The 113,861-nt window shown below is 71.3% G+C and carries 97 protein-coding genes and 5 pseudogenes; 53 read left to right on the top strand and 49 right to left on the bottom strand.

Annotated features, from left to right (window positions below; genetic code table 11):
- Nucleotides 1-122 precede the first annotated feature (122 nt).
- A pseudogene (locus AQI88_RS45845) lies at nt 123-217 on the bottom strand.
- 95 nt (nt 218-312) lie between these two features.
- On the bottom strand, nt 313-1,224 hold the full coding sequence (locus AQI88_RS47005) for an amidohydrolase family protein (RefSeq protein WP_244184087.1): 912 nt from the start codon (nt 1,222-1,224) through the stop codon (nt 313-315).
- Between the two features lie 529 nt (nt 1,225-1,753).
- On the opposite strand from AQI88_RS47005, the gene AQI88_RS47545 reads away from it, so the two are divergent.
- The 3 genes from AQI88_RS47545 to AQI88_RS08460 all read left to right on the top strand — a co-directional run bounded on the left by AQI88_RS47545 (nt 1,754) and on the right by AQI88_RS08460 (nt 3,203).
- Nucleotides 1,754-2,338 (top strand): hypothetical protein, encoded by a 585-nt coding sequence (locus AQI88_RS47545; protein ID WP_244184086.1) that lies wholly within the window; start codon nt 1,754-1,756, stop codon nt 2,336-2,338.
- A 45-nt stretch (nt 2,339-2,383) separates the two neighbouring features.
- Nucleotides 2,384-2,911: a DinB family protein gene (locus tag AQI88_RS08465; protein WP_066995025.1), complete on the top strand. Its 528-nt coding sequence runs from the start codon at nt 2,384-2,386 to the stop codon at nt 2,909-2,911.
- A gap of 103 nt (nt 2,912-3,014) precedes the next feature.
- Nucleotides 3,015-3,203 (top strand): hypothetical protein, encoded by a 189-nt coding sequence (locus AQI88_RS08460; RefSeq protein WP_066995023.1) that lies wholly within the window; start codon nt 3,015-3,017, stop codon nt 3,201-3,203.
- 22 nt (nt 3,204-3,225) lie between these two features.
- Here AQI88_RS08460 and AQI88_RS08455 read toward each other — a convergent pair whose 3' ends face one another.
- From AQI88_RS08455 to AQI88_RS08430, 6 genes are all read right to left on the bottom strand, one after another.
- On the bottom strand, nt 3,226-4,797 hold the full coding sequence (locus tag AQI88_RS08455; protein ID WP_244184085.1) for a N,N-dimethylformamidase beta subunit family domain-containing protein: 1,572 nt from the start codon (nt 4,795-4,797) through the stop codon (nt 3,226-3,228).
- A 199-nt stretch (nt 4,798-4,996) separates the two neighbouring features.
- Entirely contained in the window at nt 4,997-6,001 is a 1,005-nt protein-coding gene (locus AQI88_RS08450) for a hypothetical protein (RefSeq protein WP_066994405.1), read from the bottom strand.
- Between the two features lie 54 nt (nt 6,002-6,055).
- Nucleotides 6,056-7,057, bottom strand: coding sequence for a phosphotransferase (locus tag AQI88_RS08445; protein ID WP_066994402.1), 1,002 nt, complete (start codon nt 7,055-7,057; stop codon nt 6,056-6,058).
- A gap of 119 nt (nt 7,058-7,176) precedes the next feature.
- The gene (locus AQI88_RS08440; protein ID WP_066994399.1) at nt 7,177-8,994 is read right to left on the bottom strand and encodes a phospholipase C; all 1,818 of its coding nucleotides are present in this window, start codon (nt 8,992-8,994) and stop codon (nt 7,177-7,179) included.
- Nucleotides 8,995-9,170: 176 nt separating this feature from the next.
- On the bottom strand, nt 9,171-10,394 hold the full coding sequence (gene efeB / locus AQI88_RS08435) for an iron uptake transporter deferrochelatase/peroxidase subunit (protein ID WP_066994396.1): 1,224 nt from the start codon (nt 10,392-10,394) through the stop codon (nt 9,171-9,173).
- Complete coding sequence (locus tag AQI88_RS08430; protein WP_066994394.1) at nt 10,391-11,587, bottom strand: EfeM/EfeO family lipoprotein; 1,197 nt, start codon at nt 11,585-11,587, stop codon at nt 10,391-10,393. Before AQI88_RS08430 ends, efeB begins: the two co-directional genes overlap by 4 nt.
- Before the next feature lie 279 nt (nt 11,588-11,866).
- Between AQI88_RS08430 and AQI88_RS08425 the strand changes: the two genes are divergently transcribed.
- Complete coding sequence (locus AQI88_RS08425) at nt 11,867-12,652, top strand: alpha/beta hydrolase (protein WP_066994391.1); 786 nt, start codon at nt 11,867-11,869, stop codon at nt 12,650-12,652.
- Between the two features lie 24 nt (nt 12,653-12,676).
- On the opposite strand, the gene AQI88_RS08420 is transcribed toward AQI88_RS08425, so the two are convergent.
- Complete coding sequence (locus AQI88_RS08420) at nt 12,677-13,438, bottom strand: polysaccharide deacetylase family protein (RefSeq protein ID WP_066994389.1); 762 nt, start codon at nt 13,436-13,438, stop codon at nt 12,677-12,679.
- Between the two features lie 409 nt (nt 13,439-13,847).
- On the opposite strand from AQI88_RS08420, the gene AQI88_RS08415 reads away from it, so the two are divergent.
- Nucleotides 13,848-14,474, top strand: coding sequence for a hypothetical protein (locus AQI88_RS08415; RefSeq protein ID WP_066994386.1), 627 nt, complete (start codon nt 13,848-13,850; stop codon nt 14,472-14,474).
- Between the two features lie 38 nt (nt 14,475-14,512).
- Nucleotides 14,513-15,472: a prolyl aminopeptidase gene (pip, locus tag AQI88_RS08410; RefSeq protein ID WP_066995015.1), complete on the top strand. Its 960-nt coding sequence runs from the start codon at nt 14,513-14,515 to the stop codon at nt 15,470-15,472.
- Here pip and AQI88_RS08405 read toward each other — a convergent pair.
- The 3 genes from AQI88_RS08405 to AQI88_RS08400 are packed head-to-tail and all read right to left on the bottom strand — an operon-like array spanning nt 15,387 to nt 16,288.
- A complete protein-coding gene (locus tag AQI88_RS08405) occupies nt 15,387-15,734 on the bottom strand; it encodes an Imm7 family immunity protein (RefSeq protein ID WP_279616533.1) in 348 nt (115 codons plus the stop codon). The genes pip and AQI88_RS08405 overlap by 86 nt on opposite strands.
- On the bottom strand, nt 15,731-15,877 hold the full coding sequence (locus tag AQI88_RS48460; RefSeq protein ID WP_279616532.1) for an Imm7 family immunity protein: 147 nt from the start codon (nt 15,875-15,877) through the stop codon (nt 15,731-15,733). Before AQI88_RS48460 ends, AQI88_RS08405 begins: the two co-directional genes overlap by 4 nt.
- 9 nt (nt 15,878-15,886) lie before the next feature.
- Entirely contained in the window at nt 15,887-16,288 is a 402-nt protein-coding gene (locus tag AQI88_RS08400; RefSeq protein WP_066994383.1) for a RidA family protein, read from the bottom strand.
- 72 nt (nt 16,289-16,360) lie between these two features.
- On the opposite strand from AQI88_RS08400, the gene AQI88_RS08395 reads away from it, so the two are divergent.
- Entirely contained in the window at nt 16,361-17,254 is an 894-nt protein-coding gene (locus AQI88_RS08395; protein WP_066994380.1) for a LysR family transcriptional regulator, read from the top strand.
- A gap of 91 nt (nt 17,255-17,345) precedes the next feature.
- On the opposite strand, the gene AQI88_RS08390 is transcribed toward AQI88_RS08395, so the two are convergent.
- The gene (locus AQI88_RS08390) at nt 17,346-18,116 is read right to left on the bottom strand and encodes an isoprenyl transferase (RefSeq protein WP_066994377.1); all 771 of its coding nucleotides are present in this window, start codon (nt 18,114-18,116) and stop codon (nt 17,346-17,348) included.
- A 102-nt stretch (nt 18,117-18,218) separates the two neighbouring features.
- Here AQI88_RS08390 and AQI88_RS08385 point away from each other — a divergent pair, with 102 nt between their 5' ends.
- Nucleotides 18,219-19,187 carry a TAXI family TRAP transporter solute-binding subunit gene (locus tag AQI88_RS08385; RefSeq protein ID WP_244184084.1) on the top strand — a complete coding sequence of 323 codons (969 nt, stop codon included), beginning with the start codon at nt 18,219-18,221 and terminating at the stop codon, nt 19,185-19,187.
- A 4-nt stretch (nt 19,188-19,191) separates the two neighbouring features.
- Here the strand turns inward: AQI88_RS08385 and AQI88_RS08380 are convergent, their stop codons facing one another.
- The 4 genes from AQI88_RS08380 to AQI88_RS08365 form a co-directional block, all read right to left on the bottom strand.
- Nucleotides 19,192-20,559, bottom strand: a complete 1,368-nt coding sequence (locus tag AQI88_RS08380; RefSeq protein WP_066994369.1) for a sensor histidine kinase — start codon at nt 20,557-20,559, stop codon at nt 19,192-19,194.
- Nucleotides 20,556-21,266: a response regulator transcription factor gene (locus AQI88_RS08375; protein WP_066994366.1), complete on the bottom strand. Its 711-nt coding sequence runs from the start codon at nt 21,264-21,266 to the stop codon at nt 20,556-20,558. Before AQI88_RS08375 ends, AQI88_RS08380 begins: the two co-directional genes overlap by 4 nt.
- Nucleotides 21,267-21,336: 70 nt before the next feature.
- Nucleotides 21,337-22,707 (bottom strand): MFS transporter, encoded by a 1,371-nt coding sequence (locus tag AQI88_RS08370; RefSeq protein WP_066994362.1) that lies wholly within the window; start codon nt 22,705-22,707, stop codon nt 21,337-21,339.
- Nucleotides 22,708-22,894: 187 nt separating this feature from the next.
- On the bottom strand, nt 22,895-23,494 hold the full coding sequence (locus tag AQI88_RS08365) for a TetR/AcrR family transcriptional regulator (RefSeq protein ID WP_066994358.1): 600 nt from the start codon (nt 23,492-23,494) through the stop codon (nt 22,895-22,897).
- A gap of 98 nt (nt 23,495-23,592) precedes the next feature.
- Between AQI88_RS08365 and AQI88_RS08360 the strand changes: the two genes are divergently transcribed.
- Nucleotides 23,593-24,441 carry an alpha/beta fold hydrolase gene (locus AQI88_RS08360; protein ID WP_066994355.1) on the top strand — a complete coding sequence of 283 codons (849 nt, stop codon included), beginning with the start codon at nt 23,593-23,595 and terminating at the stop codon, nt 24,439-24,441.
- Between the two features lie 28 nt (nt 24,442-24,469).
- Here AQI88_RS08360 and AQI88_RS08355 read toward each other — a convergent pair whose 3' ends face one another.
- Entirely contained in the window at nt 24,470-25,252 is a 783-nt protein-coding gene (locus tag AQI88_RS08355; RefSeq protein WP_244184083.1) for a GNAT family N-acetyltransferase, read from the bottom strand.
- A gap of 241 nt (nt 25,253-25,493) precedes the next feature.
- A pseudogene (locus AQI88_RS44885) lies at nt 25,494-25,700 on the bottom strand (GNAT family N-acetyltransferase); the annotation flags it as partial.
- A gap of 249 nt (nt 25,701-25,949) precedes the next feature.
- On the opposite strand from AQI88_RS44885, the gene AQI88_RS08350 reads away from it, so the two are divergent.
- From AQI88_RS08350 to AQI88_RS08280, 15 genes are all read left to right on the top strand, one after another.
- Complete coding sequence (locus tag AQI88_RS08350) at nt 25,950-28,052, top strand: SpoIIE family protein phosphatase (RefSeq protein WP_066994353.1); 2,103 nt, start codon at nt 25,950-25,952, stop codon at nt 28,050-28,052.
- A gap of 147 nt (nt 28,053-28,199) precedes the next feature.
- Nucleotides 28,200-31,799 (top strand): sodium/proline symporter PutP, encoded by a 3,600-nt coding sequence (putP, locus tag AQI88_RS08345; RefSeq protein WP_066994350.1) that lies wholly within the window; start codon nt 28,200-28,202, stop codon nt 31,797-31,799.
- An 846-nt stretch (nt 31,800-32,645) separates the two neighbouring features.
- Nucleotides 32,646-33,905, top strand: coding sequence for a M64 family metallopeptidase (locus AQI88_RS08340; RefSeq protein WP_244184082.1), 1,260 nt, complete (start codon nt 32,646-32,648; stop codon nt 33,903-33,905).
- Nucleotides 33,906-34,544: 639 nt separating this feature from the next.
- The gene (locus AQI88_RS08335) at nt 34,545-36,809 is read left to right on the top strand and encodes an insulinase family protein (protein ID WP_066994344.1); all 2,265 of its coding nucleotides are present in this window, start codon (nt 34,545-34,547) and stop codon (nt 36,807-36,809) included.
- Between the two features lie 11 nt (nt 36,810-36,820).
- Nucleotides 36,821-38,191: a TldD/PmbA family protein gene (locus AQI88_RS08330; protein ID WP_066994341.1), complete on the top strand. Its 1,371-nt coding sequence runs from the start codon at nt 36,821-36,823 to the stop codon at nt 38,189-38,191.
- Nucleotides 38,188-39,504: a metallopeptidase TldD-related protein gene (locus AQI88_RS08325; protein ID WP_159050319.1), complete on the top strand. Its 1,317-nt coding sequence runs from the start codon at nt 38,188-38,190 to the stop codon at nt 39,502-39,504. Before AQI88_RS08330 ends, AQI88_RS08325 begins: the two co-directional genes overlap by 4 nt.
- Nucleotides 39,501-39,776 (top strand): PqqD family protein, encoded by a 276-nt coding sequence (locus AQI88_RS45840; protein WP_066994335.1) that lies wholly within the window; start codon nt 39,501-39,503, stop codon nt 39,774-39,776. Before AQI88_RS08325 ends, AQI88_RS45840 begins: the two co-directional genes overlap by 4 nt.
- The gene (locus AQI88_RS08315; RefSeq protein ID WP_079057460.1) at nt 39,773-40,711 is read left to right on the top strand and encodes a prenyltransferase/squalene oxidase repeat-containing protein; all 939 of its coding nucleotides are present in this window, start codon (nt 39,773-39,775) and stop codon (nt 40,709-40,711) included. The genes AQI88_RS45840 and AQI88_RS08315 overlap by 4 nt, the downstream gene beginning before the upstream one ends.
- A complete protein-coding gene (locus AQI88_RS08310; RefSeq protein ID WP_066994329.1) occupies nt 40,708-42,231 on the top strand; it encodes an alkaline phosphatase family protein in 1,524 nt (507 codons plus the stop codon). The genes AQI88_RS08315 and AQI88_RS08310 overlap by 4 nt, the downstream gene beginning before the upstream one ends.
- Before the next feature lie 268 nt (nt 42,232-42,499).
- Nucleotides 42,500-43,849, top strand: a complete 1,350-nt coding sequence (locus tag AQI88_RS08305; protein WP_159050318.1) for a B12-binding domain-containing radical SAM protein — start codon at nt 42,500-42,502, stop codon at nt 43,847-43,849.
- Nucleotides 43,846-44,973 carry a radical SAM/SPASM domain-containing protein gene (locus tag AQI88_RS08300; RefSeq protein ID WP_066994323.1) on the top strand — a complete coding sequence of 376 codons (1,128 nt, stop codon included), beginning with the start codon at nt 43,846-43,848 and terminating at the stop codon, nt 44,971-44,973. Before AQI88_RS08305 ends, AQI88_RS08300 begins: the two co-directional genes overlap by 4 nt.
- The gene (locus AQI88_RS08295; protein ID WP_159050317.1) at nt 44,973-46,271 is read left to right on the top strand and encodes a B12-binding domain-containing radical SAM protein; all 1,299 of its coding nucleotides are present in this window, start codon (nt 44,973-44,975) and stop codon (nt 46,269-46,271) included. The genes AQI88_RS08300 and AQI88_RS08295 overlap by 1 nt, the downstream gene beginning before the upstream one ends.
- A gap of 80 nt (nt 46,272-46,351) precedes the next feature.
- A complete protein-coding gene (locus AQI88_RS08290; RefSeq protein WP_066994317.1) occupies nt 46,352-47,536 on the top strand; it encodes an MFS transporter in 1,185 nt (394 codons plus the stop codon).
- An 11-nt stretch (nt 47,537-47,547) separates the two neighbouring features.
- A complete protein-coding gene (locus AQI88_RS08285) occupies nt 47,548-48,525 on the top strand; it encodes a hypothetical protein (protein ID WP_066994314.1) in 978 nt (325 codons plus the stop codon).
- A gap of 11 nt (nt 48,526-48,536) precedes the next feature.
- Nucleotides 48,537-49,865 (top strand): DUF455 family protein, encoded by a 1,329-nt coding sequence (locus tag AQI88_RS08280; RefSeq protein WP_066994312.1) that lies wholly within the window; start codon nt 48,537-48,539, stop codon nt 49,863-49,865.
- Between the two features lie 109 nt (nt 49,866-49,974).
- Here AQI88_RS08280 and AQI88_RS08275 read toward each other — a convergent pair whose 3' ends face one another.
- Nucleotides 49,975-51,078, bottom strand: coding sequence for a S53 family peptidase (locus AQI88_RS08275; RefSeq protein WP_244184081.1), 1,104 nt, complete (start codon nt 51,076-51,078; stop codon nt 49,975-49,977).
- A 394-nt stretch (nt 51,079-51,472) separates the two neighbouring features.
- Between AQI88_RS08275 and AQI88_RS08270 the strand changes: the two genes are divergently transcribed.
- Complete coding sequence (locus AQI88_RS08270) at nt 51,473-52,309, top strand: TrmB family transcriptional regulator (RefSeq protein WP_066994309.1); 837 nt, start codon at nt 51,473-51,475, stop codon at nt 52,307-52,309.
- 95 nt (nt 52,310-52,404) lie between these two features.
- Here AQI88_RS08270 and AQI88_RS08265 read toward each other — a convergent pair whose 3' ends face one another.
- Nucleotides 52,405-53,379, bottom strand: a complete 975-nt coding sequence (locus AQI88_RS08265; protein ID WP_066994306.1) for a LysR family transcriptional regulator — start codon at nt 53,377-53,379, stop codon at nt 52,405-52,407.
- 102 nt (nt 53,380-53,481) lie between these two features.
- On the opposite strand from AQI88_RS08265, the gene AQI88_RS08260 reads away from it, so the two are divergent.
- On the top strand, nt 53,482-54,681 hold the full coding sequence (locus AQI88_RS08260; protein WP_066994303.1) for a M6 family metalloprotease domain-containing protein: 1,200 nt from the start codon (nt 53,482-53,484) through the stop codon (nt 54,679-54,681).
- A gap of 77 nt (nt 54,682-54,758) precedes the next feature.
- On the opposite strand, the gene AQI88_RS08255 is transcribed toward AQI88_RS08260, so the two are convergent.
- From AQI88_RS08255 to AQI88_RS08235, 5 genes are read right to left on the bottom strand one after another with little or no spacing between them, the layout of a single operon-like run.
- On the bottom strand, nt 54,759-55,802 hold the full coding sequence (locus AQI88_RS08255) for an ABC transporter ATP-binding protein (protein WP_066994300.1): 1,044 nt from the start codon (nt 55,800-55,802) through the stop codon (nt 54,759-54,761).
- Nucleotides 55,799-56,827, bottom strand: a complete 1,029-nt coding sequence (locus AQI88_RS08250; RefSeq protein ID WP_066994295.1) for an ABC transporter ATP-binding protein — start codon at nt 56,825-56,827, stop codon at nt 55,799-55,801. Before AQI88_RS08250 ends, AQI88_RS08255 begins: the two co-directional genes overlap by 4 nt.
- Nucleotides 56,827-57,813, bottom strand: a complete 987-nt coding sequence (locus AQI88_RS08245; protein ID WP_066994291.1) for an ABC transporter permease — start codon at nt 57,811-57,813, stop codon at nt 56,827-56,829. The genes AQI88_RS08250 and AQI88_RS08245 overlap by 1 nt, the downstream gene beginning before the upstream one ends.
- A complete protein-coding gene (locus AQI88_RS08240) occupies nt 57,810-58,754 on the bottom strand; it encodes an ABC transporter permease (protein WP_066994289.1) in 945 nt (314 codons plus the stop codon). The genes AQI88_RS08245 and AQI88_RS08240 overlap by 4 nt, the downstream gene beginning before the upstream one ends.
- Nucleotides 58,754-60,502 (bottom strand): ABC transporter substrate-binding protein, encoded by a 1,749-nt coding sequence (locus AQI88_RS08235; RefSeq protein WP_066994285.1) that lies wholly within the window; start codon nt 60,500-60,502, stop codon nt 58,754-58,756. The genes AQI88_RS08240 and AQI88_RS08235 overlap by 1 nt, the downstream gene beginning before the upstream one ends.
- A gap of 170 nt (nt 60,503-60,672) precedes the next feature.
- Between AQI88_RS08235 and AQI88_RS08230 the strand changes: the two genes are divergently transcribed.
- The 10 genes from AQI88_RS08230 to AQI88_RS08185 all read left to right on the top strand — a co-directional run bounded on the left by AQI88_RS08230 (nt 60,673) and on the right by AQI88_RS08185 (nt 72,092).
- Nucleotides 60,673-62,043, top strand: a complete 1,371-nt coding sequence (locus tag AQI88_RS08230) for an aminopeptidase P family protein (protein ID WP_066994283.1) — start codon at nt 60,673-60,675, stop codon at nt 62,041-62,043.
- Between the two features lie 65 nt (nt 62,044-62,108).
- Complete coding sequence (locus AQI88_RS08225; RefSeq protein WP_066994280.1) at nt 62,109-63,281, top strand: NAD(P)/FAD-dependent oxidoreductase; 1,173 nt, start codon at nt 62,109-62,111, stop codon at nt 63,279-63,281.
- 45 nt (nt 63,282-63,326) lie between these two features.
- Nucleotides 63,327-63,647 carry a (2Fe-2S)-binding protein gene (locus AQI88_RS08220; protein WP_066994276.1) on the top strand — a complete coding sequence of 107 codons (321 nt, stop codon included), beginning with the start codon at nt 63,327-63,329 and terminating at the stop codon, nt 63,645-63,647.
- The gene (locus AQI88_RS08215) at nt 63,628-65,118 is read left to right on the top strand and encodes an NAD(P)/FAD-dependent oxidoreductase (protein ID WP_066994273.1); all 1,491 of its coding nucleotides are present in this window, start codon (nt 63,628-63,630) and stop codon (nt 65,116-65,118) included. The genes AQI88_RS08220 and AQI88_RS08215 overlap by 20 nt, the downstream gene beginning before the upstream one ends.
- A 79-nt stretch (nt 65,119-65,197) precedes the next feature.
- Nucleotides 65,198-66,118: a dihydrodipicolinate synthase family protein gene (locus AQI88_RS08210; protein ID WP_066994270.1), complete on the top strand. Its 921-nt coding sequence runs from the start codon at nt 65,198-65,200 to the stop codon at nt 66,116-66,118.
- Nucleotides 66,119-66,147: 29 nt separating this feature from the next.
- A complete protein-coding gene (locus tag AQI88_RS08205; protein ID WP_066994267.1) occupies nt 66,148-67,152 on the top strand; it encodes a proline racemase family protein in 1,005 nt (334 codons plus the stop codon).
- The gene (locus AQI88_RS08200) at nt 67,149-68,531 is read left to right on the top strand and encodes an aldehyde dehydrogenase family protein (RefSeq protein WP_066994264.1); all 1,383 of its coding nucleotides are present in this window, start codon (nt 67,149-67,151) and stop codon (nt 68,529-68,531) included. The genes AQI88_RS08205 and AQI88_RS08200 overlap by 4 nt, the downstream gene beginning before the upstream one ends.
- 129 nt (nt 68,532-68,660) lie before the next feature.
- Nucleotides 68,661-69,386: a GntR family transcriptional regulator gene (locus AQI88_RS08195; protein WP_066994261.1), complete on the top strand. Its 726-nt coding sequence runs from the start codon at nt 68,661-68,663 to the stop codon at nt 69,384-69,386.
- A 189-nt stretch (nt 69,387-69,575) separates the two neighbouring features.
- Nucleotides 69,576-70,841, top strand: a complete 1,266-nt coding sequence (locus tag AQI88_RS08190) for an alpha/beta fold hydrolase (RefSeq protein WP_066994258.1) — start codon at nt 69,576-69,578, stop codon at nt 70,839-70,841.
- A 51-nt stretch (nt 70,842-70,892) separates the two neighbouring features.
- A complete protein-coding gene (locus tag AQI88_RS08185; protein WP_066994255.1) occupies nt 70,893-72,092 on the top strand; it encodes a M6 family metalloprotease domain-containing protein in 1,200 nt (399 codons plus the stop codon).
- Nucleotides 72,093-72,186: 94 nt separating this feature from the next.
- On the opposite strand, the gene AQI88_RS08180 is transcribed toward AQI88_RS08185, so the two are convergent.
- Both AQI88_RS08180 and AQI88_RS08175 read right to left on the bottom strand, forming a co-directional pair.
- Complete coding sequence (locus AQI88_RS08180; RefSeq protein WP_066994252.1) at nt 72,187-72,990, bottom strand: alpha/beta fold hydrolase; 804 nt, start codon at nt 72,988-72,990, stop codon at nt 72,187-72,189.
- A gap of 56 nt (nt 72,991-73,046) precedes the next feature.
- Complete coding sequence (locus tag AQI88_RS08175; RefSeq protein ID WP_079057457.1) at nt 73,047-73,901, bottom strand: LysR substrate-binding domain-containing protein; 855 nt, start codon at nt 73,899-73,901, stop codon at nt 73,047-73,049.
- A 398-nt stretch (nt 73,902-74,299) separates the two neighbouring features.
- Here AQI88_RS08175 and AQI88_RS08170 point away from each other — a divergent pair, with 398 nt between their 5' ends.
- Entirely contained in the window at nt 74,300-75,112 is an 813-nt protein-coding gene (locus tag AQI88_RS08170; RefSeq protein WP_167357451.1) for a class I SAM-dependent methyltransferase, read from the top strand.
- A gap of 181 nt (nt 75,113-75,293) precedes the next feature.
- Entirely contained in the window at nt 75,294-76,532 is a 1,239-nt protein-coding gene (locus AQI88_RS08165; protein WP_066994249.1) for a carboxylate-amine ligase, read from the top strand.
- A 27-nt stretch (nt 76,533-76,559) separates the two neighbouring features.
- Here the strand turns inward: AQI88_RS08165 and argF are convergent, their stop codons facing one another.
- Nucleotides 76,560-77,552, bottom strand: coding sequence for an ornithine carbamoyltransferase (gene argF / locus AQI88_RS08160; RefSeq protein ID WP_066994246.1), 993 nt, complete (start codon nt 77,550-77,552; stop codon nt 76,560-76,562).
- A gap of 677 nt (nt 77,553-78,229) precedes the next feature.
- Between argF and AQI88_RS08155 the strand changes: the two genes are divergently transcribed.
- The 4 genes and pseudogenes from AQI88_RS08155 to AQI88_RS08140 all read left to right on the top strand — a co-directional run.
- Entirely contained in the window at nt 78,230-79,639 is a 1,410-nt protein-coding gene (locus tag AQI88_RS08155; RefSeq protein ID WP_066994243.1) for a family 2B encapsulin nanocompartment shell protein, read from the top strand.
- Between the two features lie 10 nt (nt 79,640-79,649).
- On the top strand, nt 79,650-80,828 hold the full coding sequence (locus AQI88_RS08150; protein ID WP_066994240.1) for a family 2 encapsulin nanocompartment cargo protein terpene cyclase: 1,179 nt from the start codon (nt 79,650-79,652) through the stop codon (nt 80,826-80,828).
- Nucleotides 80,829-80,858: 30 nt separating this feature from the next.
- On the top strand, nt 80,859-81,710 hold the full coding sequence (locus AQI88_RS08145) for a geranyl diphosphate 2-C-methyltransferase (RefSeq protein ID WP_066994237.1): 852 nt from the start codon (nt 80,859-80,861) through the stop codon (nt 81,708-81,710).
- Nucleotides 81,711-81,725: 15 nt separating this feature from the next.
- Nucleotides 81,726-82,151, top strand: a pseudogene (locus AQI88_RS08140) (RICIN domain-containing protein); the annotation flags it as partial.
- Nucleotides 82,152-82,294: 143 nt separating this feature from the next.
- Here AQI88_RS08140 and AQI88_RS08135 read toward each other — a convergent pair.
- Entirely contained in the window at nt 82,295-82,735 is a 441-nt protein-coding gene (locus AQI88_RS08135) for a nuclear transport factor 2 family protein (protein WP_066994231.1), read from the bottom strand.
- 121 nt (nt 82,736-82,856) lie between these two features.
- Between AQI88_RS08135 and AQI88_RS08130 the strand changes: the two genes are divergently transcribed.
- From AQI88_RS08130 to AQI88_RS08120, 3 genes are all read left to right on the top strand, one after another.
- Nucleotides 82,857-83,429, top strand: coding sequence for a TetR/AcrR family transcriptional regulator (locus AQI88_RS08130; RefSeq protein WP_066994228.1), 573 nt, complete (start codon nt 82,857-82,859; stop codon nt 83,427-83,429).
- Between the two features lie 162 nt (nt 83,430-83,591).
- Nucleotides 83,592-84,935 (top strand): phosphatase PAP2 family protein, encoded by a 1,344-nt coding sequence (locus AQI88_RS08125; RefSeq protein WP_079057455.1) that lies wholly within the window; start codon nt 83,592-83,594, stop codon nt 84,933-84,935.
- Nucleotides 84,936-85,018: 83 nt separating this feature from the next.
- Nucleotides 85,019-86,413 carry a discoidin domain-containing protein gene (locus AQI88_RS08120; RefSeq protein WP_244184080.1) on the top strand — a complete coding sequence of 465 codons (1,395 nt, stop codon included), beginning with the start codon at nt 85,019-85,021 and terminating at the stop codon, nt 86,411-86,413.
- Between the two features lie 85 nt (nt 86,414-86,498).
- On the opposite strand, the gene AQI88_RS08115 is transcribed toward AQI88_RS08120, so the two are convergent.
- The 3 genes from AQI88_RS08115 to AQI88_RS08105 all read right to left on the bottom strand — a co-directional run bounded on the left by AQI88_RS08115 (nt 86,499) and on the right by AQI88_RS08105 (nt 90,737).
- Nucleotides 86,499-88,352, bottom strand: coding sequence for a peroxidase family protein (locus tag AQI88_RS08115; protein WP_066994223.1), 1,854 nt, complete (start codon nt 88,350-88,352; stop codon nt 86,499-86,501).
- Between the two features lie 64 nt (nt 88,353-88,416).
- Nucleotides 88,417-90,327 carry a GMC family oxidoreductase gene (locus AQI88_RS08110; RefSeq protein ID WP_066994220.1) on the bottom strand — a complete coding sequence of 637 codons (1,911 nt, stop codon included), beginning with the start codon at nt 90,325-90,327 and terminating at the stop codon, nt 88,417-88,419.
- Nucleotides 90,324-90,737: a hypothetical protein gene (locus AQI88_RS08105; protein ID WP_066994219.1), complete on the bottom strand. Its 414-nt coding sequence runs from the start codon at nt 90,735-90,737 to the stop codon at nt 90,324-90,326. Before AQI88_RS08105 ends, AQI88_RS08110 begins: the two co-directional genes overlap by 4 nt.
- Before the next feature lie 280 nt (nt 90,738-91,017).
- Here AQI88_RS08105 and AQI88_RS47540 point away from each other — a divergent pair, with 280 nt between their 5' ends.
- Nucleotides 91,018-91,212 carry a hypothetical protein gene (locus tag AQI88_RS47540; protein ID WP_079057454.1) on the top strand — a complete coding sequence of 65 codons (195 nt, stop codon included), beginning with the start codon at nt 91,018-91,020 and terminating at the stop codon, nt 91,210-91,212.
- A 204-nt stretch (nt 91,213-91,416) separates the two neighbouring features.
- Entirely contained in the window at nt 91,417-91,884 is a 468-nt protein-coding gene (locus AQI88_RS08100; RefSeq protein ID WP_159050316.1) for a DUF4279 domain-containing protein, read from the top strand.
- Nucleotides 91,885-92,120: 236 nt separating this feature from the next.
- On the opposite strand, the pseudogene AQI88_RS48760 reads toward AQI88_RS08100, so the two are convergent.
- The 3 genes and pseudogenes from AQI88_RS48760 to AQI88_RS49045 all read right to left on the bottom strand — a co-directional run.
- A pseudogene (locus tag AQI88_RS48760) lies at nt 92,121-92,264 on the bottom strand (isoprenyl transferase); the annotation flags it as partial.
- Between the two features lie 79 nt (nt 92,265-92,343).
- A pseudogene (locus AQI88_RS48755) lies at nt 92,344-92,643 on the bottom strand (undecaprenyl diphosphate synthase family protein); the annotation flags it as partial.
- Nucleotides 92,565-93,452, bottom strand: coding sequence for a squalene/phytoene synthase family protein (locus AQI88_RS49045; protein WP_107118500.1), 888 nt, complete (start codon nt 93,450-93,452; stop codon nt 92,565-92,567). The gene AQI88_RS49045 and the pseudogene AQI88_RS48755, both read right to left, overlap by 79 nt.
- 141 nt (nt 93,453-93,593) lie before the next feature.
- On the opposite strand from AQI88_RS49045, the gene AQI88_RS08090 reads away from it, so the two are divergent.
- The 3 genes from AQI88_RS08090 to AQI88_RS08080 all read left to right on the top strand — a co-directional run bounded on the left by AQI88_RS08090 (nt 93,594) and on the right by AQI88_RS08080 (nt 96,306).
- On the top strand, nt 93,594-94,211 hold the full coding sequence (locus AQI88_RS08090; RefSeq protein ID WP_066994210.1) for a TOPRIM nucleotidyl transferase/hydrolase domain-containing protein: 618 nt from the start codon (nt 93,594-93,596) through the stop codon (nt 94,209-94,211).
- A gap of 163 nt (nt 94,212-94,374) precedes the next feature.
- Entirely contained in the window at nt 94,375-95,298 is a 924-nt protein-coding gene (locus AQI88_RS08085; protein ID WP_066994207.1) for an NADP-dependent oxidoreductase, read from the top strand.
- Between the two features lie 81 nt (nt 95,299-95,379).
- Nucleotides 95,380-96,306 (top strand): AraC family transcriptional regulator, encoded by a 927-nt coding sequence (locus AQI88_RS08080; RefSeq protein WP_066994204.1) that lies wholly within the window; start codon nt 95,380-95,382, stop codon nt 96,304-96,306.
- Nucleotides 96,307-96,500: 194 nt separating this feature from the next.
- Here the strand turns inward: AQI88_RS08080 and AQI88_RS08075 are convergent, their stop codons facing one another.
- Nucleotides 96,501-97,454 carry an alpha/beta fold hydrolase gene (locus AQI88_RS08075; protein WP_066994200.1) on the bottom strand — a complete coding sequence of 318 codons (954 nt, stop codon included), beginning with the start codon at nt 97,452-97,454 and terminating at the stop codon, nt 96,501-96,503.
- 167 nt (nt 97,455-97,621) lie between these two features.
- Nucleotides 97,622-98,542: a LysR substrate-binding domain-containing protein gene (locus tag AQI88_RS08070; protein ID WP_066994197.1), complete on the bottom strand. Its 921-nt coding sequence runs from the start codon at nt 98,540-98,542 to the stop codon at nt 97,622-97,624.
- Between the two features lie 116 nt (nt 98,543-98,658).
- Here AQI88_RS08070 and AQI88_RS08065 point away from each other — a divergent pair, with 116 nt between their 5' ends.
- Both AQI88_RS08065 and AQI88_RS08060 read left to right on the top strand, forming a co-directional pair.
- A complete protein-coding gene (locus tag AQI88_RS08065) occupies nt 98,659-99,810 on the top strand; it encodes a diaminopropionate ammonia-lyase (protein ID WP_066994194.1) in 1,152 nt (383 codons plus the stop codon).
- 67 nt (nt 99,811-99,877) lie between these two features.
- Nucleotides 99,878-100,498, top strand: a complete 621-nt coding sequence (locus AQI88_RS08060; protein ID WP_066995001.1) for a LysE family translocator — start codon at nt 99,878-99,880, stop codon at nt 100,496-100,498.
- 230 nt (nt 100,499-100,728) lie between these two features.
- Here AQI88_RS08060 and AQI88_RS08055 read toward each other — a convergent pair whose 3' ends face one another.
- The gene (locus AQI88_RS08055) at nt 100,729-100,971 is read right to left on the bottom strand and encodes a hypothetical protein (RefSeq protein WP_066994191.1); all 243 of its coding nucleotides are present in this window, start codon (nt 100,969-100,971) and stop codon (nt 100,729-100,731) included.
- Nucleotides 100,972-101,253: 282 nt separating this feature from the next.
- Nucleotides 101,254-102,270: a hypothetical protein gene (locus tag AQI88_RS08045; RefSeq protein WP_159050315.1), complete on the bottom strand. Its 1,017-nt coding sequence runs from the start codon at nt 102,268-102,270 to the stop codon at nt 101,254-101,256.
- An 873-nt stretch (nt 102,271-103,143) separates the two neighbouring features.
- On the opposite strand from AQI88_RS08045, the gene AQI88_RS45835 reads away from it, so the two are divergent.
- Nucleotides 103,144-103,299, top strand: coding sequence for a hypothetical protein (locus AQI88_RS45835; RefSeq protein ID WP_159050314.1), 156 nt, complete (start codon nt 103,144-103,146; stop codon nt 103,297-103,299).
- 80 nt (nt 103,300-103,379) lie between these two features.
- Here AQI88_RS45835 and AQI88_RS45830 read toward each other — a convergent pair whose 3' ends face one another.
- The 9 genes from AQI88_RS45830 to AQI88_RS08005 all read right to left on the bottom strand — a co-directional run.
- Complete coding sequence (locus AQI88_RS45830) at nt 103,380-103,667, bottom strand: hypothetical protein (RefSeq protein WP_159050313.1); 288 nt, start codon at nt 103,665-103,667, stop codon at nt 103,380-103,382.
- A 107-nt stretch (nt 103,668-103,774) separates the two neighbouring features.
- Complete coding sequence (locus AQI88_RS08040) at nt 103,775-104,968, bottom strand: type III PLP-dependent enzyme (RefSeq protein WP_066994182.1); 1,194 nt, start codon at nt 104,966-104,968, stop codon at nt 103,775-103,777.
- The gene (locus AQI88_RS08035) at nt 104,965-106,713 is read right to left on the bottom strand and encodes an IucA/IucC family protein (protein ID WP_066994179.1); all 1,749 of its coding nucleotides are present in this window, start codon (nt 106,711-106,713) and stop codon (nt 104,965-104,967) included. The genes AQI88_RS08040 and AQI88_RS08035 overlap by 4 nt, the downstream gene beginning before the upstream one ends.
- Nucleotides 106,701-107,912, bottom strand: coding sequence for an MFS transporter (locus AQI88_RS08030; protein WP_066994176.1), 1,212 nt, complete (start codon nt 107,910-107,912; stop codon nt 106,701-106,703). Before AQI88_RS08030 ends, AQI88_RS08035 begins: the two co-directional genes overlap by 13 nt.
- Nucleotides 107,909-109,669 carry an IucA/IucC family protein gene (locus AQI88_RS08025; protein ID WP_079057453.1) on the bottom strand — a complete coding sequence of 587 codons (1,761 nt, stop codon included), beginning with the start codon at nt 109,667-109,669 and terminating at the stop codon, nt 107,909-107,911. The genes AQI88_RS08030 and AQI88_RS08025 overlap by 4 nt, the downstream gene beginning before the upstream one ends.
- Entirely contained in the window at nt 109,666-110,838 is a 1,173-nt protein-coding gene (locus AQI88_RS08020; protein ID WP_066994173.1) for an ATP-grasp domain-containing protein, read from the bottom strand. The genes AQI88_RS08025 and AQI88_RS08020 overlap by 4 nt, the downstream gene beginning before the upstream one ends.
- 88 nt (nt 110,839-110,926) lie before the next feature.
- Nucleotides 110,927-111,946, bottom strand: a complete 1,020-nt coding sequence (locus tag AQI88_RS08015; protein WP_066994171.1) for an ABC transporter substrate-binding protein — start codon at nt 111,944-111,946, stop codon at nt 110,927-110,929.
- A gap of 30 nt (nt 111,947-111,976) precedes the next feature.
- Nucleotides 111,977-112,792: an ABC transporter ATP-binding protein gene (locus AQI88_RS08010; RefSeq protein WP_066994168.1), complete on the bottom strand. Its 816-nt coding sequence runs from the start codon at nt 112,790-112,792 to the stop codon at nt 111,977-111,979.
- 125 nt (nt 112,793-112,917) lie between these two features.
- On the bottom strand, nt 112,918-113,861 hold a 944-nt coding region (locus AQI88_RS08005; RefSeq protein WP_244184078.1), incomplete at its 5' end, for a FecCD family ABC transporter permease.

The following is a 113,861-nucleotide window of genomic DNA, read 5'->3' as shown; positions in this document are numbered from 1 at the left end:
AACCGACGCGGGGAAGCGACCGCTCCGATCGGCCGCGCACCGCGCAATCAGGATCCGCGAGAAGCGGGTGTACTTTCCGCCCTTTGCGCGCCCGCGCGGGGTTCGGCCGGTTGCGTACCGAGCGGAGAGGGCAGGATTTGAACCTGCGTGGGCCGTGTGGGGCCCGACCTTGAGGCGTGCTCGCTGGTCCCCGATAAGCCACTCCGGGCACCTCTCCCTGTTCCCGGCTTCCGGTTTCCCGTGCCGTTCACATGGATGAGAGTGCCAGGAGGGGCTGACGGGGCGCTGACACACCGCTGACGAGGTGCTCCGTCAGGACGCCTGATGCACCACGTGGCCCCCGGTCACCCTCAACACGACCGGCGCATCCGTCAGTTCGTCGCAGGCTGCGTGCACCGGATCGACGGACAAGGCGGTCAGGTCGGCACGGTGGCCGGGTGCGATGCGGCCGGCGACGCCCGTTTCGCCGGCTGCCGCAGCCGCGTGGCTGGTGGAGCCCTCCAGCGCCTGCAACGCCGTGAGCCCCGGCCGCCGTGCCGCGGCGTCCTTCGGGCGGCGGGCCGTCGTCGGCACGGCACGCACGTCGTAGTGCGCGATGGGCCGGCCCGAGCCGAGGGCGAGCGTCGCCCTGGCCTTGCGCAGGTCCCGCAGCCGCCAGGCGCGGGCGACCCGCTCGGAGCCCAGGCGGCGGGACGACTCGTCGGTGCCGTCACCCCGGGTGCAGCGAGGCCGTGACGCCGAACTCCGCGAAGAGGGACAGGAGTTCGTTCGGGACGGTCTCGAAGTGCCCTGTCCGGTGGGCCCCGCGACCGCTGGGCCCGAGCGAGGCGACGGTGTCCAGGACGTGGCGCACGGCCGCGTCCCCGATCGCGCGCGTGGCCGTGCGCACGCCGGCCGTGTGCACGGTGCGTACGGCGGTGGTGTACGCCTGCGGGGCCCCGGCCAGAACGCGTCCGTGCCCCGGCCGTGACAGTCGGGGCGCTCCAGCCAGGCCGTGCCGCCCTCGACGGTGCCGTCCATGAAGAACTTGAACCCGCCGACCAGCCAGTGCCGGGCACTCGGGACGCGCATCGCAGTCGCACAGGGAGCACCGTCTCCCGTATGGGCGCCGGTGAGCCCGGTGGCGGCCATCGCGGACAGCAGCTCCAGCAGCCGCGGGCGCCGTTCGGCGTACGACGGTCGGGGTGCGAAGCCGGTCACCAGGTCCATTGCGGCATGCTCCATCAGGTGACCCGTGGGCCGCCCATCGGCGTCGCACACCACCTGCGCGCGCTGGGCGAAGGAGCGGGGCCCGGCCACCCCGGCGGCAGCCGGCGCCGCGCCGTTGGCGAGCGCCGAATGGCCGTCGTACAGGCGCAGGAAGGCGGGGCGTGCCGTCCAGTACGCCGGCCACGAGGTCGTGGTGGACGGGCAGGCCCTCGAAGACGTTGTGGTCCAGGCCCGTAGCCGACCACCAGGCCTGCCACCCGCTCGGCCCGGGCGAGCGCCGCGCGCAGCCCGGCCAGGTCCCTCACGGCCGACAGGTCCGTGCCCGTGGCCATGTCCAGCCCTCACACCGGATGGCTGTGCGAGTCGACCAGTCCGGGTACCAGGTGTGCCCGGCCAGATCCACGACCTCGGAGCCGGGCCGCGCCAGTCGCGTACGTCCGCCGCCTCCCCGACCGCGGGCATGGGATGACCTCCTCCACGGGGACGGTTCTTCTGAGTACGAAGACTCATGCCGACGGCCGGCCGAGTCGGTCATGATCGGGGCATGACAGTGATCAGGATGAGGGCGCGCCGGCTCGCGCCGCTGCCGGTGGCGCTGCTGGCAGTGCTGGCGGCCGGGTGCGGAGCGCAGCACCCGGGGGACGGCGCCGGTGCGGGCGGCGCCTCGCGGAGTGCGGTGGCGACGCCGAGCCGACCGGCCGACTTCGCCTGCCCCGGCGAGAGCCCCACCCCCACGCCGCGGCCGTCGACGCACACCCCGAGCCCCACGGCACCGCCCACCGACCACTACGCCGAGAACCACGGCTTCATGGTGCCCTTCCCGCTGCACGGCAAGCGCCGTTGCCAAGGGCTCGCGGCCATCGGGCGCGTCCGGGAGGCACTCGAACCGCTGCGCAGGCGAGGGGACTTCACGGCCGAGAGCGCCCGCAAGGCCCTCACCGGCCTCGGGTACCCCGCCGGGCAGGTGCAGACGTACCAGAACGGCTCGGCCGGCGTCGGCTTCCTCGTCGAGGTCGACGACTACCCGGTGTGCCTGGAGGGGGAGATGGACAGCGCGCAGACCAAGGCGGACGCCTTCGGCGGCTATCCCGACCACACGGGCTGCGACCAGCCCTCAGGAGGCCACTGACCCTTTAGGACGGGATCTGGCCTAGTGGCGGTCTACCTTCGGGTCATGGTCACTTCACCGGAGAACCGAGGGTCCCGCCTGTCCGGCGAGCGCGGCGAACTGCTGCACGCGCTCGCCGAGCAGCGGGAGTTGCTGCTGATCCCCGTCCGCGGCATCACCGACGCCCAGGCCGCACAGCGCACCACGGTCAGCGAGCTGACGCTCGGCGGGATCGTCAAGCACCTGGCCCGCGGCGAGCGGGTGTGGGCGCAGATCATGCTGAAGGGTGACGGAGAGCTGCCGGACGGCATGCTCGACCTGGAGCAGTACCGGATGACGGACGGCGACACGCTCGCGGGGCTGCTGGAGGAGTACGCGGCCGGGGCCCGCGCGACCGAGGAGGCCGTCGCCGCCCTGCCCGGCCTGGACCGGAGCGTGCCGCTGCCCAGGACTCCGTGGTCCCCGCCGGAGACCGTGCACTGGTCCGCCCGCCGCATCCTCCTGCACCTGATCCGGGAGACGGCCCAGCACGCCGGGCACGCGGACATCGTCCGGGAGGCGCTGGACGGGGCGAACTCCACCGCTCAGCGGTGACCGACGCCGGTTTCCCAGTACCGCAAGTAACATGATCACCTTCCGGGTATACCAGTCAGTCAACTCGGCACGTCCCAAGGATGTGCTCAGCCCGGAGATGCCCATGTCTTCTCTCGACGATGCGTTGGAAAACGCCCGTTTCACCTACGAGCAGCACGTACGGACGTGCCGCCAGTGCCATGCCGATGCCGCGCTCTGTGCCGTGGCCAAGCACCTCCTGCGGATCTACAACAACGCCCGCAGGGACCTGCTCCGTGCCACGGGGCACCAGGCACCGACCGCCACACCGTGACGCCGGGGCCCGGCCGCCGCGGTCACACCGTGCCGCCGTAGACCTCCTGCACGTTCGTACGGGGCGGTGGACCGTGGCGGGCCGCCGGGCCCCGCGCGAAGGTGCGCAGCAGGTTCTCCGTGGTGCGGGTGACGAACGCACGCGTACGGGCGTCCATGCCGTGGTCGCGGCCGAGTTTGCCCGTGCCGGCCAGCAGCGCCTCCACCCAGCGCATGGTGCCGGTCGCGAAGACGCCCGCGCCACCGGGTGCGACGTAGTACGCGGAGTCGCTGTGACTGGGGCGGCCGGCGCACACCACGGGGGAGTGCGCGGTGATCTCCAGCGGGCCGGGGGTGAGGGTGGCCGGTGTGACCCGGTCGTACTCGACGCCGACGAGATGCGCGAAGCCGTCGCCGGGGCGTACGCCGGTGCCGTCGTACAGCCAGTGGTCGGCGGCGTGGACGACGTAGGGGGCGTCGACCGGATAGCCCTCGTAGAGCACGCCGGTGAGGGACGACTCCGGATCGGCGGCGGGCGGGCTGCGGTACTCGGTGGTCACCAGCTCCGGGTCGGACGCGTAGTACGGGTCCGCGCGGTAGGACGTCTTGTAGCAGACCACCGTGCGCTCGCCCGCCCCCTGCCCGTCCTCGAGCCGGACCCGGCGGAAACAGGTGTTCGCGCCGAGGAAGGCGAGGTTCGCGCCGGTGTCCCGGGCCCGGGTGACGTGTGCCCGCTGCTCGGGCGTCCAGTACTCGTCGTGTCCCAGACAGACGACGGTGTGCGCTCCGTACAGCACCGAGGGGTCCCGGTGGACGTCGACGCCGGTGGTGTAGGCGAGCGGGATGCCCAGGCGTTCGGCCAGCACCACCAGCGCCCGTTCGTAGACCAGGAACTTCTCCGCGCCGTCGCCGTCGTAGGGGCGGTCGAAGCTGACCGCGAGCGACCGGGTGGCGTAGGCGCCCGAGGAGCCCGCGTAGAGGCTGTAGCCGCCCCAGCGGTTGTAGGCCTGCCAGGTGGCCGGGGCGTGCAGCAGGACCGTGCGGCCCGCGCCCTCGGCGGAGCGGACGATCAGCGGGACGTACCGCTGATGGCCGGTGTCCGACTCGAGACGCAGCAGATACGCGCCCTCCGGCCATCCGTCGGTGTCCAGGGTCAGTGTGGTGGGCCAGTCGGCGCGCACGGTGCGGGTGCCGGACAGCAGCCGTGGGGGCGGCTGGGTGCGGCCGGGTATGCGGGGCGATGTCCATATGCGGTGGGCCTGCCGACCGCCGTACCAGCCGACGCGGAACGCCGAGACCCGGAACGAGGCCGCGGTGGTCGACACATGCAGGCCGCACTCCTCGCCCGGCCGCACGCTCACCCGGTCGGTGTAGCCGGTCACCGCGTCCGGCGGGCCCGCCGAGCGGATGCGCCAGTCGGCGGTGCCCGGCGCGTCCCGTTCGGCCTCCGGACGCAGCCGCCCGTCGTCTCCGCCGAAGGGGCGCAGGTGCACACGGTGCGGCCCGGGCGTACAGGCGCAGGCCGCGCCCAGGCCCGCGCCGGCGCACAGGGTCAGGAAGACCCGGCGGGCCAGGCCATGGCCGTGCGGGGGTGGATCGCCGTGGGCTGGGGTCACTGCTCCTCCCGGATCCGCCCCCGGTCCGTGCCGCGTCCAGGCTCCCGATACTGCTCCGCCCGGCGCAACCGCACCAGGGCATGGGGGCGACGGCACCGGGAGGGGCGGAGCCCGGCGGGACACGCGGACGAGGGCACGCCAGGCCGGCAACGGACGTTGTGCCATGCGAGTGGTGAGTGAGCGGTGCCGCACCGGCCTGTCAGCTGCGGAAGCCGATGTGCACGTGGTCGTGGTGGGTGGCATCGCTGAAGAACTGGCCGGGGCTGCCGCCCGTCAGCAGCACGGGACCGCCGACGTTGTAGGACCCGGCGGCCGCGGCATCCCGCATGAACCGCTCGATCAGGCTGCGCGGGGTCGTCGGCAGGACCACGGTGTGGCCGTCGATCTGCCACACGTCGAAGGCCCGGCCGCGCGGATGGTCGCTGGGCCGGCTGGTGCCGAAGACGTCCAGCGGATGCCCGGAGCGGACGACGCTCACCCCCAGCCGGTACGTCCCCGAGAGCGCGAGCATCGCCTTCGTCACGCTGCTGTGCACCTGCCCGCTGCGCAGGTCGGCGGCCGCCGCGGGAGGCAGGGTGATCCGGTCGTCGGACAGGACCGCCCGGACGTCCGGGGCGGGCGAGGCGGCGGCCGGTCCCGGACGCGCCGGATGCAGGGCGTCGACGCTCCAGCCGCGCGCCGAGCGGAAGAGCCGCACGTCGACCGTCGTACCGCCCGCGCGCACGGTGGCGCTGTGCCGCGTCCACTGCCGGCACACCACCGGCACACTGGCCGAACGGGCCAGGATCCCGCCGTACTGGGCGTCGACGACCTGCAGCGCCGCCTGGTCGGCCGCCGGGAGCAGCGGCCCGGCCTGGTCGACGAGATCCCTCGGCAGCCCCAGCCCCAGCGCCGCGACGCGCGACCTGGCCGCGGCCCGGCCGCCGTGCCCGTACGGCCAGGCGCCGATCGCCTCCACGAGCCGTACGGCACGCAGCTTGACCTCCGGGTCGACCTCGGCAGAGGTCGGGCGCCACGCAGTGGTGCGGGGGAGGGCGGGGGACGGCCACGGTGAGGCGGTGCCCGAGGACCACGGAGCCGGCCGCGCACGGGAGGCCGCAGCACCGGAGCACCCCGCCGCAGCACCGAGCGCGGCACCCGCCACGGCCCACAGCACGGCACGGCGTCCGACCGGCGTGGCCGGGGACGCGGAGAACCGGGTCATGCGGTCACGTGTCCGCCGCGCGAGGGCGGTACGGCGAGTGCGGCGGCGTGTCGCCTAGAACGGAGGGTCCTCGAAGAGTTCCAGCAGCGAGTGGGCGCTCTCCGCGGCCAGGAGAGGGGTTTCGGGCGCGGTCGGAAACAGGCGGCCCCAGGCGCGGGCACGCCCCAGGGCGCTCAGCCGCCAGGCGAGCCGCACCGCTCGCCGCAGTTCCGCTGCCGTACGGCCGGCTCCCGTCCACGGCTCCAGATAGGCGTCGCGCAGGCGCGGCAGTACGTCGGGCCCGTACCGGTCGCAGGCCCTGCGGGCGGTGACCCGCAGGCTGCAGAACGGATGGGAGACGGCGGCGTCGCCCCAGTCGAAGAAGGTGTACCGGCCCGGTTCCGGGTTGAACAGCTGGCCGTCGTGCAGATCCGAGTGGTCGAGGGAGTCGGGGATGCCCAGGGCCGCGAGTTCGGTGCACCAGTCCAGGAGACGGGGCCGGAGTGCGGCGAGCCGCGCGCGTTCGTCCGGCCCCAGTGCCGCGTTCTCCGCGAGCAGCTTGTCGAAGGCCTCCGGCAGCTTCGGGGTCCGGGCGCTCGGGACACCCAGCCGTTCGATCTCCCGTGTGTGCGGGACCAAGGCGTACTGCATGCTTGCGTACTGGCCCAGAAGGCGCTCCCAGGCGCCGGGCCCGACGGTCGCACGCTCCAGCACGGTCCGGAAGAGCGCGCCCCCGTCGGGCAGCAACGACCAGCCGCGGTCGGCGTCGACCGCCAGCGGCTCCAGGACATGCTCCGGCACCCAGCGGGCCAGCGCGGCGGTCAGCGCACCCTCGAAGCCGCTGGCCGACGGATTCCCCTTGAACCAGACGGCTTCCCGGCCCGCCACGGGCACCCGCACCAGGACGGACCACGGCCGCAGCCGCACCTGCAACGGACCGTCCGCCCGCAGACCGTGCGCGGCGAGCCGGCCGTGCACCCAGTCCAGCGCCGCGTTCCGCCAGGACTCCTGTTCCCAGGGAGTCACCGCTTCCTGGTAGCGGCCGCGGTCCACGGTGAGTGACGCCTCATGTCCCATCACGCCATCCCAGCATCGCGAACCCCACGGGGCCAGCCGTTTTCAGCGAGAGAAGGGGGCGGACACGACGTACGCCCCCGGATGCCGGCCGGGGGCGTACGCGCGTGCAGCGGTGTGTGTCAGGAGTGCTGCCTGCGGCGCAGCGTGAGGTACGTGCCCGTGGCGCCGGCGGCCAGCAGGGCGCCCACGCCGAGGCCGACCGGGAGGGTCGGGAACCCGGAGGTGCCGGTGGTGGCGGCGGTGTTCTGCATCGCCGGGCCGGGGGTGATGCTCGTGGCCACTGCGGCGACGTGCTTGATGGGGCCGACGGACTTCACCGAGCCGTCCGAGTTCAGCAGCACCTGCTTGTTGTTCGGGTGCCGGAAGTCGAACATGCCCGCCAGGGAGCCGGCCGTCGCGTCGAAGGAGTGGTCGCCGATCCGGCCGGTGTGCCAGTTGTCCTCGATGAACCGGGTGAGGGACGCCTGGTCGGTCAGGGTGTGGTCGACCTTGTCGACCTTGCTGTAGGGCGAGATCACGAGCAGCGGCTGGCGGGTGCCGGGGCCGCAGCGGTCGGCGTAGCCGCCGGACGCCTTCGGGCCGTTCTGGCAGGCCGGGCTGTCGGTGGCCTTGCCGTTGGAGCCGAGCGAGGTGTCCTTCGAGCCGTTGCGCGGGGCGACGTAGGCATGGTCGTACCAGCCGTCGGAGTCGTCGTAGGCGACGACGATCGCTGTCGACCTCCACTGCGGCGAGCTCTGGATCGCGTTGATCTGCCGGACGAGGAAGTGCTGTTCGTCGAGCGGGTCGGAGTAGCCGGCGTGGCCGTCCTGGTACTCACCGGCCTTCACGAAGCTGACGGCCGGGAGCTTGCCCGCCTTCACGGCAGCGGTGAAGTCGGTCAGGTCGTAGTTGTGGTTGGCCGGCCCGTTGTGGCCGATCTCGGCGACACTCTTCGGCGGCAGGTGATGCGGGTTGGCCGTCGACTTGTAGTACGAGAACGGGTTGTGGTGCGGGCTGTAGTCGGCGACGGCCGCGCCGCCCACGTTGGCGTGCGTGGTGTCGCACTTGGCGTACGCCCCGGATGTCCCGTTCCACGCGGTCGAGGGCCGGAAGCCGCCCTGGAACCAGCCCCAGGTCACCTTCTTTGTGTTGAGTAGGTCACCGATGTTCCTGCCCTGCAGGGCCGCCAGCGCGTTGGTGCTGGTGTGGTCCTTGCCGGAGCAGTCGTCGAAGGCCGGGTCGGGGTCGTTGACCACCGTGCCCACGCCCTTCGCGTCGGGCGACTTGACCGCGTACGGGTCGGGGGTCGCCGTCCGCTTGCCGGTGGCCGGGTCGACCGACACCACGCCGTGCGTCTGACCGGAGATCAGGTTGAGGGCGCCGGGAGTGGAGGGGCCGTAGACCGAGCTGAAGGACCGGTCGCTCAGGGAGTAGTGCTGGGCGTAGTTCCACAGGGCGGTGACGGTGTTGCCGTCGTAGTAGTCCATCGCCAGGCCGGGTTCACCGAACAGGCCGCCGCTGCACTTGTCGACCTCGGTGTTCTGCACGAACTGGTCGGCCTTGCCGCCGTTGTAGGCGTACTGCTCCGGGCCGTAGGAGTGGTTCTGGTCGCAGGTCATCGCCTGGGCGGGGGAGAGCCGCTTGGGCGTGTACTGGTTGGGGTTCTTCGTCAGCAGCCCGGCGTGGGCCAGGGTGTCGATGTCCTTCGGGGTGTTCTTCGACGCCGTGAACTTCGTGCCGTCCGTGTTGGCGGCCTTCGGGTAGGTGGCGAAGTAGTGGTCGAAGGAGATGTTCTCGTCGAAGAGCACGACGACGTGCTTGACGGGGGTCGCGGTCGAGGCATGCCCGGAGGTCACCGCCGCCCAGCCGGGCGCGTTGCTGCCGAGCACCGTGAGTGCCGCGGCTCCGGCGAGAGCCCCAAGGCTCCGTACCGCCGCTCGTCTTCCTCTGCTGGCCATGGTGGTTCACCCTCCGGGCGGGAACGTCTGTGCGCCGTACGAGCACGGATGCTGCGCCCGTCGCGGGGCGCTCCGGCGGAGTGATGATGGCGCGGGAGTGAACTCCGGGTCAGGGATGCTGGGGCAAATCTTGACGGTGAATTGACCTGTCGGCCCGCAGAGTTGTCCGGACAGGTTCAGCCGAGCAGAGCCCGTCCGTACCAGTCCGTGGCGTCCCTTACGCCGGGCAGGGCGAAGAAGTAGCCGCCGCCGAACGGGGTGATGTAGTCGGTGAGCGGCTCGCCCGCCAGCCGGCGCTGCACGGTCTCGAACTGCCGGGCCAGGTCCTGCTGGTAGCAGCAGAACAGCAGGCCCATGTCGAGGTTGCCGTTGGCGTCCATGCCGCGGTCGTAGTTGTAGGCGCGGCGCAGGATGCGCTGGTCGGCGGTGGCGGCCGCGCGGGGATTGGCGAGGCGGATGTGGGCGTCCAGCGGGATGACGTCGCCCTTGGGATCGTCGGCGTACTTCGGCGTGTCGTGCTCGTGGTCGCCGTCCAGCGGTGCGCCGGAGGAGCGGGCACGGCCGAACATGCGCTCCTGCTCGCTCAGCGAGACCCGGTCCCAGAACTCCACCAGCATGCGGATCAGCCGGACGACCTGGTAGCTGCCGCCGACCGCCCAGTCCGGCTCGCCCATGCCCCTGCCCACCCACACCAGGCGGTTCATCTCGCGGGCACCGGCCGCGTCCGGATTGGCGGTGCCGTCCTTGAACCCCAGCAGATTGCGCGGGGTGCCGGAGGGCCGGGGCGGGCTGGTGAACCCGTCCAGGCGCCAGCGGACCTGCAGGCCGCCCCGGGTGTGCCGGGCGATGTCGCGCAGCGCGTGCAGGGTGGTGTCCGGGTCGTCGGCGTGCAGTTGGAGACTGAGGTCGCCGTGGCACCAGTCGGCGCGCAGGTCGTCGTCCGGGAAGGCCGGCATGGCGGTCAGCCGCCGGGGTGCGCGGGCGGCCAGCCCGAACCGGTCGTCGAAGAGCGAGGCACCCACACCGACGGTCACGGCCAGTTCTCCGGAGGGCAGGCGGTCGCCCAGGATGCCCGAGTCCGCGGGCGGCCCGGTGATGCCCACGGGGGACGGCGTCCCGCCGGAGGTCAGGAAACGGGCCCGGTCGGTGAGGGTGCGCAGCAGGTCGGCCAGGTCCGCGCGGTGCTCCGCGGTCACGTCCAGGGAGACGAACACACTGGTCCGCCGCGGCGGCGCGAGCACGGACGCCTGGTGGGGGCCGTGGAAGGGGGCGACGGCCGCCGCGGGGGCGACGGCCGCGGTGGGGGCGGCGGCACCGGTGGCGAGCCCGGCTCCCGCGAGCGCGGCACCGTGCAGGAACCGGCGCCTGCCCACGGTGCCCGGCCGGTTCTCGCCGCTCATGCCGTCCTCCGGGGATCGCACAGGGTCGCCACCGACGCGAGCCGCTCCACCAGGTCACCGAAGACCGAGTCGACGTGCTCCCGCTGAGCGCGGGTCAGAGCGGGCAGCGCGGTCCAGCGGTCGCCGTGACGCAGGCCGTCGAGCGTGTGCTGTGCGCTGTCCAGATCCTGGTCGAGGCCGGGCAGGTCGGCGTACCGGGTCGTGAGCACGGGGCGCAGCAGGGACAGCACCTCCCGGGTGCCGTCGAGGTTGGCGCGGGCGGTGGCGAGGTTGCTGCCGCTGCCGTAGCCGGTCCGGCCGGTCAGCTCGAACTGCACGGTGTTCTCCAGGATCTCGTGCGCGCGCAGACCGAGCTGGGCCGGATCCATCCGGGTCTGCGACCAGCTGTCCCGCAGTGCGGTCACCGCCTTGACCAGCGCCGCCGCCGGCGCGTGCAGCCGGTCGGCCGACTGCCCGTGCCACAGCCCGTACTCGATGCGGTGGAAGCCGGCGAAGCCCTGGTCGCCGACCCCGCCGGGCAGCCCCGCGTCCGTGCCGTTGACCTGCCCGTCCGCGTCCCCGAAGGCGTCGTACGCCGCCCCCAGCCGCTCGTACTCCAGATGGGCCGGCAGCCAGGCCGCGCGGGCGCCGGCGAGGTCGCCGCGGTCGACGGCCCGCCGCAGCTTCGCCGTCAGCCGGACCACCTCGTCAAGACCGCCGCCGACCCACTTCTGGTAGGCGAGCGCCGACGGGATCAGGTCGTGCTCGGTGACGGGGGCCGCGCCCGGGCCGCGCCGCCCCGACGTGACGCGCACGCTGGGCCCGGTGACGGCGTCGGCGTCGTCGGGCACGCACTTGAAGGCGTACGTCCCCTCGCCCAGGCGGACGGTCAACTGCCGTGTCGTACCCGGGCCGATGCCCTCCACCTCGCCGTACACCGCCTGGCTTCCCGGGTCTTCGAGGTAGACCTCGGCGGCACCGGCGGAGGCGTTGTGCAGGTCGAAGGTCTGCACCCCGGGCGTCGGCCGTGTCCAGCCCCGGCCGCAGTGGCTCAGCGACACCTCGACCGTGACGGGCCCTGCGGCCCGGGTGCGGTGGCCGCCGCCGAGGGAGAACGCCAGCAGGGTTGCGCCCGTGGCGAGGGCCAGGACGAAGAGCAGCACTCCGGCCGACCGGAGACGGACCGGCCGCGTGCCGAGGCGGGGCAACGGCATGGCGAGCCTTTCCGGAACGACGTACGCAGCTGTCCCCGTGGCGGTGCGTCTGCCGACGGGACGGCCTCATGCTAGGCAGCCGTGCGCACCCGAACAGCCGTCCCAACGATTCATTGACCAGGAATTCTCTCCGGGTTCACCGGCCGTCGCCGTCCCGCGAGCGGCCACCGGCCGTGAAGTGAGGGGGATCGGGGGAGTCGGAGTACCCACTGGTCGAGCCGTGAGTGCGGGCTGTAAGCTCATGCCACTAATCGAGGTACATCGAAGCGAGGTGTGAGTATGTCCCGTGCCCCGGTCTCCCCTCTCCCGCTGGTCTACGGCCCGCACCCGGACCAGGTCGCCGATCTGTTCCTGCCCGCCGCCGAGCCGGGACCGCGCGCGCCGCTGGTGCTGTTCTTTCACGGCGGATTCTGGCGCGCCGAGCACGACCGGCGACATGTCGCCGGATTCGCCGGGGCGCTGGCGGCGCAGAGCGGCTGTGCGGTCGTCAGTGTCGAGTACCGGCGGGTCGGTGGCGGAGGCGGCTGGCCGGTCACCTTCACCGACACCGCGCTCGCCGTCGACCAGGTGCCCCGCCTCGCCGCACAGGCCGCGCCCGGCCGCATCGACCCGGCCCGCGTGGTCTACGCCGGGCACTCGGCCGGCGGCCACCTGGCCCTGTGGGCCGCACTGCGCCACCGGCTGCCCGACGGCGCACCCGGCCGGACCGGCACCCCGCCCGCCGTGCTCGGCGTCCTGGCCCTCACCCCCACCGCCGACCTGGCGTGGGCCGACGAACTGGGCAGCGGCCGCGGCGCCGTCGCCGCCTTCCTCGGCGGCGGACGTGCGCAGATCCCGGACCGGTACGCCGCCGCCGACCCCGCCGCCCTGGGCGTCCCCGCCGGCCGTACGGTCGTGGTCCACGGCACGCTCGACGAGGCGCTGCCCGTGGCCATGGCCCGCCGCTACGCCGCTCGAACGGGAGCCGCACTCCACGAGTTGGCGGAGTGCGGCCATTTCGACGTGATCGACCCGGACTCGGCCGCCTGGCCCGTGGTCACCGGCGCGCTGCGGACGATCGTCTGAACGCGCGGGCGGCCGCGGCCCGTTTCAGCGCACGGGGAAGCCGAAGGAGTACCCCTGCTGCTTCAGCCAGGGCAGCAGGATGCGCAGGGCGGCCACGGTCTGGGAGCGGTCGCCGCCCGCGTCGTGGAAGAGCAGGGTCGGGCCGTTGGGCAGCTCGCGCTTGACGGTGGCGACGATGGCGTCCGTACCGGGCCGCTCGAAGTCCTTGGAGTCGACGTTCCAGCCCAGCGGCCGCATCCCGTGCGAGGCCGCGAGGTTCCGGCTGTACGGGGTGAACGCGCCGCCCGGGGCCCGGTAGTACATCGGCCGCACGCCCCCGGACGCCTTCGTGATCTGGCGTTCGGCGCCCAGGATCTGCTGCGACTGGTAGGCCTGGGACTTCTTGTCCATGGCGGTGTCGTGCGAGACCGTGTGGTCGCACAGCCGGTGCCCGGCCGCCACCACCTGCCTGACCATGTCCGGGTGGGCCTGCGCCTGGGTGCCGACCATGCAGAAGGTCGCCTTCACGCCGTAGTCCCGCAGCACTTGGAGCACCTGCGGGGTCCAAGCCGGGTCCGGGCCGTCGTCGATGGTGATGTTGACCGCGTGGGCGCCGGCGTCGGAGGCATGGACGATGGTGGCGGACACGGGCGCTGCCTTCGGCGGGGCCGGGCGCGCCGACGCCTGGTGCCCGCCGACGGAGCCGGCCTGCGCGGTCCACACCGAGGTGGCCGCGGCGACCGCCGTGACCCCGACCGCCGCCGCGACCACCCGGCCGTACCATCCCCGCCCGCCATGCCGCGCCATGTCCGCCTCGTTCCTCGCTGTGTTGGTGGGTCCCCGTGCACCTGTCAGGACGGACCGGCCGGGCCTGAGGATCCGGCTGTTACCGATCACGGACAATTCCGCGGTGTTTCTGCGACAGGAGCCGGAGAGTCCGCTTCGGAACCCCTCGCTCCACAGGGCCGGAATTCGCCTTTCATCCCATTCGCCCCTTGATGCGCGGCCGCATCGCCGCTTCCATGGCCCCTGCCCGGCGGCGGCCGGCCACCGGTACCCGGCAACGCCTGTGGGGGGTTGGGGACACGTGCGTCCTTCCAGAAGGCGCTCGAAGCGCTCGACGGCATCACCAGGAGAACGAAGAAGCGGCTTATCCGGTGCGGCGGCGCTCCTGGGCGCAGCGCCGGCATGGCCGCCGCACTCGTGCCCGGCATTCGTGAACAGGCACCGGCGGCGGCGCCCCCGGCCGCGGCAGACGTACCACGACGTTCCCGTCCTGGGCGGCGAGTACGTCGTCCGCATGGAGAAGCAGGACGGGCGGCGGATCGTCACCGGAACCTCCGGCAGGTACTTCACTGGGCTGCGGACCGGCACGACCGCCGAGGTCGACGACGCGCTCGCCGTGGACGCCGTAGGCAATGACCTCGGCGCGCAGCGGTTCGGCGCGGGCGAGGAGGACGAGTCCGCGCTCAGCGGCAGCTCCCACGGCCTGGTCGTCCTGCCCACCGGAACCGGCGTCCTCACCCGGCACATCACCGTGCGGGGCAAGGACCCGGCAGGCGGCGAGCCGGTGCTGCGCGAGGTGTACATCGACGCGCAGGCCGGTTACCCGGTCCTCCGGTACAGCGGTGTCCAGACCTTCGGCACGCCCCGGGCGGCCGCCCGTGCGAGCGTGGCACACCGCCTCGCCGACGCACCCGCCCCGGGGACGTCGCCGGGCTCGGGCGTCGGACTGGACGGCAGGACCGTCGAGTTGTACGTCTCCCACGACGACACCCGCGACGCCTACGTGCTGCGTCCGCAGGACGTCGACCGGGCGATCGACCTGTCCGGCTCGAAATGAGGGTGCCCGGGCGCCGGGTGTGCCGCTACGGTGCCCGGATGCCCCTCTATCCGGAGATCGAGCCGTACGAGCAGGGCATGCTCGACGTCGGCGACGGCAACCTCGTGCATGGGGAGACCTGCGGAAACCCCGGGGGCAAGCCCGCGGTGGTGCTGCACGGCGGTCCGGGATCGGGGTGCAGCCCCTGCCTCCGGCGCCTGTTCGCCCCGGCCGCCTACCGGATCGTCCTGCTCGACCAGCGCGGCAGCGGCCGCTCCACACCGCACGCGAGCCGCTACGGCACCGACATGAGCGTCAACACGACCGCGCACCTGATGGCCGACCTGGAGCTGCTGCGGGAGCACCTCGGCATCGAACGCTGGCTGGTATGGGGCGTGTCCTGGGGATCGGCGCTCGCCCTGCGCTACGCACAGACCCATCCGGGAACCGTCTCCGAGCTGGTGCTGACGGGAGTCGCGACAGGCTCGAACCCCGAGGTGGAACTGCTCACCAGAGGGCTCGGCCAGATCTTCCCGGAGGCCTTCGGACGGTTCCTGGCCGAACTGCCGCCCGCCGAGCGCGTAGGGAACCTCGCCGCGGCCTTCAACCGGCTGCTGGAGTCCCCCGATCCCCGGGTGCGGGAGCGGGCGGCGCGGGCCTGGACCGACTGGGAGACGGCCACCATCCCCGCACCGCCGCGCTCGGTCGCCCGCTTCGAGGACCCCGTGTACCGCATGGGCTTCGCCCGTACCGTCACCCACTACTGGGGAAACGACCACTTCATGGGCGAGGGCAACGACGGGGGCGTGGTGCTGCGCGACGCCCACCTCCTCACCGGCATCCCCGGCACCCTCATCCAGGGAACCCTCGACTTCGGCAACCTCCTCGGCATCGTCTGGCGTCTTCACCGGGCCTGGCCCGGCAGCGAGTTGGTCACGGTGGACGACGCAGGTCACACCACAGGGGCACCCGGAGTGGCGGAGGCTCTGGTGGCGGCGACGGACAAGTACCGGAAGTGAGCGGGGCCCAGCCGGTGAACGGGTCCTCCAGCGTGGGGACGCAGAGGGACAGCAGCGGTTCGGTGTGCTCGGTGAGGGTGCCCCGGGCGAGCCTGAGCACCCGGATCTCGTTCTCGTGTCCCGGGTCCTCGTCGTCGCGCACGTGCAGGAGCCCGTAGGAGCCGGGAGCGATCGCCGCCACATGGTCGAAGAGTGCGAAGACATCGGGCGCCGAGCGGTGGTGGGAATGCCCTCCGAGGTGGATGTACGGCTCGCCGTTCATCCACCTCGGAGGTCGAGGAGGCACGGGCTGTCCCTCCGGGAGATGTGCTCTTGCAGCTCCTCGGCGATCTGCCGCGATCGGGAGTCCTCGTCCTCCTCGTCCGCGCTCTCCCTGACGCTGATCCAGCCGTGGTACTCGAACATGCCGGGATCCTAGAGTTCGGGCGACGGCAAGGTCCGCCGCGCACACACCTCGATCTCGATCTTCATGCGGGGATCGGAGAGGCCGCACACGAGCATCGTCGCGGCCGGGCGGACGTCGCCGAAGCAGTGGCGCAGGACCGGCCAGCAGGGCTCGAAGTCCTGGCGGTCGGGGAGTAGATAGCGCACGCGTACGACGTCCGCGAAGCCGCAGCCCGCCTCGGTCAGCGCCGCCTCGATGTTGCGCAGGCACTGTTCGGCCTGTTCCACCACGTCTTCCGAGATGGTCATCGTGGTGTAGTCGAAGCCGGTCGTCCCGGACACATGCACCCAGTCGCCGTCCACCACGGCACGGGCATAGCCGATCTGCTCCTCGAAAGTGGAGCCGCTGAGGATCGCGCGTCGCTCTGTCATGCGCCGAACGCTAGGTGACCTGCACCGATACGTCTAATACCGCGCAGGGCATGACCTGATATCTCTGGACGTATGGAGCGACCCGAACTTCCCCTCCCGCAGCTGCACGCCTTCGTCGTGCTCGCCGAGGAACTCCACTTCGGCCACGCGGCCGCCCGCCTCGGCATCGCCCAGCCTCCGCTGAGCCAGCAGATCCGCCGCCTGGAGGAGAAGGTCGGGCATGCGCTGTTCAGCCGCGAGCCGGGACGGGTCATGCTCACCCCGGCCGGCCGGGAACTGCTCCCCGCCGCCCGGCGGGCCCTCACCGGCCTCGCGGACGGCCTCGCCGCGGCCCGGGCGGTCGGCAGCGGCCGGTCCGGCCGGCTGCGGATCGGCTTCGCCGCCTCCCTCGCCCTGACCGTGCTGCCCGGGCTGCTGCGCACCTTCCGGCACGGTCACCCCGACGTGCACCTGGACATCCACGAGATGACCACTGCGCCGCAGATCGCCGCCCTGCACGACAAGACCATCGACATCGGCCTGCTGCGCGAACCGCCCGCCGACGAGCCGGACATCGGCTTCCGGACGGTCCTCAGCGAGCCCTTCGTCGCCGTGTTGCCCGCCGCGCATCCGCTGGCCGCCCAACGGGCCGTACACGTGGCGCAGTTGGCCGACTCGCCGTTCGTGCTGCTGCCCCGGGCGGTCGGCCCGGGGCTGCACGACCGGATCACCGGCCTGTGCACGGACGCGGGTTTCACACCCCGCACCGCCCAGCACGCGGTCGAATGGCAGACCGTGTGCGCCCTCGTGGAAACCGGCCTGGGCGTCTCGCTGGCCCCGGCGAGCATCCGGCGCATCCGCCTCAAGGGCGTCGCGTTCCGCGTGATCGCCCCCGGCACCGCCCGCACCCGGGTCGCTGTCGCCTGGCGCACGAGCGACCCGAACCCTCTCGTCGCCCACCTCCTCGCGACGGTCGGCAGCGGATGAAGGCAGCGACGGCCTCCCCGTCACCGGGGAGGCCGCCATCGCGGTCGGCGGCCTTCGGCACCGCCGCCCGCGTCGGCCTCTGCCGCGCCCGTCAGCGGCCGTAACGGCGTTCTCGGGCGGCGTACGAGCGCAGGGCGCGCAGCAGGTCGATCTCGCGGAACGCCGGCCACAGCACGTCGACGAAGTGCACTTCCGCGTAGGCCGACTGCCACAGCAGGAACCCGGACAGCCGCTGCTCGCCGGAGGTGCGGATGATGAAGTCGGTGTCGTGCCCGGCGGGCGAGTACAGGTTGTCGCTGATGTGCTCCAGGTCGAAGTCCGCCGCCAGGTCCCGGGGATCGCCGCCCGCGCCGATGTGCTTGTCGAAGGCCGCCTTGACGGCGTCGACGATCTCGCGGCGGCCGCCGTAGCCGACGGCGACATCGACCTTGAGTCCGCCACGGCCGTCGGTCAGCGCTGCGGCCTCCTTGAGGACGCGGGCGGTGTTCCCGGGCAGCAGGTCGAGGGCGCCGATGATCTCGATCTCCCAGGGCTCCCCGGGAGCGCAGATGCGCTGGACGGTCTCCTCGATTATGTCGAGCAGAGGCCCGAGTTCGTCGGCCGGCCGATGGAGGTTGTCGTCGGACAGCATCCACAGCGTGACGTGCTTGATCCCGGCATCGGTGCACCAATGCAGGAAGTCGGTGACCTTGGCGCCGCCGACGCGATAGCCCTCACGGACGTCCTGGTGTCCCGCACCCCGTGCCCAGCGCCGGTTCCCGTCCAGCATGATCGCCACATGCCGTGGCCGGGGCAGGCCCTCCAGCTTGCGGTTCAGGCGCCGTACGTAGATCGCCTCCAACGCCGAACGCAAGGCCTTCATCGCCACACCGATGTCCCTTCTCCTACCCGTGTTTGAGGGCGCAACGATAGTGCCACGCCGTCCACACGGGCCAAGCGGGAGCGCAGCGGCTACCCTGCGGACGTGACCGGCAGACCGATGAGCCGCCGGGGCCTGCTGGAGGCCGCGCTCCTCGCCGGCCCTGCAGCCGCCCTGGCCGGATGCGCCGGGGACACCGGATCGCAGTGGCGGCTCAGGCTCGCGACGGGAGCGCCGGGCGGGCCGTACAACGCCTTCGGGAAGGCACTGGCCGCACAGGCCGCGAGGACCGCGCCCCGGCTGCACCTCACCCCCCTCACCACCTCGGCGAGCGTGGACAACCTGCACAGGCTCGGCGACGGATCGGCGGACCTGGCCCTCGCCATGGCGGACGCCGCCGAGGACGCCGTCCGGGGGCGGGCGCCGTTCTCGCACCCGGCCGCCGTGACCGCCCTCGCCCGCGTCTACGTCAACTACACGCATCTCGTCGTACCGGCGCACGGCCCGGTGCGGTCGGTACGGGATCTGGCGGGGCGGTCGGTCGCCACCGGCGCGGCCGGCTCCGGCGGGCAGGTGCTCGCGGGCCGGCTGCTGCGGATGAGCGGGCTGACCGGCCGGCGGGCGGTACGGCAACGGCAGCTCGGGCTCGCCGCCTCGGTCCAGGCGCTGCGCACCGGCAAGGTCGACGCGCTGGTCTGGGCCGGGGGAGTGCCCACTCCCGCCCTGACGACGCTGGCCCGCGAACTCCCTCTGCGTTTCCTGCCGTTGGACGAACAGGCCGCCGCCCTGCGCGACACGTACGGCCCCGCCTACACGGCGGTCACCCTCCCGGCCGGCGTCTACGGGCTCACCGAGCCGGTCGGCACCATCGGCGTCGGCAACTATCTGCTGGCCCGCTCCCCGGTGCCGCAGCAGGCGGTGCGCGCCGTGCTCCAGGTGGTGTTCGACCGGTGGCGCGTGCTGCTCAGGGAGGTGACGGCGGGCGCCCGGCTCGAACCCAGGTTCGCGGTCGCCACGGGGGACGTCCCCCTGCACCCGGGCGCGGTGGCCTACTACCGGTCGGTCTACGGCTGACCGGTCAGGCGGACGGCAGCCGCAGCTCCACGACCAGGCCGTGGGGTTCGTGTCCGGCGGTGCTGAGCCGGCCCCCGCTGAGCCGGGCGATCTCGTCGGCGATGGCCAGGCCCAGGCCGCTGCCGGGCACGTTCTGGTGCTCGGGGGCCCTGGCGAAACGGCGCGTGAGCAGGGGCAGCTGGTCGTCCGGTACGCCCGGTCCGTCGTCGCGCACGCGCACCACGGCCGCGCCGTCCGCGCACTCGGCCGTCACGGTCACGCTGCCCCCGGACGGGACGAACTTGACCGCGTTGTCCAGGACCGCGTCGAGGATCCGGCCCACCGCGTCCGGCACCGCCCGCGCCCGCAGCCCCTCCGGTACGGCAGCTGCGGCCAGCGTGAGCCCCGAGGCCTCGAAGACCGGCTCCCACGCGGTCACTCGCTCGCGCACCGCACGTGCCACGTCCTGCTCGGTCCGCTCCGCCGCACTGGCCTCCACGCGCGCCAACGCGAGCAGGCCGTCGAGCAGTTCCTCCAGGCGCTCCGCCTCGTCCAGGGCGCGCGCGTGCTCCCTGCGGCCCGGGCCCGGGGCCAGATGCGGCTCGACGTTCTCCAGCTGGAGCACCAGCGTGGCCAGCGGGTTGCGCAGCTGGTGCGAGGCGTCGGCGACGAAGGCGCGCTGGCGGCCGAGGGAGTCGGCGACCGCCTCGGCCATGCCGTTGAAGTGCCGGCGCAGGCTGCGCAGTTCCGGCGGCCCGGTGTCGGAGACGGCCCGCGTCTGAAGGCTGCCCGAGGCCAGGGCCGCGACGGCCCGGTCGAGATCACGGACGGGACGCATCAGCCAGCGGGTGATGCCCGCCGCGACCAGGGCGGCGGCTGTGAAGGCGGTGAGCGCACCACAGGCGATGAGCACCCAGCGCACGGTCACGTCCCGCCGGGCGGCGGTGGTCGGGACGGCCAGCAGGACCGCTCCGCTGACCCGCTCGTCCCGGCCCACCGGCTCGGCGAGCACGACCCGGTCCGGCCCCCACGGCCGCACGGTCGGCAGCCGCTCGGTGGACCGGCCGGTCAGCGCCCGGCCCAGGACGTCGTCCGCCGAGGGCTGCACCATGCCCGGCCCCGCCCGGGCGATCACCCGCCCCGCCGGGTCCACCACCGTCACCCCGGCCCCGTACAGCTCGGCGTACCGGCGGATCTCGGTGGACAGTTCGGCGCGGTCGGCCGCGGTGCGTACCCGGTCGGCGAGGTCGGCGAACCGCACGGCGTCGGCGCGCCGCTGGAGCAGCAGGTGCTCCGTGCGCCCGCTCGCGTACGAGCCGGCCAGCGGCACGGACAGCAACAGCGTCGCGGCCCCCATCAGCACCATCAGGACGGCCAGCAGCCTGCGCCTCATCGCCGGCCCCGGCCGTCCGTGCCCACCGCCGGCGAACCCAGCTGGTAGCCGAAGCCCCGTACCGTGCGCACCAGTTCGGCGCGGCCCGTCTTCGCGCGGATGCCCGCCACGTGCACGTCCAGGGAACGGGACGCGGCGAGGAAGGCGTCGCCCCAGATCCGGTCCAGGATCTCCTCGCGGGAGTGCACCTCGCCCGGCCGCGCCGCGAGGAACGCGAGGACGTCGAATTCGCGCCGGGTGAGCCGTACGTCCGCTCCGGCGACCGTGACCGTACGCCCTGCGATGTCGATCTCGACATCGCCCGTGTGCACGGGGCATCCGCCGCGGTCCGCGCCGTCCGCACGGGGCGCGGCCGCCCCGGTGCGGCGGCGCACCGTGTCGATCCGGGCCATCAGCTCGTTCATCCGGAACGGCTTGACCACATAGTCGTCGGCCCCGGCCCGCAACCCCTGCACGATGTCGCGCTCCTCGCAGCGGGCCGTCACCACGATCAGCGGTGCGTCGCACACCGTCCGCAGCCGCCGCAGCAGCTCCAGCCCGTCCAGATCGGGCAGGCCGAGGTCGAGCAGCACGAACTCGGCCTCATGAACCCACCGCAGGGCGTCCAGGGCCCGGCCGGCCCTGCGGACGGTGTGCCCGCGCTGGGCGAGTGCGGTGATCAGGGCCTGGGCCATACGGTCGTCGTCCTCGACGAGCAGCGCGTGCATGGGAAGTCCTCGTGCCGTGGTGACCTGGGCGGCAGCCTACGCAAGCGGTACGGCCCAGGTCACCACCGCGTCAGCCGACGGCTTCGGCCGAGGAGGCCGCCGCACCCGATGCGGCCCCCTCCTGCGCCTCGGCGCGGCTGAGCGCCGCGTTGCGGGTGTCCGGCATCAGCACATAGGTGACCAGCGAGACCAGCGCGCACCCCGACACGTACCAGAAGAACATCTTCTCGTGACCGCTGTTCTTGAACCACAGGGCCACGTACTCCGCCGTGCCGCCGAACAGGGCGTTGGCGACGGCGTACGGCAGGGCCACGCCGAGGGCGCGGACCCGGGTCGGGAACAGCTCCGCCTTCACGGCCGCGTTGATCGAGGTGTACCCGGTGACGACGACCAGGGCCAGCAGGGACAGTCCCAGCGCCGACCAGTAGGAGGAGGCCGAGCCGAGCGCGGTCATGATGGGGTACGTGCCCACCGTGCAGCCGACCGCGAAGGTGATCAGCAGCGGTCGGCGGCCGATCCGGTCGGAGAGCAGCCCGGCGAAGGGCTGGAGCAGCGCGAAGACGGTGAGCGCGGTGAAACTGACCAGCGTGGCGGTGGACTTGGCCATACCGGCGCTGCCGATCAGGTACTTGGTGAGATACGTGGTGTACGTGTAGTAGGCCACCGTGCCGCCCAGGGTGAGCGCCATGACCAGTACTGCCTCGCGGCGGTGCTCCCACAGTGCCTTGATCGTGCCGCGCGCGGATTCGGTACGGTCGCCCGCCTCCTCGGTGAAGGCATCCGTCTCCGTCAGCCGGCGCCGCAGCCAGAACACCACCAAGGCGAACACCGCACCGAGCGCGAACGGGATCCGCCAGCCCCAGCTCTCCAGTTGGTCCGTGCTCAGGGTGTGCTGCATCGTGATCAGGATCGCCAGGCCGAGGAGCTGTCCGCACGTCATCGACACGTACTGGAACGAGGAGCCGAGACCGCGCCGGTCGCGGGCCGATGCCTCGGTCAGATACGTGGCGCTGGCCGCGTACTCGCCTCCGATGCTCAGGCCCTGCAGCAGCCGGGCCAGGAGCAGCACCAGCGCGCCGAAGTAGCCGGCCTGGCCGTAGGTGGGCGCGACGGCGATGAGCAGGGCGGCCACCGACATCATGCTGACGGTGAGGGTGAGCGCGCTCTTGCGGCCGTGCCGGTCGGCCGCCCGCCCGAGGATCCATCCGCCGACCGGCCGCATCAGGAAGCCGACCGCGAAGATGCCGGCCGTGTTCAGCAGCTTGGTCGTCGGGTTGTCGCCGGGGAAGAACGAGTCGGCGAAGTAGATGGCGAAGCTGGCGTAGACGAACCAGTCGTACCACTCGACGAGATTGCCCAGCGAACCGCCGACAAGGGCGAGACGGCGGCTGCCGCGGGAGTTTGCCGGCGGCTTTTGGGGCAGGGCGGCAGAGGATGACATGGCGGCTCCAGGTGGGGAAGGTCCGGTGGGAACGGGGAGCGGGAAGGCGCCCCCGGAACCTGAGTGCGCCGAGCATGCGGGCGCCCGCCGCACCCGGACAAGGGCCGCCGCGCAGATCTAACATGCCGCTAAGAAAGCGGCCGTCACCGCGTTCGCCGGAGGCGGCGTGTCGCCGCGTGCGGACCCTTCACTCGCCCGTCAGCGCCGCCCGTACGATTGCCGCCGCCGCCTTGGCGGCCGCGAGGACCGGTGCTGTGCTGCGTGCCGCGCGGCCGAGCATGAAGGCGCCCTCCAGCAGGGCGATGACCGAGCCCGCCGTCTCCCGGGCGGCGGGCTGGGGGATGCCACCTGCCGCGTAGTAGGCGGCGAGGTGGTCGGTCCAGCTGTCGAAGACCTCTGAAGTGGCCCGGCGCAGCGTCTCGTTGGTGCTGGCGACCTCCATTGCGACGGTGGCGATGGGGCAGGGGTCGGCGAAGTCGAGTTCGGCGAGGGTCCCGGCCGCTGCGGTGAACGCGTCGGCGGTGGCCGCGACCCGGTCCTCGTACGGCGTCATCAGCGCGGTGATGAGCCCCAGGTAGACGGCCCCCGAGGTGCGGATGACCTCCTCGCCCAACTGGGCCTTCCCGCCGGGGAAGAAGTGGTAGATCGACCCGAAGGGCGCACCGGCGCTCTCCGCGATCTGCTTCATGCCGGTGCCGGTGTAGCCGGTGCGCCGGAACAGCTCCGTGCCGGCGTTCACGATGCGCTGTCGGGTCTCGTGGGTGCTGGGGGCCTTGCTGTCGCTCACGGCTGAGCCTCCGGTAAGCCGCTGGTGCTGTCGGGCGTTCGGTGCCTATTCTGTCACTAGAACGCTCTATCTAGAGACAGCGAGCCGGAGGCGGACCCATGCCGCAGATCGAGCTGAGCGCGGGAACCATCGACTACGAGGACACGGGAGGCGACGGCCCCGTGGTGGTCCTCGTCCACGGCCTCGGCTTCGACGCGTCGGTGTGGACCGAGGTCGCCTCGGACCTGCGGCCGGACTTCCGCGTGCTCGTCCCCGTGCTGCCCCTCGGCAGCCACCGGCGTCCGATGCGGCCGGACGCCGACCTGTCCGCACACGGCATCGCCCGGCTCCTCGCCGAGTTCATGGACCGGCTGGAGCTGAACGACGTCACCCTCGTCCAGAACGACACCGGCACGGCCCAGCTCCTCGCCGGCGTACGGGACGAACGCATCGCCCGCCTGGTCCTCACCTCCTGTGAAGCCCTGGACAACTACCCGCCCGGAGTACAGGGCCGGCTGCTGCACCGGGCGAGCAGGATCCCAGGCGGCCTCTTCCTCCTCATCCAGTCCTTCCGCTTCCCCTTCCTCGCCCGCATGGAGACCTCGCTCGGCGGGATGGCGAAGAAGAAGCTGCCGAAGGACCTGATCGCCCGCTGGTACGGCCCCCTGCTGACGAGCCGTGCCATCCGCCGCGACTTCGCCAAGTTCTGCCACGACGTGGACCCGCAGTGCTACGTCAAGGCGGCCGGTAATCTTCCCTCCTTCACCCGCCCGGCCCTGATCGCCTGGGGTGCCGAAGACCGCATGATGCCGCCGGCCACCGGCCGCCGCCTGGCCGGACTGCTACCTGACGCCCGCTACGTGGAGATTCCCGACGCCCGCACGCTGGTCCAGCTGGACAACCCCGCCGCCCTCACCGCGGAGATCCGCCGCTTCGTCAAGGAGCACCCGCTGCCCGGCGGGGGCTGAGCACGGCTCGGCCCCCGCCGGGCGTACGTCACGCTTCGAGCGTCAGGTACAGGCGGGTTCCGCCGGGTCGGAAGCCGACGCGTTCGTACACGCGGCGGGATCCCTCGCCCGAGTACTCCAGCCAGACGGACAGCGCCCCGTGGCCGAACGCGGCCTGGGCCAGGGCCGCCGTGACCGCGGCCGCGATGCCCCGGCCCCGGTACACGGGCCGGGTGCCCACACCCGCCAGCTCCGCGGTGCCCTCGGCCGGTGCCGAGCAGATGGCCGCACCGGCGCAGCCGCCGTCGCCGGCGCGGACGAACCGGACGGCGCCGCCGCTCTCCTGGGTGCGCCGCAGCCGGGCCGCGCCTTCCGGAGACGGAGGGAACTCACCCCCGAACGCCTCGGACAGGGCGGCGTCGATCGCCACGTAGTCCTCGTCGCCGTCCGGGACCTCCACGCCGCTCTTCCCGGCCGGCACCGTCAGCGTGGCAGGGGTGCAGACCAGGTACTCGTGGACCGCCTCGGTGCCGAACCCCGCCCGGCGCAGCGCGGGTTCGACGGTGGGTGCGGCATCCGGGGCGAACTCCAGGCGGGGCTTCAGGCCGCGCTCGCGGAATGCCTCGATCAGGGAGCTGACGTCCCGGTCGGTCGGCTCGGCGCCGGGGACCGGGGTCGCGTAGTTGACGTACGGGCTGGTCGTCGAGGGATCGAAGCCCGCGACGAAGCCTGCGACTTCGACCGCCGCCGGGCGGCGCAGCAGGTTGGCGACGGCGAAGCTCTGGACGTCGGTGTGTACGGTGATGATGACCTCACAGTGAAGGGCAGCCACGAGGACTGCGGGACCGGCCGCAGCCGGGAACACGGGACATGCGTAGGGCCACCGTGAGGAGACGCGAGGGCACTGATGGAGTCCGCTGCCGCAGAGGCAGACGGTGTCAGTGCCGACGGCGGCCGCTGTGGGACGCCGGGATCAATGGCTTCAGTCCTTCGCCATGCATGGGTATGTGCAGGTCAACTGCCGGAAACCTTGCCACACTCCGCAAGAGCGCGGCAAGCCGTTGAGCGGCCGGTCAGCCGAGCTTCTTGATCAGCAGCTCGAATTCCAGGCCGACGGGGCGCGGGGCGCCGAAGCGCTCATCCCCGTAGGGGAAGGGGATCAGCCGCCCGGTCCGCTCATAGCCCCGGCGTTCGTACCAGGCGATCAGTTCCACACGCTGTCTGATGACCGTCATCTGCATCGTGCCCACGCCCCATTCATCCCGGACGACACGCTCGGCAGCAGGCGACGAGGAGGCCGCCACCGCGCTCAGTGATCAGAAGCAGGCTCGCCGGGTCGTTCACGACGGCGGTCACGCCCTCGTGGTCGGTGCCAAGCGTCGGAGCAGGTGCTCGGGGAGTTGCCGCCGCCGGTGTGGGTGAAATCCGTCCAGGTGTGTGCTTCCCAGGTCTGGGACGACCATGGATGAAGGCAGAACGCCTGCCGGTACGGCACGAGCCAAGGTGCCGAGCGGGAGGGAAACTGAGACATGGGCACGACGGACTCCCGAGCAGACGACGGCCGGTCGGTGGCGGGGCCTGCCTCACCCCCCAGTGGCCTGCTTGATCTGCTCAGCGTCGCTGCGGTGGTGCTGAATGCGCAGGGCCAGGTGGTCTTCTGGAGCTCGAAGGCCGAAGAACTGTTCGGCTACACCGCAGCGGAAGCGCTGGGCCAGTACGCGGCTCCGCTGACGGTCCACGAGGAGCACCAGGAGGAGGTGATCAAGCTCTTCGCCGAGGTCATGGAATCCGGCAACGACTGGGCCGGGGCCTTCCCGATCCGGCACAAGGACGGCAGCACCCGGCTGGTGGAGTTCCGCAACATGCGGCTGCTGGACGACCTCGGTGACGTCTACGCCCTGGGCCTTGCCGCGGACCAGGCAAGTGTGGAGCGGGTCGAGCGAGATGCCGCCCTGGCCGTGCGTCTGGTGTCCCAGTCCCCGGTCGGGCTGGCCATCCTGGACCCGGACCTGCGGTACCTGGCCGTGAATCCTGCTCTCGAACGCATCACCGGTCAGTCCGCCGCCGAGCGACTGGGCCGGCCGGTCGGCGAGATCCTGACCTTCCTGGACACCGACCCCGAGGCACGTCTGCGCCGTGTCCTGGAGACGGGCGAGTCGGTCGTGGACCGGGACATCATCTGCCGTCCCCCCAACGACCCGGACCACGAGCATGCCTGGTCCGTCTCGTACTACCGGCTGGAGGATTCCGGCGGGCGGGTGCTGGGCCTCGCCTATTCCGTCATCGACGTCACCGAGCGTCATCGAGCCGCTGCCGAGGCGACACAGGCCCGGCAACGGCTGGCACTGATCGCCAGGGCTTCCGCCTCCGTGGGGACCACCCTCGATCTGGAGACGACAGCGTGCGAGCTCGCTGACGTCGTCGTCCCGGTCCTGGCCGATGTGGCAGCCGTGGACGTACTCGACAGCGCCCTTGACGGCCGGGCCGCGCCACGCGAGGGGCCGGCCCTCTTCCGCGCCCTCGCCGTCAGCGCGGCCTACTCCACCGACGCGGTCCGCGCGGTCGACCCGCCGGGGGGACTCGTGCCTTACGACAGTGACCGTCTGATCACCCAGTGCGTGCGCACCCGTCAACCGGTTCTGGTGCCCCACACCAGCCCTCAGGACCTGAGCCGCATCGCCCGACACGGCGAGGCCGCCTCGCTCCTCGCGGCGGCCGGCGTGCACTCCTACCTGGCCGTACCGCTCATGGCCCGGGGCGAAGTCCTCGGCGCCCTCGACCTCAAACGCACCCGGAACCCCGCACCCTTCGACGACGACGACGCGTTCCTCGCCTGGGAGCTGGCCGCCCGAGCCGCGGTCTGCATCGACAACGCCCGCGGATACCAGGCCCAGCGCCAAGCGGCCCTCACCCTCCAGCGCAGTCTGCTTCCCGAGCCCCCCTCGCACCTGCCCGGCTTGGAGGTTGCCTGCCGTTACCAGCCCGCGGGCGCCACGAGCGAGATCGGCGGCGACTGGTACGACGCCATACCTCTCCAGGGTGACAAAACGGCCCTGGTCGTCGGAGACGTCATGGGCAGCGGCATCAAAGCCGCCGCCACCATGGGGCAACTCCGCAGTGCTGCCCGCGCCTTCGCCGAACTCGCCCTCGCCCCCGCCGAGGCCCTTCGTCACCTCGATCACCTGACCGAGGGTGTCGAGCAGACCATCACGACCTGCATCTACTGCGTCTACGACCCTCACCAGGGCCAGTGCGAGATCTGCCTCGCCGGCCACCTGCCCCCGGCCCTGATGCGCCTCGGCCACGCAGCAGAGCTGCTCGACCTTCCCACCGGTGCACCGCTGGGCGTCGGCGGGGTCCCCTTCGAGGCCGCCACCATCGCCTTCCGTCCCGGCGACGAGCTGGCCCTCTACACCGATGGCCTCGTCGAAACCCGAAGCGAACCCATCGACGCTCGCCTGGACACCCTCCTCAGCGCCTTCACCGCGACCCGTGGCCAAGATCTGGAAGACACCTGCGACCGCATCCTGGAGATTCTGCGCTCGCCCGGGGGTGAGGACGACGTCGCACTGCTCGTCGCCCGAGCCCAGTCCTCAGAATCGACCTGGCCAGGCCGAGCTCGATCAGGATGACATGGAGGACCACGCCATCCTCGGTACCGGCACGAGCCGCGCTGTCGGCCGATGGGGGGCGCAATCTGTACATTTGTGTATGAAGAGTCACGGCTGTCCGGCACGTGACGGTCGCGCCCATGCTCGAACCTCGCAGGCGAGGACAACATGATCGACTTGAGTGCGCCGATCATGGCCACATTCCTCGTGTATGTGGCCGTCATGATCGCAACAGGGGTCTGGGCCTACCGCCGCACTCACACCTTCGCCGACTTCGCCCTGGGGGGCCGCAGGCTGAGCGCGTTCGTCGCCGCCCTGTCCGCAGGGGCCAGCGACATGTCCGGCTGGCTGTTCCTCGCTCTGCCCGGAGCGGTGTACGCGGCCGGTGTCGGTGCCAGCTGGATCGCGGCCGGTCTGGTGCTCGGTACGTACCTCAACTGGCTGTTCGTCGCGCCGAGGCTGCGCACCTACACCGAGCGCGCCGAGAACGCCGTGAGCCTGTCGGCCTACCTGGAGGAGCGGTTCGAGGACCGCACCCGGATGCTCCGGATGGTCTCGGCGGCGGTCACCCTCGTGTTCTTCACCGTCTACGTCGCCAGCGGGCTGGTGGCCGGTGGCCTGCTGTTCGGGCACATCTTCGGGTTCGGGTTCGGGCTCGGAGTGACCCTGACCGCCCTGGTGATCGTCGTCTACTCGTGCCTCGGCGGCTTCCTCGCCGTGAGCCTGACACACGTGCTGCAGGCCACGCTGATGTTCCTCGCCCTGCTCGTGGTCCCCCTCGTGGGTATCGGGGCGCTCGGCGGCTTCGGGGCACTGCGCGACGCCCTCAACAGCAAGACCCCCGACCTGCTGGACATGGGCGCCAAGGTCGACTACGCAGACGGGCGGTGGTCGGCAGGCGGGTCGCTCGGCGCCGTCGCGATCATCTCGCTGCTCGCCTGGGGGCTCGGCTATTTCGGTCAGCCCCACATCCTGGCCCGCTTCATGGGTATCCGCAGCACCGGCGCCATCCCCGCGGCCCGCCGTCTCGAAACCGGGTGGGTCATCGTCGTGCTCGCCGGCGCCACCCTGGTCGGCCTGGTGGGCATCGCCCGGACCGGCACGCCGCTTCACGATCCGCAGACGGTGTACATCAGTCTCAGCCGGACACTGCTCGATCCCTGGGGCGCCGGCGTGATGCTGATCGCCGTACTGGCCGCGATCATCTCGACCGCGGACAGCCAGCTCCTCGTGTCGTCCGTCGCCCTCACGGAGGACTTCTACCGTGCGTTCCTCAACCGGCGTGCCTCGGACAGGACACTGGTATGGGTCGGTCGCGCCGCCGTCGTCGCCGTGATTCTGGTGGCCTTCGTGATCGCGCTCAGGGGTGGCGGGCTGCTGGGCATCGTCGCCTACGCCTGGGCGGGCTTCGGAGCCGCCTTCGGGCCGGTCGTCCTGCTCTCGCTGTACTGGCCGCGCATGACCTGGGCGGGGGCCATGGCCGGGATCGTGTCGGGCGCGGCCACGGTGCTGCTGTGGAAGAAGATCAATCCGCTGCTCGGTCCCTTCGAGTCGGGCATCTACGAAATGGTCCCGGGCGTCCTGGTCGCCACTGTTGCCGCACTGGTCTTCGGCAGGTTCGTCGGCCGGCCTCCCAAACGGGCCTTCTGGCGGATGCCGGGCGGTGGGGTGAGCCGGCTGATGCTCACTCCCTTCCTCAACCACGCGCCGGTCGGCATCGCCGTCCTCGACACGGACCTGCGGTACGTCTGGGTGAACGAGCCACTGGACCGCCAGGTCCGCCTCGAACGGCGGCTGGGGCGGCGGATGGCGGAAGTGCTGCCGAAGGCGGAGGCCGCGGCCTTCGAGGAGAAAATGCGCGGGGTCCTGGAGACCGGCGCTCCGGTGATGGATTACGAGTACCGCGGCACCAGTGACACGGACCCGGACGGCGGCCGCGCGATCTCCGCATCCTTCTTTGCCATGAAGGACCGCCGCGGTCGCAACGCCGGCGTCTGGTACATGGTCATCGACGTCACCGAACGCTGGCGGGCCCAGGAGCGCCTGGCCCTGCTCAGCGACGCCGCCACCCGCATCGGCAGCACTCTGGACGTGACGCGGACCGCACAGGAACTGGCCGACGACGCCGTGCCGGCCGTCGCCGACTTCGTCGCCGTAGACCTGCTGGACTCGGTCATGAGGGGCGAGGAACCGGCGCCCGGCCCGGTCGGGATGTCGCCCGTCATCCGGCGCGCGGGGCAGCAGTCGGTGCGCAAGGGCTGTCCTGAGGCGAGTCTGGCTGTGGGGGAGACGGTCCGGCGTGCCGCCTCGTCGCCCGTGACCCGCTGCCTGCTGGAGAGCAGGACCCTGGTGGAACGGATTCTGGACCGCACCGCCAGCCCGTGGGTGACCGAGGACGAGTCGCTGGGCGCCTCCCTGCGCGATTACGACTGCCGCTCGGTGATGGTGGTCCCGGTGCGGGCCCGCGGCGTCACCCTGGGCGCGGCGACGTTCGCCCGGTCCCGGCGGCTGGGCCCCTTCGAGGAGGACGACGTACGTCTTGCCGAGGAACTCGTCTCGCGCGCGGCGGTGTGCATCGACAACGCGCGTCGTTTCACCCGCGAACGCACCGCGGCCCGTTCCATGCAGCGTTATCTGTTGCCGCAGGAACTGACGGGAGGTTCCGCGCTGGCGGTGGCGTCGTGGTATCTCCCGGCGGATGTCCCCAGTGGGGTGGGCGGCGACTGGTTCGACGTGATTCCGCTGTCCGGAGCACGGGTCGCACTGGTGGTCGGGGACGTGGCCGGGCACGGCATCAATGCCGCGGCGACCATGGGGCGCCTGCGCACCGCGGTACGCACCCTCGCCAACCTTGATCTCTCCCCGGACGAACTGCTGGCCCATCTGGACGACCTGGTCATCGGCCTCATGGGGGCGCACGACAGCGACGCTTCCACGGCGACCGAGGATGAGGACGCGGGCACCGCGTTCATGGGCGCCACCTGCCTGTACGCCGTCTACGACCCGGTCAGCAGGCGGTGCACGCTGGCCCGGGCCGGTCACCTCCCGCCGGTGATCGTCGGTCCGGGCGGTGGTGCCGACATCCTGGACCTGCCCGCCGGACCACCACTGGGCCTCGGCTACCTCCCCTTCCAGTCCGTCGAACTGGAGCTGGCCGAGGGCAGCCTCATCGCGCTCTACACCGACGGCCTCATCGAGTCCTTCGACCGGGACATCGACGTCGGGCTCTCCCGGCTGGGCGATGTCCTTGCGATGCCGAGGCCGACACTGGAGGAGACCGGCCGCAGGGTGATCGACGATCTGCTGGCCGGTCAGCCGTCCGACGACGCGGCCCTGCTGCTCGCCCGGACCCGTGTCCTGGCCTGGGAACGGGTCGTCTCCTGGGACCTGCCCAGCGATCCGGCCGCCGTCGCGCACGCCCGCACCCTCGCCGTCCAGCAGCTGACGGAGTGGGGCATACCCGATCTGACCTTCACCACGGAGCTCATCGTCAGCGAACTGGTCACCAACGCCATCCGTCATGCGATCGGACCGGTCTGTCTCCGCCTGATCCGGGACCGTGGCCTGATCTGCGAGGTCTCCGACGCCAGCAGCACTTCGCCGCGCCTGCGCCATGCCCGGACCACTGACGAGGGAGGGCGGGGCCTGCTGATCGTGGCCCAGCTCGCCCACCGGTGGGGCACTCGCTACACGACGACCGGCAAGATCATCTGGACGGAGCAGGTCGTTCCGGCGGACACCGACGTCCCGGGCCCGTCCGGCAACTGACCTTCCGGGTCGCGGTGCGCTGACGGGCGCGGTGGCGGCCCGGACAGCTGTCGCGGGCGATCCGGCGGGGTCTGCGGCGTCCGCGCATCGGGGCGGTGGTCCCGGGAGGGGTGGACCGGCAGCACAACCGTGAGCGGGGGCGCCCTTCTCGTCTGGCCGTGGTCTGCGAGAGGCCCGAGCGGCCACGTACAGGGCACCCGCGAACGCGGTCGTCCGCAGTTCTGGACGGAGCAGGTCGTTCCGGTGGACACGGACGCCTCGGGCCCGTCCGGCAACTGATCTTCCGGGTCGCGGTGCGCTGACGGGTGCGGTGGCGGCCCGGACAGTCGTCGCGGGCGATCCGGCGGGGCCTGCGGCGTCCGCGCATCGGGGCGGTGGTCCCGGGAGGGGTGGACCGGCAGCACAACCGTGAGCGGGGGCGCCCTTCTCGTCTGGCCGTGGTCTGCGAGAGGCCCGAGCGGCCACGTACAGGGCACCCGCGAACGCGGTGGTCCGCAGGTGCGAGGTACCCGCCGTTTGCCGCGAGCCCGGCGCGACATGCCCTGCTCTCGCCTTCGGCATCAGCGCAGCGCGGCGGGGTGGCTGACGAGGCCCTTGGGCAGAAACGAGCTGCTCGTGGCCTGCGCGACGCGCTGGCGGGTCGGCGGTTCGCCGAGCCGGAGTGGTGGCCGTAGGTGCCGATTGTCCGTCAACTGTGCGGTCTGCCTTGCCTGTTGGGGCCCAAGCTCCTACATTAAGCCCGACATTAAATCCACTTAACTGAATACTTAAGTGAGGGTTGCCGTGCCGCACCGCGCAAGACCGCGTATGCGCTGGATCACCGCTGCCGGGGCTGTCCTTGCCACCGTGGCTGCGCTGGTCGGCGGAGTGAACTCAGGGCCGGCCGAGGCGGCCGTCCCTCCGGTCCGCACTCAGCACGTCGAGTACTTCCCCGGGCCCTGGGCCGAGCCGCGCCAGGTGACCGTCCCGGCGGGCGCCCTCGGCCGGACCGCCCGCCCCACGCCGACCCTGGCGGGCACCACCCCGGCCGTGCAGGCGCTCCAGCGCACCGGACCGGTGTCCGGGAGGCTCGATCTGGTGGTGATGGGCGACGGCTACACGGCCGACGAACAGGGCGAGTTCGCCGCCGACGCCGAGGAGAAGCTGGACGCGATCTTCGATGTCGAGCCGTACCGGAGCTACCGCGGCCTGTTCAACATCTGGTTGGTCAACGCGGTCTCCAACGAGTCCGGCGTCTCCGGTGACCCGAGGGCCGACACCGTGAAGGACACCGCGCTGGGCTCCTCCTTCTTCTGCGACGGCACCGAGCGTCTGCTGTGCGTCGACACCGACAAGGTCGCGCAGTACGCCGGCCGGGCCCCGGACGCCGACATCGTCTTCGTCATCGCCAACTCTGCCAAGTACGGCGGCGCGGGCTACTCCGCGGCCGACCTGCCGTCGGGCTCGACCTTCCACGGGGTGGCTACGATGTCGTCCGACAACGACAGGTCGTACCTCATAGGTGCCCACGAACTGGGCCACTCCATAGGTCACTTGGCCGACGAGTACCAGTACACGGGCTACGGCACATACCCCTCCGCCGAGGAACCGGCCGCCGCCAACCTCACCATCCACCGCGACCTGGGTGCGACGAAGTGGTACCGCTGGCTCGGGACCCAGGACCCGTCCGGTTCGGTCGTGGGCACGTACGAGGGCGGGGGGTACTACGAGGCGGGCGTCTACCGCCCGACCGAAACGTCCATCATGCGCTCCCTGGCCTCGACCGAGTTCAACGTCGTCGGCCGGGAGGCGATGATCGCCGGCTTCTACGCCGACGCGGACGCCCTGACCTCCTCCCTCCCCACATACCGGCCGATCGGGCAAGGACGCCGGATCACGGTACGCCTCGCGCCGCTGACCGGCCTCGCTGACCTGGAGCTGACCTGGTACGTCGACGGCAGGCAGGTTCTGCCGGCGACGGGCGATCTGTCGGTGACGCCACGTGAACTGGGCGTTCGAGGCCACGGCCACGAGGTCACGGCGACAGTGACCGACCACACGACGGCCGTACGGGATCCTGCGGTCCAGGCGCAGACGACCACCTCACTGACATGGACGGTGCGGTGACGCAGCGGAATCTCCGGCAAGGAACCGGGGGCGTGGAACCCAGTTGATCGCGCTCTTTCGGAATCAATGCTTCGGCAAATGCCCTTAACGGCATCCTCAATGTCTTCTTCACCTCGACACCCGAGTATGGTGATCTAGCTCACCAAGTGCTAGCGTCCCCGGCGCGCTGTGGCTTTGCCTGCTCATACGGGGGTTGATCGTGTGGAGCACGGATTCTCGGACGTTCGGAGCGCATGTCTGGCCGACCTGGAAGCAACGGCAACGCTGTTGAGGCACAAGCCCTCCGGGGCGGAGATCCTCATCATTCCCAGCAGTGATGTCGAGTGCTTTTTCGGGGTGTGTCTGCGCACGCCACCACGTGGTGACCTCGGCATCCCCCACGTGCTGGAACACCTCGTGCTGTCCGGTTCCCGCTCCTTACCGGACATCGATCTCGTGGGTGCTCTGCTCTTTGGTTCTCCGGCGACCTACGCGAATGGTTCCACGCGCTCGGACACCACGATCTACGGAGTTGCCACCCCGGATCCATGCCATTGTCTCGCGCTCATCCCCGTCCTCATTGATGCGTTGTTCCGGCCGCAGTTAAGCGCATCGACCTTGGACGAATTGGTTCGATCTCCGGGTGTGGTCGTCAGCGAAATGACGAGCCTGTTCGGCAGTCCTGATCGACTGCATCAACTCCAGGTCGGACGCCATCTGTTCGTCGGCCATCCCTGCTCCGGCATCGCCGGTGGAGACCCCGATCAGCTGCCCGGGCTGACCATCGAGGAGGTCCGGGCGTATCACCGGTCGCATTACCTGCCGTCCAACGCGCTGTTCTTTCTCTACGGTTCGCTGGACGAGCCGACCGCCCTCTCGACGCTGGCTGCCGCCCTCGCCGAAGGACAGGCGGGCGACGCGCCGCCGCATCCGGTGCCCGCCGACCAGGGTCCGCAGCGGGCTGTGGTGCGGGCTTCGGGCGGGCGTGCCGGCGTCGCGGGCGTCGCCTGGGCCCTGCCGGGCTCGCAGGACCCTGCGACCCGCTTCGCGACGCGCGTGCTGGCGCGCGCTCTGGCCGACCCGGCGTCGGGCCTCGTGTACGAGCGGTTGTCCGACGTGGGCTCTGCCGGCCGGCAGCCGGCCCTTCAGCTGCACGGGTGTCGCCCCGTGCTCGGCTGTGCCGTCGGCGACGTTGTGGAGGACCGGCTGGACGTCGTCGAACGCACCGTGACCGGCACGATGGCGCAGGTGGCCGAGGAGGGCCTGCCGGCCTCCGTCCTCCTCCGGGCGTGCAGCCGCGTCGAGTTGGCGCTGCGGGAACCGCGGGCCGGCGGCGGGGGCGCGGGACGTGCGCTGTTCGACCGGGTGCTCACCACGTGGCCGTACGGTGGCGACCCGCTCGCGGAGCTGTGTCTCAAGGACGCCGCGGCCACGGTCCGCAGCTGGTGCGAGAAGCCGCAAGGGCGCATGACGGATCTTGTACACGACTGGCTGAGCGGGAACCAGCACCGCATCACACTGCTGACCCTTCCCGGTCCCGCTCCACGACACCGGCCCACAGGAGCCCCGGGCACGCGGCGGCTGCCCGGGGCCCCACGACGCCGGCATGCTTTGCCTCTTCCCGCGGACACGGCCGCAGGCCGAGCGACGCTCGTTCCCCAGGAGCACACGACCGTCGCCGGTGCCCCACTCCAGCACTGTCTCCTGCCCACGCACGGCCTGGCGTACCTCGACATCGCCCTGCCGCTCGCCCCTGTGCCGAGGGAGCTGCTGCCGCTGGTGCCGGTGTGGTGTGCGGCCGTCGCGCGGGCAGCGGAGCACCTCGCAGCGGACAGCGGTGTGCGGGTGCGGCACACGTTCCACCCGGGCTCCGCGGCGAGCGGCGGCCCGTTGGCCGTGCTGCGAGCCCGGTGTCTGCTCCAGGACGTCGACACGCTGGCGGACACCCTGGCCTCAGCCCTGTGCCAGGACGCCACCGACGCCGCCGCACAGACCGCGGCCGCCTCCCACCGGACCGGGCTGCGCGCGCTGCGCGGGCCGCAGATACACCGGCTCGTCGACATCAGGCTCTTCAGCGGTGTCGACGTAGCGGGACGGCTGGCCGATGTCGTCCATGGCGAGGAGGCCTGGGACCGGTTGACCGGCTCCCCGGTCCGGGGTGTGCAGGTCACGGCGGTCCGTGACCTGCTGCTGGCCGGCGGAAACGTTTTCCTTGGTCTGACGACGGCGGCGGACGGGCCGGTGCGGCGGGCGTGGTCGGCCGTCGAGCGTATGACGGAACTTCTGCTGCGGCACCGGTCGGCTCTCGCCCCGCCACCCGCCACGACCGGGTGGACAGCCTCCGGCCGGCCCAGGCTCGAGGTGCTCGCCATGCCTGCGCCGCTGCACACCGTGGGCTGCCTCCTGGTTCCTTCGGCCGGCGCCGTCACTCCTGAGCACCATGCGGTGGCCGGCTATCTGACCGGCGGCCCGCTGACGGAGTCCGTACGGGAACGAGGCGGCGCCTACGCGGGACTGATGGATGCCGACGACCTCCGCGGGACGCTGCGCCTGCTGTCCTTACGGGATCCGCGGGACTCCGCCACCTTGGGCGACTTCCTCCGGCTGGGCGCGCAACTGGCGAAGAGCAGGCCGTCGAAGGAGGTCATTCGCCAGGCCGTCCTCGGCGCGGTCAAACAGGTCTTCCCGGGAAGCACCGCCGCGGAGGCCGGATACGCGGCACGCGAGGACTGGCTGGCCGGACGTTGCGAGCAGGATGCCGCCACGCGCCGGGAGCGGCTCCTGAGTACGGGCCCCGAGCACTTCGCAGAGGTGGCCGCTCTTCTGGACCGGCTCGTGAACGAGGCGACGTTCGTGGTGCACGCCCATCCGGACACCGCCGCCGGGACAGAGCATCGGCTGCGTCACACGCTCGCGTCCGCGTAGGAGGCCGGCCGATGACACCGCTGGAGACGGCCGTCACCGAACTCGCCGACGAGGTACTCGCCCGGCTGCGGCGCGCCCACCCCGCGGCGCGCGCCATCGAGGTCTTCGTCGACCAGGCGCTCTCCCTGGAGACGGCGGCACGTGGCGACCGGATCACGCGGCACGAGGAGCGGCTGGTCGGTGGTGTGGGTGTCCTGGTGGAGGACCGCGACGACCTCCGCCGACGGTTCAGCACCGACGGCCTGTCGGAACGGAGCATCGACGCACTCGTAGGGCAGCAGTCCGGATCCGTGGAACCACCGGGCTCTCCGGACTGCCTGCTGCCCCGACCCGGGCTCGCCGCGGACGCGTTGACGGTGAACAGGGCCGCCTTCGCCGACGCCCTGGAAGGAGCCCGTTCCCCTGACGGCGAGGTCTGGAGCCAGGCGGCACACCATCATCGCGTATGGGCCGTCGCCCACTCGGACGGCCGCCGGGCCAGTGGCGACTGGTCCGGCAGCGAACTCACCGTCCGATGCCGAGCAGCCGGGAACGCGCGGAAGGTGACCGGCCAGCACACCATCAGGACACGAACCACGACCGGAGCGGGCGCGGGCCTCTGGGACCCCACCGCCGCCGGGCAGCGCGCCGCCCAAGCCCTGCGGCACGCCCTGGACAGCGGGGAGTGGCAGCCCGGCTTCCTGCCGGTGGTCTTCGCGCCCGCGGCCGGTGGCGTGTTCCTGCACGAGGTGTGCGGCCACGTCCTGGAGGCGGATGTCCTCGAACGGGGCTCGGTGCTGCGCGGCAGACTGGGCGAAACAGTCGGGCCCGTGAGCCTGACCGTCGTGGACGATCCGCTGCTCCCCGGCGGCTGGGGCTCCTATCGGCACGACCACGAGGGAACCCCGGCCACGCGCGTGACCCTGCTGGAGCAGGGACGGCTGACGGGCTGTCTCACCACACGGCACACCGCCTCCTGGAGCAGTGACCGCAGCACCGGGCACGCCCGCAGGTCCGGACACCACCACTCCCCGGTGCCCCGCATGAGCAACACCTACGCCCTGGCGGGAACCGAGCCGCCCGAACAGATCCTCGCGGACACCGCCGGCGGTCTCTATGTGAGCTCCATCGGCGGCGCCGAGGTCTCTCCCAGCACAGGAGCTTTCTCGATCTCCGTGCGGGAGGGCTTCCTCATCGAGAACGGCAGGCCGGGCCGTCCGTTGTCGGGAGTCCGCGTGATGGGCGAACTCCTCTCCGCGCTGCGCGGCATCGACCGCGTCGGTGACGACGTGGGCCATGGTGCGGTGCACTGCCGGAAGGCCGGGCGGTGGGAGCCGGCGGGTGTCGGTCAGCCCACGCTGCGCATCAAGGCGCTCGCCGTGGTCCCGGGGGGCGCGTCGTGATCCCCAGCCCCCAGGAGTTGCTCGCCCGCTGCCCGACGGACAGCGAGATCTACGCCGAGTGCTACGAGACCACCGGGCTCCGGCTGACCGACGGGGGCATGGACAGCACCGTGTCGACCACGGCGGGAGCCGCGGTGCGGTGCTTCCGCCGTGGCGCCGTCGGCTTCGCCGCCACACACGACCTCGGACCCGGGGGCCTCGCCAGGGCTGTCGCCGCGGCCGCCGCGGCCGCCGACGCCGTCCCGTCCCAGGGCGCGGTGCTGCCCGCCGATTCCCGCGCCACCACTGCCTTCTCCGCAGGGCAACGCCTCACCGCGGCCTCCCAGGCGGATCTGAAGAGCGTCCTCGAAGCGGTGCGCACGGAACTCGGGGGCACCCGAAGCGGTTCGTGCACTCCGGTGACCCTCACAGCCGAGCTCGGGCGGCGCAGGACCGCCGTCTGCAACGGAACAGGCCTCGCCCGCTGGTTCGAAGAAGCGTATGTCCGCATCGGTGCCACCGCTCTGGTGCCCGGCCCTCGTGGACAGGGCCTCGGACAGGCGTCCTGGTGGGGCCGGGACCTCGGCGACCTGCCGGTCACCGAACTCGCCGGCCGGGTGACGACGGACGGCAGGGTGCGCCTGGCGGCCGCCGGCCGACGCCTGCGCGGGGAGCCCCTGCTCGTCACCGCACCGGTCGCCGCACGCCTCCTGGCTCACTGCACGGGTCTGTTCGCGTCGGGCGACGCACCGGAGTCGGCGCACGGTCTGTCCCCCGCGGTCACCCTGGACGACGACCCGCTGGCCGCGGACGTGGTGGGAGCCGCCCCGTTCGACGGCGAGGGCGTCGTGACCACATCCAAGACGCTCGTCGACCAGGGACGCCCGGCCCGAGGGCTCGGCGACTACCAGACGAGCCGACGCACCGGCGACCCGTCGGCTGCGGGCAACGTCCAGCGCAGCGCCTACACACAGTGGCCGGCCGTGGGCGTGTCCGTCCTGACCCTGCGTCCGGGCGTCGATCCGCCGAAGGCACTGACCGCCGGCGCCGAGGGCGGCTATCTGGTCCAGGGCGTACGCGGGCTCTCCGCCGGCGACGGCCGGATCGGCGCCGAGTTCCTGGCCGTCCCGCTGCGCAGCGGTGCGGCAGCCGGCCCGCCCGTACGTCTGCCGGTCACCACCACGCCCGCCGGCCTGCTCGGTTCAGTGACACATGTGGGGTGCTCCCTGTACCGCCACGGCGCGATCGGCGCCCCGGACCTGCTGCTGGACGGAGCACGCCTCGTCGCACCGAACCGTCATTCCGCATCCGACCACGAGGGAGAACGCTCGTGACAGCCAGGTACCGACGCAACGACCAGATCATCGACCGAGTGGAGCCCGACGGTGAGTACTTCCTGTTCAATCCGATCACAGCGAAGTTCAACAAGCTGAATCGTATCGCCGGCCTGGTCTGGGAGGTGCTCGGCGAAACCCACGAACTGGACGGCCTGACCGACGCCGTGTTCAAGCGGGTCAAGGGCGTCGACCGGAGCACGCTGGAGGCCGACCTGCGGCGGTTGCTCGACGACATGGAATCCCGGGATCTGGTGGTCGTCGACGCATGATGCGCACGGAGGGCCGCAGCACGGTGGAATGCGCACGGGAGGCCGCCCGCGACGCGGTCGCCTGGGTCATGGCACAACACCCCGACCGGTTCGCGGTGGACGCCCAGTGCCTCCTCGCCGAGGCCGGGATGGCGACGGAACCGTCCTGGCTCCGCCGCAGGAAACTCGAGCTCGTCCGTGACGCGCACCTGTCCGACGGCGGATACGAGAGCAAGTACGGGGGAGGGGAGCCGTCGGTATTGTGGACGGCCGACGCCGCGCGCAGGCTGCATCTCGCCGGCGACGAGCAACGGCTGCTGCCCGCCCTGCTCTGGCTGAAGAAGCGCCAGCTGCCCGACGGCAGCTGGCTCGAGAGCGAGGCCGTGCCGTGGGGGCGCGGCTGGTACCGGGCGCCGGGAGCCCACCTGTGGATCACCGCGGCGGTGACGCAGTCGCTGTGGGGCGTGCCGGCTGCGGCACCGTTGACGAGGCGTGCGATGACGTTCCTGGAGCGCGCCGTCGGCCAGTACGGCAGGCTGGCGAGCAGCCCCGACCCCGACCTGGCTCTGCGGGTCGCGGGATTCGACCTGTTCAGTACGGCCGTGGTCGCCGAGTTGTTCCGTCTCCTCGGCCGTCCGTTCCCGGCTGCGGCCGAGGCGGTCGAGTACCTGCTGGGGCGACAGCAGGAGGACGGGAGCTGGGAAGGGGCCGCAGACCCCACTCAGGCCGTGGTGAGCGCGCTGGTGCAGTTCGGATGTGCCGGGCGGGCGGAGACCGAGCGCGGCGTGCGCGCCCTCCTGACCTGGCGCACCGACGACGGAAGCTTCACGCACTGCCCCGGTGAGCGGGGCGACTGGACGCTCACGGCCTACACGGCACGCACCCTGCATCGCTACGCACAGGCTGCCGGTCCTGCCGCCGCCGTATCCACCGACGACACGAGGAGGAGCGGATGAACCCCGACAGCCCGCGGGCAGCTGTCGTCATCGCCCCCGGTCTCGACCACCATCTGCTGCGCGGCTGGATACGAGCCGGCCACCTGCCGCACCTCGCCGGCATCATGGAGCGAGGCAGCCTGCGCCCGGCGTCCGCGGACGAGCCGACCGATCCCTCCACGGCGTGGCGCCCCATCCTCGGTGGCGGTCCGGGCACGGGGCCGTCCCTGCTCGCCCGTCTCGCCGAGGAGCCGCGGGACGTACTGACCGTCTTCGTGCCGGAGCACGAAGAGGTGCCGGGCGTGCGCAGCGTGATGTCGCCCCCGGTGCCGCACGACTGCACGCCGATGGGCCCCTACAGCGTCGTGCTCGCGGAAGGAGCGGCGCTCCCGGGACAGCCGGTCACCGGGCAGGGCCACGCGGTACGGCTGCGCGACGGCGTCGCCGAGCCGTACCCCGGGATCCGCGTGCAGGCCTTCGCACCCGACCGCGAGGGCCGGATGCGGCTGCGCGTGGCAGACCACGCGACGGCCCTGCCGGCCCGCCAGTGGAGTCCATGGATCGCGGTCCCCGGGGCGGGCGGCACCGAGGTGACCCGGCTGGTGGTGCTGGACACCTCTCCCGCCGTGATCTACGCGACTCCTCCGCAGACCGGCACGGCCGCCCCGCACGGACCCGTTCCGCTGTCCGGGCTGCCCGGCACACTGGCAGCGCACAGCGACGGCGTCCTGGACGACGGGCTCGTGGCGGCGCTGTTCGACGACTGTGCCGCGCAGGCCAACGAGCAGATCATCTCGGCCGCCGCCGAGCGGACCGCCGTGCTGGTCGCCGGCGTTCCCTACCTGGACGCGGTGCAGCATCACCTCTGGCACCAACTGGACTTCACCAGCCACTGGTTCGACAGCAGACGCCGTCCCGCCCTGGCGGTTCTCGACGCGTACCGGAAGCTGGACGAACTCGTCGGTGCGCTGTCGGCAACCTGTCCCGAGCTGCTGATCGCCTCGCCGCACGGAAGCCAGTCGCTGCGCGCAACCGTGGATCTCAACGTCTGGCTCCGCAGCCGGGGACTCGACGGCCAGGCCCACAGTCCGGACGGCCGCAGTCTGCGGCTGCGTCTGGCGGGCCGGGATCCCGACGGCGTCGTACCGCAGTCCGCGGCGCAGGCCGTGCTGGAAACCATCGCCGCAAGGCTCGGTGACCTCGCCGAGATCGACGGCTCCGGGCTGGTGGTCAGCCGCATCACGACCCGGCCGGGGGACCCCGCGCGGCGCCCGCCCGACGAGCCCGACGCGGTCGTCCGGTTCACGCCGGGGCATCGCGCCCGGCGTGACACGGACCGGCCTGCCGGGCCGGACGCGGTGCTCGTCCGGTCACTCCTGCGCGTCAGCGGTCACCACAGTGATCTCGACCCGGTCTTCGTGCCGGGAGCCGTGCTCACCACCCGCCCGGCGGTTGAAGGCCGCATCGACTGGGCTCGCGTCTGCGACCTCGCGAGCTGGCTTTTCACTCCCGCGGGGGCCATGCCGCCCCAGCGCACCTGAACCCCTGCCCCCCGAAGGGCGACTCCGGGATGACATCGAGGCCCTTATGGAAGGAGGTGACCCGTATGGAGCACATCGAGACGCTCGAGACCTCCGAAGACGAGCTGCTGGCGTACAGCGAGCCCGAGATCGACGACATGGAGGATCTGGACCTGTGCATGTCCTGGGCTGCCTGAGCCCCGCACACCGCACATCACGCACCTCGATCCCGATGGCATCCCACTGAGTAGCTAGCCACTTGCCCTTCGGGGGGCAGGTTCCACCGGTCTTGCACGAGAAGCAGGAGGGGCAGAGTTACGTGCGCGTCATGCTGATCCACCCCGGCGTTCCGGAGTACGGCGGCCGGGAGAACTTCCGGGCCCACTATCCGCCGCTGGGCCTCGCCTGCGTGGCCGCCCCGTTGGTGCACGCGGGGCACGAGGTGATCGTGCTGGACTGCGCCGCCGAGCGGCTGTCGGACGAGGACGTGGTCCGCCGCGTCACCGACTATCGAGCGGATGTGGTGGGTTTGCGCTGCCAGTTCATCAACTACCCGCTCGGTCTCGCGATCGCGGCCGCGATCAAGGCGGAGCTGCCCGGTGTGGCGGTCGTCTTCGGGGGCCCGCACATGGGGCTCGTCGCCGAACAGGGCCTGCGCGACCATCCGTACATCGACGCCATGGTGCACGGCGAGGGCGAACACGCCCTGCTCGAGTACGTCCGGGCGCTCGACGCGGGCAGTGCCCCGGTCGGCATTGCCGGCCTGGTGTGGCGGGACCGGGACGGGAGGGTCGTGCACAACGGACGGCGCGAAGTCCGCAACGGTCCCATGGAGTTCTCACCGCCTGCGTTCGAGGTCCTGCCGATGCACCTGTACCGGCTGGCCAACTTCTTCTCGCTGGAGGGCCACCGCGGCTGCCCGATGAAGTGCACGTTCTGTGCGCTGCCCCAGGTGCAGACCCGCAGGGTGCGCTACAAGCGGCCCGCTGCCCTGGTCGACGAGATGGAGACCCTTGTCCAGGACTACGGCATCAACCGCTTCGACCTCATCGAGGTCAACTTCACGATCAAGAAGAGCTGGGCACATGAGGTCTGCGACCTCATCATCGAACGACAGCTGCCGGTCCAGTGGATCTGCCGCAGCTATCCCGAGCTTGTCGATCCGCCCGTGCTGGAAAAGCTCAAGGCGGCGGGATGCTACCGGATCAACTACGGCATCGAATCCGGATCCGCGGAGATCCTTCGGAACTACCGCAAGGTGACGACCGTTCAGCAGGGACTGGACGCCATCCGGTGGAGCAAGGACGCGGGACTCACCGTATACGTCGACTATCTCATCGGGGGTCCGGGAGAGACCGACGCGACGGTCGAGGACACCATCACCTTCCACCAGGCGGCGCGGCCCCATTTCGCGGACGTCTCCATGGTGGTGCCGTTCCCCATGACCCCTCTCTACGATTCGCCCGAAGAGTTCGGGGTGCGCGTGGTCGACGACCGCTGGTTCGAGGACCTGGAGCAGACCTCGAAATTTCCCTTTGTCCGGGCCATGGAACTCCAGCACCTGCAGAAGGGCGAGCTGGAGCGGCTCTGGCTGCATGCCGTCAAGCAGATCATGTTCGCGAAGGAGGCCGTCTCGTGAAAGGCCCGGTTCCCACCTTCAGCTATCCGATGTCGGTGTACTGGAACATCACCTCCATCTGCAACCTCCGCTGCGATCACTGCCTGTCGCGCTCGGGAAAGAAGCAGCCCGGGGAACTGACCCATGCACAGGCCATGCAGCTCGTGGACGAACTGGTCGAGAACCGGGTGTTCTTTCTCTACATCGCCGGCGGTGAACCCCTGCTGCGCAAGGACCTGTTCCAGGTGATCGAACGGGCGCGCGCGGGCGGCGTACGGGTCTATATGGCGACCAACGGCACCTACATGACTCCCGAGAAGGCCGCCCGGATCCGTGATCTGGAACTCGAGGACGTCCTCGTGAGCCTGGACGGTGTGGACGCCCGGACACATGACAGGTTCCGCCGTGTTCCAGGGGCCTACCGCGACGCGCTGCGCGCGATGGACACGCTGCTGGACGCCGGCGTACGGATGAGCGTGGGCACGGTGGTGTGCCGGCAGACGATATCCCAGCTCGACGGCATGTTCGACCTCCTCAAGGACAAGGGCGTACCGGTGTGGCGGCTCACCGGCATGTGCCCGGTCGGCAGGGGCCATGAGATCTACTACCAGACGGGACTCGGCGTCGACGAGATCCGGCACCTGGCCGGCTTCGTCGAGGCGCACACCGGCGATCCGGCAGTGCGGGTGCATCTGGACGACCCCCTGCCCATGAAGATCTGGGCCCTTCAGGGCAAGGCCTCGGTACAGCCTGCGAAGTGCGGCGCGGGCCGCGCCCTGTGCTGCGTCCAGTACGACGGCTCGGTGACGCCCTGCGTCCTGTTCGACCACCCCGTCGGCAACATCAAGGGCTCCTCCCTGGGCGAGGTGTGGCGCACCGCGCCGTTCTTCTCCGACATGCGGGCCGTGGATGCGGACACGTTGACCGGCAAGTGCACGAGCTGTTCCAAGGCCGTGGACTGCAACGGCGCCTGCCGTGCCCACGCTTGGTTCGAGTACGGAGATGTGAAGGCGCCCGATCCGGTGTGTCTGCGCGAGGACATACCGGAGGACTACGTGGCTCCGCCCTCCCGGCGGCGCATGCTGCCCGTGGTCTCGGTGGCCCCCGCAGACGAGACCGCACACGGATGTGGCGGTGTGTGCTGATGCGGGTGCTGCTCGTCAATGCGCCGACGCCCGGGTATGCGCTCCAGCCGTATCCCCCGCTTCAACTGGGCTATCTGGCCGCGGCACTGCGGGCGTCCGGCCGCCACGACGTGGAGATCCTGGACCTGGGCATCGAGGAGCAGACGGACACGGAGACGACCGCCCGCATGCAGGGCTTCGACGCCGTCGGGCTGTACTTCGTCACCATGAACTGGCGCGAGGGACTGCGGCTCGCCGCGCTGGCCAAGCAGCTCGGGCTGCCCACGATGGCGGGTGGCCCCCACGCCGGACTCGTGCCCGAGGAAACACTGCGCCACGGCAGTCTCGACTTCGCCTTCGTGGGCGAGGCGGAGGTCTCCCTCGTCCGGCTTCTCGACGCCCTGGAGTCCGGTGCGCCCCCGACCGAGGTGCCCGGCGTGGTGGTGGCGACTGCGGACGGACCCCGCCGTCATCCGCAGCGGGCACCCCGTCCCGACCTGCGCACGCTTCCCTGGCCCGCGCGGGACCTCATCCCCATGTCACGCTACCGGGAGGTGTCGGACGACACCAGCGCGCTGGCCAGCCGCGGCTGTCCCTACCCGTGCAGTTTCTGCGCCATCAGGGTGATGAGCAACGCCAGCTACCGGCGGCGGGCCGCGAAGGACTTCGTCGCGGAAGTGCGGCATGTGCAGCGGACCTACGGCTTCGACCGCTTCACCTTCTTCGACGACATCTTCACCATCGACCGCCGCTATGTCCTGGCACTCTGCGCCGAAATGAAGGCGAGCGGCCTGGACATCACCTGGTCCTGCGAGACCCGGGTCGACCGGCTCGACCCGGAGATCCTCACCGCGATGCGCGACACGGGCTGTTATCGCATCTTCTTCGGCGTCGAGTCAGGGAACCAGCGCATCCTGGACAGCATCTCCAAGCGCACCCGGGTCCAGCAGATCAAGGACGCGGTCTCCCTGACACGCGGCGCCGGTATCAGAACCGTGATGTCCGTGATGGTGGGCACTCCGGACGACGATGCGGAGACCATCCGCGACAGCATCCGGTTGACACGTGAACTGGAGAGCGACGAAGTCTGGTTCCAGCCCTTCGCGCCGTTCCCGGGAACCGCCATCATTCCCCGGATCAGCGATCTCCTCGACGACGACTGGATGGACATGTACCACCGGCTCGACCTGCGCTCGCCGGTGATGCGGACCCGCCACCTGTCCCTCGAAGAGGTCAAGTCCCTCTACCTGGAGGCCGTGATGTCGACCGGTGCCCGAGGCTGGGTCAAGCCGTCCCAGGCGACCCACTCGGTGAGCTGATCTCCGCCGGCTCCACCCGACTCCTCACGACGGAGCGAACCGATCCCATGAGGTACTTCAAGCCAGCAACCCTTGGCCTTATGTCGTTCACCGGCATCGTCATGCTGACGGTGGGCATGGTGGCGCCCATTCTCCCGCTGTACTTCAAGGACGCGGGCATAGCCGTCGGTGAGAACGGCGCCCTGATCGCGGTCAGCGGCTTCATGAGCGCGCTGGCCGCGCTCTTCGCGGGCAATGCGGCCGATCGCTTCGACCGCAAGAAGTTCATGGGCGTTTCGGGTGTGGCGCTCGGCATCCTCCCGCTCGGTTACCTGATCGCCCACTCGGCGGGCGCTTTCATCGCGCTGCGCGTGCTGCAGGGGCTTGCCGCGCCGCTGGCCGGGGTCGCTGCCCAGGCCATCCTCATGGAACTGGCCCAGCGGTCCGGCCACCGTGGCGAGGTGATGGGGGCCGAACGCACCGTCTCCTCCGGGACGTTCGTCGCCGGCCCGATCGTGGGCGGTGCGATAGGCGGGCTCATCGCGCTGCGTGCCGTCTTCGTCTTCCAGGCCTGCCTGATCATCGCCGGCACACTGCTCGCGCTGCTCCTCCTGCGAGGGGAGGAGGGGCCATCGCGCCGGCCGGTGAAGCTGTTGTCACTGCCGGAATTCATGAGGGACAGGGTGACCCTGGCGCTGCTGGCACTTCTGTTGTTCGACTTCATGAACTTCCAGGTGCTCACGTTCGTGCTGCCGTTGTACGGCAGGGACCACGGGATCAGCGCGGCGACGGTCGGACTGCTCATCACCGTCCAGTCCCTCGCATACGCGCTGCTCCAGGGGCCGGTGGGCAAACTTGCGGACGGCAAGCGCGCGATCCCGGTCCTCGCCACGTGCACGGTGGCCGGCGGCCCCGTCGTGTGGCTGTGCTCGCTGACGTCGAACCCGTGGCTCATCGGTGGGCTGATGGTGCTGTTCGGACTGGCCTCGGCGCCCGTGTTCCTGGTCGTCATGATGACGGTCGCCGACGCGGCCGGGGAACGTGCCGGCGTCGCGATGGGTCTGATCAACGCGGTGATCTACGTGGCCGCCGGCCTGGCCCCCCTGGTGTCCGCTCTGCTCTCCGAGATCAGCATCCAGCAGGGTTTCCTGGCCCCGGTGATCAACTCCCTGCTGTCGATCCCGCTCCTGGTCATCGTCTGGCGCTGGGCGGCATCCCCACACACCGCCGAGGCCGGGCCGGAGAAGATGCCGGAGAACACCTCGGCGTCGGCCGAGGACCAATGAGCGCAGCCGGGATGTCCGAGACACCGCCGCTGCCAGCGACGGCGGTCGTCGAGTGCGCCATGGGATACGTCGCGAGACGCACCGGTGCGCGACCGCCGGTGCGCGACACGCGATGGGGCGAGGTGGCGCTGGCGGACGGTTCGACGTCGCCGTGCCTGTTCGTGACCACCGATGACACCGAGTACCCGTTCTTCGTCCGTCGTCGGAACGTGCCGCAGATGAGGATGATGGCTCAGGAGTTGCGCTCGGCGTCCTGGCCGGTCGAGGGCCGCGTGCACATGGAGGAGCTGCTGCCCGTCGGCGGGCGGGCGCTGTCCCCCGCCGTCATGCGGGGCGACAGGATCGCTCCTCCTCTGGAGGCCGTCGTCGTCACCCCCGAGGGCGCGCAGCCGGACCTTGTGGAGTCAGTCCTGGAAGCCCTGGCCCGCTTCGACCGGGTGCGGCCCCGCCCCGGATCACTGCGGGCGGAGGTGTCGGACGTGCTCACCGTACGGCACGCGCAGTCTGCGGCACTCGACACGGCGGCAGCCCAGGAGGTCATCGCGGCGACGAGCCGGTGGAGCAGGATTCTCGGAACACAGCGAACCGGACTCACTCCCCGCGACTTCTACCGGAACCTCCTGGTGGGAGCTCCGAACCTCACGCCCTGCTGCCCGGCCTCACTCACGCTGATCGACTTCGGCGAGTCGCAGAAGTACTGCTGCCAGAGCGAGCGTCTCGCCCAGTTGTGTATCCGGCTGACCCACAGCGGCGGTGCAGCCGGCACCCGATGGTCCCTGCGTCTGCTGGCGAGGGCCGCCGCCGACGGCACCGATCTGCGGCCGCTGCCCCTCTTCCTGGCCCTGTGGTCGCTGCGCTGGGCGCTGTGGAACCGGCCGGGCTCGGTCTCCGTCGCCCTCGAACTGCTCGGCCGTGCCCAGCCGGCCGACGGCCACCGTTGCCCTGACGATTTCGTGTCCGACGCCTTGCAGGCCGTCCTGCCCACCTGAGGGGAGAGAGAATGACTGCCATCGACTCCAGCGCGACGACAGGACTGTCGGTCCGTGAGGCGGCCGCATGGTGGGGACGCATCGCCTACGCCTGCGAGCGGGCATTCGAACTCGCGGCCGGCTGGATCCCCACGGTTCCCCAGACTCTCGGCAAGGTGGCGCTGGGACACGTCCTCCACCTCGACAGCCTGGCCGCGGACGCGATCCGCGACCGCGTCGCCGGACTCATGGGCCCGGCCGACGGAGCGAGCGTCCAGCGGCCGCACACCGACTACGCCTCCTTCACCAACGCGGCGGCAGGGCTCACCGCAACCCAGGACCGCTTCGCACTGATGCAGGCCTGGCACACCGACGTTCGCTCCGCGGTGCGCGCCTATCTGTCCCGCACCGACAGCGGATGGGACGAGCCGAGTCTCCGTACGGCCCGTACCGTTCTCGGCCTGCTGGAGGACATCGACGCACGGCTGACGTCATGGCGAACCGGCAACCGGCAACCCGGCCCGGCGGGACGGGACATGCTCGATCTCCTGGAGCGGTCGGGCGGCTGTCGCCGGCCAGGTGAGCCAGGGCCGCCGCCCGCCGAGCGCCGCTGGCCCGACCCGGTGGCGAAGCCCCTCCGGGATCCGGACCTCACCGTCGTACCGGCCGAGGACTTCCCCGGGGGATTCCGTCCCCGGCGCGAGGAACTCATGCGCTACCAACTGCACACCATCGCCTACACGGTGGAAATCTGTGCGGTGGAGGTCTGCTCCCAGATCATGGTGCGGCATCCCGACCTCCCATGGGACTGCAAACGAGACCTCGCCCGGCAGATCGACGACGAGGCGCGCCACTACGAGCTGCTCGCCCGCCGCGTGGCCGAACTCGGCGGCCGGATGGGGGATTTCCCCATCCACCACGGAATCTGGGACTACTTCACCCTGGGCCGGACTCCGCTGGAGGAACTGTGCATCCAGCAGGTCATCCAGGAGGGCCACGGCCTGGACGCGGACGTGGTCTTCGCGGACCTGTGCCGCAAGGAAGGCGACGGCGTGACCGCGCGGCTCTTCGACTTCGTGGGAGCGGACGAGGTCGGCCACGTCCGCATCGGCACCCGATGGATGCGTCACTTCGCCGACGGCGACGACGAGCGTCTCCTCGCCGTCTTCGAGGACTGCTACCGCCGTCTGGAAGAACGCGCCTTCGGGTCGAAGTTCGTCGTCCAGGAGAACGAGCGTCTCCTCGCCGGAATGACGCATGCGCAGATCGCGCGGGCCCGCAGGACAGTACTCGCCACGATGTCACGCGCCATGCGCACCCGACGGAGCGGTACGCACGAGCACACGCCTGAAGCGCAGTAGCCCCGCCCGCTTCCCCCCGGCGGATGACCGACGGGGCGAAGCAGACGGGGCCGGAACCGACCGTCAGCGGCTGTTGGAGTGGATCAGGCCAACAGCGTTCTGCTCAGGTCTACTTGGTGAAGGCCGCGACACCGTTCGGGGTGCCCAGGCCCGTCGGGCCGTCGTAGCCCTTGCCTGCCTTGCACTGGTAGTCGCTGCAGGACCCGTTGCTGCCCTCGGTGACGTCGTTCAGCTTGTCCGGGTGGGCGTAGGGGTAGGCAGCCGGAACGTCACTCGCGCCCGGAGCGCCCGCGAGGGCGTAGACGCCGGCGATGAACGGCGAGGAGGCGCTGGTGCCGCCGTACACGTTCCAGCCGTTGGCCTGGTAGGTGTCGTAGACGGCGAGTCCGGTGGCCGGGTCGGCGACGGCTGCGACGTCGGCGACGCTGCGCTTGGTGCAGCCGGTGTCCTTCTGCCAGGACGGCTTGGCGTCGTACTTCGAGCAGCCCGAGCCCGCTCCCTCGCCGCCGGCGGAAGTGCCCCAGACGGACTCGGAGTAGCCGCGGGTGCTGCTGTCCTTCTTGAGCGAGGTGCCCCCGACGGCGGTGACGTACTGCGAGGAGGCCGGGTACTCGGTGCCGTAGCCGCTGTCGCCGGAGCTGACGGTGATGGCGACGCCGGGGTGCTTGAAGTACTTGTCGTCCGAGGACGTGTCCGCGGCTTCCTCACCGCCGCCGTAGCTGTTGGAGATGTACTTGGCGCCCTGCTTGGCGGCCTGGTTCACGGCCGCGCCGAGGTCGTCCATGTTGGCGGACTTGGCCTCGACGAGCAGGATGTGGCACTGCGGGCAGGCTGCGCTGACCATGTCCACGTCGAGCGAGATCTCGCCGGCCCAACCGGCGTCGGGTGCCGGGTAGTTCGAGCCTCCGTCCTGGTCGATCTTCTTGAAGCAGCCGTTGCCGGTGCTGCACTCCGGCAGGCCGTACTGGGACCGGTAGGCCGCCAGGTCCTTCTCGGCGTTCGGGTCGTCGTTCGCGTCGACGATCGCGACCGTGGCGTCCTTGCCGCCGTCCTTGGGCAGGTTGTAGGCGGCCTGCAGGTCGGCCGGCCCGAAGCCCTTGGGGGTGTCGTGGCGGCCGAGGGACTTCTGCGACTTGAGGTCGGTGCGGACCACCGCTTCACACGCCATGTAGCCGGGCTTGCTCGGCTCCGAGCAGAGCCGGTGCGTGTGCACCGTTGAGGCTGTGGGCGATGCGGAGGCCGTGGTCGCGAAGGCCGCCGAATGCGACGCGACGGCCAGGCCACCGGTGATCAGGGCCGCTGCCGACAGCACTGCCGGTCCGCCGCGACGTATCAGGTTCCTTCTGCGATGAGAACGCAATGAACTGCCCTCCGTGGGGGGATGGACGGCTCCACGGCGGCGGTTGGAAGGAGTTGTCAAGGGCATGACAACCGAACTTCCGAGGGGGGTGCCGACGCGGAGCTGTAGTTCGGGCATGGTGCTCGGTTACTGCCACCCCGTTCAGTGGTGGCTACGGACGAGACTATGGACAGTTTGCCCAAGGGAACAGAGCCGGTTGGCAAACCTTCCCTCAACTTCCCAAGTTTGGCGTATACCTTGTGCAGCCATGGAGCTGGAAGAGGGACCCATCAACGACCTGATGTCGCTGGGCCTGGCCCGATATGAGGCACGGGTCTACCTGACGCTCGTCAGGCGTGGTTCATATACGGCCGCCGAGGTGGCCCGGGAGGCCGACGTACCGCGCCAACGGGTCTACGACGTGCTGGACGCGCTCGTACGGCGGCACCTGGCCACCACCCACCCCGGGCGCGTGGCCACGTACTCCGCCGTCACGCCCGAGTTGGCCCTCGCCCGGTTGATGGCTCTGCAACGCGAGTCCCTCGACCGGCTGGAGCAGGTCTCGCAGGGGTTGGCCGGTGTCCTGCAGCCGCTCTGGTCCCAGGGGCGGGAGCACACCGATCCGCTGGACTACATCGAGATTCTGCGCGACCCGAAGGCCATCGCCGAGCGCTTCGCCGACATCCAGCGGCAGGCACAACACGAACTTCTCACGTTCTGCAAACCGCCGTTCGTCGCACCCGCCGACAACACGGAGGGCATCACGGTGGTCCGCCGGCTCCACCGGGCGGGCGGCACCGTCCGGGCGATCTACCTCGACGACGCCCTGGCGGACCCCGAGACGGTGGAGCATGTGCGGCGTTTCGCCGCCGCGGGGGAGGAAGCGCGCTTCGCCCCCGAACTGCCGTTGAAACTCGTCATCGCGGACGCCTCCCTCGTCCTGTGCGACATGCCCGACCCGGTGGCCGGTGCCGGCTCCACCACCACGCTCTTCATCGAGCACCCGGCCCTCGCAGGCTGCCTGCGCCTGGCCTTTCACACCGTCTGGAAGGATGCGGCGCCCGGTCCGGAGACCGGGCGCGACGGGCAGGGACAGCAGAGCTGAGCCGGTCCGGGCGGCGAGGTCCGGCCGTCGGCGCCACTGTCCGAGAAGCGACAGCGATGCACGAAGCCGCTGCCCCGGTGAACTTCCCGAAGACGTCAGGGTGTTGAGCTGCGCGGACGTGCCGCGTGTGGGTGCCGTTCCCGCCAGCGCGCGTACGTGGTGCCGGTGGCGCAGCTGCTCAGATAGCCGTCGTGGACCCGGCGCAGGATCGCCTCGCCGTGCGGGGCGAGGGGGCTGTCCCGGCGCCAGGCGAGCACATGGCGGTACCAGAGCGGATTGCCCGCCAGAGGGCGGACGGCGACGCCGGGGACCTCGATGAAGGTGGCCTGGCAGAGGCTGACGGCCAGTCCCGCCCGGACGATCTCGATCAGCTGACGCCCCTCTGCCTCGTAGGGGGTGCGCGGACGCAGGTCGGTGAGGGCGAAGACGGACGTCCAGTACTCGCGGGTGCGGTCGCTGTCGGGGCGGGGCACGGCCCACTCCTCCTCGGTGAGCCGGGCGAGGCTCACTTCCTCCCGCTCGGCCAGGGGGTGGTCGGCGGGGAGCAGCGCGAACACGGGCTCCGTGACGAGCGGGTGCAGGATCACGTCATCGTGCGGTGCGAGTTCGTGGCCCGGGTGGTCGCCGAGCACCGCTGCCTCCAGGCGGCCGGCGGCGAGGTCGTCGAGGAGCGGTGCGGGCGCGTACTGACAGCGGGAGGTCAGCTCGGCCCACGGCACCAAGTCGCGTACGGCCAGCAGGAGATGGCCCAGCAGCGGGGCGCCGACGGAGCCGATGCGGACGCGGGCGGGGCAGGCCGTGCGGCGGGCGGCGCGGTCGGTGTCGGCGAGGAGCTGGTCGATGCCCGGCAGGATGGCGCGGGCCCGGGCGAGCACCAGCTCGCCCAGCGAGGTGGGCACGGCTCCGGCGTGGCCACGCTCGAACAGCGCGCCGCCCAGGAGCCTTTCGACACGCCGCACCTGGGCGCTGAGGCCCGGCTGGGTCATTCCCAGTGACACCGCGGCGCGGGTGAGGCTGCCGGCTTCCGCGACGGCGCACACCACGCGTAGATGCCGTATTTCCAGATCCATGGCGCGGATGTTATGGAGCCCTGGGAGCTTCCCGACAGTGGCCGGCGCCTCCACAGTCTTATGTGAAATGTCACATGCCATACATGTGGAGGTCATGAATCCATGAGACGTACCCTCCCCGCGCCAAGGAGGCCAGGGGCTCTGCTGTCGTCGGTGCTCGCCGGCCTCCTTGTCTTCCTGCTCGGCGTCCCCGGCGCACCGTACGCCCGGGCGGCCGACAGCGCCTCGGACTGCGCGCTGCCCGGCACCACCGGGTGGACGGACGAAGGTCATGACACCGACTCCGCCGTCTTCCAGCGCCCCGCCGGAACCATCAAGGTCACCATGATCTTCGTGGACTTCCCCGACGCCCCCGCCACCGAGTCCGCCGCCGACGATGCGGCCCAGCTCACGCCCGGCGCGGACTGGGTGTGGAACGCGTCCTACGGCAGGACGTGGCTCGCCGTCTCCCAGTACCGGCGCTGGGTGCGGATGCCGCACGACTCCACGGACTACGGATTCGAACGCGGCCTCAGCCACGAGGCGCACGAGGCGTATCTGAAGGACGCCGTGACGGCCGCGGATCCGTCCGTGGACTTCTCGCGCTACGACATGGTGTACGTCGTGCCGACGAGGAACGCGGCGGCCATCTCCTTCACGCCCACCTATGTGTACGACCCGGGGACGGCCGGGGTCGTCGCCGACGGCAAGCGGATCAAGTGGGCCGTGACGTTCGGCCAGGACATGTGGCACTGGGGCTACAAGCTGCTCGGCCACGAGAGCGCGCACACCTTCGGGCTGCCCGACCTGTACGCCTTCGACGCGGGCAGTGACGCCCATCGTTTCGTGGGCGGCTGGGACGTGATGGGCCTGATCGGCGGTGCCGGGCCGCAGTACCTCGCCTGGCAGTCGTGGAAACTCGGCTGGATCGCCGACGACCAGGTCGTCTGCCGGGCCTCGGCGGGCAGTGACACGGTCACCCTGAAGGCGGTCGAGTACGGCGGCGGAACCAAGATGGCCGTCGTCCGCACCGGACCCACGACGGCGTACGTCGTCGAGTCCCGCAGGGCGGTCCTCGCGGACACGGGCCTGTGTTCGACCGGTGCGCTGGTGTACGGGGTCGACTCGTCCGTCGCGACCGGCAGCGGACCGATCCGGGTGATGGACGCCAACCCCGACGCCACTGAGGCAAGCGGCTGCCGCCCGCTGGACGACGCACCGTACCGGGCCGGGCAGTCGTTCACCGACGCCGCCGCGGGGGTGCGGATCGACGTCCTGAGCGCGGCCGGAGACTCGGACACCGTCCGGATCACCCAGTCGTAGGCGCCCGACACGTTCGGCCGCACGAGCACGGGCTGTGTCCTGGACCCCATGGCGGTCCAGGACACAGCCCTGTCCCCTCAGGCGGCCTCGGGGAAGTGGCAGGCCACCTGACGCGTCTCGGCGGGCGCCGCCACCCTCAGCGCCGGAGCCTCGGACCGGCAGATCGCCTGGGCCTTGGCGCAGCGGGGGTGGAAGGTGCAGCCGGGTGGGGGAGTCGCCGGGCTCGGCGGGTCGCCGAGCAGGGTGATCCGCTCGCGGCTCCGTTCGGCGACCGGATCGGGCAGGGGTACGGCGGACAGCAGGGCCTGGGTGTAGGGGTGGGCGGGGGCCGTGTACACCCGCTCCTTGGGGCCGATCTCGACGATGCGGCCCAGGTACATCACGGCGACCCGGTCGCAGACCCGCTTGACCACCGAGAGGTCGTGCGCGATGAAGAGGTAGGCGAGACCGAGTTCGCGCTGCAGACGCTCCATCAGGTTGACGATCTGCGCCTGCACGGACACGTCGAGCGCCGAGACCGGTTCGTCGGCGACGACCAGGCGGGGGTTCGTGGCCAGCGAGCGGGCGATGCCGATGCGCTGGGCCTGGCCGCCGGAGAACTCGTGCGGATAGCGGTCGATGTGCTCGGGGATGAGCCCGACGAGCTCCATCAGCTCCGCGGCCCTGCGCCGCGCGTCGACCGCCGAACTGCCCTGCACCAACAAGGGATCGGAGATGATCCGGGCCACGGTCTGGCGCGGGTTGAGGGAGGAGTGCGGATCCTGGAAGACCATCTGGATCTCCCGCCGCAGCGGCCTGAGCTCGCGCTGGCCGAGGTGGCTGATGTCGCGGCCGTCGTACGAGACCGAGCCGCCGGTCGGCTCCAGGAGCCGCACGATCATCCGGCCGGTGGTGGACTTGCCGCAGCCGGACTCCCCGACCAGGCCGAGGGTCTCGCCCGCCGCCACGTCGAAGCTGACGCCGTCGACGGCCCGTACGGGGGCCGAACGGCCTCGCCGGCCGGGGAAGGTCATCGTCAGGTTCCGCACGGACAGCAGCGGATCGGCGTGGGGAGGCGGCGGTTCGGCGGACGGGTCCGCGGGGGCGCCGACCGGGAGGGCCGGCCTGTCGGTGGGTGTCATGGGATGGCCTTCCGGGTGCGGTCCATGGGGGCGGTGTCCGGGCTCAGGGGCAGGTGGCAGGCGACCGCGCGCCCGTCGGACGCGGCCAGACGGGGCCTGACCCGCTCGCAGCGCTCCCGCGCGTCGGCGTCGGCCGCGGCGGCCCGCGGGCAGCGCGGCGCGAACGCGCACCCGGGCGCGGGGGCGAGCAGCGACGGCGGGCTGCCGGGGATCGCCCGCAGCGGGGTGTCGTCGGCGTCGTCGAGGCGGGGCAGGGAGTCGAGCAGACCCCGCGTGTAAGGGTGGGCCGGACCGGCGAACACGGCCTCCACCGGGGCCTGTTCGGCCGCCCGGCCGCCGTACATCACCAGGACCTCGTGCGCGACGCGGGCGACCACCCCGAGGTCATGGGTGATCAGGACGACGGCGAGGGAGCGCTCCTGCTGGATCCGGGCGATCAGCTCCAGGATCTGGGCCTGCACCGTGACGTCCAGAGCGGTGGTCGGCTCGTCCGCGATCAGCAGTTCCGGCTCGCAGGCCAGCGCCATCGCGATCATCACCCGCTGGCGCATGCCCCCGGAGAACTGGTGCGGGTACTCGCCAGCCCGGCGTTCCGGTTCCGGTATACCCACCTCGGCGAGCATCTCCACGGCGCGCTGCCGGGCGGCGGCGCGACGGGAGCCGAAGTGGACCCGGTGGTGTTCCGCTATCTGCTCGCCGACCGTGTAGTAGGGGTGCAGGCTGGAGAGCGGGTCCTGGAAGACCATGGCCATCTTCCGGCCGCGCAGCCGGTTCAGGTCACGCTCCGCGAGCCCGACCAGTTCACGGCCGTCCAGGGTGATCGATCCGGTGACCTCCGCGCCGGTGTGCAGGCCCATCACCGCCATCGAGGTGACGGACTTGCCGGAGCCGGACTCGCCGACGATGCCGAGGGTCCGTCCACGGTGGACGTCGAAGGAGAGGGAGTCGACGGCGCGTACGGGGCCGCCCCCGGTCGGGAAGGTCACCGTCAAGTCCCGTACGGACAACAGAGGTTCGGCGGCCATCACAGCCTCACTCGCGGGTCGACGACGGCGTACAGCAGGTCGACCACCAGGTTGGCGACGACGATGAAGGCGGCGGCGAGCAGGGTCACGCCGAGGATCACCGGCTGGTCGCCGGTCGACAGGGCGTTGTAGAAGAGCCGGCCGATGCCCGGCAGGCCGAAGATGGACTCGGTGATCACCGCACCGGCGAGCAGGCCGCCCAGGTCCATGCCGAAGAGGGTGAGGATCGGCGTCATACCGGAGCGCAGGCCGTGCTTGACGACGACGGTGCGGCGCGGCAGGCCCTTGGCGCGGGCGGTGCGAATGTACGGCTCCGCCATCGTCTCGATCATCGAACTGCGGCTCTGCCGCGCGTACATGGCCGCGTACAGGATGGCGAGGGCAAGCCAGGGCAGCAGCAGGTTCGACGCCCAGTGCGCGGGGTCGTCGGCGAAGGACACGTACTGCGGATAGGGGAGCAGGCCCGCGACCCGGATGATGCCGTAGATCAGCATCATCGAGGTGAAGTAGACCGGCAGCGAGGCGGCCCCGACCGCGCCGACCATCAGGACGCGGTCGGTGAGGGTGTCCTTGCGCAGGGCCGCGACCACGCCGGCGCTGAGGCCGAGCGCCAGCCACAGCACCGCGGCACCGAGGGCCAGCGAGGCGGAGACGGGCAGCCGGTCCATCAGGAGGCCCCAGACGGACTCGCTGTTCTCGTACGAGTAGCCGAGGCAGGGGAAGTCGCAGCGCAGCGCGTACTGGCCGCTGCCCATGGTGCGGCCGGTGAAGATGCCGCTGAGGAAGTCCCAGAACTGCCGCCACAGAGGCTGGTCGAGACCCATGTGGGCGCGGATCGCCGTCAGGCGCTCGGTGCTGCACGCCTTGCCGCAGGCCGCGGCGGCGGGGTCGGAGGGAAGGACGTAGAAGATGGTGAAGGTGACGGCGGCGACGGCGATCAGCACACCGATGACACCGGCCAGCCGCCGCAGCGTGTAGAGGATCATGTGCGGCTTCCCCTCGGGTCGAGTATGTCCCGAAGGGCGTCGCCGAGCAGGGTGAACGCGAGCACGGTCAGGAACAGGCAGGCGCTCGGGATGACGAAGTACATGGGGTCCGTGTCGTAGTAGGAGACGCTCTCGGCGATCATCTGGCCCCAGGACGGAGTGGGCGGACGGACGCCGACGCCCAGATAGCTGAGGGCGGCCTCGGTGGCGATCATGCCGGGGATGATCAGGGTGGTGTAGGCGATGACGGGGCCCGCCACGCCCGGCAGGATGTCGCGGGTGAGGATCCGCCAGGAGCCGGCACCGCCGACGCGGGCCGCGTCGACGTACTCGCGGTGCTTGAGCGAGAGCGTCTGACCGCGCACCACGCGGGCGATGCCGGGCCAGCCGAACAGGCCGATGACCGCGGTCATCAGCACGATCCGGTTGACGTCCTTGGCCACCGACATCATCGCGATCATGAAGATGAGGGACGGGAAGGACATGGTGAGGTCCATCAAGCGGGAGAGCACGGCGTCGGTGCGGCCCCCGAAGTAGCCCGCCGCGATCCCGGCCGCCGTTCCGGCGACGACGACGATCGCGGTGGCCGTCAGGGCGATGAGCAAGGAGACCTGGGCGCCGTGCACGACACGGGCGAACAGGTCGCGCCCGGTGACCGGTTCGACGCCGAGCCAGTGGTCGGCGGAGATGCCGCCGAGCGGCCCGACGGGCTGGCCGCCCAGGTAGGGGTCGACGGCGGACTTGTCGAACTCGTCGGGCGACCGGCCGCCGAGCGCGCTCAGCAGCGGAGCCCCCGCCGCCATGAGCAGAAAGACGGCGACGATGGCCAGGGAGACCTTCACGGAGACCCGGCGGCGCAGTTCCCGGCGGGCGAGCTGCCAGGGGCCGCTGCCCGGGGCGATGTCCCTGCCGGGCGCGGGAGTCAGGGATTGACTGGTCATCAGCTGCCGCTCTTGGAGGGGTCCTTGAGGCCGACGGAGGCGTAGTCGAGCTGTCCGCCGAACGAGGTCTGGCCGTAGGCGCCCGCGATGTTGCTGCCGAGCACCAGCGGCCAGCGGCGCACGAGGACCGGGACAGCCGGCGCCTTCTGGAGGATCTGGCCGTCCAGCTCCTGCCAGGCCCGGTTCGCGGCCTTGGCGTCGGTCATCGCAGCGATCTCGTCCATCCGCTGCATGGTCGGCTTGTCGCGGAAGAGGGAGTGGTTGCCGGAGTTGCCCTTCTCCTTGATGTAGCGGCCGTCGAAGACGAAGGGCAGGAAGGTCGAGCCGGAGGGGTAGTCCGGGCACCAGCCCGTGTAGACGAGGTCGGTGCGGTGGGTGGTGTCTCCGATGGTGGCGTAGAACGCGGACGGGTCGACGGTGTCGATGGTGACCTTGATGCCGGCCTTGCCGAGGGACTGCTGGATCGCCTCGGCGCGCCCCTTGTCACCGGTGGAGACGGTGATCTCGGTGGAGAACCCGTCCGGCTTGCCCGCCTCCTTGAGCAGCTGCCTTGCCTTGGCCACATCCCCCGTGGCGGGGATCTTCAGGAGGTCGGGCTGCTTGCCGCCGAAGAGCGTGGCGGGCATGTACGCGGTGGACAGGTCGTTGAAGGCGGGCCCGCCGGACGCGGTCAGGACGGCGTCCTTGTCGAGGGCGTACTGCACCGCCCGGCGGATCCTGACGTCGTCGAACGGGGCACGCCCCGTGTGCATCTGCACCATGTCGGTGCAGTTGGTGGACTCCGCGAGAAGCCGCTTTCGGACCTCGGCGTTCGGCAGCACCTTGGCCGCGCTCTCCGGCCGCAGCGCCCCCCAGGAGACGGCTGAGGCGTCCGGCCCCTGGCTCGCGATGAGCCGGTCGTCTATCTGGTCGCCCTTCAGGCCCATCACCACGACCAGCTTGTCCGGATACGCCTTGCGGACCTCGTCGGTCTTCGGGTCCCAGTGCTGATTGCGGACCAGGACGAGTTGCTTGCCGCGCCCGTACGACTGGATCTTGTACGGGCCCGAGGAGAACGGCCGGTTGTCGTAGCGCGGCCCCGTGTCCTGCGCCTTCGGTACGGGTGCGAAGGTGGGCATCACGGTCGCGTTGGGGAACTCGGCGAAGGGCTTGCGCAGTTCGAACACGATCGTGTGGTCGTCCGGCGTCCTGATCGAGTCGAGGTGCTTGCCCTGGGCCGGCCCCTGGTAGCCCTGGGCCCCGGCCAGGTAGCGGGCCGCGTAGTCGGCGCCGCCCGGCAGGTCGGGCGAGAAGGACCGCTCCACGTTGTACTTCACGTCCTGCGCGGTGACGGGCGTGCCGTCCTCGTATCTGATGCCCTTCTTCAGATGGAAGGTCCAGGTCTTGGCGCCGTGGGAGGAGGTGCCCAGGTCGGTGGCCAGGTCGGGGACCAGCTCACTGCCGCCGGTGCCGGGGGCCGCCTTGTAGGTCACCAGGGTGCGGTAGAGCAGCCGGGTGCCGAACTCCATGTCGCTCATGACCCAGTTGCGGGCGGGGTCGAGGTGCGTGAAGTCCTGGTTGGACAGGACGGTCAGGGTGCCGCCCTGCTTCGGGGTGCCGCCGACGACGGCGCCCTGGTTGGCGAGGGCGGGGTTCTTGCCGCGGCCTTTGCCGTCCATGGAGTGCGTGCCGCCGGAGCAGGCGGTCGCGCCCAGGGCGAGGGTCGCCACCAGTGCGGTGGCGAGGGCGGTACAGGTGCGCATGTTCATCGTGGTCACTCCGTGAACGGTCGGACAGCCGGAGAGGCTGGAATGTGACCCGTAACATAGTAATGTGAAATTGCACTGACAAGGTGCCACCCGCTCCTTTACCCAGCCGTGTCCGAGGAGCGCCCGCGGGCCGGGCGGGGCACAGGCAGATCGAGATCGAGGAGGACAGCATGAAAGAACCGGCGTCCGCCGCACCCCGCATGCTCAGCCATGACCTGCCTGTCTCGGCGGAGTTCGAGACGTTCATGGCGGGCGACTGGGCGGCGACCCCGCTGCCCGCGGACATCCGGCCGGCCGTCGCCGAGCTCACCCCTGCCCGCCGTGCCCGGCTGTCCGCCCGCTTCCCCGGTGAGCGGCTGATCGTCCCCGCGGGGGAGTTGAAGGTCCGCTCGAACGACTGCGACCACCGCTTCCGCCCGCACAGCGCGTACGCCTGGCTCACCGGCCTGACCGGCGAGGAGCAGGCCGGGCACGTCCTGGTCCTGGAGCCGCATGGACCCCACCGGCACGAGGCGGTGCTGTACGTGCGGCCCCGCTCGCCGCGCACCGACAGCGGCTTCTACCAGGACCGGCGCTACGGCGAGTTCTGGGTCGGCCGGCGTCCCGACCTCGCCGAGGCCGAGCGCATGACCGGCCTCCGCTGCGCCCGCCTCGACGCGTACGGGCGGGTGCCGCCGGGCCGCGACGCCACGGACGATGCCGAACTCGCCTCGGTGCTCAGCGAGTTGAGACTGGTCAAGGACGCCTGGGAGGTGGGTCAGCTGCAACTCGCCGTGGACCACACCGCCGCCGGATTCGAAGACGTCGTACGCGCACTGCCGCGCGCGCTCGCCCACCCGCGCGGCGAGCGCTGGATCGAGGGCGTCTTCGGGCTGCGCGCCCGCGCCGAGGGCAACGGCACCGGATACGAGACCATCGCGGCATCCGGCGCCCATGCCTGCGTCCTGCACTGGATTCGCAACGACGGCCCCTTGGACGCACGGCAGTTGCTGCTGCTCGATGCGGGCGTGGAGACGGACAGCCTCTACACCGCCGACATCACACGCACCCTCCCGCTCTCCGGGCGGTTCTCGTCCGTGCAGCGGCAGGTGTACGACCTCGTGCTCGCCGCCCAGGACGCGGGGATCGCGGCGCTCAGGCCCGGCGCGCGCTTCCGTGACTTCCACCGGGCCGCGATGCGGGTGATCGCGCAGGGGCTCACGGAGTGGGGCGTGCTCAAGAGCCCGGAGGGTGACCGCCACCGCCGCTACACCCTGTGCGGCAGCGGGCACATGCTCGGGCTCGACCTCCATGACTGCGCGCAGGCGCGGGCGGAGAGCTATCCGGACGGGGTGCTGGAGGAGGGGCAGGTGCTGACGGTCGAACCCGGCCTCTATCTCCAGCCGGACGACGAGACCCTCCCGGCCGAACTGCGCGGAATCGGCATCCGCATCGAGGACGACCTGGTCGTCACCGCCGACGGGGCGCGGCTGATGTCGGGGGCCCTGCCGCGTACGCCGGACGCGATCGAGGCATGGATGGGGGCGCTGATCGACGGCTGAGTCTCTTGGCGGCTCGACGGCTGAGCCTCTTGGCAGCGCGCAGTGCAATGTGAAATATTACTGCCGTGCTCACGAGAAGCTCTCCCGATGTCGTCATCGTCGGAGCCGGCGTGGTCGGCGCCGCCTGCGCCTACTACGCCGCCCGGTCCGGCCTCCACGTCACCGTGATCGACCGTGGCCCCGTCGCCGGCGGGACCACGGGAGCGGGTGAGGGGAATCTGCTGGTCTCCGACAAGGAGCCGGGACCCGAACTCGACCTGGCCCTGCTGTCCACGCGGTTGTGGCGCACGCTGTCCGGTGCGCTGCCGCCCCGGATCGAGTACGAGGCCAAGGGCGGCCTGGTCGTCGCCTCCGGAGAGGCGGGAATGGCGGCCCTGCGGGACTTCGCCGAGCGCCAGGAGCGGGCAGGCGTGAAAACCGAGGAGGTCACGGGAGACCGGCTCCATGATCTGGAGCCCCATCTCGCCCAGGGCCTGGCGGGCGGTTTCCACTATCCGCAGGACGCCCAGGTGCAGCCCGCCCTCGCCGCGGCGCATCTGCTGCGGGCCGCGGGTGAACAGGCGTCCGGCCGGGCGCGGCTGCGGCTGCGGCTCGGTGAGAAGGTCACCGGTGTCCTGAAGGGCGCGAACGGCGAAGTGCGAGGCGTACGGACGGTGAGCGGTGATCTGCACGCTCCGTATGTGGTGAACGCGGCCGGAACCTGGGGCGCCGAGGTGGCCCGGCTCGCGGACGTGCACCTCCCGGTGCTGCCCCGGCGCGGCTTCGTCCTCGTCACCGAACCGCTGCCGCGCGTGGTGCGGCGCAAGGTGTACGCGGCCGACTACGTCGCCGACGTCGCCAGCGGCTCGGCGGCGCTGCAGACCTCCGCCGTCGTCGAGGGCACCCCGGCGGGCCCGGTCCTGATCGGCGCGAGCCGGGAGCGGGTCGGCTTCGACCGCACGCTGTCGGTGGAGGTGCTGCGCCGCCTCGCCGCCCAGGCCACCCGCCTGTTCCCGATGCTCGCAGACGTGCGGGCGATCCGGACGTACGCGGGATTCCGCCCTTACCTGCCCGACCATCTGCCGGCGATCGGCCCGGACCCGCGCGTTCCCGGACTGCTGCATGCCTGCGGCCACGAGGGCGCGGGGATCGGACTCGCCCCGGCGACGGGCCTGATCGTCGCCGGGATTCTGACAGGGGAGGAACTCCCGCTGGACATCGATCCGTTCAGGCCGGACCGGTTCGGTGGAGCGCGATGAAGCCGACCGCACCCCGCATGCCCTCACCCCGGAAGGAGCCGCGCCATGGCGCGTGACCGCAGCCCCGCCGAACTCGTCGGCGCGGCACCCGAGGACCCGTTCGAGATCTCCTTCGACGGGCGCACGCTCACCGCGCTGCCCGGACAGTCCGTCGCCGCCGCCCTGTGGTCGGCCGGCATCCTCGCCTGGCGCACCACGCGCCACGGGGGTCGTGCACGCGGAGCCTTCTGCGGCATCGGCCAGTGCTACGACTGCCTCGCCACGATCAACGATCGGCCCAACAGGCGAGCCTGCCTGGTACCCGCCCGCCCCGGAGACACGATCACCACCCAGGAAGGACACGGTCATGCCGGACTCGCCGTCTGACGAGAGGGCCGACGACGCGTACGGGGCACCGTACGACCTCGCAGTGATCGGCGCGGGCTGCGCGGGCCTGACGGGCGCCGTCACCGCGTCCGAACTCGGGCTTTCCGTCGCCCTGTTGGACACCTCCGGCCAGGTCGGCGGACAGTTCTACCGCACGCCCGCCCCGGCCCTCGGCGCGGTGCGCCCCGAGGCCCTGCATCACGACTGGTCCGCCTTCGCCGACCTGCGCCGGCGCCTGGAGGCCAGTGCCGTCGTCCATCTCGCCGGGCACCATGTCTGGACCGTGGCGCGGGGGAGTGAGGGGGACACCGAGTGGGTGGTGCACGCGGTCACCGGCGTCGACGGCTGCGGGGAGCGCCCGGTCCGTGTCCGCGCCCGCACGGTCCTGCTCGCGACCGGCGCGTCCGAACGCCAGCTCCCGTTCCCCGGCTGGACGCTGCCGGGCGTCGTGGGCGCCGGGGGAGCGCAGGCGATGCTGAAGTCCGGTCTGGTCCTGCCGGGCAGGCGCGTCGTCGTGGCAGGCAGCGGCCCGCTGCTGCTCGCCGTCGCCTCGTCGCTCGCCGCCGCCGGGGCCCGTGTCCCGGCGGTGGTCGAGGCGTCCGGCTATCTCGGGTACGCCCGCCGCCCGGGCGCCCTCGCCGCCAACCCGCACAAGCTGGCGGAGGCCCTGGTCCACGGCGCGGCACTGCTGCGCCACGGTGTGCGCCTGCGCACCCGCAGCGCGGTGACCCGAGTCCACGGCACGGCCAGGGTGGAGGCGGTCACCGTCTCCCGTGTCGACCGCGACTGGCGGCCCGTACAGGGGACGGGCCGCCGGATCGCCTGCGACGCGCTGGCGGTCGGGCACGGTCTGGTCCCCCAGACGGAGCTGGCCACCAGCCTGGGGTGCGCGACCCGGCGCACCCCGGACGGCACGTACGCCCTCGAACTGGACGGACTCCAGGAAACCTCGGTACCCGGCCTCTGGGCGGCGGGCGAGACCGGCGGCATCGGAGGCGCGCAACTCGCCCGCACGGAAGGCGCCATCGCGGGCACAGCGGCCGCCGCCCGGGTGCTCGGGCAGCCCGCGCTCACCCGCAGCCGGCGCGTGCGGGAGCTTCGTCGCCGCCGCGACCGCATGCGGGCCTTCGCCGACACCATGGCCGCGGCACACGTCCCGGGACCGGGCTGGGTGCAGTGGCTCAACGACGCGACGGACGTGTGCCGCTGCGAGGAGGTGACCGCCGGTGCCATCCGTGAGGCGGTCGCCGACTACGGCGCCCGTGACGCGCGCACCGTCAAGCTCCTCACCCGCGCGGGCATGGGCTGGTGCCAGGGCCGGATGTGCGGAGCGGCCGTGGCCTGCCTCGCGGCCGGGCCGGGCGCCGCATCCGTGCCGCCGTCCCCCGAGCGCCGGCCGCTCGCGGTGCCCGTACCGCTCGGGGTGCTGGGCGCGCTCGACCCGGACGAGGCCGACGGGCCGGTCTCCTGACCGGCCCCGGCGTCCCGCACCGTTGTGGGCGCCGGACTCCGCTCAATAAAATGTCATACATCACACAAGGAGTTCCTTCATGAACGCCACCACCGCCCGCGCCACGTGGAACGCCGACCGCCCCTGGCGCGGCATCATGGTCGCCACCGCGCTTCCCCTGCGCGAGGACCTCTCCGTCGACTACGACGCCTACGCCGAGCACGTCCGCCGGCTCATCGACAACGGCTGCGACGGCGTCGTACCCAACGGCTCCCTGGGCGAGTACCAGACGCTCACCGACGAGGAGCGGGCCCGCGTGGTGCGCACCGCCGTCGAGGCCGCGGGCGACGGCGCGCGCGTGATGCCCGGGGTCGCCGCCTACGGCAGCGCGGAGTCCCGCCGCTGGGCCGAACAGGCCGCCGAGGAAGGCTGCGGCAGCGTCCTGCTGCTCCCGCCGAACGCCTACCGCGCGGACGAGCAGGCGGTGCGCGCCCACTACGCGGACGTCGCCCGGGCGGGGCTGCCCGTCGTGGCGTACAACAACCCCATCGACACCAAGGTCGACCTCACCCCCGCCCTCCTCGCGCGGCTCCACGGCGACGGCAGCATCGTGGCCGTCAAGGAGTTCAGCGGCGATGTGCGCAGGGCCTACGAGATCGCCGAACTCGCCCCCGACCTCGACCTGCTGATCGGCGCGGACGACGTCCTGCTGGAGCTGGCCCTCGCCGGTGCGGTCGGCTGGATCGCCGGCTACCCGAACGCCTTCCCCGCCACCTGCGCCGAGCTGTACCACGCCGCCGTCGCCGGGGACCTCGTCACCGCCCTGCCGCTCTACAGGTCACTGCACCCGCTGCTGCGCTGGGACTCCAAGACCGAGTTCGTGCAGTCCATCAAGCTGTCCATGGACCTCGTCGGCCGCCGCGGCGGTCCCACCCGGCCGCCGCGTCTGCCGCTGCCCGCCGCGATCGGGGCCGCGGTGCGCGCGGCGACCGAGAAGGCCGTCGCCGAGGGCCACCACTGACCGGGACCGGCTCACATGAAAGGACGTACATGCGTACCCGTCATGTCTTCCACGCTGTCGACTCGCACACCGAGGGCATGCCCACGCGTGTGATCACCGGCGGTGTCGGGGTGATCCCCGGCGCCACGATGGCCGAGCGCAGGCTCCACTTCATCGAGTACATGGACCATCTGCGCACGCTCCTGATGTACGAGCCGCGCGGCCACGCCTCCATGAGCGGCGCGATCCTCCAGCCGCCGACCCGCCCCGACGCCGATGTCGGAGTGCTGTACATCGAGGTGTCCGGCCTGCTGCCGATGTGCGGGCACGGCACCATCGGCGTGGCCACCGTGCTGGTCGAGACCGGCATGGTCCCGGTCACCGAACCGGTCACCACCATCCGCCTCGACACCCCCGCCGGGCTCGTCTCCGTCGACGTACACGTCGAGAACGGGGCGGCGAATGCGGTCACGCTCACCAACGTCCCCGCCTTCTGCGTCGGCCTCGACCGCAAGGTGGAGGTGCCCGGGTTCGGGACGGTGACGTACGACCTCGCCTTCGGCGGGAACTTCTACGCCTTCGTCGAACTCGACGCGCTGGGGCTGCCGTTCGACCGGTCCCGCAAGGGCGACCTGCTCGCGGCCGGGCTCGCCGTCATGGACGCGATCAACGCCTCCCCGGACCGCCCCGTCCATCCGCTTCAGTCCGAGATCGCCGGGGTCAAGCACGTCTACCTCGCCGCGCCCGGCTCCGACGCGCACCGCTCACGCCACGCCATGGCCATCCACCCGGGCTGGTTCGACCGTTCCCCGTGCGGTACCGGCACCTCTGCACGGATGGCGCAGCTGCACGCCCGCGGCGCGCTGCCGCTGCACCAGGACTTCGTCAACGAGTCCTTCATCGGCACCGAGTTCACCGGCCGTCTCGTGGCCGAGACCGAGGTCGGCGGGGTGCCCGCCGTCGTTCCCAGCATCACGGGACGTGCCTGGATCACCGGCACCGCCCAGTACTTCCTCGATCCGGACGACCCCTTCCCCGGAGGTTTCCTCCTGTGACCACCGCCCCTGCCCCGGTCGTCTCACGCAACCCGGCCGATCCCTCCGACGTCCTGGTGCGGATCCCCGCCCCGGGGGCCTTCGCCGCCGTCGACGCGGTGGAGCGGGCCCGTGCCGCCCAGCCCGGCTGGCTCCTGGGCGGCGCGGGCGCACGCTCGGCCGCGCTCGGCGCCGTCGCCGCCGCGATCGACTCCGCCGCGGACGAACTGGCGGCCCTCGCCGTGCGCGAGGTGGGCAAGCCGCTCACCGAAGCACGCGCCGAAGTGACCCGCACCGCCGCCATCTGGCGGTACTACGCCCAGGCCCCCTTCGAGTCCACCGGCGCCGTCCACGAGACGGCCGACGGCGCGGGGCTCCTGCTGAGCCGCCGCCGCCCGCACGGAGTCGCGGCCCTCATCACCCCGTGGAACTTCCCCTTCGCGATCCCCAGCTGGAAGGCGGCCCCGGCGCTCGCCACGGGCAACACCGTGGTCCTGAAGCCGGCACCGGAGGCGACCGCGTGCGCCCAGCGCCTGGCCGAGATCGTCCACCGGGCCGTGCCCGCCGGGGTCTTCACCGTTCTGCCCGGCGGCCCCACCGAGGGCAACGCCGTACTCTCCGCCGCCGACGTGGTCTCCTTCACCGGTTCCACAGCCGTGGGCCAGGCCGTCGTGCGCACCGCCACCACGCGGGGCGTCCCCGTCCAGGCCGAGATGGGCGGGCTGAACGCGGCGATCGTCCTGCCCGACGCGGACATCCCCCGGGCCGCCGCGCACATCGCCGCCGCGATCGCCGGATACGCCGGACAGAAGTGCACCGCCACCAGCCGCGTGATCGCGGTCGGTGCCGCCCTCGACCCGCTGCGCGAGGCCCTCGCCGAGGCGCTGCGCGCGCTCCCGGTGGGCGACCCCGCCGACCCTGCCACGGTGTGCGGACCGGTCATCGACGAGCGGGCGCGCGACCGCGTGATCCAGGCGCGGGAGGGCCTGCCGGCCATCGCGACCGCCGCCGTCCCCGAGGGGGCGGACGGCTGGTACGCGGCCCCGGCCCTGGTCGAGAAGGTGCCGACCGGCGACCGGCTGCTGCGCGAGGAGGTCTTCGGACCGCTGGCGGCGCTGCTCCCCGCCGACGACCTGGCTCACGCGGTCCGGATCACCAACTCCGTCCCGTACGGTCTGGTCACCTCGGTGCACACCGCCTCGCTCGACGCGGCACTGCACGGACTCGACCACCTGGACACCGGCATGATCCGCGTCAACGCCCCATCGACCGGGGTGGATTTCCACCTGCCCTTCGGCGGAGCCAAGGCCTCCAGCCACGGCCTGCGCGAACAGGGACGCGCCGCCCTGGAGTTCTACACCTCCGGCCGCACCTACACGCTGGCCCCCGCACACCCCTAGGCACCCATCGGCACCTGGGCACCCCCAGGCATCTGGACACCCCTGGGCACCTGCGAAAACAACGTGACATTGTACGCTGGTGATCCGCTCGGCCACGAGGGCACAGGGCACGAAGGGAACGCCACCACCATGGGCCACCTCAAGCAGCGCAACCTCATCACCACCAGGGAGCGGCTGCGCGACCAGGTCGCCCACGCCCTGCGCGCCGCGCTGATCTCCGGCGAACTGCGCCCCGGCGAGGTCTACTCGGCCCCCGGTCTCGCGGAGGACTTCGGCATCTCCGCGACACCGGTGCGCGAGGCGATGCTCGACCTGGCCCGCGAGGGCCTGGTCGAGCCCGTCCGCAACAAGGGCTTCCGCGTCACCGAGGTCAACGAACGCGACCTCGACCAGTACACCGAGATCCGCACCCTGATCGAGGTTCCCATGGTCGGCCGGATCACCCGCAGCGCCGCCCGCGAAGACCTGGAGGCGCTGCGCCCGGTCGCCGAGGAGATCGTGCGCGCCGCTCGCGAGCACGACCTCATCGGCTATCTGGAGGCCGACCGCCAGTTCCACCTCTCCCTGCTCGCGCTCGCAGGCAACGACCGCCTTGTCGAGACGGTCGGCGACCTGCGCAAGCGTTCGCGCCTGTACGGACTGACCGCGCTGGACGAGCGCGGCCAGCTGATCCCGTCGGCCGAGGAGCACGTCGAACTCCTCGACCTGATGGTGGCAGGCGATGCGAAGGGCGCCGAGAAGTGCATGACCCGCCACCTCGGACATGTGCGCTCGCTGTGGGCCGAGGGCGTCCAGGAACAGCGGGAGAAGTCCGCCGGGCGCGTGACCGGGCGAAAGCTGGGCGCGACCCGCTGAGCCCGCTCCGCGCGACAAGCGCGCGCCACCTCGCATAACGCGGGGTTATGGCCAAGCGGGAGCTGCCGGGGGCGGACCGGGCCGCCACACACTGGGCGTACACGTCACACGTGACATGTCATCCGGCACCCCGCCCCCCTCCACTCACCTGCCTGCCGATCCGGCCGCGCAGGTGCGGGAAAGCAGGCCATGAACCCCGCGTACGCGACCGTCGACCACTCCTTCACCGTCCCACTGGACCACGCGGACCCCGGCGGCCCCACCCTCCAGCTCTTCGCCCGAGAGGTCGCCGACCCCGCCCGAGCCGAGCACGACCTGCCCTGGCTGCTGTATCTGCAGGGCGGACCGGGCGGCAAGTCGCCCCGTCCGTCGGCCGGTTCGCCCGGCTGGCTGGACCGGGCACTGAAGACCCACCGCGTGCTGCTCCTCGACCAACGGGGCACCGGCCGCTCCACCCCCGTGACCGCCAAGGCCGCCGCCCGGTTCCCGGATCCGGACCGACTCGCCGCGTATCTCGCCCACTTCAGGGCCGACTCGATCGTCGCGGACGCGGAGCTGATACGCCGCGAACTGTGCGGCGAGCGCCCCTGGGAGACGCTCGGCCAGAGCTACGGCGGCTTCGTCACCCTCACCTACCTCTCCCAGGCCCCCGAGGGACTGGCGGCATGCCACGTGGCCGGGGGCCTGCCGGGGATCGCCGCCACCGCCGACGACGTATACGCCCGCACCTATCCACGCGTCCACCACCGCGTCCGGGAGTACTACGACCGCTACCCGGACGACGCCAAGCTCCTGCGCCGAATCGCCGGCCGTCTCGCCACGGACGAGGTACGCCTGCCCGACGGAGACCGCCTCACCGTCCGACGGCTGCGCACCCTCGGCCTCGCCCTCGGTATGGGAGACGCATTCGAGCGCGTGCACTGGCTGCTCGACGAAGCCCTGGACGAGCGCGGCGAGTTGACCGACACCTTCCTCCACCAGGTGATGGGCCTGACCGGGTTCACGGACAACCCGCTGTTCGCCGTGTTGCAGGAGACGCTGTACGGGCAGGGGGCCACACCCACGGGCTGGGCGGCCTCCCACGCGCTCGCCGCCTTCCCCGAGTTCGCCGAGGACGCGGAGACACTCCTGCTCACCGGCGAAATGATCTACCCCTGGATGTTCGAGGACATCCGGACCCTGCGCCCCTTCGCACAGGCCGCCGACCTCCTCGCGCGACGGACCGACTGGCCGCCGCTGTACGACGCCGGCCGTCTGGCCGCCAACGAGGTCCCGCTGGCCGCGGTCGTCTACCACGACGACATGTACGTGGACGCGGGCCTGTCCCTGCGCACCGCGCGCGAGGTCGGTGCCACCCGCGTCTGGGTCACCAACGAATGGGAGCACGACGGGCTCACCGCGTCCGGCGGCCGCGTCCTCTCCCGGCTCATGGACCTGGCCGCCGGCCGCGCCTGACCAGGCCCCGCACAGAACAGACGCACCGCACAGAACAGACAGAGGAGAGACATGCGTACCTCGCCACCCCGTACCCGCTCCCGTTCCCTCGCCGTGGCCGCCGCCCTCGCCGCCTGCCTGAGCACCGCCACCACAGCTACAGCGCAGGAACGGGAGCCCGGCTCACCGTCCACCGCGGCCGACTGTGCGCTGCCCGGCAGGACCGGCTGGACCGACGAGGGTCACGACACCGACCACGCCCAGTTCCAGCACGCCACCGGCACCCACCGTGTGCTGACCCTGTTCGTGGACTTTCCCGACGCTCCGGCCACCGACTCCACCGACGCCTACGCCGCCCAGCTGGCCCCCGCCGCCGACTGGATGCGCACAGCCTCCTACGGCCGTTCGCGGCTCGACATCGCCACGCCGTACCGACAGTGGATCCGTATGCCCTCGGACTCCACGTCCTACGGCTTCGACCGGGGCATCACCTTCGAGGCCCATGAGCGCTACGTGCGCGACGCGGTCACTGCGGCCGACCCCTTCGTGGACTTCTCCCGTTACGACATGGTCTACATCATCCCGCCCAAGGCGGCGCGCGCGATCTCCTTCTCCCCGACCTACCTCTACGATCCGGCCACCTCCGGCGTCACCGCCGACGGCACCCGCGTGAAGTGGGCCGTCACGTTCGGTCAGGACATGTGGCACTGGGGGTACAAGGTCGCCGACCACGAGACCGGCCACACCTTCGGCCTGCCCGACCTGTACGCCTTCACCGGCGAGACGCATCGGTACGTGAGCGGCTGGGACCTCATGGGCAACATCGCCGGTCCCGCCCCGCAGTACCTCGGCTGGCACTCCTGGAAACTCGGCTGGATCCGTGACAGCCAGGTCGCCTGCCTCCCCGCGAGCGGTGCGCGGACCGTGCGGCTCACACCGGTGGAGCGCCCCGGCGGCACAAAGATTGCCGTGATCCGCACCGGCGAGACGACGGCCTACGTGGCCGAGTCCCGCAGGGCCGAGCACAACGACCGCTCGGCCTGCTCCACCGGGGTACTGATCTACAAGGTCGACTCGGCGAACCAGACCGGCGACGGGCCCGTCCGCGTCATCAACGCCCACCCGGACACCACGCCGCCGAGCGGCTGCGCCCCCCTGGACCTGGCCGCGTTCACACCCGGCCAGTCCTTCACCGATCCGGCCACCGGCATCCACATCGACGTACTCGGTGGCCGCCTCTCCGGCGACACGGTGCGCATGGGCAAGCCGTGACGCGCAAGACTCCCAGACAACGTCTTGCGCCGGTGATGCATGTGTGCGTGGCTCGCACAGCGAGCGGCTGTGGCCCGGTTACTGCGCTGGTCCCTCACCTTTCGTCGAGAAATGCCGCGACGAGGGCACTGGCTTCGGTGCGGCACTCCTCGAAATAGGCGTGCCGCGCGCCTGGGAAGACATGTGTGGTGGTCCGGGGGATGCGGGCGGCGAGCAGTGGGAGGTTCTCCGGCGGGGTGAGCCGGTCCTCGTCGCCGTGCAGCAGCAGCGTCGGTGCCGTGATGTGAGGGAGCGCGTCCCAGGCGTCGTGTCCGTTGCTGGCCACCAGGTGGCCGTGGCGCGCGTGCGGGGGCATGTCCGGGTCGCCGAGGGTCGTGTACGGGCCGGGGTGGTCGGCGAGCCAGGCGGGGGAGTACATCAGGTCGATCAGTGCGCGGCGGGCGGCTTCCGGGTCGGCCTGGGCCAGGGCCCGTCGTACGGAGGCGTCGCGCTCGACGGCGTACGCACCGCCGGGGGAGGTGCAGCCCAGGACGAGGCGCCGTACCCGGTCGGGGTGGCGGGCGGCGACCCACTGGGCCACCCGCCCGCCCATGGAGGTCCCGTAGACATCGGCCCGCTCGATGCCCAGGTGATCGAGCACCGCGATCACGTCATCGGCGAACTGCCGTGTGGAGTACGGGCCTTGCGGCTTGTCGCTCTCGCCGGTGCCGCGCTGGTCGAGGGTGATGGTGGAGTGGGTGGCGTGGAAGTCCGCGCGGACGCCGTCCCACCAGTGGTGGTTGTTCGCCTGCCCGGCCAGGAGAATCAGCGGATGTCCGGCTCCCTGGCGCTGGCAGGCCAGTGCCGTGCCGTCCTGGGCACGGGCGATGGAGGCGGACGGGTGTCGGGTGTCGGTCATGCGATGTCCCGGGGTTCTTCGGTGGGTCTTCTCGAACGGCTGAGTCGGCGGGTGAGTCACGTGCCAGCGGTGGCGGTGTCGGTTCTCTGGATCTGGACGGAGGGCCATCTTCCTTTCCTCACGGCCGAGTTGATCTGGCGGACCAGCTCGCGCGCGACGACCTCCACGGCGGGCGGCGTGCGCCCGTACCTCGGCGTGCCGAGGACGATCGAGCGCCACACGTCGGGCACCCTGAGCGGCGCAACGCTCAGGGTGCCCCGCATGACGTCCTCGGCGATGCCCGCGCCGGGCAGGACGGTCCAGCCGTGCCCCGCCTGGACGAGCTGTTTCTGCACGCGCAGGGAGTCGGTCTGGACGACGACGTCCATGGCGACTCCGGCCCGCACCGCGGCCGCGTCGATCAGGCTGCGCAGCGCATGGCCCGAGGCGGGCATGACGAGCGGGTGCCCGGCCGCTTCCGTGAGCGGAACGGGACGGTCGGTGCGGAGGCCGGCGGATGCCGGAGCGACCGCCCACAGATGCTCCCGCACCAGCGGGCGGGCGTTGAGGGAGGGTGTGCTGTCGAGGTTGTAGAGCAGGGTCAGGTCGAGGTCGCCGTCGTCGAGCCACTGTTGCAGACGGCCGGAGCAGGCGAGCAGCAGGCGCAGCTCGACGCCGGGGTGGTCGCGGGCTACGGCTGTCACCAGCGGCTCGGCCAGCAGATCGCTCGTGCTCTCCAGCAGCCCGACCGTGACGATCCCGGTCACGGCCCCCGGGGTGGGCTGCACCTCGGCGCGGGCCCGCTCCAGCTCGTTCAGGGCGCGACGGGCGCGGTCGACCATGATCGCCCCGGCGTCGGTGGGCCGCATGCCCTGCCCGGTCCGCTCGAAGAGGTCGATGCCCAGCTCCTCCTCCAGGGTGCGGATCCGCATCACAGTTTGCTATTTCAGCTACGCGGCCATGAGCACCCGTGATGCTACTCCCGGTCGGGCCCACACCCTTCCTCGGAAAACCGGAGATCTCCGAACGCATCGTGCGGGACATCCCGGCCGGCCGGTGGGGCGAAGCCGACGAGGTCGTCGGCGCCGCCGTCTACCGGGCGAGCGACGCCTCCAAGAACGCCACCGGCAGCTGCTTGACGGTCGAGGCCGTAGGCCGTCCGCCGCTGGATGGAGCTTGCCTGGTCCAGGTATCGCCATCGGAGTTGCCATCCCGTCACATCGACGCCAGGTGCGTGCATCTGATCCCGGCCGCCGTTGATCAGGTATGCGTTAGCGTCAGGACCTGCCGTGTCGTTCTCGCGGTGGTGGTTGTGCTGGGGAGGGGACCGGTGGTGCAGACGGCGTTTGATGAGTCCGAGCGGCGGGCGTGGGCGGGCCAGGCCGATGCCTATGCTGCGAGCTTTGCCGAACTCTGCGCCTGTCCGGTGCCTGGGCTGCTCGATGCTGCCGAGGTACGGGAGGGCGCACGGGTCCTCGATGTGGGGACGGGCACGGGCAGTGCCGCCGCAGCTGCGTGTGAGCGGGGTGCGAAGGTGACGGCGGTGGATGCCGAACCGGGCATGGTCGCCCGGGCCGCGCGGGCGGCCCCGGGAGCTGACGTACGGCTTGCTGCTCTGCCCCGCCTGCCTTTCGCCGACGACGAGTTCGATGCCGTGGTCGGCAACTTCGTTCTCAACCATGTCGGACGGCCCCGGGAAGCCCTCAAAGAGCTGCGCCGGGTGACGCGTCCCGGCGGGCGGATGGCGTTCACCGTCTGGGCGGTCCCCGCGGCCGCCGGGCAGGCCCTGCTGGGCAGGGCTGTCCAGGCAGCCGGCGTCACTCGTCCCGCTCACCTGCCGGCTCTTGTTCCCGAAGAGGACTTCCCGCGCACTGAACAGGGCTTCGCCGCGTTGCTGGGCGACGCGGGCCTGAGGGATGTCGTCTGCGACACCTTGGTCTGGGACCATCGGACGACTCCGGAGGAGTGGTGGAGCGGACCGGCCGCCGGAGTGGCGACGATCGGGCAGATTGTGACGAGTCAGAATCCGGTGGTCATCGCGGAGATCAAGGACCACTTCGAGTCACTGTGCGCCGAGTTCGCCGGTCCGGGTGGCGTACTGGTGTTGCCGCACGCGGCCCTGACGGCGCACGGCCGGGCCTGACGTCGCCCTGCCCGGACAGGCGGAGCTTCGCAGGTCAGTGGGTGGGCTGGGGCTTCCTCGTCGACTGAGTGATGTCGGTGCGGTTCGGGGGTTCCTTCGCACCGCCGACGTCCCGCACGTGCGTCCCTTTGGCGCTGCGGCGTACTCCAGTGAGATGACTCTAAGTGACAGACTGATTGCCATGCAGAGTGAGAAGCGGACACCTGCCGACGCGCAGCCGTCGGTGGACAGCGCAGGTCGTCAGCGGCCTGCGGCCGGCTCGAGCGAGGTCACCGTGGGGGTGGAGGAGGAGTACCTGCTGGTGGACCCGGTATCGCGGCAGCTGAGCCCGCAAGCGGACAAGGTGGTGGCCCAGGCAGCCGGGGACCTCGGCGACCGGGTCACCACCGAGATCACCCGCTACCAGGTCGAGGTCCGCACCGATCCGCACACCAGCCTCACGGACCTGGGTGACCAACTGCGTGCGACCCGCAACGCCGTCGCACATGCCGCAGCCCGACTGGGGCTGCGCGTCATCTCCAGCGGCACGCCCATCCTGGGGCAGCTCAATCCACCGCCGTTGTCCCCCGGGGTCCGCTACGCCCAGAGCCTGGCCAAGTTCGGCGCCCTGGACCACGAGCAGAGTGTGTGCGCCTGCCACATCCACGTCGGCGTCCCCGACGTGGCCACGGCGCTGCAGTTGAGCAACCACCTGCGTCCTTGGCTCCCCGCTCTCCTGGCCATGACCGCCAACTCGCCCTACTGGGACGGCAAGGACACCGGCTACGCCAGCTGGCGCACCATGACGTGGGGTCGGTGGCCGGTAGCGGGGCCACCTCCCTACTTCGAGTCCCGCACCCACTTCGAAGATCTCCTCGATCGCCTCGTCGCGAGCGAAACCCTCCTGGACCGCGGTGGCCTCTACTGGGACATCCGCCCCTCCCACCACGTGCCCACCCTCGAGATCCGTATCGCTGACGCCGCCCCCACCGTGGACGACACCCTGCTGCTCGCCGGGACGGTCAAAGGCCTCGCCGTCACCGCCATGGCAGCCATCCACAACTCCCAGGCCGCCCCGTGCCCGCAGCCGGAGATGCTGCGCGCCGCATGCTGGCGCGCCGCCCGAGACGGGCTGAGCGGCAGGAGCATCAATCTGGACACCGGCTGGCTCGAACCCACTGCCGTACACCTCGGCCGTCTGTGGAACACCGCTCTGCCGGCCGTGGCAACCTCGGACGACCGCACGCTCTTGCAGGCCGCACAGCTGCGCCTCCGCAGCGAAGGAAACGGCGCCGACCGCCAACGAGCGGCCTACCGTCGGCGGGACAGCCACACCGACGTCGTCGACTACCTGATCGAGACGGCCGCCGCGGCTCCTGGCTGCCCCGCCGACTCCGTTACCGACGAATCAGGAAGACGTGGACGCTCATGCTCTGCGTGAGTGCGGCGGCTGCGGTCGCCTCGGCGGTCAGGTGGTGCGCCTGCGGGCGGTGGTGATGAGGGTGTGAAGGACCGCCTGGGCCGTGGGCAGCCGGTTCGCCGCCTGGCGCCACACCAGGGATCGGGGGCCGTCCAGCACCTCCGAGGTGATCTCCTGCCCGCGGACGGCGGGCAGGCAGTGCATGGCCACCGCCTCGCCGGGAGCATGGGCGAGCAGGGCATCGTCGACCCGGTAGGCGGCCAGGCGTTCGGTCCGTTCGGCGCGTTCGTGATGCCTGTCCATGGGCACCCACACCTCGGCGTAGACGGCCTGCGCGGCGCCTACGGCCTCGATCGGCTCGGTGGTGAGCGAAACGGAACCGCCCGTCTGCGCCATCAGTTCACGGGCCTCGCCGAGGAGGTCCTTGTCCGTCTCGTAGCCGGGCGGGGTGGCGACGATGAGGTGCATGCCGGACGCCGCACACGCCGCGAGGAACGAATTGCACGTGTTGCTGGTGCCGTCCCCGATGAAGGCCGCGGTCATGCCGGCCAGGGTGCCGAAGTGCTCGCGCAGCGCGAGGAGGTCGGCCAGGGACTGACAGGGGTGGTGGGTGTTGGACAGGGCGTTGACGACCGGCACCGTCGCGGCGTCGGCCATCTGCTCCACCGTGGTGTGGTCGAAGGTGCGCACCGTGATCGCGTCGAGATAGGACGACAGGACGCGGGCGGTGTCGGTAGCGGTCTCGCCGTGGCCGAGCTGCAGTTCCTCGCGGTTCAGCACGATGGCCGCCAAGCCGAGGCGGTGGGCGGCCGTGGCCAGGGACACGCGGGTCCGTGTGGACGGCTTCTCGAAGACGCATCCGATGGCGCCCCCTCGCAGATCGCGCTCCCACCCCATCGGCTCCTGCTTCATGCGCTCCGCCAGATCCAGCAGCTCCGCCAGGGTCTGTGGGTCCAGGTCGCTCACCCGCAGCAGATCATCGGGGACCTTTCCCGTCACAGCCGGACGGTCGGCCTCGGACGCGGGGATCAGCTGGGTCATCGCGGTTCTCCGGCTCCGTTCACACGGTCGGGACTCCTTGCCGCCAGTGTGATCGGCGGCTGCAGGCGGGGCACGCCGGCACGTTCCGGCGGGTGAACCGCTGGGGCGCGGCTCCACCGCCACCGGCACTCGTACCTACCCACCGTGGAGGCGGCCACGCACACCGTGCGTGCAGACCGCGACGGGAACGCGCCTGCGTACGGCCGTACAGGGTCACCGGTCAGGCCGAATCGATGAAGCCTGCATTCGGGCACGGCGGTCGGCTGGACAGGGCAGTGCGGAGGACGACCTGACAGAAAGGTCGAGGTGGTGACGTGCGGGTTGAAGGTGTCCTCATCGACAAGTGCTGGGGCTCAGCGCTCGTCTGCGGAGGTTATCGGCCACCTCGCTCGCAGGGTGCCCGGGTATCAGCACTCGTGCACCACACCGGATCCGCCTGCTGGGAATGCGGCTCATCATGACACGACGGGCATAACAACCGGCTCCGGCCGGTCACAGAAGTCGGGTGGGCCGGGCGCGCCCCCTGTCCGTCCGGTGGCGCAAATACGTCGGCTTTCTTCCGGCCGTCTCGACCAACATCATCTGGCGTTGATTCACTTGCGCCACAGGAGCCTCATGGGCCGACCGGCCCGTCCGGGGCTCCTTCTTGATGCAGTCGCCCTACGGAAGGGACCAGGATGTCGCAGCCGGAGCAGCCCGACCACTCAGCAGGCAGGGCACAGCTCAGTCTCGGGATCGCCGCCGCGCGGAACCTGGCGACCACCACCAAGACCGTGCCGCAGATGCAGGGCCTCAGCTCACGGTGGCTGCTGCGGATGCTGCCCTGGGTGGAGGTGAAGGGCGGCACGTACCGGGTCAACCGGCGGCTGGTGTACGAGTTCGGGGACGGCCGGGTGACGTTCGTCCAGGAGGGGGTCGCGGTCAAGGTCGTCCCCGCCGAGCTGGGCGAACTGCCGCTGCTGAGCGGCTTCGACGACCAGGCGGTGCTGCGGGCCCTGGCCGAGCGGTGCGAGCAGCGGGAGTATGAACCCGGCCAGGTGATAGCCGGGCAGGGCCGGGCCGTCGACCACGTCTACCTGATCGCTCACGGCAAGGTCGAGAAGCTCGCGCCCGGCCAGTACGGCGAGGAGACCCGGCGTGGCGTGCTGTCCGACGGAGGGTTCCTCGGCGGGCAGATGGTCGCCGAGGAGCCGGGCACGTGGGAGTTCACCGCGCGCGCGATGACGGCATGCACGGTTCTGGCGCTTCCCCGGGCCGCGTACGAGGAGGTCGCGGGCCGGAACGAGGGGCTGCGGGCCCACGTCCGGCGGCGCCAGGCCGAAAAGGCACGGCCGCAGAACAAGAAGGGCGAGGCGGCCATCGCCCTCGCCTCCGGTCACATCGGCGAGCCAGTGCTGCCGGGCACGTTCGTCGACTACGAACTCCGGCCCCGCGAGTACGAGTTGAGCGTCGCACAGACGGTCCTGCGGGTGCACAGCCGGGTCGCGGACCTCTACAACGACCCGATGGACCAGCTCGAGCAGCAGCTGCGGCTGACCATCGAGGCCCTGCGCGAGCGCCAGGAGTCCGAGCTGGTCAACAACCCCGAGTTCGGGCTGCTGCACAACGCCGACTACAGCCAGCGCATCTCCACCCACTCCGGCCCGCCCACGCCGGACGACCTGGACGAGCTGCTCAGCATGCGGCGCGGGACGAAGGTGTTCTTCGCCCACCCGCGGGCGATCTCCGCCTTCGGCCGCGAGTGCAACAAGCGGGGGCTCGCGTTCGACACCGCCGAGGTCGGCGGACACCCGGTGCCGGCCTGGCGCGGCGTGCCCATCCTTCCCTGCGGCAAGATCCCGGTCTCCGAGCAGGGCACCTCCGCGATCCTCGCGATGCGGCTGGGCGAGGGCGAGCAGGGCGTCGTCGGCCTGCGGCAGACCGGGATCCCGGACGAGTACGAGCCGGGCCTGAACGTCCGGTTCATGGGCATCAACGACCAGGCGATCATCTCCTACCTGGTCAGCACCTACTACTCGGCGGCCGTTCTCGTGCCCGACGCGCTCGGCGTTCTGGAGAACGTCGAGGTCTTCGGCACCCCGTCGTAAGGAGGAGTCCGTGTCACTGCTGTCCAGGATCGCCGCGCCCACGGCCCGCCACGACGTGGCGCGGCTCGTGACCGCGCTGCTCGCCGAGCACCCGGATGTCCGCCCGGAGGGACCGGCGAAGGGGCCGTCGAAAGGGTCCGTCCTGCCGACCGGGCCGACGGGGCTCGGCACGTCCGCCGCCCGGATCACCGCCAGGCGCAAGGACGCCGAGGGCACCGGGGTCCCCGAGCTGTACTGCCCGCCCCCGCTCCGCGACGACCCGGTGCTCGCCGAGGAGGTCAACGCCCGCCTGCTGGCGTGGGCCGAGGAGATCGGTCTCTACGCCGGCCGCCTCGACCGCGTCCGCGCGGCGGACTTCGGACGCCTGACGATGCTGGCGCACCCCGACACCGACGACCCGGACCGGCTGCTGGCCGCCGGCAAGTGCGCCCTGGCGGAGTGGGCCACGGACGACTACTACTGCGACGACGAGACGATGGGATCCGCACCGGCGCTGCTCGGCGCGCACCTCGGCATCGCCTACGCGGCCATCGACCCCGCCCACCCTCCGCTCCGCTACGTTCCCGCCGTCGAGCAGGCCATGCAGGACGACCCGGTGCGGACCGCCCTGCGCTCCGGTTTCGCGCACATGGCCCGGTACGCGGACTGGTCCCAACTGGCCCGGCTGCGCCACGAGGTCGCGGTGCTGTTCGTGGGCTACGGACAGGAGGGGTCCTGGCGCTCCCAGGGCCGCATGCCCGCCGTCTGGGAGTATCTGGCGCACCGTCAGATCAACAGCTTCGTCCCGTGCGTCGCGATGACCGACATGGTGGGCGGCTACGTCCTGCCCGCCGCCGAGTACGCCGATCCGCGCGTCCGCCGCGCCGTGACCATGGCATCCACGGCCGCAACGCTCGTCAACGACCTGTACTCGATGGCGAAGGAACACCACTCGGACAGCGTGGAGTTCAACCTGCCGACCGTGATCGCCGCCGAGGAGCGCTGCACTCCGCGCGAGGCGGTCGAGCGGAGTGCGGCGATCCACGACGAGCTGGTCCGCACCTTCGAGGCGGAGGCGGCGGCCCTGGCCCTGACCGGCTCACCTCAGCTGCGCCGCTTCCTCGCGGGGGTGTGGGCCTGGCTGGGCGGCAACCGGGCGTGGCACAGCGGCAGCCGGCGTTACACCTCGTCCACCTCCACCACTTCCTGACTTCCGCACACTGCAAGGAGCACCACAGTCATGACCACCACCCCTGCCCCCGTCCTGCGCACCGCGTACCAGAAGTCCGTGGCGGACTACTGGAACGCCGAGAAGGACCCGGTCAACCTGCGCCTGGGCGACGTCGACGGCCTCTACCACCACCACTACGGGATCGGCGACTACGACCCCTCCGTCCTGGACGGCCCCGAGGACACCCGTGACGAGCGCATCATCGCCGAACTCCACCGCCTGGAGTCGGCCCAGGCCGACGTCCTGCTCGACCACCTCGGCCCCATAGCCCCCGGCCACCGCCTGCTGGACGCCGGCTGCGGCCGCGGCGGCACCAGCATCATGGCCAACGCCCGCTTCGGCTGCCAGGTCGACGGTGTCTCCATTTCCGAGGCCCAGGTCGAGTTCGCCAACGGCCAGGCTCGCAAGCGGAGCGTGGACGACAAGGTGCGCTACCACTTCCGCAACATGCTGGACACCGGCCTGCCGACCGGTGCGTTCCAGGGCATCTGGAACAACGAGTCCACCATGTACGTGGACCTGTTCGACCTCTTCGCCGAGCACGCCCGCCAGCTGGCCTTCGGCGGCCGCTACGTCGTCATCACGGGCTGCTACAACGACGTGACGGGCGGCCGCTCCAAGGCCGTCAGCCGCATCGACGAGCACTACACCTGCAACATTCACCCGCGCAGCGCCTACTTCAAGGCCATGGCAGCCAACGGCCTGGTCCCGATGAACGTCGTCGACCTCACGGACGCGACCATCCCCTACTGGGAGCTGCGCGCCAAGTCCTCGCTGGCCACGGGCGTCGAGGACCCGTTCCTCACGGCGTACAAGGAAGGCAGCTTCCACTACCTGCTGATCGCAGCGGACCGAGTCTGAGAGGGCGCCTACTAGCAGTTGGTGAACCGCAGGACCGGTCAGGTGATCGGCACCGGCGGCAAGACCGACGACGCGAACATCGGTAACCGCGACGTCCCGGACGTCGTCCTGGAGGACTCCGGCTCTGCGGCGAACAAGGACACCCAGTACTGGCACCTGGTGACGGAGCCGAAGGGCGGTGTGTCGCTGCTCAACATGTCGGGCGGCCGCGCGGCAGCGATCCGGACCGGGAACGCGACCGTCGGGCAGAAGATCGGCCGGCGGGTCGACAACAGCCCCGCGGGCAGTTGGAACGTCGTCAAGACCGCCGACGGCTACTACAAGTTCCAGGCTGTCAAGAACACGACCGTGTACCTGACCGGCGCGTCCCGTGGAGCGGCGCTGACCCTGCAGAACCCCGTTGCGGACGGCTCGCAGGAGTGGCGGCTGGTCCAACGCTGACCGGAGCGTCGGGGCGGGCTTCCTCCTCGGCCCGCCCCGACCTCCCTCCTGGCCGATCACCCGTTCCCGGTCTGCGTGGCGGACTCGGCGGTCACCTTGCGCAGCAGCGGCCGTCCGGCCGGGCCCGGTGCACCGCACGGGGGCTATGTGCCGTCCAGCGCCGCCACCAGTTCGGGCAGGCTGCCGCCGGCCACGACGAGGGCCAGGTGGTCGTGGAAGTCCCGGCTGCTGACGATCAGACCGTCGCGGACCCGCAGCACCTGGATGTTGGCGGCCTCGAAGGTCCGACCGGTCACTCGGTGGCGCACGCGGTAGTCGAACTCGGCGACGACCACCTCCGCGTCGTCGGTTTCCCGGACGGTCACGTTCACCGGGGTCAGCTCCACGGGCGAACGTGCGGAGACGAGGGCGAACCGCTCCTTGAGCGCGGCTCGCCCCTCGATGCGACGGGGACCGACCGGCTCGAAGACGGTCTCCACCACAGCGTCCTCGGCATAGAGCTCGGCCAGCTCCGTGAACCGCCCCGCGGCGATGCCCTCGATCAGCTTCTGGAAGACCTCGCGTGGTGACAGAGTTCCGGACATGAACAACCTCCAGTGAGGTCCGCGGCTAGAATCGGACTGGTGACTCCGTTTTCACGATACGGACTGGAGACTCCGGTTGTCCAGGGTGGTTGTTCCATCGACGGGAAAGGGCGGTAGAGGGATGGGTGGCGCTCAGGAGCGCACGCTGCGGGCGGACGCGGCCCGCAACCGGGCCAGGCTGCTGGACGTCGCCACGGAGGTGTTCACCACCCGCGGTGTCGGCGTGCCGACGGAACAGATCGCCCGGGCTGCCGGGGTCGGGGTCGGCACGCTCTTCCGGCACTTCCCGACCAAGGAGGCACTGCTGGAAGCCGTGATGGTGCGCAGGCTGGAGACGATGGCGGCCCAGACCGCGCAGCTGGCCGCCGAGGCCGGGCCCACCGAGGCCTTCTTCGCCTGCTTCCGCCTGGTGGTGCAGCAGTCCTCGGGCAAGGACGAGTTCACCCGGGCTCTCGCCGCGGCCGGGGTGGACGCACATGCGTCCCTGCAGGAGCCGACCATGGAGATCCAGACCCGGCTCACCGAGCTGCTGGCCGGCGCGCAACGGGCTGGGGCGGTCCGCCCGGATCTGGGCCTGCCGGAGCTCATCGCCCTCCTGGCCGGCACCGGCAAGGCGCTGGAACAACTCGGATCAGATCCGGCGCCCCGGGAGCGGATCTTCAAGGTGGTCTTCGACGGGCTGCGGCCACGCTGAACCGAAGTGCCTGCGCGTCGCATTCGGGACCTTCGCGCCACCCGTATCCGGCGAAACCCACCCCGGCCGCTCCGATAGCATGATCGAACCCATGACGATGAGCAACCTATTTAACCAAAACCTAGCAAATCGGCTAAACAATTGAAATCTATGGCATCGCGGATGTTTTCGCGAATAAACTGCACAATTGCTTTCTCCGCGTGGCGCCGACCACGGACGATACTGTGGGCCGCGGCGGGTGTGGTGGCCCTCGGATTCCTCATCACGCTGGAGATCGCCGCGCGTCACTACGGCCTCCCGGGGCCGATCGCCAACCAGGCGCAAGAGGTGATACTCGCCCCCAAATCGGGGCCGCTGCTGTACGCCAGTATGGCGTTGATGATGGTGGTGCTCACCTGGCGGCAACGGTTCATCGCGGTCGGCGTCGCGGTCGGCATCGACGTCGCCTTCTGGCTCGTGCGGTGGGCACTCGATGCCAAGATGATGTTCGGCAACGGCGCCTTGTGGGTGATGTTGGGCTATGGAGTCATCGCCATCACGCGCCGCACCGGCCGGGAACGTGTCCTGCTGCTGAAGGGCGTCGGACTGGGCCTGCTGCTGGTGGCCGGCCGCAAGACCGGTGATACCTGGCTGCTCATCACGTCGAAGACCCGCCCGACGGTGCTCGACCAGTACGTGGCAACCGCCGATCACGCGCTGGGCAATCCGTCGTGGCTGGTGGGCCGGTTCGTCAGGGCCACCGGTCCGATCGGCACCCATGTTCTCGACTGGGTCTACATCCAGCTTGCGGTGGCCGCGGTCGTCGTCACGCTGTACCAGCTGCGTAACGTGGCCGCCGAGCGCCGCTTCCCGCGCCACCACCTGGTGCGCACCTTCTTGGTGATCGGCCTCGTCGGGCCGGCCATCTACATGATCTTCCCGGTGGTCGGACCGGTCTTCGCCTACGGCCCCGGCGCCTTCGGCACCGGCGGCGGGCACTGGGCGGTGGCCAACCTGTGGCCGGACACGCTGCCGCCGATGAGTACCCCGCACCCGATGCCGTACGACGAGATCACCCCCCGCAACTGCATGCCCAGCCTGCACACAGCATGGGCCACCGCGATCTTCATCCATTCCCGCAAGGGCCCACGGATTCTGCGATTCGCAGGCGCGTTCTGGCTGATTGCCACGCTCGGCGCAACGCTGGGCTTCGGCTACCACTACGGCGCGGATCTCATTGCCGGTGTGGTGTTCACGCTCACGATCGAGGCGGCTCTGCGCTCGCACGAACGAGGCTGGGACCGGTCAGGAATCCAGCTGGTCGCTTACGGTGCAACGGTCTTCTCCGCGCTCTTGGTGTCGTATCGCTATCTGCCGATGGAGATGGCCAGACATCCGTGGGTGTTCGGGCCACTTCTCATTCTGGCGATGACCTCGGTGGTATACGGCTACGTGCGGACCACCAACCAGTGGGAACCGGAGGCGGCACCAGCGCGGCAACCGGAACCGCAACCCGAACTGGTTTGAATCGCGTCGCATCAGGGTGCGGCACAGTTTGCCGTCGCCCGGGCCGAGCTCAGGCTCGGCAGCACGAGCATTGACACTCCGTTGTGTTTGGACCGGGATCTCGGCTGCATACACCCGACGACCACGCCTGGAACGGCGGCCCGCTGTACGCCCTGTCCACCTACGCCGCCGGCGTGCGCCCCACCAAGCCCGGCTGGGAGACGTACGAGGTCATCCCGCAGACCGGCACGCTCACGAAGATCAACACGGTGACGCCGACCGTCAAGGGTGACATCCGCTTCGGCATCGCACGCGACGGCGACGCGGTGACGCTCACCCTCAGCTCCCCGAGCGGAACGACCGCGCGGGTGGGTGTCCCGACGTACCGCGGCGCCTCACCGGTCATCAAGGCAGGCGGCACCACCGTCTACTCGGACGGCGCCTCCACCGGCAGCGTCAGCGGTCTGACCTACATGAGCAGTGACTCCTCCTACGTCTACTTCACCGTGCAGCCCGGCACCTGGACCTTCCAGGCCACCGGCACGGGCCGTCTCGACAACCTCGCCCTGGGCCGACCGGTCAACAGCCTGGAGAACAGCAACTGGGGCAGCAAACGGCTCACCGACGGTGTCCTGACCAGCACGACCGGCACCAAGGGCTACACCAGCAACGACTTCCCCTCCGCCGACGTCAGCGCGCACCCGGTCCGGGTGGAGATCGACCTCGGCGCCGACACCGATCTCGACGCCGTACGGCTCTTCCCGCGCACCGACACCGCCGCGGCCGGTGGCGGCACCGCGGGCTTCCCGGCCGACTTCATCCTTCAGACCCGGGCGGACGGCGCCACCTCCTACACCACCGTCCGCACCGTCACCGCCGAGCCCAACCCCGGCGGGCTGGTGCAGACGTACGGCTTCAGGACCACCACCGCCCCCTACGTGCGCCTGCAGGCAACCAAGCTCGGCACCCCCGCCGCCGACGAGCCCGCCAAGTACCGCCTCCAGTTCGCCGAACTCACCGTCCCCACCGCCGCGACCACCGTCACCAGCAACTACACGCTGGAGAACGGCGACTGGGGCAAGACCCGGCTACTGGACGGCACGCTCACCAGCGTCACCGGAGCCAAGGGCTTCACCAGCATCGACTTCCCCGCTGCCGACGTCAGCGCCACCCCCGTCTGGATCGAGATCGACCTCGGCGCCGACCGGGCGATCGGCTCCGTCACCCTCCACCCCCGCACGGACACCGCGGGGACCGGCGGCGGCACCGCGGGCTTCCCGGTCGACTTCACGGTGCAGACCCGCTCCGACGGCGGCCGTACGTACACCACCGTTCGCACCGTCACCGGTCAGCCCAACCCCGGCGGAGTCGCGCAGAGTTACACCTTCACCGCCGCCACCGGCCGCTACCTGCGCCTGAAGGCCACCCGGCTGGGCACACCGGCCTCCGACGAGTCCGCCCGCTACCGCCTCCAACTCGCAGAGATCCGCATCAAGTAGCACGCCATGGCCACAGCGGCCTGCCCCGCGCCCACCGCGGTGCCGGGGCGGGCCCACCTGGCGGACGGCAGACCTCTGCTCGATCTCAGGTCTCCTGCCGCGCCGCGCCGTGCCACGGCACGAAGGCGTTGGTCAGCCCGGACAGGGCCGTACGCAGTTCGGGGTGGTGGCGCAGCAGGACGGTGACCATGGTGTTGTCGTCGATCCAGGCCATGCCGGCCTTGGAGTAGACCTCGGGCGTGTAGTACGTGGTGAAGAAGCGGTCACTGTTGAGCCGACGTGAGGCCATCAGGATGAAGATGCGGAACGCCGTGTCGCTGAAGGCGAAACCGGCCGGCAGCTTCTCCGCGTACAGCCCGATCATCAGGTCGACCTTCTCGATGTCGCCGTCGTAGAGCCGCTCGATCTGCTCGGCCCACGCCGGATCGTGCGCCAGCTCCGCGAAGCTCTCCGCGGGCTTGAGGCGCAGCAGCCGCCGGAACTCGTTGTAGCGGGGCACGCCCAGCTCCCGTGCGCGCAGGATGTCGGTGGCGGCGAGATCCTGCAGATGGCCGTCCGGCCGCTCGAACTCCTGCAGGAACCTCGGGTGGTTGTGCAAAGTGACCAGTCCGGGATGAAGCGTGCCGAAGCTGTAGAGCAGGTCGGCCATCTGCGTGGTCTCCAGGAACTTCAGCGCTCCGGGGCCGGAGATGTCGCGCAGTGTGCAGTGGCGCAGGGTCGTGTCGTCGGCGACGGAGCGCAGGTGCCAGTCGTCGCGGATCAGAGGGTGCATGCGGTACACCGCCACGAACTCCTCGGTGAGGGAGTAGGGGACGCCGTAGTGATCCGTCTCGCCGCCGGGGATGCCGCTGAAGACCTCGCTGTCGCTGATCCGGCCGAAGAGGTCGTGGACACGCTCGCCCGCGATGCCCCACCAGTTGGCACGCAGTGCTTTGACGGTGGTGGGGTGGCTGATCACGGCCGGTGTCCACTCCACGGTGTGGATCTTTGCGAGGAGCGCGGCGTTGACGAGCCGGGCACGCTGGAACAGTTCCTCGTCGCTCCAGGACGGGTAGGCGGCGTGCAGGTGGCCGCAGATCGCGTTGTGCTCCCGGGTGAACAGGTCGTTCATCATGGCGAGGCCCAGCCAGAACCCGGGAATGCGCGTGGGGTCCTGGGAGGGGTCGGAGGGAACGGGCGGCTGCTCGCCGTCCCACAGGCGCAGCCTGCCCAGCTCCCCGGTGCGGATCTGCTGCTGCTCGGCCTCGTTCTTGCCGTAGATCTGGGACGCGTCCCACCAGTGGGAGGACACATTGACGCGGGTGTCCGGCGTGCCGGCGGGCGCCCGCGGGTCACGGGTCGGATCGTCCGGGGTCCGCATGATCTTCATGGGGTGTTCCGGCCAGGGATCGTCGGCCACCAGGGGAACCTCCCAGGGCCGGTCCGTGGGGCTCGTACCGTGGCTGAACCAGTCGCGGATCATGAACTGGAGCCAGGCGGCGACCAGGGAGTTGACGGATGTCGCCGGTGTCAGCTCGTCGCGGGTGAGAAGCGCGCGGCTGACCTCGCGCGGAGTGGGCCTGGACAGTACGTCCTCGGGTGTGGCCGGGCCGATGGCCTCCAGCGGAATGTTCCGGCCGAAGCGGGTGCCCGCCATGCCCATGCGTGGCTCGCCGAGGTCGTTGTGGCTGCCGTCGGCGGTCCGGTTGACCTGGTGACTCGCGGACGGGGCAGCGGGCTCCGGCTGGTTGGTCGCGGGCAGCTTGCCGGTGTCGTAGAGGTTCTTCTGCCGGAGCCTGACGCGCAGCCCGAAGAGCGTCAGCAGGCCCGCGACGACGGGCAGTCTGTCCCACCCGATACGGCGGTCGACGTACTGGGCGCCACCGGTGATGATCCGCCAGGGCAGTGAGGTGCGGTATCCGGCCGGGGAACGCCGTGCGGAGCGTTGGTGCGTGCTCATGTCCGATACTCCTTGGGTGGCTTCTGCTCGCTTCGCGCAGGGATGGTGCGGTGCCCGTGCGAGGTCAGGTGTGGGCCGTGTCGCCGAGGATCACGTCGCTCGCCTTCTCACTGATCATGTAGATGGGGGCGGCGACGAAGAAGCCGGGAATGCGGGGGAAGACCGAGGCGTCGACGATGCGCAGCCGGTCCACCCCGCGGACCCGGAAGGCGCTGTCGACCACTGCCGCGGGATCGTCGGCGCGCCCCATCCGGCAGGTGCACGATGCGTGGTGCCCCCAGGCCTCGTCCTGGACGAAGTGGCGGACGGCGTCGCGGTCGCCGGCCTCTTCGCCGGGCCACAGCTCCTTGAGGACCACAGAACCGGCTCTGCGGTTCATCCCGCGCACGAACTCCACCGCTTCGGCCATCGCTTCGAGGTCCAGGCCCTCCTTGTCCGTGCCCTCGGCGAAGTAGTGGAAGTCGATCAGTGGGGTGTCGCGCGGGTCGGCGGAGCGCAGCCGGACCCGGCCTCCCGTGTTGCGGGTACGGCTCTTGAGGATGGCCCAGGTGAATCGGTCCTTGTGCTGGGTCAGGTCGAGGGAGTAACCGGGGCGGTATCCCCGGAAGTCGAAGGGGCCGCCGAAGATGAACAGGTCGGGGGCGTCCAGGTCCGGGCGGGACTTGCGGGTGATACCGAGGACGGAGCCGTTGGTGGTGTACAGGCCCCTGCCCTGCTGCCAGGTCCGGTAGCAGCGGTCCGGTTCGGTTCCGGGCGGCGGAGCGTGGAAGGAGCAGTCCTTGATGACCGGGAACTCGCGGTCCATCTGGCTGACCACGCCGACTTCGTACCGGTCCTGGAGATGCGAGCCCACCCCGTTCAGGCCGACCCGCACGGGGATGCCGTGCCGCCGCAGTTCCTCAGGTGGTCCGATACCGGAGAGCATCAGCAGCTGGGGCGTGTTGAAGGCCCCGGCGGCCAGGATCACTTCGCGGGCGGCAAGGACCCGGCGCAACGCCGGCGGCCCGGAGCCGGACCGACTGCCGGGATCGGCCCGGTACGCGTGCGCCTCGTCCAGGTAGTCGACGCCGGTCGCTGCATTGCCCTGGTCCAGTACGATCCGTGCGGCCAGCGCGTGGGTACGCACCACCAGGTGATCCGGATGAGCCTGCTGCACTGTCTGGACGCGTTCGCGTACGGCGCTGCGGCGGCCGCCCGCCGTGGAGATGGGGATCTGCCACAGCCCTTGCAGCGCCCGGGTCTGCACGCGCCAGTCGTTGGGGTCGACAAAGGAGCCGAACCCCTCGAGGGGAGACAGTGGCCGGCCGAGGAAGTCGGCGAGCGTGTCCTGCGCGGCGGAGACGATGACCTTCAGCAACTGCTCGTCCTGCACGGCCAGTTCGTGGTCGGCCAGGGCGGTGGGCAGCCAGCCGTCGAATCCGTGCCGGGCGTCGTTGCGGTACCTGGCCGCCACGCCGGGCAGGACCTGGAGCAGCGCGGCCAGCAGCCGGTTGCCGGGCGGCTCCTTGGGCCTTGGCCGATAGGTGCAGTGCTCCAGCCGCTCGAAGTACCGGCGCATGGCCGTGCTGTGCCAGGTGGCGTCGCCGGTCTCCTCCGCGATGGCGTCCCAGTCGCGGTTGTACGGATAGACGGTGATCAGCGCATGGTGCGCGGTGCAGCCGCCGACCGTACCGGCGCGCGGGTAGAGGATGCCCCTGTCCGGCACGAGCTTGCTGTCGCGCCGCTGCTGCTGCTCGTCGGCGTAGTGCCGTACGAAGTAGTTCCAGCACTGGACGGGATCCTCGGAGGCGTCGGCGTGGAAGGCGGGCACCAGGTAGTTGTCGTTCTCCTCGGCACCGCCGGCGTCGAGGAGCAGGGTGCGCATGCCCGCGGCGGCAAGGTTGGCCGCCAGTGGCCCGCCACCCGCACCGGCGCCGACGACGACGTAGTCGAAGCCCGTCTCGGCGGGGGGAGCGGCCGTGGACTCCGCGTTCACGTCCGCTTGCCCTTCGAGGAGTTGTCGAGCGCGGCACTGGCGTTGATGGCCAGCGCGGTGTTGACGGCCGAGATGAGGGTGGTCATGACCGCGGTGCGCGGCGGCACCTGACCGCGGATGCCGAGCGTGGCCGCTGTCATGGTGTCACTGGCGTGGATCAGGATGCCCTCGCACAGGTCCGTCCGCAGCCGTTCGCCGCTGTGGCACAGCAGATGGAGGCCGAGCAGGACCGTACGGATGCCGAAGAGCCGAAAGGCGTAGACGGCTGCCGGACTGGGCGGCTCACGGTCCGGGTCGAACCGTCGGATGAGCAGCTCCGGTGCCAGCAGACCGGCAGTTCCGTTGAACAGTCTGATTCCGGCGAGGAGGTATACCGAGACAGGGCGGGTGGCCGCTGGGATCGTGGCCATGATGTCTCCTCAGGGTGTGGTCATTCTCGCGGTGACGGGACCGACCGCCCCGCGACACGGGAGAGGAACACCCTGGACGCGCTCTCAGTCACCACGTTATGGGACCCACTGCCCACCTGCATCTTGAGGACGCTGCCGGCCCGTGGCCGGCCGCCGCGCCTTTTCTGGCTTTAACTGGTCACCGCCCCGGCTCACGGTGCTGGATACTCAATCCGTCACATGATCGGCTCGCCACCCGGCGGTTGCCGTGCCGCGCCCACCTCAGAAGGCAGATCCCAGCGTGTTCCAGGAAACCCCGATCTTCAACCGCCTTGTCGCAGAGCGCGGTGATGTCCCCGCCCAGGTGCGTGGAGAAGCCGACCGTATACGCCACGATCTGGCGCGGGTCTTGCCCTCCGCGCCCTGGCCCGTCGCCCACCTGCCCCGGCAGCAGCCTGAACTACCCGGCGGAAACATCTCTTTCGCCGCCTTGTGAGACGTGCTCGCGCAGCGCTCGTCGTCCGCCGGCAGGCCGCCCTCGCTCCGTGCGGCGGGCCATGTGAAGGGCGGGCGGCGACCCTCTTTACCAAGAAGACCTGTCACAAGACGTGTGACAGGTCTTCTTGCAACGGGTTGCGCCTGGTGGAGCGCCCCGAAGAACTCGCTGGCCTTGGACGGGGCGGCCTGCGATCGTGAGGACGTGCCAGAAGACCTGACGTTGCAACCGCCGATGCCGGATACGAAGTGGTCAGCCGGGTCGTTGCGGATCACGAGCCGCACGGTCAGCGCCGGCGACATCTCGGCTCGCCTGGGAATCGAACCGGATGATCAGTTCGAGCGGGGGAGCCTGACGAGCCCGCGCAATCCGAACAGCGTCCGGCGGGAAACCAGCGTCTGGATCCGAAGGAGCGGCCTGGGAAGTGACCGCCGACTGGAGGAACATGTTGCGGCCCTGGTCAGACTGGCCGACGGGCGCCGTGAGGCACTGATGCGGCTATCTGCCGACTGCGACCTGGAGTTGTTCCTCGGCTTCGGCAGCGAAAACGGCCAGGGGAGCTGTGTCCTGCCGGCTCGACTGCTCACGGAGATCGGCGCGCTGGGCCTCGATGTGGTTCTCGACCTCAATCCGCCTGGGCCGACACCGCAGCACGCTGTCATCGAGATGTGACCGCCGCCGCCTTTTCCACCCTCCTCGATGTGGCTCACTTCGTCGGTGCCCCTTGTTTGCTCAAGGGGGAGGGCTGGGCGGGGAGGCGGGGAACGGAGCAGTAGCGGCGGGTGCGGTGGGCGTACTGTTCGATCGCGTCCCACACGTCGCGGCGGTCCACCTCGGGCCAGGGGGTGTTCGAGGAACAGCAGTTCGGCGTAGGTGGCCTGCCAGGGGAGGAAGTTGGAGGTCCGCCGGTCGCCGCCGGTGCGCAGCAGCAGGTCTACGTCGGGCAGTTCGGGGACGTGCAGGTAGCGGGCGAAGGCGTGCTCGGAGACCGAGCCGGGGTCGAGCCTCCCGGCGACCGCCTCCTGAGCGAGTTTCGCTGCGGCTGCTGTGATCTCGGCCCGGCCGCCGTAGATTCGCGCACATGGTCACGGTCAGTCCGGTGCGGTCGCGCGTGGCCCGCTCGGCTTCGACGAGTGTCTGGACGACGTCGGCCGGCAGGCGGGAGCGTGCTCCGGCCCAGCGCACGCGGACGTCAAGCGGCTCGGCGTCGTCCGCCAGCCGGCGCAGGCACTGGGGGATCTCGTACATCAGCGCCTGCAGTTCGTCGGCGGGGCGTTTCCGGTTCTCGGTGGAGAACGCGTACACGGTCAGGTACTTCAGGCCGATCTCGAGGGCGCCGTGGACGGCGTCGGTCAGCGCGTCGGCGCCCGCCCGGTGGCCGTCGGTGCGGGGCAGGCCGCGGGCGGTGGCCCAGCGGCCGTTGCCGTCCATGACGATCGCGACGTGGTGCGGCATGGCCTCGGCGGGCAGCTGGGGCGGGCGGGCGCCGGACGGGTGGGGTGTCGGAGGGACGACCGGGCGTCGCTGGGCGGCGAGCGAGCGCACCTGCTCGGCCCAGCCGAGCCCTTCGGGCGGGTCGGCCGGTGCGGGTTCCGGCAGCGGGCAGGGCCGGACGGGGAAGGGAAACAGGCCCCAGGCCGGCGCGGCCCGTGCCCGGGCGGGCAGCAGCAGGCGCAGCCGGGCGCTCCGTGGCAGTGCCGGGCGGCGGTGCACCAGCGCGGCGGGGGCGTCGGCCGCGACCTTGAGCCGCAACCGGTACAGGTCGGTGTAGGCGCCGAGCGCGATGCCGACTGCCGGGTGCAGCACCGGTGGCAGCGGTGTCCGGTCCAGCCATGTGCGGGCGCGGTCGACCAGGCGGCGCACCATTTCCTCGAACGCCGGGCCGGCAGGTCCGTGCGGCGCACCCCGGCCTCCTCCAGGGCTTCCTGCGGCAGCGGTACGTGGCCGCGTCCCAGGTCGTCGGAGAGGTCGACGAGGGCGTCGGTGAGGCAGAGGGCGTCGACGGCGGTCTGCCACTGGGCCGCCGCGCCCGGCACGCCCGCGGCGATCTCCTCCGGCTCGGCGGACAGGCCTGCGGCCCGCAGCAGCAGTGAGCCCGCGCGCAGCACGAGCGGGGTGTTGATCAGGCTGTTGTAGCGCCGCCACTCCTGCCAGGTGGCGAACTGCCGTCCGTGGACGTCCTGGCGCAGCTCTGCGAACAGCGTGTGCAGGAACCCCGGCGGCAGGTTCCAGGTCAGCATGGTGTGGATCAGCCGGCCTGATCCGCCGGACAGGCCCTGGTCTCCTCTGGGCGGCAGCTGCGGGCCTGACTGCTCACCGCCGGTCGACGGACCGGCGGAAATTGCCTCGCGCTGTGGCCGGAACGGGTCAAGACTCGTCTCATGGCTGACATGGGGGCGTTCCGGGACGCGGTCACCGCGTGGGCGGCGGGTGGCCCCGGCGACCCCGCGCACGAGCTGGCCGCGCGGCTGTCCGTCCGGGCGGCTGTCCTGCTCGAAGGGCCTAGCGACGTCGCGGCGGTCGACGCGCTGGCAGAGAGCCGCGGCCGGAACCTGGCGGCCGAAGGGGTCTGCGTCCTGCCGATCGGCGGTGCAATGAGCGTCGGGCGCTACGCCCGACTCCTCGGTCCTCCCGGCCTGGGCCTCCGCCTCACGGGACTGTGCGACGAGGCGGAGCGTCCCTACTACGCCCGCGGCTTCGAACGGGCCAGTGCGGCACAGCAAGGCTTCTTCGTCTGTGCGGCGGATCTGGAGGACGAGCTCATCCGCGCGCTGGGCGTGACACGGGCAGCGGAGCTCGTCCGGGAGGAAGGCGACCTGCGTCCCCTGCAGACCTTCCTGCGCCAGCCCGCACAGCAGGGCCGCGCCCCGCAACAGCAGTTCAGGCGCTTCCTCGGAACGAAGAAGGGGCGCAAGATCCGCTACGGCCGCGTCCTCGTCGAGGCCCTCGACCCCGACCGCGTCCCAGCCCCACTCGACGGCCTGCTCTCCAGCCTCTGATCGCCGGCGCCCGTCGTGGCCTTCGGCCGGCGCAGTCATATGGCTGGAGCGCTTGTCGCGCAAGACGATCGGACATGTGAGGAAGACTGTGAGCTATTCATTGGCTCATTCGATCTCCCTACGGTGGAGAGCACCAAACACCGAATCGACAGGGGAGATCCTGATGCGAGCAGTCACCCAGAAGACCTTCGGCGGCCCTGAGGTCCTTGAGATCACCGAGGTCGAACGCCCCCGCCCGCTCTCTGGCGAGGTGCTCATCCGGGTTCACGCCAGCGCGGTCAACCCGGTCGACGCGGCGGTCAGGTCGGGCGCGTTCCCGCTCCTGGGCGAGCCGCCGTTCGGCGTCGGCTGGGATGTCTCCGGTGTCGTGGAGGAGGCCGGACCCGGGGCCCGGTTCGCGGTGGGCGACGAGGTGTACGGGATGCCGTTCTTTCCCCGCGCGGCCACGGGGTACGCCGAGTACGTCGCCGCCCCGTCGCGGCAGGTCGCCCGCAAGCCCGCCACGCTCGACCACGTGCACGCCGCCGCACTGCCGCTTGCCGCGCTCACCGCCTGGCAGGGGCTGGTGGACGCGGCGGACATCAAGGAAGGCGACCGAGTGCTCATCCACCGTGCCGCCGGCGGCGTCGGTCACCTCGCGGTGCAGATCGCCAAGGCACACGGCGCGCACGTCATCGCACTCGCCAGCCATGCCAGGCACGAGTTCGTGACCGGCATGGGGGCCGACGAGGTGATCGACTACCGCACCACCGACTTCACCGAAGCGGTGCAGAACGTGGACGTGGTCTTCGACTCCACCGCCCAAGGCGCGCTTTCGCTGCGCGTGCTGCGCCCCGGGGGCGTGCTGGTCAGCATCCTCGAACACGGCGACGCCGAGCTCGCGGCCACGGTCGCGGCGGCGGGACGGCGTTTCGCCGGGATCTCCGTGGAGCCGGACTACGCGAGCTTGGAGGCGATCGCCGAGCTCGTGGACGCCGGCCGGATCCGCCCCCATGTCGAGGAGACCTTCCCGCTGGCCGAGGCCGGCAAGGCACATGAGCTGATCGAGTCGGGACGGGTACAGGGCAAGGTCGTACTGACGGTCTGATACGGATACGGATACGGATACCGGCCGCTGTCTGCCACGGAGGCGGCCCGTATCGTTTCGTCATCGGAGAGGGGAGCGGCGATGGACATCCTTACCGAGGCTCTGGCCTCCATGCGCACCGGCAGCCCGGCGTCCGTCCGCACCGACGGCTGCGCACCCTGGGGGCTGCGGCTGCCGCCGGTCGCGGGCGCGGGATTCCACGTGGTGCTGCACGGAACGTGCTGGCTCGTCCCGCTGGACGACACCCCGCCGATCCCGCTCGGCCCCGGTGACGTGATCTTCGTACGCAACGGTCACGGCCACGTCCTCGCCGACCACCCCTCGACACCGGCCGAGGAGCCCCGCCCCGAGCAGTTCAACGACAGCTCGCCCATCGGCTCCGTCCTGTTGGGCGGTGACGGCCCGCGCACCAGCCTGCTGTGCGGCAACTACCACCTGGACCAAGGCCGTCCACACCCCCTGGTCAGCCGACTGCCCGAGATCATCCACCTGCCCACGCGGCACGGCCGCCACCCCGAGCTCAGCGCCGCCGTCCAGTTGCTGGGCGCCGAGCTGGACAACCCGCGCATCGGCTCCGAGGGCATCGTGCCGAGCCTGATCGACTCGCTCCTGCTGTACATCCTGCGCGCCTGGCTGGACGACCAGCCCGCCGGCGTTGCTCAGGGCTGGGCCGCTGCCCTGCGCGACACCGCGGTCGCCCCCGCACTGACGGCGATCCATCAAACGCCCGCGACGCAGTGGACCGTCGAGTCCCTGGCCGCCCGGTCCGGCCTGTCCCGCGCGGCCTTCGCCCGCCGCTTCAACGCGCTGGTCGGCGAGCCGCCGATGGCCTACCTCACCCGGTGGCGCATGACGACCGCCGCGCAGCTGCTGCGGGAGTCGGACATCCCGCTGACGACGGTGGCGGCACGGACGGGATACGGGTCGGAGTTCGCGTTCGCCAAGGCGTTCAAGCGAGAGTTCGGGCTTGCCCCCGGAGGGTATCGGCGACAGACACGCGCCGCGTGACGCCTTTGAGTATGCCGGGATCCGGCACCGGCGCCGCCCTCTCGCTCCACAACACGGCGACCGCCCCCGGCGGCCGCCGGCACGACGAATAGCTCGCGACCGTGCTGACCACGTGCCACGGCCGCATCACCGCCATCGACAGCTACCTGTCGGCACTGCGAGGTCGACCCGGAAGCCGAGCCGGTGGACCGGCCTCAGCCCTGCAGCTCCGTCAGGAACTCGATCAGCATGGCGTTCACTTCCTTGGGCCGCTCCTGCTGGGTCCAGTGGCCGCAGCCCGGCAGCACGATCGGATCGCGGCGCAGGTTCGGCATCAACTCCGGGAGCTTGGCGATGAGTTCGGGCGTGCCCGGGAACGCCGGAACCAGGTCACGGTCGCCGTACACGTACAGCGCGGGCGGGCTGACGACCGCGCTGTGCCAGGCGGCGGTCAGCTCCCAGTTGCGGTCCAGGTTGCGGTACCAGTTGAGGGCGCCGGTGAAGCCCTTGGCGTAGCTCGCGGTGAGTTCGTCCAGGTCCTCCTCGGTGAGCCAGTCCGGCAGCGTCTCGGGGTCGGTCATGTCCGCGAGCCAGCCGCGCGCCGGGTCGGCCACCAGGGCCTGGTCGGGGCGGCCGGCGCCGGGGGCGTCACCGGAGGCGGAGTAGAACAGCGTGCGCAGGGCGGTGCGGGTGTCGTTGGCGAACTCGGCGTCGGCGACCCCGGGCCGGTTGAAGTAGTTCCAGTAGAACCGCCCGCCGAACTGCTCCTGCATGGCTTCGAGCGGCGGACGCTCCCCGCGGAACGGCGGCGGCACGCTCAGCCCCGCCACCCCGCGCACCACGTCGGGCCGCAGCAGCGCGGTGTGCCAGGCCACCGGTGCGCCCCAGTCGTGCCCGACGACGAACGCCTGCTCCTCGCCCAGGGCATGGATCAGCCCGATCACGTCCCCGACGAGATGGAGGATGCTGTACGCGTCCACGTCCTCGGGGTGATCACTGCGGCCGTATCCGCGCTGGTCGGGGGCAACCACCCGGAACCCGGCGGCGGCCAGCGGGCCGAACTGGTGACGCCAGGAGTGCCAGGACTCGGGGAAGCCGTGCAGCAGCACGACGAGTGGGCCCTCGCCCTCCTCCGCGATGTGCAGCCGGATACCGTTCACGTCGATCATGCGATGCTCAACCACGGGGCGAGCATACTCCTGTGCAGTACATGCAATTGCTGGCGCAACCTCAAACCTGCGCTGCCGTGGCCGGAACAGCTCCACTTGCCTCGCGCGCGGCAGCCGCCGCGGTGATCCTCCGTTGTGGGGGCCGGCCAACGGTGAGCTGTGCTGCCCTACACCTCGTCGGAGCGGAGGGTGACCGCGCGAAGGAGGGCGTCCCGGCACGCGACGATGGCGGGATGCCGGCTGCGGCCGCGGCGTACGACGGTGAAGACGCGGCGCGTTCCTTGACCGCGGGGGAGCCGCCGTAGGGTGACGGTCGGCGGTTGTCCGCTCCAGACGAGGTCGGGGAGAAAGGCTGCGGCGAGTTTCTGCTCGACCAGGCGAAGGTGGAGCAGGAGGTCGGTGGTCTCGAACCGTACGTCGGGTTCGAAGCCGGCGTTGCGGCACAGGGTCATGGCCCAGTGCCGCGCGGCTGTTCCCTCGGGTTCCATCACCCACGGGTGGTCCGCCAGTGAGCGCAGCGCAGCCGTCGGGCCGTCGGTGTCCGATCCGTCGGCCGGTTTCGGCAGCGCGAGGTGCAGGGGGTCGTCGAGCAGGTCTTCCTGTTCGAGTCCGGCCGGCCGCGCGTTGGGGTTGCCGGGGTACTCCTCGGCGAGGACCAGGTCGAAGTCTCGGGCCTGCAGGGCAGGAAGGGCCCTCTCCGGTTCCATGTGCGTGACATGGACGCGCAGGTGCGGGTGCAGGTCGCGCAGCAGGCCGAGCGCGGTCGGGACCAGAGTCAGGGCGGCCGTCTGGAACGAGGCGATGCGCAGGGTGCCGGTCAGGTCGGTCAGGGAGGCGGCGATGTCCGCCTCCGCGCGCTCCAGGCGTTCGAGGACCGCTTCGGTGTGGGCGACGAGGATCTCGGCCTGCTCGGTCAGCCGCACCCGCCGCCCGACCGGCTCCAGCAGCGGGACGCCGACTTCGGCTTCGAGCTGTGAGAGCTGCTGGGAGACCGAGGAGGGAGCGTAGGACAGGGCGGCGGCGACCGCTGCGAGCGTGCCGCGGTGCTTGAGTTCGCGCAGCAGGCGCAGCCGGTGCAGATCGAACATCGCCGGATCGCTCTCCTCGCCGTCGCGGAGCGCCCGCTCATAGTTGGTTTCTCCGATGAGTATAAGTCGAAAACATTCGCTGGACCGATCGTATGTGGGCATCAGACCCTGATCGGGTGTCTGACAACGCCTCCTCCCTCCGAACGCTGCCGTGGTTTGCGCGGCCGAGCTCCCGCACCTGGCGGTGTGAGCCCGCACCCGCCGAAGTCCGGGGCTTCCATGCCGCACTGCCCGACTACGCACCCACCCCACTGACCGAACTCCCTGCGCTGGCATTCGAGTTGGGGGTCGGCCGGGTCTTCGTCAAGGACGAGTCGTGTCGCCTCGGGCTGCCCGCCTTCAAGGCGCTGGGTGCGTCCTGGGCGGTCCACCGCACCCTTGCCGAGCGGGCCGTGAGCGGCGAGGATCCGGGTCCGGTCACGTTGGTGACCGCCACCGACGGCAACCATGGCCGTGCCGTGGCCCGCACGGCCCGCCTCCTCGGGCAGCACGCCCACGTCTTCGTCCCGCAGGGCGTGCATCCGCAGGCCGTGACGGCCATAGTCGCCGAGCAGGCGAAGGTCACCGAGGTCGCGGGGGCGTATGACGAGGCAGTGCGCCTGGCGGCCGAGGAAGCCGCCGCGCCGGACGCGGTCCTGGTCCAGGACACGGCCTGGCCGGGCTATGAGCAGATCCCGCGGTGGATCGTCGAGGGCTACTCCACTCTCTGTGCCGAGATCGACGAGCAGCTGACGGCGGCAGGGGCTGTCGCAGGCCCTGACCTCGTCGCCGTACCCGTGGGTGTGGGGTCACTGGCCCAGGCCGTGGTCACGCACTATCGCAGCCGCCTGTCCGAGGGGGCTCCGGCGCTGTTGTCGGTGGAGCCGGAGGCCGCGGCCTGCGTCCTCGAAAGCCTCAGCGCCGGCGAACCCGTCAGCGTCACCACCGGTGAGACCAGCATGGCCGGGCTGAACTGCGGTACCCCCTCGAGCATCGCCTGGCCCTACCTGCGAGGCGGCCTGGACGCCGCTGTCGCCGTCCCCGACGCCGACAGCGCCCGCGCTGCCGCTCGCCTCGCGGCCCTCGGCGTGTCCTCGGGGCCCTGCGGGGCCGCGGCGCTCGCCGGTCTGCGCGCGGTGCTCGCCGGCGTGGGCGCCGAAGAGCGCCGTACGGCGCTGGGGCTCAATGCGACCTCGGTGGTCGTGCTGCTGAGCACCGAGGGCACGGCCGCCAACCCGCATTCCACCGCGATCACCGAACACGCGACACCTCAAGGCTCCCTGCGGTGAGCCACTGCTCCTTCGTCACGCCGCTGCTGACGGGTCCGTTCAGTTCGATCAGGACGAGGTGGGCGGTGTGCTGCCCCACTTCGTAGCCGCGCTCGGTGTCCTCGGCCTGCTGACCATCGTGCCCGGCCCGGACATGGCGGTGGTGACCCGGCGCGTCCTCGTGGCCGGCGCCGGGGACGCGCTGCGGACGGTGGGCGGGATCGCGACCGGGCTGCTCCTCTGGGGCGTGCTGACCGTGGCCGGACTCGCGGCCCTGCTCGCCGCCTCACCCGCGGCCTATCTGATCGTCAGGCTCGCGGGCGCCGGCTACTTGGTGTTCTTGGGCGCGCAGACTCTGTGGCAGCGCCGCCGGGCCGCAGCCGCCCCGTCCGATGCCGGCACCCGCACGACCGCCGGGAGCCCGTGGCGGACCGGTCTGGTCACCAACGCCCTCAACCCGAAGATCGCCGTCTTCTACACCGGCCTGCTCCCCGCCCTGGCACCGCCCCAACTGCCGACTGCCTGGGCCATGACGCTCCTCGTCCTCCTCCACACCGCCCTCACCCTTGCCTGGCTGGGCAGCTACGTGCTCCTGCTGTCCAAGGCCGGACCGGTTCTCGGAAAGCCACGGATCCGCCGTGCGCTCGGCTGGACCACCGGCGTTGTGCTGATCGGCTTCGGACTCGTCGTCGCGACCACTGCCGGCTGATCCACTCACGACCCACCACCCACTCATACGCCCGAGCAGCACCCTCAGCCGATCAGGGGAGAGTCACCGGACGCTTCTGTTCCTGGATCGGGCCGAGCCTGATCGCCTGCTACGCAGCGGCGGGGGTGGTCGTCTTCTTCAGCTGCGCCGACTACGCCCGCGCATTCCTCTGCCCCTTCCCGGGCTTCATCACTGGCTGGTCGGCCCGGGCCGGAGCTGGGCTGCTTGGACTAGTGGCGCGCGAGGTCCGTGTGATCGCGATTGTTGCAGGCGTTGTCCACCGATTCGCCGCTCCACGGTGCGGTCACTGGGACGAGCAGGAGTGCCCCCTTGCAGAGGTCGGTGGCAAGGCCGTTCCGATGGCTGGCGGTTTTGATGTGGCCGCCGAACTCGCCGTCGTTGTCGGCGTGGGCTGGGGTGGCGAGTGCAAGACCGGCCACGGTGAGCACGGCGAGCGCGCTGATCTTCTTCATAGCCGGTCAACGACATCGGATCGGCCCAGGTCACGCCGCTCCTTGACGTCCTTTCGAGTGCTCCGTGATGCTCAGCGCGTGGTGGACCAGAGCATCGCGGCACCGCACCTGACCTGCCGGCACGCCGACAAAAGGACGCCCTCGGCGCGCAAGGCCGCCCCGGTCGCCTCGCACACGGGCGCGCTGTCCGATCTGCGCAAGCACAGCCTGTCATCCACGATCGGTATGGTCCCGAGCCGGATGCCGACCATCAGCGGACTGTCTGTCGGTGTCGGTGGCTGGTCACCCGTCCCGCAACACCTTGGCCAGGCTGTCCTTGAAGCGGACGTAAGGCGCGATGGCGGCGGCACGCTTGTGACGCATTGCCCGCAGTACCGATACCGCGTTGTCTGTGGTCGCCGGTGGCTGGACAAGAGAACGTGCGCTGCCCACCACTGGTTCGACGAGGCACACATGGCGTTCTGCCTCGATCAGGTCGGCCTCGAGCAGGGCCTCGCGTGCGAAGGCGAGTTCTGGTGCGCGCAGGGCCAGCTGCTCGATGGGCTCGGGCAGCGCGGCGATCAGTTCTTCGACGGCCTTTCGATAGGCGCGGTACTCCACATGCGCGCTGCCGCTCAGCGGCACGGGCACCACGGTGGGGACCATCGTGGGGCGCACAGCGTTGGCGTAGTGCTCGGCGGGCAGCGCCGCCGCGTGGGCACGGGCGGCAGGGAAACCCTGTACGTACACGGTCGTCCGGGCGAGCAGGGCGGTGGCTTCAGGCCAGTCGCCGTCCCGCAGGGCCTGGTTGGCCGAGCGCAGAGCGAAGGTGGCGTAGACGTTGAACAGGACGTGGACGTGGTGGCCGGTGATCCAGCGGGCCAGCCACATGTCCTCGGGGCGCCGCGGCGCGAAGGACGGGACGTCTGCCTGTGTATCGAGTCCCGGCTCTACGCCCTCGCCCCCGTCGTCCGTCAGGTCCGCGTCGTCCCCGGCGAGGTCCACCACCACTTGCCGCATTGCGGCCGTCTCGCGGGCGATGTCACTTCCCGCCAACGGAGTGTCGCGCAGGTCCACCAGACCCCGGTGGATCACCTCAACCGCCTGCCGGGCCGCCTGCCCAGCGGTGAGTTCCGCGGTGCGCACCCGGAAGTAGTCCTGGACGGCGGACTTGGCCGGCAGCTTTTGCGGTTCGGCCAGGGTGTCGGCGGCGGGCAGCGCGACCACCAAAGTGTCTGCGGCGCGGGCTGCTGCTCGCAGTGCCGCCGTGCGCCTGTCGACCGTCCCGAACGCCGGTACGGCAGCGAGCCTGGCAGCCAACCGGCCGGCCAACGGGCGTGCGCTGTCCGTCAGGCCGGGTAGGGGATGCGGCCGCAGAGGCTCACAGAAGACGGCCACCGGAGGAAGCACTCCCGCCCCACCATCACCAGCCATTCGACCTCCTACCGGACCGCGCTCTGCTTCCCGAAGACGTCATGGCCTGCTGGGCTCGACGCCTACAACCCGCTACCCGAGGCGCCGAAGCCCCAATCACGCTGACTGCCACGCGGTGCCGCCGCAGCCGCAATCGGCCGGATCCGGGCTGCGGTGACCGGGGAGGCGTGCGGGAGACCCGGCCACCTTGTCGTACAGAGCGCGGGCGGTGGTGTTGTCCTGCTGGGTGGTCCGGTACAGGCGTGAGGCCCCCCGCTCCCGCGACGTATCGGCCACCTTCTAGTCCCCGGTGTCCTCGTCTATCGTCACGCCGTGGGTCTCGCTGCGGATGCCGGGGAAGCGGCGGCCGAAGGACTCCAGGGCCATGAGCTGCCTCCGCGATCCGGACCCGTTCGGTGCCGCCCCGCACCAACTGCTGGTAGCAGTGCTGCGGCGGGTGGACCGGCGCCGGGAGCTGCTGGAACGCGGTGTCCAGCAGCTCCACCAGACGTGCCGAAGGGGAGCGGGTGGTATCGGCTCCGGATCCGCCCGGCCACGATCTTGGGCGCGAGGGCCTTGTGGCCGTCCACTGTCACGGTGTCGTACTGGTCGAGTTCGGCTCGGTGCTGGAGACCAGGTGAGTGACCAGACCACCGAGGACGAGCACGAAGGCGGTGCGACGGAACCGCATACGGCGATCGCGCTGCCGGAGGCCGGCACATGGGTGGGGCTCAGCCGATTGGCGCAGGAGGCGTGCGGTCCGAGGAGCGGCGGTGACCCGTGGCCGGGAAGCGCCGGCAGGGCGGTCGCGAGGGATCCTGCCCCTCTCTGACCGCCCTGTGGGGGCTGGCGATCATCGCTCGGCTGGTGGAGACGACGATGCCATGGGTCGCGATGGCCTTCACCGCGGCCCTGCTGGAGGAGGCCAGGCGGTAGGGCAGGCGGATTTCGGCCGCCTGCCCTGAACACTGCCACCTCGACGGGGTCGGCGGACAGGAATGGCCGCCGGTTGTCCGTCAGTTACAGAGGAGGTTGATGAGGCCGATGCAGTCGCCGTCGTCGTCGTCCCAGTCGTCGTGGCCGCCATGGGCGTGGGCGGGGATCGACCGGGCAGCCGTGGTCTTTGCGGTGCCGTGCGGGGCGGGCGTCGCAGCCATGGCGGGTGCGGCTGTCGCCACTCCTGCCGCACACGCGATGCCCAGGGCGGCACTCACCGCGACTATGCGCGCTATTCGGGAAACGATCTTCTTGGAGTGAATGGACCGAACGGGGTGGCTGGGAGGATCCAGCTGTGCTGTGTTCATGCGATCACCATGCACGCCTTTGCGGTCAATTGCGCCCCGAGTGCAACCGATTGGGTGAGGTACGCGCAGGCCGGCCTCGGTCCGAGGGAGATGACAGGTGCGGATCTTCACGGGTTCAGGAAGTGGAAGCCAGGGCGCGGGTGCATGAGGAAGTCGTGGTGGGAGATGTTCCACGCGTACGCGCCGGCCAGGGAGAAGGCCACCCTGTCGCCGGCCCGCAGGCCCGGCGCGTCCACTGCGCGGGCCAGTACGTCCTTGGGGGTGCACAGCTGGCCGGTGACGGTGAGCCGGTCACCGGTGGCCCCGGGGCGTGGCCACGGATGCGGCCAGTCGTCGACGGGGAGGACGGAACAGGGCTGGTCGTGGCCTTTCGTTGCCGGGGTCCGCAGGTGGTGAGTGCCGCCGCGGACGACGGCGAACTCCTCGCCGTGACTGTGCTTCACATCCAGCACCTCGGTGGCGTACCAGCCGCAGTACGCGGTCAGTGCGCGCCCCGGCTCGATGCGCAGGGTCAGTTCCGGGTGCGCTGCAGTGAGTTCGGCCAGGCTCGTGCCGTAGGCGGCCCAGTCGAAGCGGTGCTGCGGGTCGGTGTAGTCGACGGCCATTCCGCCGCCGACGTTCACCTCCCGGAGGGGGACCCCGAGTCCGGTGGCCCAGTTCAGCACCGTCCTGGCCACCGAGAGCAGCTGCCCGGCCGCGAGTCCGCTCGCCAAGTGGGCGTGGATTCCCAGTAGTTCGAGGTGCGGGTGGGTACCGTCGGCCAGCGCGCCGATCACGGCCTCGGCGCGGGCGGGGTCCATGCCGAAGGGCGTGGGGCGGCCGCCCATGGCCAGTGCGCTGCCCGTCAACGACCCGTCGGACACCGGGAGATTGACGCGGACCAGTACCCCCACGCGCCGCTGCCGCGCGTATCGGGGTGCCACATGGGCCAGCATGCGCAGTTCGTGCTCGCTCTCGACATGGAAGCGCTCGACTCCCAGCTCCAGCGCGGCAGCGATCTCGTCCACGGTCTTGCCGGGGCCGCCGAAGGCGAGCGGGCGGCCGGGCACCGCCTCGGCGACATGGGCGAGTTCGCCGCCCGAGGAGACCTCGTAGCCGTCGACGTGCGGGCTGAGCGCGGTCAGCAGCTCCGGTTCGGGGTTGGCCTTGGCCGCGTAGTACAGCTCGATCCGCTCGGGCAGGGCCTGCCGCACGGCGGCGGCGTGCTCGCGCAGGGCCGCCAAGTCGTAGAGATAGGCGGGCAGTTCGGTCGGTGGCAGGCTCAGGGCGCGAGCGCGGACGGCGAGCGTCGGGTCGGTCATCGGGCACTCCTCGTCGTGTCGCGCAGCAGGTCCTCGGCGAGCGGGGACGGCAGCCGGACGTAGCCGGCGTCGCGGTCGGCCCGGCGTTCCCAGCGGGTCAGCAGGTTGGCCTTGGCGGGCAGCGGCACCCCGGCGAGCAGGGCGGCCAGGCGGGGCGGGCAGCCGTGATCCTGCGCGTACTCCTGCAGTGCGGCACGGACCCGGGCCCACAGCGCCGCCTCCGCCTCGGGGTACAGGTCGGCGAGCGCGGCGAGCAGTTCGGCCACGTGGTTGACCAGCAGGCAGTACACGACACGGTCCCAGCCGCGCTGCGCGTCGTACGTCATCGGGCCCGCCACCTCTGGCGGCAGGGCCGCGAGCGTGTCCCGGTGATGCTCCGGGACGAGCTTGGTGCCCTCCAGGTCGCGGAAGAGGGCCTGGACGGGCCGGCCGGAGCCGTCGACGCACAGCAGCACGTTCTGCAGGTGCGGCTCCAGGACCAGGCCGTGGTCGAAGTAGGCAGCCAGCACGGGAGGCAGCAGAAGGCCGAGCCAGGCCGACCACCAGTCCAGTGCTTCCCGCGGGCCGGCGCCGTCCAGGAGGCACGAGACGTGCGCGGGGCCGGTGGGGTACTCGTCGGCGACGGCAGCGGCGAGCAGCGGCCTCGCGCCGGGTGCGAGCCGCTGGGGGAGACCTTCGCGGACGATGACGCCGAGGCCCTCGAACAGCGCCAGGTCGGGCATCCCGTCGGGGCCGGGCAGGGCGAGGGTGCGGTAGGCGGGCTCGCGCAGCACGGCCGCGCCGGGAAAGCGACCGGCCAGGTCGGACAGTGCCGGGACCAGGGCGCGGGTGAGGGCGACCGCGCCGGCCAGCTCGTACGCGCTGTTCTTGCGCAGGCAGTTGGTGATCCGCACGTTCAGGCTGAACTTGAGGAACGTCTCGCCGTCGTACAGGGTGCGCACGGAGGCGGTGGCCGCAAACGGCCGCCCGCCGCGGCCGAGGTCGAGGACGTCGCCGCGATCCAGGGCCGCGCGCAGCGCCGGGTGCGCGCGCAGAGTGACGTACTGCCAGGGGTGGGCCGGCAGCAGCCGGTAGCCGTCCGGGACGTCTGTGCGCTGCCGGTCCAGGGCGGCCGTCGCGGACGGGTCGGCCGCCTCCTCGGCGATCAGGTCCGCGCGGACGGCGAGGTGCCGCAGCGGGAAGGCGGCCCCGGCCTCCGGGGCGTACTCCGCCCAGGCCCGCGGGTCGCCGGTGCGGGCCTTGGGCGTGGGATGGAAGCGGTGTCCGAACAGCAGCGACTGCTCGGAGGCGAGGTAGGCGCCCAGCCGGGAATCGTGTGCTTGCCCGTTCTGCGGCTGCCCGGTGCGAGGGCCGGCGAGGGCCGCCGTGATGGCGTCGTGGCTGGAGGCGATCTGCTCCAGGAACTCCTCGTTGCTCACTCCGGTGCGCAGGAACAGCTCGTCGTGCGTGTACGTGGCCAGGCGCCGCCAGTCCACCTCCACCCAGGCGCCGTCGCGCCGCTCGCGCACCGGCCCGCGGAAGCGGTGCGCGCCGAGCAGGGACGTACGGCGCAGTGCGACGCGCAACAGCACCCCGCGCCGGGGAAGGCGAAGCAAGAGGTGACCGTCGGCGACGACGTTCTGGTGTTCGGGCCCGGACACCTCGCGCAGCAGGCAGTTCAGGAGGGTGTGCGTCACCGCCTCGTCGGCGGTGGGCAGGGCGGCGGGGGCAGCGGTGCTTCCCGGCGAGCGGGTCAGCGAGGGCATCGGCGGCTCCGGAGCGGGCGCGCGTGCGGCGCGGGGAGGAGAGAGACAACGACGGTGACGGCGGCGACGGCGCCGCCGGTGAGGACGGGGGCGAGGGGCCCGAAGCGGGCGCTGCCCGCCGCCGCGGCCAGGCCGGCGACGACCGCGCCGGCCTTGGAGAAGAACTCCAGCGAGCCGAACATCCCGCCCGGCGGCCGGCCGCCGGCGCAGTCGGCGGCCAGCACGGACAGGCACACCAGCCCGAGCGTGAGGCCGGCGCCCAGCACCAGCCGTGCGGCGACCAGCCCGTACAGCGAGTGCGTCAGGGCGTGTCCGGCCAGGCCGAGCGCGATGCAGGCGAAGCCGAGGGCGATCCCGGCCCGGGGCCGTTCGCGGAAGGCGGAGTGCACCGCCAGTGCCGACACCAGGTAACACAGGTGGGGCAGCGCGAAGAGCACCCCGGACAGCGTGGGTGAGGTCCCCGGCAGGCGGTCCTCGACGAGGGAGATGAGGTACGGGAAGGAGATGACGGTGGAGAAGACGAACGCGAACTCCAGCGCGTACAGCGTCCTGAGGGACACCGCCGGCGGCGGCCCGTCCTCGGTGGCGGGGGCCGTCCGACCTGGTGCCGGCGCGGCCGGCTCGGGCAGCGCGGCCAGCAGCAGGGCCGCGGTGAGTGGCAGGACGGCGAGCAGTGCGTACTGGCGGTGCGGGGACAGCCAGCCGGACAGCGAGCCGACCACGATCGGCGCGACGACCAGTGCCGCCCGCGCGCTGCCCTGCATCAGGGTGAGCGCCCGCGACAGGGCCGGTCCCGCCAGTGCGGCGCCCAGGTATCCGTTGGAGGCGGCGAACGTGCCGCCGAGGATGCCCTGGAGGATCAACGCCAGCGTGAACGCGGTCAGGGAGTCGGCCCAGCCGGCCAGCAGGAAGGACACGGCCAGCCCCAACTGGGCGCGCAGCAGCAGCCGTTTGCGGCCGTAGCGGTCGGCGAGCCTGCCCCACAGCGGGGCGCCCAGCGCGCCGAACACCGTCGGCACCACATAGAGCACACCGGCCCAGCGGGCGTGGCGGTCACCCAACTCCGGAAGGATCTCGGTCAGGTACGGCGGCAGCCCCAGCGCGGCGAAGGACGCGACGAAGTAGCAGCCCGCCACGGCGTGCACCTGGGCGCGCCCGAAGGAGGAGCCTGCCGACGCCCGCAGGGTCTGGGCGCTCACGACATGCTCCCCGTGAGCCGGAGGTAGTTGGGCCCGCTGGTGTAGTGCTTGTTGATGTCGGCCGCGCCCGAACGCTCCTTGGACAGCAAGGTCCCGGCGGTGACCATCGCCTTGACCGGCAGCTGCGCCGCATCCAGCACCCGGGAGCGCAGGACCGCCCCGGCCTCGCCCCCCAGCCGCTCGACCGCTTCGGCGAGCCGGTCCCGTACGAGGCCCAGGAGCGCGGCGAGCGGTGCCCGGCCGTGCCGGGCGAGCCCGAACGCGTAGGCTCCGGCGCACAGATGGAGGGTGATGGTGGCGAACAGGTCGGCGACCGGGCCGTCGTCCGTGCCGAGGATGCGGGCGTCGTCGAAGCCCCAGGGGCCCGGCAGCCGGGCGCCCAGCCGTGCCGTGTTCAGGCGCGGGCCGTCGTTGTCCTTGAACAGCAGTCCCAGGCTGCCGGGCCGCAGCACCAGCGAGACGTTCTGCTGGTGCGACTCCAGCGCGATGCCGTACCCGAACAGCGTCGCCTGCCAGTCGAACAGCAGCGTCAGGCAGGCGTCCAGCAGGGCGAGCGCGTCGCCGTCGTGGAAGCGGTCGGCGAGGTGGTCGATCACCAGCCGCCCACCGGGTGCCTCGGCGAGCAGAGCGGCCATCGGCACGGTCACGGCGTCGTCCGGACCGGCCGGCCGGCGGCGGCACAGGACGGCGAGGAGTTCGTGCCCGGCGTGGGCGTACGTGGTCTCGTCGGCGTGCAGGATCCGCCCGCGAAAGCGCGGCTCACGGCTGATCACCGTCTCCAGGAGCCGCTGTCCGGCCGCGCCGTCGACGAGCGTGCCCGGTTTGATGGAACGCTTGTTGCGCAGCCCCAACGTCGAGGTGGCCAGGGGCAGTTTGAGGTGGACGGAGGGATCCTCGGTGATCGCCACCGTGCGCATCGACAGCGTGGGCACCACGTCGAGGAAGGCGCGGTCGGCGAGTACGGCCTCCTGGGCCAGACCGGCGGCCCGCAGCGCCTGGTCCAGCGGGGCGCCGACGGTCAGCGGATGCACGGGCAGCGCGAGGTGCGTGCGCTCCAGTTCCGTCAGGCCCAGCAGTGCCGGTGTGGGCCACGACGGGGGGAGCGTGCCGGTCACGGTGACCGCCGCTCGGGGCAGGGCCAGCCAGCGCAGGGCGAAACACGGATGGAACTCCGGTGCGTACGACCGAAGTTGGTCCGTGCTCAGACCGGCACGGCCGCGGGCGGTCGGGTAGACGGGGTGGTCGAGGCGGGCGGCGAGCGTGTCGTGGGCCAGTGAGCCGATCGGGCCGGTCCAGCGCGCCGGATCGGCGCCGTGGTGCGCGGCCAGACGCGTCATGACGTCGTCCCGCGAGTCGGTGTGCAGCCGCAGTGTCGCCAGTGTCTGGCGGCACTCGTCGGCGAACGCGTCGAATCCGGGGCGGTCCTCGGGGTCCGCCAGGGCTTTCAGCGCGGCGAGGACGGCGTCGCAGGAGGTCAGCTCGCGGCCGTCGGCCTCCCGTACGAGCAGCGGCAGCCGTGCGGCGTAGGCGCTCTGGAAGCCGTCCTCGGTGACGGGCAGCAGCAGGGCGTCGTCCGCGTGGTCCGGCGTCCCCGTCGGGCTGCTGGAAGCGCCGGGCAGCCGTATCCACGGGCCGTCCGGGCGGTGGACCACAGTGGAACGCGTGCGCAGCCCGGCCACGTCTTCGCGCAGCAGGGCGCTCAGCACGCGGATGAGGAGGTCGGACGCCGAGGTGTCGGGGACGGCGGGCGCGGTCACGGCTGGATCTCCCAGCGCCGGGCGGCCAGGAAGGAGGCCGACACCCGGTCGACCGTCTCCTGGTCGGTGCCCACGGCTCGCAGTACGCCCAGGTAGTCGCGGTTGGTCCGGTACAGCTCGTGGTGCTCGCCCGTGGCACGCAGCGGACGGTACGTCAGGTGGACGCCGTCGACGGTGAGTTCCTCGGCGGCGGGGGCCGCCGTCAGGATTCCGGCGCGCTCGGCGCACGGGTACTCCAGCCGGGCGGCGCCGTCGCGGCGGCCGCCCAGGTCGGCGGGGAGCGGCTCGCCCAGATGGGTGCGCAGGATGTGCTCGAACAGGGGGATGTCCAGCAGCCGGGCCAGCAGCAGGTCGCACTGGTCGCCGATGGCCCGGTAATTGACCTCGATGAGGCGGGCCCGTCCCTGGTGGACCACGAACTCGGTGTGGCAGGCGCCGAACCCGACGCCGAGGGCGTCCAGTTGGGCCAGCACCTGGGCGACGATGGGCTCGGGGTGGGCAGGAACGTACGTCAGACGTTCCTCGATGAAGTACGGCGGCGGCGAGAGCTCGGTGCGGAAACCGCCCAGCACATGGCGGACGCGGCCGTCGCCGAGGGTCTCCAGGGTGCGCAGCTCGCCGGGCAGGTACTCCTCGACGACCAGCACCGTCCCCGGACGCCGGTCCAGGATCTCCTTGGTCCGGGTCACCAGCTCCTCAGGGCCGTCGACCAGGACCACGTCCTCGCTGGCCACGCCCTCACGCGGCTTGACGACACAGGGGTAGGGTGCATCCAGCGGGGCGGGCTCGGTCAGTTCGGCCGACCAGACCGTGTCCGCGGCGGCACCGGTCAGGTGCCGGCGCATCTCGGCCTTGTCCTTGCAGCGCAGGGCGGCACGCCAGTCCTTGCCGGGCAGGCCGAAATAGGCGGCGGCCAGGGCGGCCTGGGTCTGGAGGTGGTCGCTGTTGGTGAAGACGGCGTCCGGCCGGTGATGGGTCGATATGCGGGTGACGACGGCCCGGACGTCACGGACGTCGCACTCCAGGACTTCGATGTCCGGGCCGGTGTGCCGGTGGGCGGCGGGCTGGTCGGTGAGGACGGTGACGTCCAGGCCCAGCCGGGCGGCGGCGGGCAGGAAGCCCTCGGTGACGGAGTCGGTCGGGTTGAGGGCGAGCAGATACAGGCGCATGGGGGGGGCGACAACTTCCGCTAGAAGGTGGGGGGTCGGGGGCGGGACGGCGGGGTCGCCGCCGGCCTGCCCCCAGGTGCAGCGGCAGTTACTTCTTCGGGAGCGCGACGCCGGTGGCCTTGGCCACGTCCTTGAGCATCTGCTCCGCGGCCTGGACGCCGATGCCGGACATCCACGTCTCGTCCGGGACGGTGAAGACCTTGCCGTTCTTGACGGCCGCGAGGTCCTTCCAGACCGGGTTGGAGGTGACCTGCTTCTCCTGGGTCTTGTCCGGGGTGTCGGCGGTCGTGACGAAGACCAGGTCGGCGTCGGCCCGGTCGATCTGCTCGGGGCTGACGTCCTTCATCGTGACGTCGGGGTCGTCGGAGACCTGCGAGGACGGCCGCTTGAGACCGATGTCGGCCAGCACGACACCGCTGTAGGAGTTGGACTGGTACAGCCGGGTCGGGCCGGCGATGAAACGGACCACGGACGCGGTCGGCATGGTGCCGCCGTCCTTCTTCTTGACGGCCTCACCCAGCGCCTTGGCCTGGTTCTCGTACTCCTTGAGCTTGGCCGCCGCCTCCTTCTCCAGGCCGAGCGCCTCGGCGTGCACCTTGAGGTTCTGCTTCCACACGCCGCCGGTGGTGGCGGTGAAGACGGTCGGGGCGATCGCGCCGAGCTTGTCGTAGATCTTCTCGTGGCGGACCTTGGAGGACAGGATCAGGTCCGGCTTGAGGGAGGCGATCTTCTCCAGGTTCGGCTCCAGCAGCGGGCCGACGTCGGCGGTACCGCTCAACTCGCCCTTGAGATAGGTCGGGAATCCGCCCGCGCTCTTGAAGTGCGGGGCGACCGCGCCGACCGGGTCGATACCGAGGAGGGTGACGTCGTCCAGCTCGCCGGTGTCGAGGACGACGACGCGCTTGGGCTGCGACGGGATCTTCACGTCGCCCATCACGGTCTTGAGGGTGCGCGGGAAACCGGCCCCGGCGGCGCCGGCCTGCGCGGTGTCACTGGCGTCGGACTTCTTGTCGCCGCCGCAGCCGGCCAGGACGGCCGTGGCGAGGACGGCGGCGAGCAGCGCGGCGATCAGCCGGCCGATTCCGCGCAGGGGTGAGCGCTTGAACATGGGGGGTGGTCTTTCTCGTAGGGGGTGGGTTCACGCGGAGGCGGCGGGATGCCGTACCGCGCTGCTTTTCGGGACGACCAGCGGAGTGCCGGTCTCCGGGTCCGCAATGACCCGGCAGTCCACGTCGAAGACGGACTTGACCAGCTCCGCGTCGAGCACGTCGCCGGGCGCGCCGGCGGCGGAGAGCCGGCCGTCCTTGAGGACCACCATGTGGTCCGCGTAGCGGGCGGCCTGCCCGAGGTCGTGCAGCACCATCACCACGGTGCGGCCTGCTTCGGCGTGCAGGGCGGCGACCAGGTCGAGCACGTCGAGTTGGTGCCTGAGGTCGAGGAAGGTGGTGGGCTCGTCGAGCAGGAGCAGTTCGGTGTCCTGGGCCAGCGCCAGCGCGATCCAGGCGCGTTGGCGCTGGCCGCCCGACAGGCGGTCCACGGGCTGGTCGCGCAGCGCGGCGGTGCCGGTGCGCTCCAGGGCCTCGTCCACTGCCTTCTGGTCGGCCGCCGACCAGGGGCTCAGCAGCCGCTGGTGCGGGTAGCGGCCCAGCCGGACCAGTGCCTGGACGGTGATCGCCTCGGGCGTGACCGGCTGCTGCGGCAGCAGACCCATCCGGCGGGCCAGCGTGCGGGCGGACATGCGGTGGATGTCGGCACCGTCCAGGGTGACGGTGCCGGCTGCCGGGGCGAGCAGCCGGCTCAGCCCTCTCAACAGTGTCGACTTGCCGCAGGCGTTGGGCCCGACGATCGCCGTGACGGCGCCTCCCGGCAGCGTCAGGTCGAGGCCGCCGACCACGAGCCGGTCGCCGTAGCGCAGGTCGAGCCCCTGGGCGGTGAGCTGGTTGGCGGTGGTCATGTAGGACTCCTGCGGACCGGTGGGGTGCGTGGGGGAGTGGGGGCGCGGTGGTTCCTGGGGGAGGGGAGCCGCCTCAGGGAGGCGTGCTGTGACGGCACCGGCCCTACGGCGGCGCTGCACGGCGGTCATCCGTGGCTCCCGCGGACGGGCGAGCTGTGCCGGAACATCAGCACCAGCAGCCAGGGCGCGCCCAGCGTGGCGGTGACCGCGCCGACCGGCAGCCCCTGTACCGGCAGCAGGTGCTGCACCACCAGGTCGGATGCGAGCAGCAGCACCGCGCCGGTCAGGCCCGCCAGCGCCAGGGACACGGCGGTGGGGGGACCGGTGACGAAGCGCACGATGTGGGGTACGGCCAGGGCCACGAACGTGACCGGCCCGGCGAGCGCGGCGGCGAGGGACGCCAACGCGACGGCCACGACGAGGAGTTGGAGACGGGCCGCGGAGGTGTCGAGGCCGAGGGCGCCCGCCGAGTCGTCGCCGAGATCGAGGACGGCCAGGCGCCGGTGCAGGGCGAAGGCCACCGCCAGGACGACCAGCATCGCGCCGCCCGCGCCCCACACCTCCGTCCACGTCCGCCCGTACACCGAGCCGGTGGTCCACTGGAGCGCCGACCCGGCCAGCTCGGCGGGAAAGCGCACGATCATCAGGTTCACGGCGGCGGCGAGACCCGCCTGGACGGCGAGGCCGGTCAGGACGAGCCGGGCGACGGAGACTCCGGACCGCCAGGCGAACACGCCCAGCAGCAGCGCGGCGAGCAGACCGCCGCCGAGCGCCCCGACCGGGATCAGGGTCTGCGAGGCCCCGGCGGCGATCAACGCGACGGCACCGAGCGACGCGCCGCCTGTCACGCCCATGACATCAGGAGAGGCGAGGGGATTGCGGAACAGCCGTTGCAGCACGCAGCCCGCCGCGCCCAGCCCTGCGCCGGCGACGATGGCCGCCACCGCCCGGGGCGCCCGGAACTGCTGCACCACCAGGACGTCCCCGGCGTCCCCGAACCCGACCAGGGCTCGCAGCGCCGTGAGAGCGGGAATCGGCATCTCACCGGTGGCCAGGGACACGGTCAGCA

The sequence above is a fragment of the Streptomyces cellostaticus genome (assembly GCF_001513965.1).
GTDB classification, from domain to species: domain Bacteria; phylum Actinomycetota; class Actinomycetes; order Streptomycetales; family Streptomycetaceae; genus Streptomyces; species Streptomyces cellostaticus.
Note: the sequence above shows the minus strand (reverse complement) of the source record. Positions and strands in the feature narration are given on the sequence as shown.

Bases quoted from the DNA above. Each gene is read 5' to 3' on its own strand.
- AQI88_RS47005 (WP_244184087.1), bottom strand. From the start codon at position 1,224: ATGGAGCATGCCGCAATGGACCTGGTGACCGGCTTCGCACCCCGACCG.
- AQI88_RS47545 (WP_244184086.1), top strand. From the start codon at position 1,754: ATGACAGTGATCAGGATGAGGGCGCGCCGGCTCGCGCCGCTGCCGGTG.
- AQI88_RS08465 (WP_066995025.1), top strand. From the start codon at position 2,384: ATGGTCACTTCACCGGAGAACCGAGGGTCCCGCCTGTCCGGCGAGCGC.
- AQI88_RS08460 (WP_066995023.1), top strand. From the start codon at position 3,015: ATGTCTTCTCTCGACGATGCGTTGGAAAACGCCCGTTTCACCTACGAG.
- AQI88_RS08450 (WP_066994405.1), bottom strand. From the start codon at position 6,001: ATGACCCGGTTCTCCGCGTCCCCGGCCACGCCGGTCGGACGCCGTGCC.
- AQI88_RS08445 (WP_066994402.1), bottom strand. From the start codon at position 7,057: ATGGGACATGAGGCGTCACTCACCGTGGACCGCGGCCGCTACCAGGAA.
- AQI88_RS08440 (WP_066994399.1), bottom strand. From the start codon at position 8,994: ATGGCCAGCAGAGGAAGACGAGCGGCGGTACGGAGCCTTGGGGCTCTC.
- efeB (WP_066994396.1), bottom strand. From the start codon at position 10,394: ATGAGCGGCGAGAACCGGCCGGGCACCGTGGGCAGGCGCCGGTTCCTG.
- AQI88_RS08430 (WP_066994394.1), bottom strand. From the start codon at position 11,587: ATGCCGTTGCCCCGCCTCGGCACGCGGCCGGTCCGTCTCCGGTCGGCC.
- AQI88_RS08425 (WP_066994391.1), top strand. From the start codon at position 11,867: ATGTCCCGTGCCCCGGTCTCCCCTCTCCCGCTGGTCTACGGCCCGCAC.
- AQI88_RS08420 (WP_066994389.1), bottom strand. From the start codon at position 13,438: ATGGCGCGGCATGGCGGGCGGGGATGGTACGGCCGGGTGGTCGCGGCG.
- pip (WP_066995015.1), top strand. From the start codon at position 14,513: ATGCCCCTCTATCCGGAGATCGAGCCGTACGAGCAGGGCATGCTCGAC.
- AQI88_RS08405 (WP_279616533.1), bottom strand. From the start codon at position 15,734: ATGAACGGCGAGCCGTACATCCACCTCGGAGGGCATTCCCACCACCGC.
- AQI88_RS48460 (WP_279616532.1), bottom strand. From the start codon at position 15,877: ATGTTCGAGTACCACGGCTGGATCAGCGTCAGGGAGAGCGCGGACGAG.
- AQI88_RS08400 (WP_066994383.1), bottom strand. From the start codon at position 16,288: ATGACAGAGCGACGCGCGATCCTCAGCGGCTCCACTTTCGAGGAGCAG.
- AQI88_RS08395 (WP_066994380.1), top strand. From the start codon at position 16,361: ATGGAGCGACCCGAACTTCCCCTCCCGCAGCTGCACGCCTTCGTCGTG.
- AQI88_RS08390 (WP_066994377.1), bottom strand. From the start codon at position 18,116: ATGAAGGCCTTGCGTTCGGCGTTGGAGGCGATCTACGTACGGCGCCTG.
- AQI88_RS08380 (WP_066994369.1), bottom strand. From the start codon at position 20,559: ATGAGGCGCAGGCTGCTGGCCGTCCTGATGGTGCTGATGGGGGCCGCG.
- AQI88_RS08375 (WP_066994366.1), bottom strand. From the start codon at position 21,266: ATGCACGCGCTGCTCGTCGAGGACGACGACCGTATGGCCCAGGCCCTG.
- AQI88_RS08370 (WP_066994362.1), bottom strand. From the start codon at position 22,707: ATGTCATCCTCTGCCGCCCTGCCCCAAAAGCCGCCGGCAAACTCCCGC.
- AQI88_RS08360 (WP_066994355.1), top strand. From the start codon at position 23,593: ATGCCGCAGATCGAGCTGAGCGCGGGAACCATCGACTACGAGGACACG.
- AQI88_RS08350 (WP_066994353.1), top strand. From the start codon at position 25,950: ATGGGCACGACGGACTCCCGAGCAGACGACGGCCGGTCGGTGGCGGGG.
- putP (WP_066994350.1), top strand. From the start codon at position 28,200: ATGATCGACTTGAGTGCGCCGATCATGGCCACATTCCTCGTGTATGTG.
- AQI88_RS08335 (WP_066994344.1), top strand. From the start codon at position 34,545: ATGACGAGCCTGTTCGGCAGTCCTGATCGACTGCATCAACTCCAGGTC.
- AQI88_RS08330 (WP_066994341.1), top strand. From the start codon at position 36,821: ATGACACCGCTGGAGACGGCCGTCACCGAACTCGCCGACGAGGTACTC.
- AQI88_RS08315 (WP_079057460.1), top strand. From the start codon at position 39,773: ATGATGCGCACGGAGGGCCGCAGCACGGTGGAATGCGCACGGGAGGCC.
- AQI88_RS08310 (WP_066994329.1), top strand. From the start codon at position 40,708: ATGAACCCCGACAGCCCGCGGGCAGCTGTCGTCATCGCCCCCGGTCTC.
- AQI88_RS08295 (WP_159050317.1), top strand. From the start codon at position 44,973: ATGCGGGTGCTGCTCGTCAATGCGCCGACGCCCGGGTATGCGCTCCAG.
- AQI88_RS08290 (WP_066994317.1), top strand. From the start codon at position 46,352: ATGTCGTTCACCGGCATCGTCATGCTGACGGTGGGCATGGTGGCGCCC.
- AQI88_RS08285 (WP_066994314.1), top strand. From the start codon at position 47,548: ATGTCCGAGACACCGCCGCTGCCAGCGACGGCGGTCGTCGAGTGCGCC.
- AQI88_RS08280 (WP_066994312.1), top strand. From the start codon at position 48,537: ATGACTGCCATCGACTCCAGCGCGACGACAGGACTGTCGGTCCGTGAG.
- AQI88_RS08270 (WP_066994309.1), top strand. From the start codon at position 51,473: ATGGAGCTGGAAGAGGGACCCATCAACGACCTGATGTCGCTGGGCCTG.
- AQI88_RS08265 (WP_066994306.1), bottom strand. From the start codon at position 53,379: ATGGATCTGGAAATACGGCATCTACGCGTGGTGTGCGCCGTCGCGGAA.
- AQI88_RS08260 (WP_066994303.1), top strand. From the start codon at position 53,482: ATGAGACGTACCCTCCCCGCGCCAAGGAGGCCAGGGGCTCTGCTGTCG.
- AQI88_RS08255 (WP_066994300.1), bottom strand. From the start codon at position 55,802: ATGACACCCACCGACAGGCCGGCCCTCCCGGTCGGCGCCCCCGCGGAC.
- AQI88_RS08250 (WP_066994295.1), bottom strand. From the start codon at position 56,827: ATGGCCGCCGAACCTCTGTTGTCCGTACGGGACTTGACGGTGACCTTC.
- AQI88_RS08245 (WP_066994291.1), bottom strand. From the start codon at position 57,813: ATGATCCTCTACACGCTGCGGCGGCTGGCCGGTGTCATCGGTGTGCTG.
- AQI88_RS08240 (WP_066994289.1), bottom strand. From the start codon at position 58,754: ATGACCAGTCAATCCCTGACTCCCGCGCCCGGCAGGGACATCGCCCCG.
- AQI88_RS08235 (WP_066994285.1), bottom strand. From the start codon at position 60,502: ATGAACATGCGCACCTGTACCGCCCTCGCCACCGCACTGGTGGCGACC.
- AQI88_RS08230 (WP_066994283.1), top strand. From the start codon at position 60,673: ATGAAAGAACCGGCGTCCGCCGCACCCCGCATGCTCAGCCATGACCTG.
- AQI88_RS08220 (WP_066994276.1), top strand. From the start codon at position 63,327: ATGGCGCGTGACCGCAGCCCCGCCGAACTCGTCGGCGCGGCACCCGAG.
- AQI88_RS08215 (WP_066994273.1), top strand. From the start codon at position 63,628: ATGCCGGACTCGCCGTCTGACGAGAGGGCCGACGACGCGTACGGGGCA.
- AQI88_RS08210 (WP_066994270.1), top strand. From the start codon at position 65,198: ATGAACGCCACCACCGCCCGCGCCACGTGGAACGCCGACCGCCCCTGG.
- AQI88_RS08205 (WP_066994267.1), top strand. From the start codon at position 66,148: ATGCGTACCCGTCATGTCTTCCACGCTGTCGACTCGCACACCGAGGGC.
- AQI88_RS08195 (WP_066994261.1), top strand. From the start codon at position 68,661: ATGGGCCACCTCAAGCAGCGCAACCTCATCACCACCAGGGAGCGGCTG.
- AQI88_RS08190 (WP_066994258.1), top strand. From the start codon at position 69,576: ATGAACCCCGCGTACGCGACCGTCGACCACTCCTTCACCGTCCCACTG.
- AQI88_RS08185 (WP_066994255.1), top strand. From the start codon at position 70,893: ATGCGTACCTCGCCACCCCGTACCCGCTCCCGTTCCCTCGCCGTGGCC.
- AQI88_RS08180 (WP_066994252.1), bottom strand. From the start codon at position 72,990: ATGACCGACACCCGACACCCGTCCGCCTCCATCGCCCGTGCCCAGGAC.
- AQI88_RS08175 (WP_079057457.1), bottom strand. From the start codon at position 73,901: ATGCGGATCCGCACCCTGGAGGAGGAGCTGGGCATCGACCTCTTCGAG.
- AQI88_RS08165 (WP_066994249.1), top strand. From the start codon at position 75,294: ATGCAGAGTGAGAAGCGGACACCTGCCGACGCGCAGCCGTCGGTGGAC.
- argF (WP_066994246.1), bottom strand. From the start codon at position 77,552: ATGACCCAGCTGATCCCCGCGTCCGAGGCCGACCGTCCGGCTGTGACG.
- AQI88_RS08155 (WP_066994243.1), top strand. From the start codon at position 78,230: ATGTCGCAGCCGGAGCAGCCCGACCACTCAGCAGGCAGGGCACAGCTC.
- AQI88_RS08145 (WP_066994237.1), top strand. From the start codon at position 80,859: ATGACCACCACCCCTGCCCCCGTCCTGCGCACCGCGTACCAGAAGTCC.
- AQI88_RS08135 (WP_066994231.1), bottom strand. From the start codon at position 82,735: ATGTCCGGAACTCTGTCACCACGCGAGGTCTTCCAGAAGCTGATCGAG.
- AQI88_RS08130 (WP_066994228.1), top strand. From the start codon at position 82,857: ATGGGTGGCGCTCAGGAGCGCACGCTGCGGGCGGACGCGGCCCGCAAC.
- AQI88_RS08125 (WP_079057455.1), top strand. From the start codon at position 83,592: ATGTTTTCGCGAATAAACTGCACAATTGCTTTCTCCGCGTGGCGCCGA.
- AQI88_RS08115 (WP_066994223.1), bottom strand. From the start codon at position 88,352: ATGAGCACGCACCAACGCTCCGCACGGCGTTCCCCGGCCGGATACCGC.
- AQI88_RS08105 (WP_066994219.1), bottom strand. From the start codon at position 90,737: ATGGCCACGATCCCAGCGGCCACCCGCCCTGTCTCGGTATACCTCCTC.
- AQI88_RS49045 (WP_107118500.1), bottom strand. From the start codon at position 93,452: ATGCTGACCTGGAACCTGCCGCCGGGGTTCCTGCACACGCTGTTCGCA.
- AQI88_RS08090 (WP_066994210.1), top strand. From the start codon at position 93,594: ATGGCTGACATGGGGGCGTTCCGGGACGCGGTCACCGCGTGGGCGGCG.
- AQI88_RS08085 (WP_066994207.1), top strand. From the start codon at position 94,375: ATGCGAGCAGTCACCCAGAAGACCTTCGGCGGCCCTGAGGTCCTTGAG.
- AQI88_RS08080 (WP_066994204.1), top strand. From the start codon at position 95,380: ATGGACATCCTTACCGAGGCTCTGGCCTCCATGCGCACCGGCAGCCCG.
- AQI88_RS08075 (WP_066994200.1), bottom strand. From the start codon at position 97,454: ATGATCGACGTGAACGGTATCCGGCTGCACATCGCGGAGGAGGGCGAG.
- AQI88_RS08070 (WP_066994197.1), bottom strand. From the start codon at position 98,542: ATGTTCGATCTGCACCGGCTGCGCCTGCTGCGCGAACTCAAGCACCGC.
- AQI88_RS08055 (WP_066994191.1), bottom strand. From the start codon at position 100,971: ATGAAGAAGATCAGCGCGCTCGCCGTGCTCACCGTGGCCGGTCTTGCA.
- AQI88_RS45830 (WP_159050313.1), bottom strand. From the start codon at position 103,667: ATGAACACAGCACAGCTGGATCCTCCCAGCCACCCCGTTCGGTCCATT.
- AQI88_RS08040 (WP_066994182.1), bottom strand. From the start codon at position 104,968: ATGACCGACCCGACGCTCGCCGTCCGCGCTCGCGCCCTGAGCCTGCCA.
- AQI88_RS08035 (WP_066994179.1), bottom strand. From the start codon at position 106,713: ATGCCCTCGCTGACCCGCTCGCCGGGAAGCACCGCTGCCCCCGCCGCC.
- AQI88_RS08020 (WP_066994173.1), bottom strand. From the start codon at position 110,838: ATGCGCCTGTATCTGCTCGCCCTCAACCCGACCGACTCCGTCACCGAG.
- AQI88_RS08015 (WP_066994171.1), bottom strand. From the start codon at position 111,946: ATGTTCAAGCGCTCACCCCTGCGCGGAATCGGCCGGCTGATCGCCGCG.
- AQI88_RS08010 (WP_066994168.1), bottom strand. From the start codon at position 112,792: ATGACCACCGCCAACCAGCTCACCGCCCAGGGGCTCGACCTGCGCTAC.